The following is a 112,926-nucleotide window of genomic DNA, read 5'->3' as shown; positions in this document are numbered from 1 at the left end:
CGCGATCATGGGCAGCTACGCTGAACGCGGTCAGGCATCTCTGGATGCGGGTTGCGATATGATCCTGGTCTGCAATAATCGTAAAGGTGCCGTTAGCGTGCTGGATAACCTGTCGCCGATCAATGCAGAGCGTGTTACACAATTGTATCATAAAGGTTCATTTAGCCGTCAGGAGCTGATGGATTCGGCGCGCTGGAAGACGGTCAACGCCCGGCTTGAAGACCTGAATGAGCGCTGGCAGGCACATAAAGCCAGCCTGTAAACCCTCCCGGAAGGCGTAGCGTGGTGAGAAGACGATGATCATCTATTTACACGGTTTTGACTCAAACAGTCCTGGTAATCATGAGAAGGTGCTGCAGCTGCAGTTTATCGATCCGGATGTACGGTTGATCAGCTACAGCACGCGCCATCCGAAGCATGATATGCAGCATCTGCTCAAAGAGGTGGACAAGATGTTGCAGCTCAACGTCGACGATCGCCCGCTGATTTGCGGCGTGGGGCTGGGCGGATACTGGGCGGAGCGGATTGGCTTCCTGTGCGACATTCGCCAGGTGGTGTTCAATCCTAACCTGTTCCCGAACGAGAACATGGAAGGCAAAATTGACCGCCCGGAAGAGTATGTCGATATTGCGACCAAGTGCGTCAGCAATTTTCGTGAGAAAAACCGCGACCGCTGCCTGGTGATCCTTTCACGTAATGATGAAGCGCTCAACAGCCATCGGGCAGCAGAACTGCTGCATCATTACTATGAGATCGTCTGGGACGAAGAACAGACCCACAAGTTCAAGAACATCTCCCCGCATCTGCAGCGTATCAAAGCGTTTAAAACGCTGGGTTAATCCCTTATCCGCAGGCATCAAAGCCCGGCTGCGAAAGCGTACCGGGCTTTCTTTTTGACCAGAATTGTCTACTTTTAAGCCATCAAAACTTGATGCATATCAATTTTGGTATGACCAATGCGCCTGACGTGGTATTCTCAATGCACCTGAATGGTTTCAGTGCTGTAACCTGTTGTTAATTAAGGGTTATTTTTATAACTTTTAATTAACAATTGGTTAATAATTTGAGGGGGTCACGTTGACTACGCCATTGAAAAAGATAGTGATTGTAGGCGGTGGTGCTGGCGGGCTGGAGCTGGCTACACAGCTGGGCAAGAAGCTGGGTCGCGGTAAAAAAGCCAAAATTACGCTGGTGGATCGTAACCACAGCCACCTGTGGAAACCGCTGCTGCACGAAGTGGCGACCGGTTCTCTGGATGAGGGTGTGGACGCGCTCAGCTACCTGGCGCACGCGCGCAACCACCATTTCCAGTTCCAGCTGGGCTCGGTGGTGGACATCAACCGTGAAAGCAAAACCATCACTCTGGCAGAACTGCGTGATGAAAAAGGGGAGCTGCTCGTTCCTGAGCGCAAGCTGCCGTACGACACGCTGGTCATGGCGCTGGGCAGTACCTCCAACGACTTCAACACGCCGGGCGTGAAAGAGCACTGTATCTTCCTCGATAACCCGCACCAGGCGCGTCGTTTCCATCAGGAAATGCTGAACCTGTTCCTGAAGTACACCAGCAATATGGGTGCGAACGGTAAGGTGAATATCGCCATTGTTGGCGGCGGTGCGACGGGCGTTGAGCTGTCTGCGGAGCTGCACAATGCAGTGAAACAGCTGCACAGCTACGGTTACAAAGGGTTAACTAACGAAGCGCTGAACGTCACGCTGGTCGAAGCGGGTGAACGCATTCTGCCTGCGCTGCCTCCGCGTATTTCCGGTGCGGCGCACAATGAGCTCACCAAACTGGGCGTGCGGGTGCTGACGCAGACCATGGTGACCAGCGCCGACGAAGGCGGCCTGCACACCAAAGACGGCGAGTATATCAAAGCGGATCTGATGGTCTGGGCGGCAGGTATCAAAGCGCCTGACTTTATGAAAGAGATCGGCGGTCTGGAAACGAACCGCATTAACCAGCTGGTCACCGAGCCAACGCTGCAAACCACGCGCGACCCTGACATCTTTGCTATCGGTGACTGTGCCTCCTGCGCGCGTCCTGAAGGTGGATTCGTGCCGCCGCGCGCGCAGGCCGCTCATCAGATGGCAAGTCTGGTGCTGCACAACATTCTGGCGCAGTACAAAGGCAAGCCAATGAAGGCCTATGTCTACAAAGACCATGGTTCTCTGGTGTCTCTGTCAAACTTCTCTACCGTCGGCAGCCTGATGGGCAACCTGATGCGCGGCTCAATGATGGTAGAAGGGCGCATTGCCCGCTTCGTGTATATCTCCCTGTACCGCATGCACCAGATTGCGCTGCACGGCTACTTCAAAACCGGGCTGATGATGCTGGTGGGCAGAATCAACCGCGTGATCCGTCCGCGTCTGAAGCTGCACTAATCTTTCACTCCCTCCGGGTCCTCCGGAGGGAGTTTTTAGCATTTCATGCTGTAGATCACAGTTTGAGTGCTTAAGAGTTCTCCTAAATACAATATATCTCCTCTCAACGACCCTTTTTTGATCCTTTATCTTATTGGCGAAGCCGTGCCTCCATTGCAAAATTGTTACCAATAGCAACAAAGGAGGAAGTCCCGTGAATAAATCAATGTTGGCGGGTATAGGGATTGGCGTCGCGGCTGCGTTAGGTGTGGCTGCCGTTGCCAGTCTCAACGTATTAGATCGCGGCCCGCAGTATGCGCAGGTGGTTTCTGCTACACCGATTAAAGAAACGGTAAAAACGCCTCGTCAGGAGTGCCGTAACGTCTCCGTGACGCACCGTCGTCCGGTGCAGGATGAAAACCGCATTGCCGGTTCTGTTCTGGGCGCGGTAGCGGGTGGCGTGATTGGTCACCAGTTCGGCGGCGGCCGGGGTAAAGATGTGGCGACCGTGGTCGGTGCGCTGGGTGGCGGCTATGCCGGTAACCAGGTACAGGGCGCGATGCAGGATAATGATACCTACACCACGACTCAGCAACGCTGCAAAACCGTCTATGACAAGTCGGAAAAAATGCTGGGCTATGACGTGACGTACAAAATTGGCGATCAGCAGGGCAAAATCCGCATGGATAAAGACCCGGGCACGCAAATTCCACTGGATGGAAATGGCCAGCTGGTTCTGAATAACAAAGTGTAAAAAAGATGTTCTCTGAATTTAGCTCCTCATGCGCTCAGGCTGAGGAGCTTTTTTTGCTTCAGATTTTCAGTAGCTCAGGCCACAGTCGCAGCGTGGTTTCGCTAATATTCTGCAGTTTTTCCAGCGTAGCCCCTTCACGGGCGCTGATCGACATCCCCTGCAAAATACAGCTCAGGTATTGCGCCAGCAGCTGAGGGTTGCATTGCGCAGGGATTTCACCGCGCTGCTGGCGCTGAGCCAGAAAGGCGCTGAGCGTCTCCTCCTGCATGGCATGCCGCGATTTCACCGTATTGGCAATCTCTTTCGAGGACGCCGCCAGGGTGGCAGAGGTGTTAATCATAAAGCAGCCCGCAGGCGTCTCTTTACTGGTGAAGCAGGTCGCGACGGCGGTGAAATAGTCGCGAAGCGCCTGTTCGACGCTTTTCTCTTCACAGAACAGCTGGGCTTCGTGTTTCGCCGCAAAGCGCGAAATGTATCTGTCCAGCACTGCCCTGAACAGCCCCTCTTTATTGGTAAATTCGGCATACAGCGTCGGCGCTTTGGCTCCGGTAGCTTCTACCAGATCGGAAAGCGAGGTTGCTTCATACCCATGTTGCCAGAAGAGAGTCATGGCCTTATCAAGCGCTGCATCCCTGTCAAACACTTTTGGTCGGCCACGGCTTTTCTTCGCACAACTCGTGACGTCGGTTGTCATGTGCCGTTGGTCCTCTGTTGGTTTGGTGAATAACCATTATAAAAATAAACGCAACCCACCACCAGTGCTGAATGCTTAAAAATATATTAATCATATCTATATGAAAAATAACAACTTTAAAATTAAATTAATGGTCGTTATAAAATTATGTTGACGCGTGACCTGGATCACATTTATGATTTACCTATCGATCGTTAACTAAATAGATAACGACCTCCAAATTCATCTGCTAAAGGTAAACATCATGAAAAACGTAAAAACCCTCATCGCTGCTGCTGTCCTGAGTTCACTCTCTTTCGCAAGCTTTGCTGCTGTACAGGTACAGTCCACTCCGGTCGATCAGCATAAAGTCGGGACGATCTCTGCGTCTGCCGGGACTAACCTGGGTTCACTGGAAGATCAGCTGGCGCAAAAAGCGCAAGAGATGGGTGCAAAATCTTACCGCATCACCTCTGTGACCGGTCCTAACACCCTGCACGGCACGGCTGTCATCTACAAATAAGCCGGGCATAAACCCTCATTTATGCCACTGCAATAAAAAACGCCCTGCACATGTGAAGTAATGCCGATCGTTTAAGAACAGTTGAACGATCCTGCCAGTAAGAGACAATCCGGGTTCAGCCCCCACTGAACCCGGATTTTTTTACGTCTGACACGATATGGACTTCGTTGCGGATGTTTTCCCATTCGATCTGAATACTTTTTCCCGTTCTCTGGATGCGTCCGGCGAGAGCCGTCAGGTCATAATCTGATGCTTCCGACAACGTAGTGTCCTCCAAATAAGTGGTGGGTATCAAAGTGTCAGATATGAGGAAAAATGTGACTCGCGGCAGGCGAAAAGGCTGTCCTGATTATTCTCCTGAGTTTAAGCAGCGGCTCTTTGCCGCCTCCTGCGAACCCGGGATACCGGAACGGAGTTTATCCTCATATACTGGTGGCAGATAAAACCCCGCTTACGGAAACTGCTGTAAATTCTTATCAGGCGGCGAACCGGTTTAATATTTATTGCTGTTCGCCAAGGAAGAACGATTTATATCAGAAAAAAGGGCTGAGTAACCCTTCAGCGGCGGTTTCTGAATGTCTGATGATGCGTTCACAGGAAAAACACGTCGTTCATATTGGTTTTATCGACTGAATTGTTATATACGGGCCGGGTATCATTCCTAGGCTTTTATTTATGGTGTGAATATTTTTGTTTTATTTATCTTTAAACTGAATGATATGTATTTTGTAACATTCTGTGATGTGTTACGGAATGACATTTTATTCAATGGTCTGTGAGGGTATTGTTTTTTAATAAACAGTCATTCTTTATTATGGATATTTTGCGATGAAAGGACCGTTAGGCATTGTTCAGCAACAGGATACGTTAAACCGTTATTTACTGTATATTCCACGAGGCAAATCTGTTTTACCGGATGTTCACTCTTTTACCGGGGAAGAAGAACTCAGTAAGCCCTATCGCTACACCATCCGCTTTACCAGCCCGGCATCAAACATTGCCGTCAACGATGTCCTCAATCAGAGGGCGGAATTTATTCTTCGTGCCCCGAATCCGAAAGCTGGCTGGCACAATCAGGAGCCCTGGCTGCCGGTGCGCCAGATTAACGGGGTGATCACGTCGTTTGCCCGTCTGAAGTCATCTGCCGATGAAGCCCTTTACGAGTGTGTGCTGGAGCATGATCTGGCGCTGCTGGACCGGAATTACCGTTCGGCCGTATACATGAATGTGACAGTGCCGGAGCTCGTCACGAGGCTGATGAAGGAGAGCAGGCATTTTCAGGGTTACAACATCGATTTTGATCAGTTGAGCCACAGCTACCCCAGCCGTGAAATGATTATTCAGTGGAAGGAAACCGATCTCCAGTTTATCCGCCGTCTGCTGGCCGAGGTGGGGATCTGGTTCCGCTTTGAAAACCATGACAAGGTACAGGGCGATACGGTGGTTGTCTTTGGTGACGGTGGCCGCCGCTATGTCTTCAGCGATAAGAAGCTGCCGTACGTTCGCCATTCCGGCATGACCAGCCATAAAGAATACATTACCGAGCTTGAAGAACAATACGAACTCATTCCCGAAAGCGTACTGGTGCGTACGTATAACTACCGCAATCCATTTTCGCCACAGGCGGATAAGACCATTTTCGATAATGATATTCCCGACGGGATAACCAGCGGAAAACAGTATCACTATGCCGATCATTATCTGGAGGACGGCGATTTTTACGGTGAAGAGGCGGAAACAGCCACGTTCTGCGCACGCCTGCGCTATGAGCGCCTGCTGAACAAACAGAGTGTGCTGGGAGGGACAACCAGTGACCCGGCACTGTTGCCGGGTGTGATGTTCCACCCAACAGGGGATATTCCTGAAGGGTTTAAACACGGTTTTCTTGTCACCACAATGACGCTATCCGGCAGTCGCGCACAGCACTACCGCTCCATCCTGAAGGGGATCCCTTATCTGAACGGCTACAGCTATCGTCCGGAATATCTGCCGCGACCGGTGATTGCCGGTACGGTACCCGGTCGCGTGGCGGCCATCAATCGGGATCACACTTATGCCGGAGTCGATGCCCGGGGCCGATACCGCGTGAAGTTTGATTTTGACCTCGACGAGAAACGTGACGGTTTTGAAAGTGCGCTGATGCGTCTGGGCAGACCGTACGGCGGGGATGTGTTTGGTTTTCATTTCCCGCTGCTGGACGGTACAGAAGTGGCTGTAGCCTTTGAAGGCGGCGATCCGGACCGGCCCTTTATTGCGCATGTCATGCATGACGGCAAGCACCCTGATCTGGTTACAAATCGCAACGACACCCGCAACGTGATCCGCACTGCTGCTTCGAACAAAATCCGCCTGGAGGACCGCCGCGGTCAGGAACACATCAAGATTTCCACGGAATACGGCAAGAGTCAGGTCAGCGCTGGCCACCTCGTTGACGCAGAGGGAAAGCAGCGCGGCGAAGGTGTGGAAGCGCGCACTGACAATCACATGGCGCTCCGTGCTGCGAAAGGGGTGATGATCACCACGGAGGCGCAACCGCGTGCTGCGGGTAAGCAACTGGATATGACAGCCGCCATTGCGCAGCTGGATAAAGCGTTGTCGCTGGCAATGACGCTGCAACAAAGCGCACTGACAGCCGGGGCCAGTAATGTGGAAACCGATCAGCAAAGTCAACTGCGCCAGACACTAACTAACCTTACCGGCGCGGGCCTGCTGACCTATGCCGACAAAGGTCAGGCGCACGTCACGCCGGACAGTCTGCAACTGTCTGCCGGGGAAGATGTGATTGTTACGGCGGGCCAGGATACCAGCGTAAACGTGGTGAAAAAATTCTCGCTGGCCGTGGGGGAAAAACTTTCTCTGTTTGCCCGCAAGCTTGGCATTCAGATGATTGCTGGGGCCGGGGATATCACGACGCAGGCCCAGCGCGGTGCCATGCATATGCTCTCGCAGAATGATTTCACGATGGCGAGTACCGACGGGCAGCTGAACGGCAGCGCCAGACAGGGCATACAGCTGGTCTGTGGGGGAGGCGGGATACGCGTCAGTCCGAACGGACTGGTCACCATCTTCTCGCCGACGGGAATCGAACTGAAAGGACCCAGTCTGAAGTATGACGGCCCGGAAAGCGCACAGGTCACGGTCCCGCCGTTTAATCAGGGCGCATTTAAACTCCGCTACCAGCTGCATGCCGGAGACGATCCGGAGCAAATTCTCGCAAACAAAAAATTCCGGCTGACCAGCTCGGCCGGAAAAGTGGTGGAAGGCATAACGGACAGCAACGGTCATTCATCGTTACTCGATGCTGATGACCTGGACACCTACAAAATGGAGTTAATGGAATGACGGAAGCCAGACAAAGCCCGTATGCTCCAAGGGTCATATCAGAAGGGGATATTCCTGTACACAAAGATTTGGGTGAGGTGGCCCAGACCCGTCGCGTTGGCGTGCCGCGTCCGATGCCGGGAATTGTGATTCTGGTCCATGGCGTAAACGACGTGGGTGAGGCATACCAGAATCAGGAGAAAGGCATTCTTGCGGGCCTCAGTAAGCGTCTTAATCGTCAGGATTTTTACGCGCATGAGTGGGGGGAGTACAGAATTGCGCATCCTGGCCGTTCGCCTGTTATCCCGTTTTACTGGGGGTACAAGCCGGTCACTCATGCTGATTACGTTGCAGACCAGAAGCGGTATAAGAATGAAGTCGGAATACTGTCTTCCGGTGCCCATCTGCCGTATGACGCCTATCAGGAAGATAATGAGACAAACAAGGCCGCGCTGGGTAATGACGGTAAGGGTTCATTTAAGTACCAGAATGACAATCTCAAGAATGGTCTTGATTCAAATTTTGCAAAAGGTGGCGGAACGTTCGCGAATGCGACCACCAACATTCCCGATATGCTGGGGCCTGGAGCTGGAGGTATTGGCGTGGCAGCGGCGGGATTTGCATCACTGCATATGAACGACGGGGATTACACTCATCCCATTTATGAAAACCCGCACCGTATTTACCAGTTTTTTGCTGCCCAGCGTCTTGCAGATTTGATTATTCAGATTCGAAGTGAACCTACTACAACGAAAGATGTGATTAATGTGGTGGCTCACAGCCAGGGCACCATTATCACCATGCTGGCAAATATGCTGGTAAAGCAGGCGGGGTATGATCCAGTTAACTGCGTTATTCTGAATCATTCCCCTTATTCACTGGAGTCCCGCATGGCTGAAAATATTCAGCCAGGATACCAACAGACTGATTCTGCCAGGCAGAAGACATTCAAAAATTTCTGTAGCCTGATGCATACGCAGTGGAAAGGGGGAGGGATATTAGGCGAGGCTGAATTACTGGCCCTTGAAGCCTCCTGTACGCTGCGCAAACCCTCTGATAATCCGTTGCGGGCTGATGATCGCTATGGACGTAACAATAACGGTAAAGTGTATAACTACTTCTGTCCAAATGATGGCGTTGTATCGCTGGAAAATGTACAGGGATTTGGCTGGCGTGGGATCCCTCAGAAAATTGCAGATGGCATTCCTAACCTGTTCCAGCGAGTTTTTTATCAGCACGGCGAAGTAGGAAAAGCACCTGACACTAAACCCTTTGAGTTGCCACAACGAAAAGAGAGGGATGCAAAATATTCATTTCTCCCGAATGCCAGTTACCGCACCCATGACGTAGTGGTGAACGGTGAAGAATTGCCGGAACCCTTTATTTTCAAACTACAGGGTCAGGATAACCATCCGGATAATGACCCTAAAACGAGTGACAAGCCGTATACGTATTATATCGATCCGGATAGCCCAGATGCCTACATATCCTATTCGGCTAAAGCCAGTGCCATCAAGCGCACGGATTCTGCGATGTATATGCTTAACAGTTATCAGCGTATTAGCTGGAAGCCTGGGCATGTTTTAACACCAGATGAACTGAATGTAGAAAGCCATGACCGGGGGCATACCGTTATTCACGGGGAAGTTACTGGTTCTAAAGAATATCCTGTGTTGTCCATTACCTGGCTGAAAACCCGTGAAGAACTTGAAAAAGAATGGAAAAAAACTGACCCGGTAAGCTACAGCCAGCATTCGTCAATTGTCATGAGTGAGTTCGCGCCATCGCACGCGATGGCATTCGACCTTGCAATTGGTCAGTGTAAGTCGTTTGACTACAAAGCCGGTAAATTCTGGGAAAGCTTGTTACATCGTGCTGACTGGCGTGATCCGCAGAATGGCTTCCCGGCCGCAAAAAAATATTACCAATCAGGCCAGTTACCAATAGCACCAACAAAGGATTTTATGAATAAACCGGAGGATGTGCTGCCGAAGGGCGATTTTGGTGTGGAAAATGATTATGCCGGTGTTCGGCCTCGCTCGCGTAACCTGATGGATATTGAGACGGGAACTGTCAGGCCTGGAGATTTCCAGGAAATAAAGCTGCTGCAATGGGAAATACCGAAACCTAAAAGCGACAGCCAGTTGGCTAAAGGATAAGACATGAAAGGACTATGTGTAGGAGTTATTACTATTTCCGTTTTATTTGCGGCAGCGTGTAAGGCTTCAGAACCGCCTACGCAAGTAGTTTATCGTTTTGATGATCACCGCTATCTGGAACTGAAAGGCTGGGACTGCGAAGGAGAGCTTTGGTACACCGATACGCAAAGGGCTATCCATTCTCAAGTTTATTTACAGTTTTATAGGATCTTCACCCGTAAATTTATTCATCCTTCAGAAAAATATATGTCTATCCCTATTTGGGGGGCTGATGGATTTAGGGTTTCGAAGGATTATGGTCGAACATGGAAACTTGCACAATTTGCACCAGGGGAAAATGAACCTAACGGCGATGATTACGCGCCTTATGAGGACGTTCTTTCTTTCACTGTCGTCAACGATCAGGGATTTTTACAGACTAAACGCAGGCTGTATATGTCATCCAAACCATTTGAAGATCCTCGTGTATTAGCTAATGGTCCAGGGATTCCCTATAAACTGGATGATGGAACAGAGCAAATATTGGAGGCTCGCTCACCTGGTTGGGCTTGGGGGATGGTCTACATGACTAAACAGATATTGGAACATAGTACGCAGCAGTATAAAACAAACTGGCAGGGCTTACCCAATAAAGTACCGGAAGCGAAAGATTATACCGGCTGGGACCATATGCAATGCAATATGGATGCAGGGAGATAGCCATGAAAGGACTTTATTCATTGCTTACCGCGCTGTTGCTGGTGGCCGCAGGTTGCAAGGCTTCAGTGCCGCCAACGCAGGTAGTGTACCGGTTCGATGACCATCGTTATCTGGAGCTGAAGGGCTGGGACTGCGAAGATGAACTCTGGTACACGGATACCCAGAAAGGAATTCATACCGAGCCGGTTAGCCAGTTTTACCGAATATTTACCCATAAATTTATTCACCCTTCAGAGCGCTATATTTCAATCCCCAACTGGGAGGTAGATGGATTCCTTGTTTCTAAAGATTATGGCGAAACTTGGAGGTCAGTAGGATTTTCCCCATCACCTAATGAACCTAATGGTGATAACAGAGCACCCGCAGAAGATGCTGTGTCTTTCACCGTCGTCAACGATCAGGGTTTTTTACAGACCAAACATCGACTGTATATGTCGTCCAAACCGTTTGACGACCCGCGCCTTGCCGCTGGTGGTCCTGGAATTGAATATACCGTGGATGATGGTATGGGGAACGAAGTACACGGTAATCTGGAACCTCGTTTCCCCGGCCCCGCATGGGGGCTGGATTACATCACCAAACAAGGTCTGAAAGAAAATACTGCGCAGTTTAAGGCCAACTATCAGGGCTTACCCGACAAAGTACCGGAAGTGAAGGGATACACCGGCTGGGATCACATGTGCTGTGATATGGACGCAGGAAGGAAGGGAAACTGATGAATGGCGTAATTCGACTGAATGACCCGCTGGTGAGCGGCGGAAAAGTGATTAAAGCGTCAGGCGCGGAATTTATGGGCCTGCCAGTGGCCCTGAAAGACGATCTGGTGACGTGCCCTGAGCATAAAGGAACGTTCCCTGTCAACGAATGCCACCCGACATGGACGATGAACGGCCGGGGCGTGGTCGTGGATGGCTGTAAAGCGGCGTGCGGCTGTGCTATTCGCACCACACTCCCCACTGCGGGGGCTGTGTGATGAACTGGTGGCTTTACCCTAAGCAGAACGAATTTAAACATGACTTTCCCACTATTGGTGTGTGTGTTGTCTATGTGCTCGTCGTGATTGTTTGTACTGGTATCCGGGCTGTCACCTGGCCGGGTAATAAACATGTTGATTCAGGTTTTCTTGTTGATGCCGTGGTAATACCTGTCGCTGCAGTAACCTTTTTAGTACAGGCGTTCTGTATTGCGTATAACGCGCACAGACACTACATAGAAACGCGGTTATTGATTGCGGCACGGCAGGAATACAAGGTTGTCAGCTATGCCAGGCGTAACATCATCCTGGCTGGCTGGTCGATACTGACCCCGCCAAAGGCAACAAAGGAGCTGGCGCTGAACATGTTGAAACTGGAGGGGGAGTTTCCGCTGGCCGCCAAAATGCCGTTGAAAATTGACCTGGATAAATCATTCGATTTCACGCGGGCCGGGCAGGCTATTATCCACGTCCTGGAGCCGATGATGGAAAAACTCTCCCGGTACAGGCAGATTGAAGCGCTTGTATGGGTGCGAGGTGGGGATGAATCCTGTAGCGATGAACTCCGGCGTGTGCTTGAATGTGCCGGGATCTCGATCAAAAAAATCACATTTTTGCCTGAATGCCCGGACTATACGTTAGTCACAGAGTGGATAAAACAGACGAACGGCTACGTCGTTGAACGCCTGCTTATCTGTGTAGATTTGCATTCTGAAGAAGGGGAATGCAAGTGGATGGAGAATGCTACCGCGCTTCTCCTGACGAATGACTACGTTAAAACGGAAGGAGAAAAACCTGTTTATCTTTATCAACCTATGACGGGGGTTATTGACGTAGAAAGTGCAGTACCTGTTTATCTGCGTGCGGAGGCTGTCAGTAAACCCAAACAGATCTGGTATACCGGTTTATCGCGCACAGAAAAATATCCGCTGCTGGAAGTGCTGGACGAAAAAAAAGTCGTACCGGATCGGCTGGATCTTGAAATGTCGCTCGGCGAGCATTCTGCAGGGTATCCGTGGCTGGCGCTGGCGCTGGCATCAGATGCAGTAACGTATGCACAGGGCGACCAGTTTGTGGCGGCATCCAAACAGAAAAAGTTTTCTATTACGGCGGTGTCATCCAGATTAACCCATCAGCCCGATTATCCGGCGGAAAAAATGTACACTCCACCGTGGTCTTCCGCCGGAATAGCCGGAATGATGTTATTTTTCGCTGTTATATTAACTATGTGTAGTTTCAGCGTTAACGAGGGTAAAGATATTTCTGGCTGGTTCCTGGTTATTCTGTTTGTAATATGTACTGGATTGTTTACGGCTGCAGGGGTATTGATCACCTGGCTACAGGGTGATAAGGCTTACCAGCACATGGGGATGTAATGATGAATGAACTAATCGCTCTCATTTTACCTCATAGCCCTGTATTTTATTATAATGGTCTGGCCCTCGTTGCAATGCTCGCGTTAATGGTAGTGTATATTGATTTTTCTTTTGATTACAGGAACAAAAAGTACTGGTGTCCACCAAATAAGTGGTGGGAATCAAAGAGTCAGATCTGCAGACAAATGTGATTCCCGGCAGGCGTAAAGGCTGCCCAGATTATTCTCCTGAGTTTAAGCAGCAACTCATTGCCACCACCTGCAAACCCGGGATATCCTGGTGTCCCAGGTACGGGGCTGTGGCAAAGGTGCGACGGGAAAATCCATAATAATTTGAAAATAATTAGGAAAATATAAAATCCTTTATCCTGCCAGCAAAAAGAAAGCACCGACGATGCGATCGTTCAGTGCTTTATGTACCGCCTGGATATACGTTCAGCTTTAAGTCACGCGAGCCTTAAGTGAACGGCATTACTGCACATGTGCAGGGCGTTTTTCTTTCTGAATTACATCGACTGCTGGGCGACATCATGATGCCGGGTGACATCGGTCGGCATGCCTGACCGAGCCTCCATTGCACGCTCCATCACCACGCTGTTGGTATTCGCATTCGTTTTGAAGCTCACCATTGCGGCATTCAGGTTAATGGGCAGCGTCTGCGGGTCATCGCCAATGTTTTTCGATAGAGGCTGGTGAATTTCGACCAGCCGCACGCCGCCCGGCTCCTCAGAAACCTTAATCGGCGTATTGATGATATTCACTTTGGTACCCGGCGTAACAACGTTAAACAGCGTTTTGATATCGTCATCGCGCAGACGAATACAGCCGGAGCTGACGCGCATGCCGATGCCAAAGTCCGCGTTCGTTCCGTGCAGCAGGTAAACGCCACCGTAGGCCGCCAGGCGGATCGCGTGGTGACCCATCGGGTTATCCGGGCCTGCCGGCACCACGGCCGGAAGATCGATGCCCTGAGCTTTATAACGGGCACGAATATTGGCCGTCGGGGTCCAGGTTGGATTCGCGCGTTTATCCGAGACGGTGGTGACCATCGTCGGCGTCAGGGTGTCGCCGCCCAGCTGACCAATACCAATCGGGTAGACGGTCACCTCATTTTTACCCGGCGGGTAATAGTACAGACGTAGCTCCGCCAGGTTTATCACGATCCCCTCGCGCGGGGCGTCCGGCAGGATCGTCTGTAACGGGATAGTCAACACGCTGCCCGCGCGCGGAACGTACGGGTCGACGCCGGGGTTCGCCTGCAGCAGAGCCAGAAAACCGACGTTATATTTTTTGGCAATGGCTTCCAGCGAACCGCCATTATTTTCAACCACATGAAAGCGGTTTTCCCCCACCACTTTGCTGCCGGGCGGAGGAAGGGGCCAGGTATTTGCGCGAGCAGGAAGCGCCGCCGCGACGGTGGCTGCCAGCGCAAACAGGGTTAACCAGCGAGTAAAACGCGAAAAGGTCATCATCACCATAATCCATGCAAATTATAAGGTTATTGTTTTATAAGGCGTTAATGATAATTATGGCGAATGGGTGTGTCGGGAAGATCGGGTGAAGTGCAAAGAGTTTGTAAATTGTCCCCCGTTAGCGCTGGGCTAACGGGGGGAAAGGGAGGTCAGGCGATCGCGTTCTCTTCCAACTGGCGCATAAAGTTACGCACCCAGTCCATGCGGGTTTTGCGCTCCGTCAGTTCCTGGGTGAATTTCAGACGCGTTGGGCCATCCAGACGGAAATGCTGCGGCTGTTTTTGCAGCAGGCCGATGAGCCACATCGGGTTGACGTGGTTCTTCTCCGCGAACTCAATCACGCCGCCTTTTTCGTTGCCTTCAAGCTTGCGAATGCCCAGCTTCTGCGCCTGCTGGCGCAGGCGAGCGATATCCAGCAGATTTCGCGCCGCATCGGGCAGCAGACCAAAGCGGTCGATCAGCTCAACCTTAATCTCTTCCAGCTCGTTTTCCGTCTTCGCACTGGCGATGCGCTTGTAGAACGACAGTCGGGTATTCACATCCGGAATGAAATCGTCCGGCAGCAGGGAAGGCATACGCAACTCGACCTCGGTCTGCTGGCTGGTGAGATCTTCCAGCGACGGCTCGCGCCCGGCCTTCAGGGCATCAACCGCGTTTTCCAGCAGTTCCATATAGAGCGAGAAGCCGATGGTCTCCATCGAGCCGCTCTGGTCCTCACCCAGCAGTTCACCGGCACCGCGGATCTCGAGATCGTGCGTGGCCAGTGCGAAGCCTGCACCGAGGTCTTCCAGAGAGGCGATGGCTTCCAGGCGCTTTTGCGCGTCGGTGGTCATCGCTTTTGGATGCGGCGTCAGCAGCCAGGCGTAGGCCTGATGGTGCGAACGCCCGACGCGGCCGCGCAACTGGTGAAGCTGCGCCAGGCCAAAGTGATCCGCACGTTCAATGATGATGGTGTTCGCCGTCGGAATGTCGATCCCGGTTTCGATGATGGTGGTGCACACCAGCACGTTAAAGCGCTGGTGGTGGAAGTCGTTCATCACCCGTTCCAGCTCGCGCTCGCGCATCTGCCCGTGACCGATAGCAATTCGCGCCTCCGGCACCAGCTCCGCCAGCCTGTCGGCCGCTTTCTGGATGTTTTCCACGTCGTTGTACAGGTAATAGACCTGACCCCCGCGCAGCACTTCACGCAGAATCGCCTCACGCACCACCAGATTATCGTACTCGCGGACGAAGGTTTTCACCGCCAGGCGGCGCGCCGGTGGCGTGGCAATAATCGACAGATCGCGCATGCCGCTCATCGCCATGTTCAGGGTTCTCGGGATCGGCGTTGCGGTCAGGGTCAGGATATCGACGTCGGCGCGCATCGCTTTGATGCGCTCTTTATGACGCACCCCGAAGCGGTGCTCTTCGTCGACAATCAGCAGCCCCAAATCTTTCCACTTCACGTCGCTTTGCAGCAGCTTATGGGTGCCGATCAGAATATCGATCTTGCCTTCGCTGGCCTGCTCCAGGATTTGCGTCTGCTCTTTGGTGCTGCGAAAACGTGACAGCATCTCGATGCGTACCGGCCAGTTGGCGAAGCGGTCGCGGAAGTTGTCGAAGTGCTGCTGAGCGAGCAGGGTGGTCGGCACCAGTACCGCCACCTGCTTGTTATTTTCCACCGCAAGGAAGGCGGCGCGCATCGCCACTTCGGTTTTACCGAAGCCAACGTCGCCGCAGACTAAGCGGTCCATTGCCAGCGGCTGGCACATGTCGCTCAGCACGGCGTTAATAGCCTGAGCCTGATCCGGCGTGGTTTCAAACGGGAAGCTGTCACAGAACAGCTGGTACTGTTCCTTATCATGCTTAAAGGCGAAGCCCTCTTTGGCCGCGCGCTGGGCGTAAATATCCAGCAGTTCGGCGGCCACGTCGCGCACTTTTTCCGCGGCCTTCTGGCGCGCGCGCGCCCAGGCATCGCCGCCCAGCTTGTGCAGCGGCGCGTTCTCTTCGGCACCGCCCGCGTAGCGGCTGATCAGATGCAGGGACGACACCGGAACATACAGTTTGGCGTCGTTAGCGTAGGTGAGCATCAGGTATTCACCTTTAATGCCGCCCGCCTCCAGCGTGGTCATCCCCTGATAGCGTCCAACTCCATGCTCCAGGTGAACAATCGGCTGGCCCGGATGCAGCTCGGCCAGGTTACGGATCAGCGTGTCCGGGTTGATGGTTCGACGGCTGTCCTGACGACGGCGCGCGACGCGCTCACCCAGCAGGTCGCTTTCGCAAATCAGCGCCAGGTTGTTGAGCGTGTCGATGAACCCATGCTCGGCGGCGCCAATCATCAGGTAACGACCGTTTCCGGTCGCTTCGCTCAGGCGCAGGATGCGCTTCGGCGCCACCTTAATGCGTCCCAGCAGCTCACCTAACGCTTCGCGGCGGCCTTCACTCTCAACGGAGAACACCACCGGGCCGGTAAACGACTCCAGGAACTTGCGCAGATTATCCAGCGGGGATTTCTGCTGCGCCTGGACGGCCAGGTCCGGCAGCGTCCGGAAGGCGAGGTTGGTGTTGGCGGCCTTGTCGGCAAGCGAATCGGTTTTCAGCTGCATGCGCGGCCAGCGCTTCAGCTCGGCGTTGAGCTCGTCGGTGCGCAGCCACAGCGCTTCCGGCGGCAGCAGCGGGCGCATCGGGTCAACGCCCCGGTTTTCGAAGCGCGCGCGGGTTTCACTTTCAAAGCGGCTGGCGCTGGCGTCGATATCGCCGGTATTAACAATCAGCGTATTCGCCGGGAAGTAGCTGAACAGGGCAGGGAGCGGCTCGCTGAAGAACAGCGGCTGCCAGTATTCGATCCCGGCAGGCAGCGTGCCTTTGCTGACCTGCTGATAAATATGTTCCGCGTCGCGCTTCACCTCGAACTTATCGCGCCACTGGCTGCGAAACAGTTCGATAGCGGTTTTGTCCGTGGGGAACTCATGCGCGGGCAGTAAATTGATGGACTCCACTTCTTCCAGCGTGCGCTGCGTGTCGGCGTCGAAGACGCGCAGGCTGTCGATTTCATCATCGAAAAAGTCCAGACGATACGGCTGGTCGCTGCCCATCGGGTAAAGGTCGAGCAGCGCGCCGCGGGTCGCGTATTCCCCGTGCTCCATCACCTGGTCGACGTGGCGATAGCCGGCCCCGTCAAGCTGCGCGCGCAGGGCATCACGGGACAGGCGCTGGCCTTTTTTCATCACCAGCGCGTGACCGTGCAGATAGCTGTGCGGACAGACGCGCTGCATCAGGGTGTTCACCGGCACAATCAGCACGCCGCGCTGCATGGTCGGGAGTTGATAGAGCGTCGACAGGCGCGAGGAGATAATCTCCTGATGCGGAGAGAAACTGTCATACGGCAGCGTTTCCCAGTCGGCCAGGCTGAACACCAGATTATCGGTGAACTGGCGAATTTCGTCGTGCAGGCGCAGGGCGTTTTGCATATCCGGGGCAACGAGAATCACCGGGCCTGGATGACGCTCGGCGATTTCCGCCACCAGCGTGGCGCACGCCGCGCCCGTGAGTTCACCCAGCTGGCGCTGGTCGCCCGCTTTGACAGGTAAGGAATAACGATAGTGTTCAGGCATGGCTATGTCAGAGTCTCTTATGGATATACCAACAGTATTGGGGCATATCACTGATACGCAATGTCTTTATTATCCTCGATCGTTTTACATAAGCAAATCGTAACCGCACGGCAGGGCTAAACGCCCCCGAAACGGGGGCGGAGAGGGCATTAACGCGTTGAAGGTGACAGGGTCAGCGTAGCGGGAGGAGAGAAGAAAACATCGCCAAACAGCGCGGTGGAGATCTTACGCACCCCGAGTCCGGCCAGGGTACAGATCAGCAGGCTGGCAAACGGATAGACAAGAATTAGGGATAGCTCGGCCCAGACCGGCCAGTAAGCGGCATTCATCTCGCCGATCAGGAACAGGCTAAAGGTCTCAATCAGGATGCGGTGGGTGGTATAAATCGCAATGGTGTTTGAGCCAATCACGTTCAGCAGATTGTTCGGCTGAACGGCATAGCGCTGCTCAAGGCTATAGAACAGCTTCATGATCAACACAATCGACAGCAATGAGAGCAGCAGCGGAACGTTAGCAAACCACAGCACCACGGAGACGGCGGCGAAAGCGCCGGTTGCCAGCCAGATGCGGCGCAGGTTGACGCTTTTCATCCACGCCATCAGCGCTGCGCCATACCACGCCCCGAGGCTGTAGTAGATCATGTTGCGTACCACGCTGTTCATTCCCCACCACGGCAGCGGCAGGAAGTTGATCGCGATGCTTGCCAGCGCCAGCAGCCCCAGTACCGGCAGCTTCCAGCGGCTCAGCAGTTTACACAGCGTGAAGTAGACTACCAGAGCATACAGATACCACAGGCTGGTGCTGGCGGTGAGCATGCCTTGCACAAATCCTGAGAGCGAGTCGGCGTAGGCCGCGTTCGACGAGGTGGCAAGCTCACGCTCGGGCGCCAGCCAGGCGTTCAGGTGGGTCAACGCCTGCCATTGCAGGACGCCCCACAGCGCCAGCACCCAGACAATGCTCCAGATCCGCTTGTCGAGACTGGTTCGCCAGTCCACCTCGTCAATATAACGACGGATCAGGTAGCCGGAGATAAAGAAGAAGACCGGCATACGAAACGGTGCGAGATAAAGGTTAAAATAGACCCAGCATTTGGCGAGAAGGCCGGAGAGCGGGTGTTGCAGCCCGATCAGATGCGGATAAAACGTGATAACCGAATGATAGATAACCACCAGGCAGATACACAGCCCTTTTATCTGGTTAATCCATAATGCTTTTTGCTTCATTGTTCGCCACTACCTTATTGCCATAAACGAACGAGCAATTGTTGTAAAACGACACCAGGATGTAATGGGTAACAGTCTGTATCAGGAGGTTTTTCGGAAAAGGTGGAGGTCGCGAGGTGAGTATTCAGACAATAGCACCCTGATTTATCTGAATTTTTCGGAAAAATGATTACCAAAGCTTACTGTTTCAGTCATTTACGCTTAACGGATTCGCTTATATACTCGTGGGTCTGCTATCAGCAAACAGACGGATTTCATGTATCAACCTGTCGCACTCTTCATAGGCTTACGCTACATGCGTGGGCGCGCCGCGGACCGCTTCGGTCGCTTTGTCTCCTGGCTTTCGACTATTGGCATTACGCTTGGCGTGATGGCACTGGTGACGGTGCTTTCCGTCATGAATGGCTTTGAGCGCGAGCTGCAAAACAACATCCTGGGGCTGATGCCGCAGGCCGTTCTCTCATCGACTAACGGTTCGGTTAACCCACAGCAGCTGCCGGAAAGCGCGGCGAAGTTACAGGGCGTCACGCGCGTTGCGCCGTTGACCACCGGTGACGTGGTGCTGCAAAGCGCCCGCAGCGTGGCGGTCGGCGTGATGCTGGGTATCGACCCGGCGCAAAACGATCCGCTGACGCCGTATCTGGTTAACGTGAAGCAGACCGATCTGGAAGCCGGAAAATACAACGTGATTCTGGGTGAACAGCTTGCCGGCCAGCTTGGCGTCAACCGTGGTGACCAGCTGCGGGTGATGGTACCTTCTGCCAGCCAGTTTACGCCGATGGGGCGCCTGCCAAGCCAGCGCCTGTTCAACGTGATTGGTACCTTTGCCGCTAACAGCGAAGTCGATGGCTACCAGATGCTGGTGAACATTCAGGATGCTTCACGCCTGATGCGCTACCCGGCGGGGAATATCACCGGCTGGCGCCTGTGGCTCGACGCGCCGCTGAAGGTCGATACCCTCAGCCAGCAAAAACTGCCGGACGGCACCAAATGGCAGGACTGGCGCGAGCGCAAAGGCGAATTGTTCCAGGCCGTGCGGATGGAAAAAAACATGATGGGGCTGCTGCTGAGCCTGATCGTGGCCGTGGCCGCATTTAACATCATTACCTCGCTGGGCCTTATGGTGATGGAGAAGCAGGGCGAAGTCGCCATCCTGCAAACCCAGGGGCTCACGCCGCGCCAGATCATGGCGGTGTTTATGGTGCAGGGGGCCAGTGCCGGTATCATCGGCGCGCTGCTCGGCGCCGTGCTGGGGGCATTGCTTGCCAGCCAGCTCAATAACTTAATGCCGATCATCGGCGCGCTGCTTGACGGCGCGGCGCTGCCGGTGGCTATCGAGCCGCTGCAGGTGGTCGGTATTGCGCTGGCCGCGATGGCCATTGCGCTGCTTTCTACGCTTTATCCTTCCTGGCGCGCCGCCGCCACTCAACCCGCTGAGGCTTTACGTTATGAATAAGATCCTGTTGCAATGCGACAACCTGTCCAAACGCTATCAGGAAGGCACTGTGCAAACCGACGTGCTGCACAATGTGAGCTTTAGCGTGGGTGAAGGCGAGATGATGGCGATTGTCGGCAGCTCCGGCTCGGGCAAAAGTACGCTGCTGCATCTGCTGGGCGGGCTGGATACGCCAACCGAAGGCGACGTGATTTTCTCCGGCCAGCCGATGAGTAAAATGTCCTCAGCGGCGAAGGCCGAGCTGCGCAACCGCGAGCTGGGCTTTATCTACCAGTTCCACCACCTGCTGCCGGATTTCACGGCGCTGGAAAACGTGGCGATGCCGCTGCTGATTGGCAAAAAGAAACCGGCAGAAATTAACGCCCGCGCCAGCGACATGCTGAAAGCGGTAGGGTTGGGTCATCGCGGCAACCATCGTCCCTCTGAGCTTTCCGGCGGCGAGCGTCAGCGCGTGGCGATTGCCCGTGCGCTGGTCAACAACCCGCGTCTGGTGCTGGCGGATGAGCCTACCGGTAACCTGGACGCCCGCAATGCGGACAGTATTTTCCAGCTACTGGGCGAGCTGAACGCCTCGCAGGGCACCGCCTTTCTGGTGGTGACCCACGATCTGCAGCTGGCAAAACGCATGGGGCGTCAGCTTGAGATGCGCGACGGCCATCTGAACGCGGAACTGACCCTGATGGGAGCAGAGTAATGGCGTCACCGTTATCGTTACTCATCGGTTTACGTTTTAGCCGCGGCCGCCGCCGCGGCGGCATGGTGTCGCTGATCTCCGTCATCTCGACCATCGGTATTGCGCTGGGCGTGGCGGTGCTGATTGTCGGCCTGAGCGCCATGAACGGTTTCGAGCGCGAGCTGAATAACCGCATTCTGGCGGTGGTGCCGCACGGGGAGATCGAACCGGTTAACCAGCCGTGGACGAACTGGAGCGATGCGCTCACCAAAGTTGAAAAAGTGCCGGGCATCGCCGCGGCCGCGCCCTACATTAACTTTACCGGGCTGGTGGAGAGCGGGGTAAACCTGCGCGCCATTCAGGTGAAAGGGGTGAACCCGGCGCAGGAAGCGCGTCTCAGCGCGCTGCCGAACTATGTGCAAAACGGCGCGTGGGCCAACTTCAGGGCGGGCGAGCAGCAGATCATCATGGGTAAAGGCGTTGCTGATGCCCTGAAGGTGAAGCAGGGCGACTGGGTGTCAATCATGATCCCCAACGCCAGCGCCGATCACAAACTGCAGCAGCCAAAACGCGTGCGCCTGCACGTTACCGGTATTCTTCAACTGAGCGGCCAGCTTGACCACAGCTTTGCGATGGTGCCGATGGAGGATGCGCGCCAGTATCTCGACATGGGCGACAGCGTGACGGGCATTGCGATTAAGGTGAACGACGTCTTTAACGCCAACAAACTGGTGCGCGACGCGGGCAGCGTGACCAATAACTATGTCTACATCAAAAGCTGGATCGGCACTTACGGGTATATGTACCGTGATATCCAGATGATCCGCGCCATTATGTATCTGGCGATGGTGCTGGTGATTGGTGTGGCGTGCTTTAATATCGTCTCGACGCTGGTGATGGCGGTCAAGGACAAGAGCGGCGACATCGCCGTGCTGCGTACGCTGGGGGCGAAAGACGGTCTTATTCGCGCCATCTTCGTCTGGTACGGTTTGCTGGCGGGGCTGTTCGGCAGCCTGTGCGGCGTGGTGATTGGCGTGGTGGTTTCCCTGCAGCTGACGCCGATTATCAACGGGATTGAAAAACTTATTGGTCACCAGTTCCTGTCGGGTGATATCTATTTTATTGACTTCCTGCCGTCTGAACTGCACTGGCTGGACGTTTTTTATGTGCTGCTTACAGCACTTTTACTGAGTCTGCTGGCAAGCTGGTATCCGGCGCGTCGCGCAAGCCGAATTGATCCGGCGAGGGTATTAAGTGGCCAGTAATTACGTCATGATCTAGCGGCTTTCGGGTCGCCAGATCGAAAGAGGAATGCGTTATGTATTATGGATTTGATATTGGCGGCACCAAGATTGCGCTCGGCGCGTTTGATAAAGACCTCAAACTGCAGTGGGAAACCCGCGTTCCCACGCCGCGCGAAAGCTACGACGATTTTTTAACCGCCATTGCCTCGCTGGTGGCGCAGGCGGATGAACGTTTCGGCGTGAAAGGCAGCGTCGGCATCGGTATTCCGGGCATGCCCGAAACCGACGACGGTACGCTTTACGCGGCCAACGTGCCTGCCGCCAGCGGTAAACCGCTGCGCGCCGATCTCTCTGCTCTCCTTGAACGCGACGTGCGTTTAGACAATGATGCCAACTGCTTTGCGCTCTCTGAAGCCTGGGATGATGAATTCCGTCGCTATCCGCTGGTGATGGGACTGATCCTCGGTACCGGCGTCGGCGGAGGAATCGTCGTCAACGGTAAGCCCATCACCGGCCGCAGCTACATCACCGGTGAGTTTGGCCATATCCGCCTGCCGGTGGATGCTCTCGAGGTGGTGGGGCGTGATTTCCCGCTGACCCGCTGCGGCTGTGGCCAGCACGGCTGTATTGAGAACTACCTTTCCGGCCGCGGGTTTGCATGGCTTTACGAACACTTCTATCATCAGAAACTTGAGGCCCCTCAAATCATTACCCTGTGGGAGCAAGGGGATGCGCAGGCGCGTGAGCACGTCGAGCGCTATCTGGATCTGCTGGCGGTGTGTCTGGGAAATATTCTCACCATCGTCGACCCGGATCTGCTGGTGATCGGGGGAGGGCTCTCAAACTTTACCGCGATTACGGAACGGTTGTCCGGGCGTTTGCCCCGACACTTATTGCCGGTTGCCCGCGTGCCGCGTATTGAACGCGCGCGACACGGGGACGCAGGAGGGATGCGCGGAGCCGCATTCCTTCATCTCACCGATTAGTTTACGAGGTTTCTATGCTGTCGCGTCGCCAGGGTCGACTCAGCCGTTTTCGCAAAAACAAACGCCGCTTACGTGAGCGCTTGCGCCAGCGGATCTTTTTCAGAGACAGAATAATGCCAGAAGCGATGGATAAACCCAGAGTGGTGGTGCTGACCGGGGCGGGGATCTCCGCCGAGTCAGGAATTCGAACCTTCCGCGCGGCGGACGGGCTGTGGGAAGAGCACCGCGTGGAGGATGTCGCCACGCCGGAAGGTTTTGCCCGCGACCCGGATCTCGTGCAGGCGTTTTACAACGCCCGCCGTCGTCAGCTTCAGCAGCCTGACGTTGCGCCTAATGCGGCGCATCTGGCGCTGGCGAAGCTGGAAGAGGCGCTGGGCGATCGTTTTCTGCTGGTAACGCAGAATATCGACAACCTGCACGAGCGGGCCGGCAACAAGAACATCATCCATATGCACGGTGAGCTGCTCAAGGTTCGCTGCGCCTGGAGCGGTCAGGTGCTTGACTGGAAAGAAGACGTGCTGCCGGAGGATAAGTGCCACTGCTGCCAGTTCCCGTCGCGCCTGCGACCGCACGTGGTCTGGTTCGGCGAAATGCCGCTGGGAATGGATGAGATCTACAGCGCGCTGGCGATGGCCGACGTGTTTATCGCCATCGGCACATCCGGCCACGTTTATCCGGCGGCGGGGTTTGTCCACGAAGCGCGACTGCACGGTGCGCATACGGTTGAACTCAACCTTGAGCCAAGCCAGGTGGGCAGCGAGTTTGAAGAGAAACACTACGGTCTGGCCAGCACGGTTGTTCCGGAATTTGTCGACAAGCTGCTGAAAGGTCTGTAACGCGAATCGCGTGAAAAGGCACCCGCTGGACGGGTGCCTTTTTATTTAAGAATGAAAGAACGCCAGCGTCTTCTCCAGCGATTTAGCCTGCTCGTCCAGCGAGAGCGCCGCCGCTGAGATCTGCTGAACCAGAGAGGCGTTCTGCTGGGTGGTGCTGTCCATCTGGTTAACGGCAGTGCTGACCTGGCTAATCCCGCGGTTCTGCTCGTCCAGCGCCTGAACAATATCGTTGATGACCAGATGCACGTGCGACACCGCCTCAATCACCTGTTTCATCATTACGCCGGTCTCATTGACCAGCTCAACGCCTTTGCTGACGCGGCCTGAGGACTCGGCAATCAGCTGGGAAATTTCTTTGGCCGCGTTAGCGCTTCGCTGGGCAAGATTGCGCACTTCACCTGCGACTACCGCGAAACCGCGCCCCTGTTCGCCGGCACGCGCCGCTTCAACGGCCGCATTTAGCGCCAGGATATTGGTCTGGAAGGCGATGCCATCGACGATGCTGTTAATCTCACCGATCTTACGCGCGCTCTCGTCAATCTCCCCAATCACCACGACTACGTCGTTCACCAGCGTTTCGCCATGCCCGGCGAGGCTCGCGGCGCGATCGGTCAGCGTCGTCGCCTTGTGGGCGTTGTCGGCGTTATTCTTCACCGTGACCGAAATCTCTTCCATGCTGGCTGCCGTTTCAACAATCGCCGCCGCCTGTTCTTCGGTTCGCGAGGCGAGATCAAGGTTGCCCGCCGAAATTTCGCTGGTCCCGCCGTGCACGGAATGGCTGGCTTCGCTGATATTATCGACGATGCGCTTGAGCTGCATCTGCATGGTGTGCAGGGCATAAAAAATGCTGTGGGTATCTCCGGAGCGCACCGGAATGGTGTTGTTCAACTCCCCCCGGGCGACGGCCAGGGCGATCCCGGCGGCTTCCGAAGGTTCTCCCCCCACCGGACGGTCAACTTTGCGGGTAAAGACCTGCGCCATCACCAGGCTAACCGCCATGATGCTTAACACCATCAGGATGATGGCTTTCAGCAAAAATGCGCGCGCTTCGGCCATCACTTCGCTGACCGGGGTGATAATGGCGAGCTTCCACGGCGTCTGGCTGTTGCCGACGGCGATGTCCTGCCAGGTGATAAACACATCTTCCTTCAGCAGCGGATCGTTTATCCGGGTGACGTCATGACCGGCAATCTGACCGGCGTAAGGCTTGCCTGCCGCGCGCTTGTCCGGGCTGGACACCACGTTATTACCCGCGGAGAGGAGCAGGGCGTAGCCTGTGCCGTTCCACGGTTTAATCGCGCCGATCGTCGATTGCAGCGTGGCGAGTGAGAAGTCAGAGGTGACCGAGCCCAGAAACTGACCGTCTCGCATGATGGGGGCGGCAATCGAGGTGAGCATCACTTCCACGCCGTTGTAGGGGTAAATATAGGGTTCGATGATCACATCTTTATGCCGCTGTTTCGGCAGCAGATAATAATCACCGCTGCCGGGCGTTTCGATGTCCGTCAGCAGGTGTAAGGCCGGTTTGCCGGTAGCGTCGCGGTCGACGTAGCGGGCGTAGCGTCCGGCAGGATCTTCACCGCTCTGACCGGCAAAGGCGGCATCTTTATCGTCAAACGCGTTGGGCTCAAAGGCCATCGACATAGAGAGAAACTGGGGATGAGCCGACAGATAGTGGATGAGCAGCTGGTTCAGACTCTGGCGATCGAATACCCCCGCCTCGCGCAGCGCCAGCGCGCTGTTGCCCATGTCCCGGGCGGCAGTCAGGGCAGAATCCAGCTGTTTGCTGACCTGTAAAGCCTGTACCTCGGCTATCTGGCGGATATGTTTTTTGGCCAGCACCTCTTGCTGCGCCATCCACTGCCACATCATAAACCCGATCGTTGCCGTAAAGCCCACCGTCACGGTGAGGAAAATGGACAATAGCATCAACGTCTTGACTCTTATTTTTTGTTTTCGGACCATGGCGTCTTTCATTCTCATCTCCCGTAATGTCGTGCATGTCGGGCAGGCACACAGTACTTATCGGATATTTCGTTCTCTTTCTGTAGAGCGCCGGATATATTTAATTTAAATTCCAGAATATTAAATCCCGTTAATTAGTGTGGATGCTTTTATTTTGTGCATTCAATCAAAATAGCGCTCGATAATGCTCGTTATCATCGTGTAGAAAGAGGATGCTAATAAATATTAAGTGGTAGAGGAGGATGGGATATGTACGGATTTATCGCGCGACAACCCATTTTTAACCCAGAGATGAATACCGTGGCCTATGAGCTGCTTTTCAGAGACGGGATGACAAATCGTTTTCCGGATGTGTCGGCGGAATACGCTACGTCCAGGATGATATCCGATCAGTTTTTATGTGTGCCGTCCCAGCGCATCGCCGGGGCACATACGTCGTTTATTAATTTCCCTTCAAGGATGGTCATTGACCGCAGTGGCGAAGCGCTTGATAAAGAGAGCGTGGTGATTGAGATCCTTGAAGATGCTGTGCCGGGGGCCGAACTGCTGCAGGCCGTCAGGGAGATGAATGCGCATGGCTACCAGTTTGCGCTTGATGATTTCACCCTTGCGCCAGAATGGGATGCTTTTTTACCCTATATTTCGATCCTGAAATTCGACGTCAGAAATTATACTTTAGCGCAAATTAAAGCGTATCTGAAAGCACGTCAACATCTTACCGGTCATATTAAATATCTCGCTGAAAAAGTTGAGACTAAAGAGGAATTCAACCAATACAGGGACGAGGGGTTCTCGCTGTTTCAGGGCTATTTTTTCTGCCGTCCGGAGGTCATTAAATATAAACGGCTGTCGCAAAATCAGCTGGCGATTTTCCGGCTGCAAATGGAGGTCGGACGCAATAAACCTGATTTTCGAATCATCGAGTCGTTGATAAAAACGGATCTGACGCTCTCTTATAAAATCATGCGCTATATGAAGCATACGGCGTTTAAACATGTCGGCGCCTGTAATTTCAGCAAGTTAACCCTGAGCGAGGTGCTCAGGTATCTTGGCGAAAATCAGCTCCGTCGGTTTGTTGCCGTCGTGGTCCTCGCCAGTGCGGGTAATGACACCGTCAGCGAGCTTTACCCGTTAAGCATGATGCGCGGCAAGTTCTGCGAACTGATTGCAGAGACGATGAAAGACCCGATTCTGGCTGAAAATGCGTTCATGTGCGGCCTGTTTTCTTTGCTCGATACCCTTCTTGAGCTGCCGATGGCCGAGTTGATGAAGCAAATTGCGGTACCGCAGAGCGTGAGCAACGCGCTGTGCCATCAGGAGGGGCAGTTAGCCGACATGATTAACCTCTGTCGTTATTATGAACAGCAGCGCTGGGACGAGGCAACCCGTGTTCGTCAGGCGCTGGGTCTGTCTGATGAGGAGGTGGTGGAGGCGATGCGAAAGGCGACGATCTGGGCAGGAGAGAATGCGGTCAGTTAATTCCCCCTCACGCCGCGCAGGCGGCGTGAAGAAGAACGCGATACCGGTTAGCGGCCCGCTTTTAACTTCTGGTAATACTCTTCGTAGAGGCGGCTGGCGTCGCCGACATCGTTCTGCCATTCACCTTTGCTGATGGTTTCGGCGTCCGGGTAGAGCGACTTATCGTTAGCCACGTCAGGCTTCAGCAGCTTGCGTGCGGCCAGGTTGGGCGTCGGGTAGCCAATCGTCTCGGCAACCTGTTTCGCCACGTCAGGGCGCAGCAGGAAGTCAATCAGCTTATGCGCCCCGTCCACGTTTTTCGCGTTGGCCGGGATTGAAAGACTGTCCATCCAGAAAATCCCGCCCTCTTTTGGCCAGACAACCTCAAGCGGCGTACCGGCCTGGCGGGCGACATACGCGGAGCCGTTCCACACCATCCCCAGGTTCACTTCGCCTTCCATATACGGGTTTGCCGGGTTATCGGAGTTGAATGCCGCCACGTTAGGCATCAGCTTTTTCAACTCGGTATACGCCGCTTCAATCTCTTTTGGATCCGTCGTATTGCCCGAGTAGCCCAGCTTGCGCAGCGCCACCTGGAACACTTCACGCGCGTCGTCGGTCAACAACAGGCTGCCTTTGTACTCCGGTTTCCACAGGTCGGCCCAGCTTGTCACCGATTTCGGATCGACGGCCTCGCTGTTAACGCCAATCGCGGTTGCCCCCCAGATATACGGAATGGAGTAGTCGTTATTCGGGTCAAACGGCTTGTTGAGCATCTCCGGATCGAGGTTTGAAAAATGGGTTAGCTTCGTTTTATCGATCTTCTGGATCATGCCCTCTTTGCGCATTTTGTCGACAAAGTAGGTGGAAGGAACCACCAGATCGTATGCGCCGTCTTTGTAGGTTTTGAGCTTGGCATACATGGTTTCATTCGACTCGTAGGTCGAGTAGATCACCTTGATGCCCGTCTCTTTGGTGAACTGTTCCAGCAGTCCCGGCGGCACATACTCGGTCCAGTTGTAGAAGTAGAGCGTTTTGCTGTCATCAGCGTGCGCGGCACCCATGCCAAGCACCAGCGCCGCAGCGGCGAGCATTTTTTTCATTTCATTGTCCCCTGAGATTTTGTTTTATCACGAGCAATAACCTGGCTGGCGATCACCAGAACCAGCGAAAACACCAGCAGAATGGTCGCCAGCGCGTTCACCTCCGGTGAAACGCCGACTTTCACCATCGAATAGATTTTCAACGGCAGAATTTCATAGCTCGGCCCGGTCACGAAGGAGGAGACCACCACGTCATCCATCGACAGGGTAAAGCTCAGCAGCCATCCGGCCGCCACGGCGGGCATCGCCAGCGGCAGGATGATTTTGCGCAGGATGGTCATTTCGCTGGCGCCCAGATCTTTCGCCGCCTCCAGCATGCGCACGTCGAACCCTTTCAGGCGCGCAAAGACGGTCACCACCACAAACGGCAGGCAGAAGGTGATATGGGAAAACAGCAGCGACCAGAAGCCAAGCTGTACGCCCAGCAGCATAAACAGCACCAGCAGCGAAATCGCCATCACGATGTCCGGCGACATCATCACCACAAACAGCATGCCGCTGACGAACGGCTTACCGCGAAAGCGATAGCGATAGAGCGCCACGGCGGTCAGGGAGCCAATCAGCGTGGCGAAGGTGGCGGAGAAGATCGCCATCGTCAGCGAGTGCTGAGCGGCCTGCAGCAGGCTGTCATTGTTCATCAGCAGGCTGTACCAGTCGGTGGTAAAGCCCTGCCAGTTAATCCCAAAGCGCGAGCTGTTAAACGAGTTCACGATCAAAATTATGATCGGGATATACAGGTAAGCGTAAATGGCGGTCATAAAACCGCCGCGAAGCAGTCGACCGATCATTCGAGTTCCACCTTCTTATTCAGCAGCCGTGAGGCGCGCCAGTAGACCAGCAGCATCAGACCCATCACCACCGTCAGCGTGATGCTGGTGGCGGACCCGAACGGCCAGTCGCGAATATTCAGGAACTGGCTCTTGATCACGTTACCGATCAGCAGGTTTTTCGCACCGCCCATCAGATCCGACACATAGAACAAGCCCATCGCCGGAAGCATCACCAGCAGACAGCCCGCGATAATGCCGGGCATCGTCAGCGGAATAATGATACGGATAAAGGTCTGCAGCCTGTTGGCACCCAGATCTTTTGCCGCTTCCAGTAGCGGTTTATCCAGCTTCTCAATGCTGGAGTAGAGCGGCATCACCATAAACGGCAGCAGGATATAGACCAGGCCGACAATCACCGCGCTCGGGGTAAACATGATGCGTATCGGCGTATCAATCACTCCTAGCCACAGCAGAAACTCATTCAGGTAACCCTTTGTGCTGAGGAAAATCTTCAGACCATAAATACGGATGAGCGAGTTCGTCCAAAAGGGAACAATCAGTAAAAACAGCAGCAGGGGGCGCACCTTTTGCGGCAGGCCCGCGAGGAACCACGCGAAGGGATATCCCAGTACCAGGCAGGCAATCGTGGCAATCAGCGCCATATTGAGCGAGTGCAGCAGCACGTCAAAATAGAGCGGATCGAGCAGGCGCGCGTAGTTGTTCAGCGTAAAGACCAGCGAAACGAAATGGGTATCGTCGCGGGTCAGGAAGCTGGTGGCGATAATCATCAGGTTGGGGAGAAAGACAAACAACACAAGCCAACCGACGATCGTGGCAATCACCACATTCTGGAACTTACTTGTGTTCTTCATCAGCCAGTACAACCTCCCAGCTTTCTACCCAGTTGATAACCATTTTCTGGTCGAGAGAGTGGTCGAAGTCAGGGTCGTCTTCGTTAAAGAATTCGCTGACCATCACCATTTTGCCGTTCTCCAGCTCGACGACAGACTCCAGCGTCATCCCTTTGTAGTTGCGCTCGCGGATATAGCCGATTAACCCTTCGGCCTCGGTATTGCCGTGAATTTCATCGACGCGCAGATCTTCCGGGCGCAGCAGAACGTTGAGCTTTTGTCCCTTTTCGACGGGGAAATTCACTGTGATATTGCACTCGCGTCCTTCGACGCTGGCGCGCACGCGCTGGTCGTCCAGACGCTCAATCACCGTGGCGTCAAAGATATTGATCTCGCCAATGAAGCTGGCGACAAACAGATTCTTCGGCTCTTCGTAGATTTCTCGCGGCGTGCCGTCCTGCTCGATTTTGCCGTCACGCATCACCACGATGCGGTCGGACATGGTCAGGGCCTCTTCCTGATCGTGGGTGACGAAGACAAAGGTAATGCCGAGCTTGCGCTGCAGGGCCTTGAGCTCGTTCTGCATCTGCTTGCGCAGCTTGTAATCCAGCGCCGAGAGGGATTCATCCAGCAGGAGCAGACGCGGCTTGTTGACCACGGCGCGGGCGATGGCCACGCGCTGCTGCTGGCCGCCGGAAAGCTGATGGGGTTTACGCTGGGCAAACGTCTCAAGCTGCACCATTCGCAGGGCGTCGGTAACGCGCGGTTCGATCTCGCTCGCCGGGGTTTTTTGCATCCGCAGGCCAAATGCCACGTTCTCAAACACGGTCATGTGCGGGAAGAGGGCATAGCTCTGAAAGACAGTGTTGACGTGGCGGTCTTCGGCGGGAACCCGGGTGATGTCCTGGTTCTCAAGATGGATATGGCCGTTATCGACGTTTTCCAGCCCGGCGATAAGGCGCAGTACGGTTGTTTTGCCGCAGCCGGAGGGGCCAAGCAGCGTCAGAAACTCACCGTCATTGATGGTGAGAGTGAGGTCGGAAATGACGTCCTTGCCATCAAAACTTTTACGAATTCGTTCCAGTTTCACCAGCGGTGAACGGGTTTGTGTATTCAATTTTTGCGCTGTCCCATATAGACGCCTCAGGCAGCAGACTGAAGCGGGGTTTGTGTGTAACCACCTTGGTGACTCGTAATGAGGGCGGACATTCTACGGCAATCCCCTGCAATCGCCAATCCTTGTCACTGATTCATAAGCTACATTTACTAACGCATAACGATATAAACGGAAAATATTCTCGTTTGCGGGATAAAAGTGACCTGACGCAATATTTGCGTTTTGATGCTTATTGATAATGTTGTCACAAAAAGTGAGGGTGACTGCATGGATAAATTACTTGAGCGTTTTTTACAGTACGTTTCGCTGGATACCCAATCTAAGCCGGGTGTTCGCCAGGTGCCGAGCACCGAAGGCCAGTGGAAGTTATTAAATCTGCTCAAAGAGCAGCTTGACGCCATGGGGCTGGTCAACGTCACGTTAAGCGAGAAAGGCACTGTGATGGGAACGCTGCCGGCGAATGTCCCGGGTGACATTCCGGCGATTGGCTTTATCTCTCATGTCGACACCTCTCCGGATTTTAGCGGTAAACATGTGAACCCGCAGATTGTGGAAAACTACCGCGGCGGCGACATTGCGCTGGGCATTGGCGACGAAGTGCTCTCGCCCGTCATGTTCCCGGTGCTGCACCAGCTGCTGGGTCAGACGCTGATCACCACCGACGGCAAAACGCTGCTGGGGGCGGATGATAAAGCGGGCATTGCCGAAATCATGACCGCGCTGGCGGTGCTGAAGGATAAAAACATTCCGCACGGGGATATCCGCGTGGCCTTTACGCCGGACGAAGAGGTCGGCAAGGGGGCGAAGCACTTCGACGTGGAGGCCTTTAACGCGCAGTGGGCCTATACCGTTGACGGCGGCGGCGTCGGTGAACTGGAGTATGAAAACTTCAATGCTGCCTCAGTGACGATCAAAATTGTTGGCAACAACGTTCACCCCGGTTCGGCGAAAGGCGTCATGGTGAACGCGCTGTCGCTGGCGTCGCGAATTCATGCGGTAGTCCCGGCGGAAGAGAGCCCCGAACAGACCGAAGGGTATGAAGGGTTCTATCACTTGACCAGCATCAAAGGCACCGTGGACAGCGCGCAGATGCACTACATCATCCGCGATTTCGACCGTAAAGCCTTTGAGGCGCGCAAGCGTAAGATGATGGAGATCGCCAAGAAGGTGGGTAAAGGATTACACCCTGATTGCTACATTGAACTCATCATCGAAGACAGCTATTACAACATGCGCGAGAAGGTGATGGCGCATCCGCATATTCTCGATATCGCCCAGCAGGCGATGCGCGACTGCGATATTGAACCGCAGCTGAAGCCGATTCGCGGCGGCACCGACGGTTCTCAGCTGTCGTTTATGGGGCTGCCGTGCCCGAACCTGTTTACCGGTGGCTATAACTACCACGGCAAGCATGAGTTTGTGACGCTCGAAGGGATGGAAAAGGCGGTGAAGGTGATTGTGCGGATAGCGGAGTTGACCGCGAAGCGGTAAGAAAAAGCCCGGTGGCGAAGCGCCACCGGGCATTACAGCGACTCAGTCCTCAAAGAACCAGTACCCGCTGTTGACCAGCGCGGCAAGCATCGCGAGGAAGGATGGGTCTTCCAGCGCATCACTAAAGGTGTCGGCAGTCAGCACCAGATGGCTGGCAATGGCTTCCAGCGCCGGACGGTGCGGTGAGTCCAGCTTCTCGCCGTTGACGAACACGTCCTCACCAATGCGCAGCACGCGTAATCCGCCCAGACGTACCAGCTTATCGCCCTGCTGGAGCGCATCATAAATCTCGTCAGCCTGATACGGCGGCTCCGGCGGCGCAACGTCCAGCTCGTGACGAGACTGGCTGATAAACTCGCCAAACCACTGTTTGAAGTGCTCCGGCTCGTTAATCAGATCCAGCATCATGCCGCGCAGCTTATCCAGCTCTGCGGGCAGGATATCGGCCGGATGCTCGCGCGCAGGCACATCAGGGTCGCTGTAACGATAGCTGCCCAGCTCGCGTTGCAGAACGTAGTCGGCAAATCCGCTGATCATCTCGCGGCCGCTTGGCGCGCGGAACCCTACGGAGTAGTTGAGTGAGTTTTCCAGCGAGTAGCCCTCGTGAGGGAATCCCGGCGGAATGTAGAGAATGTCTCCCGGCTCCAGCTCTTCGTCGATAATCCCTTCAAACGGGTCAACCTGAAGCAGGTCCGGATGCGGGCAGTGCTGCTTCATTGGCACTTTTTCGCCCACGCGCCAGCGGCGGCGGCCCGTACCCTGAATAATAAACACGTCGTACTGGTCCAGATGCGGACCGACGCCACCGCCAGGAACGGAGAAGGAGATCATCAGATCGTCCATGCGCCAGTCGGGCAGGGCGCGGAACGGACGCATTAAGGCGGCCGTTGGCTCGTGCCAGTGGTTGACCGCCTGCACCAGCAGAGACCAGTTGTTTTCACCGAGGTGATCGTAGCTTTCGAAAGGACCGTGGCTAACCTGCCATTTCCCGTCCTGGTGGCTGACCAGACGGCTGTCGACTTCGTTTTCCATGGCCAGGCCGGCCAGTTCGTCAGGCGAGATGGGGTCGACAAAGTTGCTGAACCCGCGCTTCAGAACCACCGGGCGTTTCTGCCAGTAACGTTCAATAAACTCGGGCCAGTTAAGTGTTAAGTGATAATCCATATTTTTTTATTCCGCAGGCTCTTACTGACTCGGATTATAACGGAAGCTCAGCCCCCCGGCTGCGAGATCCTCGCATTTTTCACATAACGGGTTAACTATCGTTCGATGTGGGCTGCTGGCGACCAAAAATGACCTCCATTCTGGCGCCGCCCAGCAGGCTTTCGCTGGTTTCGATTTTTCCGTCGTACTGATCGACAATCTCGCGCGCGACGGCTAATCCTACGCCCTGGCCTGGACGTAGCGTATCGGCGCGCTGACCGCGATCGAACACCACGTCACGTTTATTGCGCGGGATCCCCGGGCCATCATCCTCAACGATGATATGCAGCTCGGTTTCCGTCTGACGTGCAGACACTTCCACGAACTCCAGACAGTATTTGCAGGCGTTATCCAGTAGGTTACCCATGACTTCCATGAAGTCATTTTTTTCACCCACAAAGCTTATCTCTGGCGAGATATCGAGGCTGATGTTCACCCCTTTACGCTGATACACCTTGTTGAGGGCGGACGTGAGGTTATCCAGAAGCGGCGCTACCGGATGCAGCTCGCGGCTCAGAAGCGCGCTGCCGGAACGCATGCTGGCGCGATGCAGGTAATAGCCAATTTGCTGTGAAATACGGCTGATCTGTTCCAGCATCACCGGCTCGGCATCATCGACGCTCAGCTTCGAACTGCGCATTGAACGCAGGGTACTTTGCATGACCGCGAGCGGGGTTTTCAGGCTGTGGGTCAGGTCGGTAAGGGTGGTACGGTATTTATCGTAGCGTTCGCGTTCACTTTTCAGCAGGCGGTTGAGGTTACGCACCAGGCTGGTGAGCTCGCGGGTGGTTTCCGGGTTAAGCTTTTCGCGATGATGTTCTTCCAGTTCCCGAACCTCTTTCGCCAGTGATTCGATGGGGCGCAAGCTCCACCACGCCGCCACCCACAGCAGCGGGATCACCAGCAGCAGATTTGCCGCCAGAACGTAGATGAACCAGCTCCAGACCATATAAGAACGCTTCAGCTCGACCGGAATGGTGTCGATCACCACGATGGTCAGCTGCGGCATGTTCAGCGTCGCCGGGTAGAGGTTAATCGCGACGGAGTGCGTCATCTCCGTTTCGGCGTTGTCGGCGCGGATCTCGTTCAGCTTTTGCTGCAGGGAGCGATCTTCACGGATCAGTGAGCTGGTGGTGTTGAGATCGGCTTCAATTTCATGAAAACCGTTGGTTTTGAGCCAGTCCGGACGAATGCTTTTGACCAGCCACGGGATGTCCCGCTGCGCCCACAGTAGCTTCCCCTTTTCGTTATAAATCAGGGCCAGCGTGGGACTCTGCTGATTGAGGTTTTCCGGCATTTCGACGGTGATTTTATTGTTTTCCCACTTCGCAAGGGTATAAAACAGGTTGCTTTCGCCACGCAGCAGGCGAAAGGTGGTTTTATCAAAGCTGACGCTGTAGCCCACCAGGGCGACCATGCCGTAGGAGAGCGACAGCACCAGCACGACGGCTGCCGTTGCCAGTAAAAAGCGCACCCGCAGCGAGAGGGGCAAAATATGGCGCAAGATCCGTCTCATTTAGCGTAATTCGAACAGGTAGCCCTGGCCACGGACGGTAGTAATCACATCCTGCGGATACTGCGCCTGAATTTTCTTACGTAAACGTCCCATCAACACGTCAATAGTATGGCTTTCGCGCAGCTCAGCATCAGGATAGAGCTGGAGCATCAAGGAGTCTTTGCTCACTACCTTGCCGTTGTTACGGATCAGCGTCTCCATGATGGTGTATTCGAAGGCGGTGAGCTTGATCACTTCATCATTGATGGATAATTCCCGGCGGGAGAGATCGACCTGGAAAGGCGGGATGGAAATAACCTGAGACGCCAGCCCGCTGTTGCGACGAAGCAGCGCCTGCATGCGCGCCGCCACCTCTTCAATATGGAACGGCTTGGTGACGTAATCATCTGCCCCAGCGCTGAGCACTTCGACCTTATCCTGCCAGCCTTCACGGGCGGTCAGAACCAGAACCGGCAGGGAGACATCGTGGCTGCGCCAGCGGCGAATTAACGACAGACCGTCTTCGTCAGGCAACCCTAAATCGACAATGGCGATATCCGGCAGGTGTTCATTGAGATAATAATCGGCTTCTTTTGCATCTTCAGCATCGTCCACCTGATGTCCCATCTCCTGAAGCTGAACCTTCAGGTGATGACGTAGCAATGCGTTATCCTCAACAACCAGTACGCGCATCATCTCTTCTCCCTAAATAATTGGTATGAATAGTTTAACGCTGATTATGTTGTTGTGGGGATAAACATTGAGTAAACCGGGGAAAAGCATCCCCCTTTTCGGGCGAAAAGGGGGAGAGGGGCGTTACTTCAGCTCGTCGACCATGGTGATGGCGCGGCCAATGTAGTTCGCCGGGGTCATTGCCTTCAGGCGCGTTTTCTCTTCTTCCGGCAGCGCCAGACCGTCGATAAACTGCTTCATGCCTTCGGCGTCAACGCGTTTGCCGCGGGTCAGCTCTTTCAGCTTCTCGTACGGTTTTTCGATACCGTAACGGCGCATCACGGTCTGGATTGGCTCCGCCAGCACTTCCCAGTTGTGATCCAGCTCGTCCAGCAGACGGTCACGGTTTACTTCCAGTTTGCTTACGCCTTTCAGGGTGGACTGATACGCGATCAGCGCGTAGCCAATGCCCACGCCCAGGTTACGCAGTACGGTGGAGTCGGTCAGGTCGCGCTGCCAGCGGGATACCGGCAGTTTGCTCGCCATATGCTGCAGCACGGCGTTCGCCAGACCCAGGTTGCCTTCGGAGTTTTCGAAGTCGATTGGGTTTACTTTGTGCGGCATGGTGGAAGAGCCGATTTCACCGGCGATGGTTTTCTGCTTGAAGTGGTTCAGGGCGATATAGCCCCACACGTCACGATCGAAGTCGATCAGGATGGTGTTGAAGCGCGCGATGCAGTCAAACAGCTCGGCGATATAGTCGTGCGGCTCAATCTGGGTGGTGTACGGGTTCCACTGAATGCCCAGAGAGGTCACGAACTCTTCGCTGAACTGGTGCCAGTCCACTTCCGGGTAAGCGGCAATGTGGGCGTTATAGTTACCGACCGCGCCGTTGATTTTGCCGAGGATCTCAACCTGCTCCAGCTGACGGTACTGGCGTTCCATACGGTACGCGACGTTCGCCATCTCTTTACCCATCGTGGATGGGGTGGCTGGCTGGCCGTGGGTACGGGAGAGCAGCGGAATGTCGCGGTATTCCACGGACAGCGCTTTTACCGCGTCGATGATTTTACGCCAGTAAGGCAGCACCACCTCTTTGCGCGCGGTGGAGAGCATCAGCGCATGAGACAGGTTGTTGATGTCTTCAGAGGTACAGGCGAAGTGAATGAACTCAGACACGGCGTGCAGCGCAGGGACGCTTTCCACTTTCTCTTTCAGGAAGTACTCAACCGCTTTCACGTCGTGGTTGGTAGTGCGTTCAATGGTTTTAATGCGCGCGGCGTCTTGTTCGCTAAACTCAGCAACGATTTTATCAAGGTAATCGTTTGCCTTTTCGTCAAAAGCAGGAACTTCCTTGATTGCTGCCTGGGCGGCCAGCTTTTGCAGCCAGCGTACTTCAACCTGAACACGGAACTTCAGCAAACCATATTCGCTGAAGATCCCGCGCAGCGCGCTGACTTTATCGCCGTAGCGTCCATCGACAGGGGATACGGCGGTCAGTGAGGATAATTCCATAATTCGCAACTCCGGGAGGTTAACAATGAGCAAGAATTTGTTTTGCCTGAGTGGTCAGGCGATTACGAGAAAACATTAGCTGCAGGCGGCCACCGCCAACCTGGTGCCACAGCACGGCAGCGCGGATCCCAGCCAGCAGGGACGCACGCACTTTTGCCTGTACCTGCGGACTTTGCAGCACGGCAGGGGATCCGGTGACCTGAATACGCGGGCCCAGCGGGCTGATGACGTCAACATAAATGCCGGCCATGGCGCTGAGCAGCGTGTCGGACTGCAGATCAAAATGGTCGAGCTGACGCTGTAGCCCGGCAATACGATCGCCCAGGGTGTTGAGCGCGCCTTTTGCTGCGCTCAGCTTACGCTCCAGCACCATCAGGCTCAACGTGTAGCGGGTCAGCTCCGCGTTTAATCCCTGACGGCTGCTGGCGTTAAGCACGCCAAGCAGGGTTTCAAGACCGAGACGAAGATTGGTTTCACTGCCGCCGAACACACCCAGGGTCGAGCCGGGGTTGAGATCGATAACGCTGTTGAGTGAAACGTGCAGGGCGTCAGCATCGCAATGACCCTGATGCGCCAGCTGTTGCACCAGACGGGCTGACTGGCAAATTCCCGCCAGTGCCAGGGTGATGTCATAGTAGTTCTTCGCCACACGGTCTCCTTTATGTGTGCAATCGTATTAAACAGCAGGCAGCGGCAGGCGCTGTTCAATGATCCCGCCGCCCAGGCAGATCTCACCGCTGTAGAAGACAGCAGACTGACCCGGGGTGACGGCGGCGACCGGCTCGTCGAAGCGCACCTCAATGCGATCGTCATCAAGCGCGGTAATGGTGCAAGGAATATCGGTCTGGCGGTAGCGGGTTTTCACCGTGCAGCGCAGCGTGCCTTTCAGCGGCTCACGATCGACCCAGTGCAGCTGCTGGGCGATAAGGCCAACGGACATCAGACGCGGATGATCGTGACCCTGGGCAACAACCAGAATATTGTTTTCGACGTCTTTGTCGACAACATACCACGGATCTTCGCTACCTTCTTTCGTCCCGCCGATACCCAGACCTTTACGCTGGCCGAGCGTGTGGTACATCAGCCCCTGATGCTGGCCAATCTCTTCCCCGTCGACGGTGACAATTTTGCCCGGCTGTGCAGGCAGGTAACGTCCGAGGAAATCGCGGAATTTGCGCTCACCGATGAAGCAGATACCGGTAGAGTCTTTTTTCTTCGCGGTGATCAGGTCCAGCTCTTCGGCGATTTTACGCACCTGCGGCTTTTCCAGCTCGCCGACCGGGAACAGGCTCTGGGCGATTTGCTCGTGGCTCAGCGTATAGAGGAAGTAGCTTTGATCTTTGTTGCCGTCCAGACCGCGCAGCAGCTGGCTTCTGCCATTCACGTCTGCGCGACGCACGTAGTGGCCGGTCGCAATGTAGTCTGCGCCCAGATCTTCTGCGGCGAATTCCAGGAAGGCTTTAAATTTGATCTCTTTGTTGCACAGAATATCCGGGTTCGGCGTGCGGCCCGCTTTGTACTCTTCGAGGAACAGTTCAAAAACGTTGTCCCAGTATTCTGCGGCAAAGTTAACGGTGTGCAGCTCAATGCCGAGCTTATCGCATACGGCCTGCGCGTCGGCGAGATCCGCAGCGGCAGTGCAATATTCCTCGCCATCATCTTCCTCCCAGTTCTTCATGAACAGGCCCTCCACCTTATAGCCCTGTTGCTGTAACAGGTAGGCGGAAACGGAGGAATCGACACCGCCGGACATGCCGACGATCACTTTTTTCTGGCTATTATCTGACATGGAATACTCACGACATTGAACTTCAAGGCGGCGTATTCTATCACGCCCCCCCACCATTGGCACCCTCTGTAAACGGCCAGTTAAATGCGCCGATGACATCCAGCGGTAAGCGGCCAGCAGACTGCCAGCAGCGAATGCTTTCCGCAACCAGCGGCGAGCGCAGGTTTGGCGCGTTCAGGATCTCGTCGGCAGTGACCCACAGACAGCGGTCGATATCGTCATCCTGCGGCTCTGTGGCGCACGTTTCGCTAAGCTCAACGGCAAATAAAAAGCGCAGGAACGGAGTGTGATCGGGCGCGATCCACTGGTGCATACGGATGAAGTGCTGGGGTTCAGCGTGAATGCCGGTCTCTTCCCACAGCTCGCGTTTCGCTGCCTGCAGAAGGGTCTCATTGGCTTCAAGATGCCCGGCAGGCTGGTTCCACAGCGCTTTGCCGTTAATGCTCTCTTCGACAACAAGGAATTTACCCTTAGCGTGGACCACGCAGGCAACCGTGACATGAGGTTTAAACATAGTGACTCCTTAAGGGGTGACGTCGCGCCATTCGCCGTTTGCCAGCGTTTCCAGCGTGTAGCTGCCCATAGCGTAGCGAATCAGACGCAGGGTAGGGAAGCCGACGTGCGCGGTCATGCGGCGAACCTGGCGGTTGCGGCCTTCATAAAGGGTAATTTTGAGCCAGCTTGTCGGAATGGATTTGCGTTCGCGAATCGGTGGGTTGCGCGGCCACAGCCACTCCGGTTCATTCACGCGTTCAATACCTGCGGGCAGGGTGGGGCCGTCGTTAAGCGTCACGCCGCTGCGTAATTTTTCCAGCGTTTCTTCGTCCGGCTCGCCTTCGACCTGTACGAAGTAAATTTTACCGGTGCGTTTCCCGGGCTGCGTGAGCTTCGCCTGCAAGGCGCCGTCGTTGGTTAAGACCAGAAGGCCTTCGCTGTCGCGGTCCAGACGCCCCGCGGCGTAGACGCCCTGAACAGGTATATAGTCCTTCAGCGTGCTGCGCCCGGCTTCATCGGTAAACTGCGGCAAAACATCGTAGGGTTTATTGAACAAAATAACCCGCTTCGGCTGGGTTTCCTGCGGTCTTCTGGCGGCTTGTCGCGAGCTGAATCGCTCAACCCGGTGTTTTGTAAAAGAAGTTTTCTTCATGGTATTTTCAGGCGTTATCAATTGCCGCATTATAGCCTAATAACGAAGACCTTTCATGGCGCAGGACAATCAGGTACTATCGAAGGGCTCATTACAATTTATTAACATAAGATCAGTAACAACCAGAAGCGCTCGAAGGAGAGGTTAATGGAAAGCAAAGTAGTTGTTCCGGCGGAAGGTAAAAAGATCACCCTGCAAAACGGCAAGATTAACGTTCCTCACAATCCGATTATCCCGTTCATCGAAGGTGACGGTATCGGTGTAGACGTTACCCCGGCAATGCTGAAAGTGGTTGATGCCGCTGTTGAGAAAGCCTACAAAGGCGAGCGTAAAATTTCCTGGATGGAAATTTACACCGGTGAGAAATCTACTCAAGTTTATGGCCAGGACGTCTGGCTGCCAGCAGAAACGCTGGACCTGATCCGCGACTACCGCGTTGCTATTAAAGGCCCACTGACGACGCCAGTTGGCGGCGGTATCCGTTCCCTGAACGTGGCACTGCGTCAGGAGCTGGACCTGTACGTGTGTCTGCGTCCGGTTCGTTACTATCAGGGCACCCCTAGCCCGGTTAAGCACCCTGAACTGACCGATATGGTTATCTTCCGCGAAAACTCAGAAGACATCTACGCGGGTATCGAATGGAAAGCGGACTCTGCTGAAGCAGAAAAAGTGATTAAATTCCTGCGCGAAGAGATGGGCGTGAAGAAAATTCGCTTCCCTGAGCATTGCGGTATCGGCATTAAGCCGTGCTCCGAAGAAGGGACCAAGCGTCTGGTGCGTGCAGCTATCGAATATGCAATCACCAACGACCGTGACTCTGTGACCCTGGTTCACAAAGGCAACATCATGAAGTTCACCGAAGGCGCGTTCAAAGACTGGGGTTACCAGTTGGCGAAAGAAGAGTTCGGCGGTGAGCTGATCGACGGCGGCCCATGGCAGAAGATCAAGAACCCGAACACCGGCAAAGAGATCATCATTAAAGATGTGATCGCCGATGCGTTCCTGCAGCAGATCCTGCTGCGTCCAGCAGAATACGACGTGATTGCCTGTATGAACCTGAACGGTGACTACATCTCTGACGCCCTGGCAGCACAGGTTGGCGGTATCGGTATCGCCCCAGGCGCGAACATCGGTGACGAGTGCGCCCTGTTCGAAGCGACCCACGGTACTGCACCAAAATACGCAGGTCAGGACAAAGTGAACCCAGGCTCAATCATCCTGTCCGCAGAGATGATGCTGCGTCATATGGAATGGTTCGAAGCCGCGGACCTGATCGTTAAAGGTATGGAAGGCGCGATCAACGCGAAAACCGTAACTTACGATTTCGAACGTCTGATGGAAGGCGCTAAGCTGCTGAAATGTTCAGAGTTTGGCGACGCGATTATCGCGAACATGTAATCCAGATTCTGGGTTAAACAAGAGCGGGGGCCTGAGGGTTCCCGTTTTTTTTGCCTCTGTCTGCGGGAGACAACACGATGCTAGCCACTGTCCTTATCGCTGTCGTTGCACTCATCCATCTCTACATTCTTGTGCTGGAAATGTTCCTGTGGAATACCAAAACAGGACACAAGGCCTTTAATCTGCGTCCCGACTTTGCGCGCGACACCCGCGTGCTGGCTGCAAATCAGGGGCTTTATAACGGTTTTCTGGCGGCCGGCCTGCTCTGGAGCCTCTGGCTCGGCGAAAAGGGGAGTCAGGTGGCCATCTTCTTCCTGGCCTGCGTGTTGATTGCCGGACTTTTTGGCGCGGCCACCGCCAGTCGAAAAATTTTGTATGTACAGGCCGTGCCCGCACTCGCTGCGCTGCTTGCGTTACTTATCTGAAGCAATGCTTTGGTTGAGATAACGCGTCCGATATACTCGTGATGTTACCCTTAAAGGCCAGAGACGAGACTGTTATGAATAACGATATCCCACTGAAATATTATGACATTGCTGAGGAGTATGCGACGGAAGCCGCAGAGCAAGTTGCGGAGTCAGAACTCGACGCGCTGGCACATTATTTCCAGCTGCTGCTCACCCGTTTATCGAATAATGAGGAGATCAGCGAGGAGGCTCAGCAGGAGATGGCCGCTGAGGCCGGGATCCGTGCGGGTCGTATTGATGATATTGCGAATTTCCTCAATCAGTGGGGAAATGAATAGTCTGCTTTAAAAACCGTTATGCTGATGCTTTGCGATACAGCTCAGCATCACGCTATCGGACCACATGCATTTTTTCCGCAGAATATGCGAAGCAGGTTTGTCGATAAACAGCACGAAAATCACGGTCAGAAAAAAGAGTACCACTGGAAAAAGTAAGGATAATTTCACGTTTTTAACCAAAATAAGAGTGTGTTTCCGGGGAATCTACCATCTGATTGTGACGACTATATGTTTTTGCGTAAAAAATGGAAACGCCAAATCTAAAAAAGGTCACGGCAGGCTTCTGGTTACGGTGCAACACCGGTGAGTCGTTTCGCCAGCTCGCTCCGGGTGAGTGCTTTTGAAAAATACCATCCCTGAATCAGCGCATCGGGATATCGGCTCGCGATAAAGCGATACTGAACTTCATTTTCCACGCCCTCGAAAACAAGCGTTTTATTCAACTTCGCGAGGGCATCGCTGAAGATAGCAAAGATGTTTTGCTTATAATGTTCGCTGATGCCATCCACCAGTGACTTATCGATTTTAATCTCATCATATTCAAGCAGCGACAGGCGGGCGAGGTTTGAATTTTGCACGCCAAAATCATCTATTGATATTTTAACGCCGAGCGACTTGAGCTCCTGACAGAACCCCTCGAGGATATCTGCCGTGGAAACGGCTTTCTCAGAAAGTTCGACCTTCATCAGAGAAAGGGGAAAGTGATTGGCTAAACACGCTCGACGCAAAATGTTAATGAACTGCCCATCTTCAATTTCCTTCCGCCCAACGTTAATGGAGACGATCAGCTGATGTTTAATCGCCAGCGGGGCAATTTCTGAGAGGGATTTTTCGATAATATTATTATAATATTTTTTATACAGACCGATTTTTTTTATTAATGGGATAAACAGCTCCGGAGAGACGTCCCCATGCTTTTGGTCGCGCCATCGCGACAGAACTTCTACACCCACGATTTTTTGATCGTGAATGCGGATAATAGGCTGGTAGTTAACGCTGATGGTATTGGTCAGGACGGCCTTGATCAGCGTACGTTCCAGAGAAAAACGATCTTCATAGATACGGAAGATAAATAACGTTATCGCGACCCAGATAAAAAAGAGTATGACCGTGAGAAACGAAAAGATAAACAGGGGTAACGAGGCCAGCCCTGCATCGTGATGCTTCACGATGACGCACAGGTCCCAGAAGGCGCTGCACTGCGTCAGGGTCAGGGTAAACAACGACGAATGCAGCCAGCTCTGCTGTGTTAGCTCAGGGGAGGTCGTAAAAAAGGTTCTGCCGAAGTCTTTGGTGGTGGTACTCAGAGAATAGCTTGCCGTAACCGGGGTGAATTTATCGTAAGCATAGCGAGTGGTGAAGATAATAATATTATTATAAATTGCCGCATTGCCCGTGAAAAAATCTTTTCTGGAAAACTGCGCCAGAAGAAAGCCTCTCGGCGTTTTATGCAGTTCCGCAGGAAGCGCTACGGGCGTTGCAAGTTTACCCCAAAAAGCAGTACAGACTATTTTTCCCTTCTCGATAAAACCAATATCGTCGAAATAATAGTTATTCAGCGTTATTTGTCTGTAACTATCAAGACTGGTTTTATCACATCCCTGCGTAGTAATGCTTTTAAGGGCCAGCGCTATGCTTTGGGACAGGTCTTCCGAATAATGTAATAGGGTAAGGGATATCTCACGCTGTTTGCTCTTCTGCTGCCCCACGATAACAGCATTGACCGCATAAAGAGACAGGATGACCAGGAGCGTTGAAACGATCGCAACGGCAACGAGTTTTTTCATTTTCCAGTTATCCTGTCCGCTCCCTGATTTGACAAATCTTAACACAGCCAGGGCAAGGCACAAGCCTGATAATCACGTCAGGTGAGCAAATTCGGGCAGGTGAACTCATACGAAAGTATCAGTTTTTTAAGACAATTCTCAGCTAAGCTATTTTCATTGTTATAAGCAATACCGGGTAAGTACAGGCTCTTCTTCCAGAACATCGATGCTTGTTTTTTCTATTAAGGAAAACATCGTGCGCAACGTGATGATCCCTATTCTGAGTGCCTTGTTTCTTTTTCTGAGCGGCATTCTGATTATTAACTGGCAGCTATGGCAGATGGCGAAGGCTAATAATAGTCATACCGCCATGGCAAGTACCCAGAAAATAGAAAATATCCTGGCGGAAGCCGTCAGTGCGGCCAGCACGGCGAAGCGCGTTGCGGAGCAGGGGTGTACCAGCAGCGGACAGCTGGCGCTGGGGACAGAAGCCGCGCTAAAACCGCATCTGCGCGCCATCATGATCCAGCAGCAGGGTAAAATCATCTGTACTTCCCTTCCCGGGAATGGCGTATTGATTGTGCATCCGGAGACGTTACCTGAACATAAATTAATGCTGCTGCCCGGCAATCGACTGGTGAACGGCGTCCCGGTGCTTGTCTTCCAGATGCCCATCGCGGGAGGGCGTGTCATCGTCAGCGTCAGCGATGCGCATTTGCAGGACGTCATCGCGAACGCATCAAACGGCGTTGACCTGGGATTGGTTGTCGGCAATAGCATGCTTGGGCGCAACGGTGATGTGACCGGCTGGAAAGCGGCCTCGTGGACGGGGTCACTTACGGCATCTACACAATTCCCCTTTAGTCTGGCCTGGCAACCGCCTGTCTTTTTTAGCCTGACGCGGCTGCTGCAACAGGGATGGAGCCTGATACTACTGATTCTCGTGCTATCGGTGGCGGTGGGCATTTTGATCCGCCGTTACAAGGGGAAAAGCACCTCATTTGAAGACGACTTACGTAAGGCCATTTTGCAGGGGGAGATCGTGCCGTATTACCAGCCGATCGTGAACGGTGATACCGGCGGGCTGTATGGCGTTGAAGTCCTGGCAAGATGGAAGCATCCAAAGTCAGGCTTTATTCCACCGGATGTCTTTATTCCGATTGCCGAACGTAGCGGTTTGATTATTCCGCTAACCAAAGGGTTGATGGCGAAAGTGGTGATGCAGCTTAAGCCGCTTTTGCCTAAGCTCCCGGACGGGTTTCATATCGGGGTGAACATCAGCGCCAGACACATCAATGCGCCATCCTTCATCGGTGACTGTCGTGTATTCGGGAAGGGGTTTCAGGGTAAAGAAGTCAAACTGGTTCTCGAGGTGACCGAGCGTGAGCCGCTGATCGATAATCCTCACCTGGTGGAAAACCTTAACATGCTGCATAACGCCGGTTTTGTCATTGCACTGGATGATTTTGGTACCGGCTATTCAGGTCTTTCATGCCTTAATGCGCTTGCCATTGATTATATTAAAATTGATAAAAGCTTTGTGAACCGGGTTTCAGATGAAAAAGACTCAACGATCCTGCTGGACTGCGTCATTGACCTGGCGAAAAAACTCTCATTACGCATTGTGGCTGAAGGCGTAGAAACGAAAGCGCAGCTGGAGTATCTCAACCGTAATGAGATTACGCTGTTACAGGGTTATTATTTTGGTAAGCCCGTCTCCTATATCGATTTTATTAAAGTCATTTTATCTAAGCCCCGGGAGACGGTAAGTTTGTAAAACGAAATTACGACGAGCTTCTGTTGCATGCTTAAGTGCAATTCATTTTCCTCTTATCCTGAGCTTTGTTACAGTGACAAGAGTTGTCAGCCAGGGATGTCAGGCGTGATAAGGTGGAAAAGCTCGTGCATGTGAAAAATACTTTTTACACAACAACCATTACCGTCATCATTGTCTCATTGATCATCTCGCTGTCGCTTGCCGTCCAAATTGCCACGTCCAGACAGCAGTCAATCCAGCAAATTAATACCAGCGTCGCTAACCTGAGCCATACCCTTGATGTGTACACCGAGGGGATCATGCGCCAGAGTGAAATGTTAATTACTACCGTTTCCGACATAATCGAAATTTATGGTATGACCCCGCAGCAGGCGACCCATATTCAGCGGATGATAAATAATCAGGATAATCTCCTTACCCAGATTAATAATGTGGTTGTTTACGATGCTCAGGGCGATATCTTTACCGCGTTGCACGAAACTTTTACGGGCCCACGCAAAGGATCGGACAGGTCATTTTTTATCTATCACAAGGAAAATAAAAATCAGCAGATTTTTATTGGCGAGCCCGTAGTCAGCAGAACCAATGGTAAATGGGTCATCTCCATTAGTCGGCGCCTTGAAACCCACACCGGGGCATTTAACGGTGTTGTGGTGGTGACCCTGGGTATCGAAAATTTTCTCGCGCTCTACGGGCAGATTAATATTGGTCACGCGGGCGTCATTGGCTTAACAACAGAGTCAGGCGTGCTGCTGGTCCGTTATCCTTTTAAAAATACCTATATTGGCACGATTGTTTCCGATTCACCGCTCTTCAGGAAATACCTCAAGGTACAAAATACCGGGATAGCCAGTTCCATTTCGCGGTTTGATAAGATCGAACGCATTTATGCCTATGAGAAAAACAGACGCTACGGGCTGGTCACCACCGTGGCCGTCAGCATTGATGAGGCCCTTGCACCCTGGCGCAAGCAGGCGATTCAGTTGGCGGTACTCATTTTCGTGTTCACGGCGATACTCATCGTCGCGTCATACTTCCTGTATTCCGACTTATCCAGAAAAAACCGAGATAACAAGGCGCTGAAGATTATCGCCTCTGAGGATGCGCTGACCGGGCTTTACAACCGTCGCATTTTTGATGAAAAAATCCTCTCGGAAATCGCGCTTTGTGCCGCGCATGATGCACCGATTTCGATACTGATTGTGGACGTGGACTTCTTCAAAAAATACAACGATAACTACGGCCATCCGGAAGGGGACCGCTGTCTGGCGCTGCTGGGAAACAGTCTCAGGGAGAGTCTTACTCGTGGTAATCAGATCGTGGCGCGCTACGGCGGAGAGGAGTTTGCGCTGATATTACCTGATACGGACATCCAGGAAGCGCTTCGTCTGGCCCAGACGATTATTCGCAATGTGTTCTCGCTGCAAATCGCCCATGCCTTTAGCCCCTTCGGGCGGGTAACGGTCAGCGTCGGAATTTCTACCGCACGTGCCGTCGACATCGCGGGCAGCCAGCAGAATATCATTATCGCAGCTGACCAGGCGCTATATCAGGCAAAACGCGCGGGACGTAACCGGTACGCGTTTGTTGGGGTATGACAGGAAAAAACACATAGAGTGATGCTTGTCACAAATTTCCTTTCTCAGATCCTGTGCTATTCTTTTTTGTGTCGTTGATTTAATGACAAAAACCATACAGAGAGGAAAGTTATGGGAATTTTATCCTGGATTATCTTTGGGCTTATTGCGGGTATTCTGGCGAAGTGGATCATGCCGGGCAAAGATGGCGGTGGGTTTATCGTCACCGTAATACTGGGTATTGTCGGTGCGGTAGTCGGCGGCTGGATCAGTACGCTGTTCGGTTTTGGCAAGGTCGATGGCTTTAACTTCGGCAGTTTCGCCGTCGCGGTGATCGGTGCGCTGGTTGTTCTGTTTATCTACAGAAAGATCAAAAGCTAAGTTCTGAAAACGATGAAAAAGGCTGCCGGATGGCGGCCTTTTTACGTATCGGGTTTACCACCAGCCAAGCTGCGCGCCGGCAAACGCCGCAATGGCAACGATCAGCATAATGACGGTTGTCTTCCGCATTTATGCCCCCGGAGCCGCGTAGCCGCCGACAAAAAACCACGCTAAAAAAACCACCGCCGTTATAAATATAACGACCGGGAAGAGGATCCCTATTCTCATACCATCACCTGTTTCGGTTTCAATAACGCCGTAGAGTGTACGGGGTTAATCCATGGTGAGAAAGCGTGTTTTGCTTTTTCCTTTCTTATCCTGATACATCGCCACATCCGCGGCGCGTAACGCGCTGTCAGGATCGGTTACAGCAGGGTCCACTTCGATAACGCCGAAGCTGGCTCCCGGATAAATAATATGAACGCTGCCCAGCCAGTATTCGCCGGCGATGCAGGCGCTGAGGCGCGTTTTGAGCAACGTAAGCTGCGTGTTATCCCCGTCCTGGTGGGGCTGGCTCAGCGACGCGACCAGAAATTCATCCCCCCCCAGACGACCGATAATATCGTCCTGCTGTTTCTCTTCGGTCAAACGCTTGCCCACTTCTATCAGGAACTGGTCGCCAGCCTCGTGGCCGTAACGATCGTTAATCAGCTTGAAATCATCCAGATCGATAAATGCGATGATGGCGTTACGCTTCAGGTGCCGGGCCAGAGAAAAGAGGGTGGTCAGATCTTCAAAAATGGCGCGACGGTTGGGTAAACCGGTAAGGGCATCCGTATAGGAGTGCGCGATGAGGGCCGCATTGGCTTCGCGAAGCTGGGTCACCAGCGACTCTTTCTGAATGGACTGGGCAATCAGCCCGGCGAAGAGCTTCAGAACCTGTTCACCGCGCTCGCTCAGCGGCTTTCTGGCCGTGCTGGTGGCGCAGAGCGTTCCGTAAAGTGAACCATCCGCAAGATGGACTGGAATACTCATGTAGGTGGTAATGCCAAGCGCTTTTGCAGCTTCACACTCGGGCCAGCGTTCGGGCACGTCGTTGCTGAACATCGTGTCACTGTCCAGCGCGCGTTTGCACAGCGTCTCATCCCATGGGACGCTCAACCCCTCCGGGATCGTCATCTGTTTGCTGTTGCGGGCATAGAGGATGTGCTGCAGCCGCGCCTCGATATCCACCTTCGTCAGGTAGGTCGACTCCATGTCGGTGACAATCTCCAGCATCTCCAGCAGCTGGCGAACGAGGCTTTCAAGGGATTGCTCGGTGGCAAGGGTTTCTGAAACGCGAGCGAGGATAAGATCCGACATGACGTAGAATGACTCCCAGGCAGAAGACGTCTGCATCTGCATGTTATGCTGAGTTTTTAGGCTTCTGGCATAGTAAAACATGAATACAGAAAATTTAATATATGCAGGGAGCGGGCAGCAGGATAGAAAAAAAGCCCCGTTGTTGAGACCGGGGCAAGGACATCTTGATTACGGAATGATGTTCTCTGGTCATATCGAGAACATGCCACACTATAGTGCTGAAAAGTGCAGTTAAAATGGAGAAATCATGGAGAACGCGGCGATGACCCGTTACCCTTAGACTGTCATGATGTCACAAGGATCAATGAGATGAGATTTCTGCTTCTGGCGCTGGCGCTTCCCCTGGCCGCCTGCACCGCAAAAACCACGCCACCCGATGCACCGAAACCGCCGCACGTTATCGGTATGGCGAACCCGGCCTCCGTCTACTGCCTGGAGAAAGGCGGGGAACAGATCCCGGTTCAAAGTCCGCAGGGCGTTCGCACCGAGTGCAAATTACCGGGCGGCGAAGTGATCGATGAATGGACGCTCTATCGTCGCGATCATCCACAACCCACCAGGTGACAGACGGATACCGCCTGCGATACACTTCTCTTTAGGATTAATCTTAGCCAGTTTCTGGCGTTCGTTTCCGCGAGAGAAGTATGTTTCAGCTAAAACCGGGCAGCATGGCGATGATCGTGGGTGCCCGCACGGCGTCAGGCCGTCGAAATATTGGTAAATCTGTTGAGCTGTTTGGCCTGTGCCAGCCTGGCCTGCGCTTCGTTAACCCGGTCAACGGCGTGATGACGCAATTACCGACCACCGCAGATCGTGCGCTCTGGCTGGTGACGGGGGATGTCTACGCCTTTGACAATCAGCACGGCTTTGCGTTTGTCCGCGCCGAACATCTGATGCCGCTCACCCCCGATGAAGCGCCGCAAATCCTCGATGAGCTGGCGATCGGCTGATCAGAGGTGGCGCAGCCAGTCGGCTAAGACCAGGGCGTGATTTTGCTCCGTGTTTTTGGCAGCAAAGAGCAGGGTGACGGTCTGCCTGTGCGCCAGCGTTGCCAGACGCACGCCCTCGTCAGCATGCTGCGCCAGCTCTTCCCGATAGGCCTGACTGAAGGCGGCGAAATCAATGGTTTCGCTATGAAAGGCCTTGCGTAGTTCAGTTGAGGGCGTGAGCGCTTTACACCATTCGTCATACGCGAGGTCCGTTTTCTTAACACCGCGCGGCCACAGCCTGTCCACCAGTACCCGATAGCCGTCGTCAGGGCCTGCCTGTTCGTACACGCGTTTGCATTGAATCATGATTCCACCCTCCCAATTTAAGGTATTGTGATAATTGCAAAAGATCGGTAGTCTGAGGTTCCTTATGTTATCTGATAATACTCTGGCATAAGGAACCTTTCATGGAACACCTCCCGGTTAAAACGACGCTGCGCATTGCGCTGGTTGGCGATTACAATCCCAGTGTAATTGCGCATCAGGCGATCCCGCTGGCCATCGACGACGCCGCCGCAGTGCTTGACCTCACCGCCGATTACGACTGGCTTGCCACCACGGAGCTGACAAGCCCTGAAGATCTGGTGGGCTACGATGCCATCTGGCTGGTACCCGCCAGCCCCTATAAAAACACCGAGGCCGCTTTTATCGCCGCGCGCTATGCCCGTGAAAACAGCATCCCGTTCCTGGGCACCTGCGGCGGGTTCCAGCATGCGCTGATTGAGTATGCCCGAAACGTGCTGGGCTGGGCTGATGCGGCACACGCTGAGACGGATACCGAAGGCACCATGGTGATTGCGCCGCTGACCTGCTCGCTGGTGGAAAAAACCGATGCGATTGAACTGCGCAAAAATACGCTGATCGCCAAAGCGTACGGCAAGCCGGAAATTGAAGAGGGATATCACTGTAACTATGGCGTGTCGCCGGCGTTTGCGCAGGCGCTGGAAAGCGGTGATATGCATGTTACGGGCTGGGACGACCAGGGAGAAATTCGCGCCGCAGAACTGGTCACGCACCCGTTCTTCGTGATCACCTTATTCCAGCACGAGCGTGGTGCGCTGGAAGGACGTCCGGTCGTGCTGGTGCAGGCGATGCTGCGCGCGGCCCGCGGTTAAAAAAGGCAGACCCGAGGGTCTGCCACACTGTTTAACGGGGCGCGATCTCCCGGTCTCGCCCGGCTAAGATGCCGCAGAGGGCCATTATCACCGCGGCCAGGGCGCAGCCCAGAAGCGGGATCCGCCAGTCTCCTGCGCTATCGTGAATTTTCCCCATCAGCGGAGGGCCGCAGGCGGCGAGCAGATAGCCAATCGACTGCGCCATGCCGGACAGCGCCGCAGCCTGGTGCGCGGAGCTGGCGCGCAGACCGATGAACGTCAGGCCGAGGATCATCGTTGCTCCTGTGCCAAAGCCAAACACCAGCGTCCACATCACCGCCATGCCTGGCATAAACCATAATCCCGCCGCGCTTATCGCGCACAGCAGCGCCACTGCGCCTGCAATGGCCCGCTGATCTTTCAGACGGTGGAGGATCAGCGGAACGGCGAGTCCCGGCACGGCCGTGGCCAGCTGCAGCAGACCGTGCACCGAGCCGGCCTGCGCTTCGCTGTAGCCGTGGCTCAGCAGTATCGCCGGCAGCCAGCCGATGATGACGTAGTAAATCAGCGAGTTAATCCCTAAAAAGAGCGTCACCTGCCAGGCGAGCGCCGAGCGCCAGATGGCGCGATTATGCAGCGCGCCAGCGCCCGTCACCGCTGCAACGTGTTTCTGACGCCACTGGGGTAACCAGAGCAGCAGCGCGACCAGCGGAAACGCCATCAGCATCAGCAGGGCGCCATGCCAGCCCGCGTTCCCCTGCGCCAGGGGAACAATCATCGCTGATCCAAACGCCGCCGAGACGCCCATCGTCAGGGAATAAGCACCGGTGAGCTTCGCCACCTGCCCCGGAAAGTCACGCTTAATTAATCCGGGTAACAGCACATTTCCGAGCGCAATACCGCAGCCAATGACTGCCGTACCGATGAACAGCAGCGCGGCGGAAGGCAGAGAGCGAACCGCAATTCCGGCGCAAATCAGCAGCAGGGCGATAAACAGGCTGCGCTCCATGCCGATACGTCGGGCAACGCCTGCGGCGAGCGGCGAGATAAGGGCGAAAGCCAGCAGAGGCAGGGTGGTCAGCAGACCGGTTTGCGCCGTGCTTAAGCCATAATCAAGACGAATAGTGTCGAGCAGCGGCGCTGCGCCGGTAAAGGTGACGCGAAGCGTAGTGGCAATCATCAGGATGCCTGCAATCAACAGCGCGCCGTGTTTTCCTGAGGTGCTAATAGCAGTAGTCATTATGTTCTCATACGTTCAAGCGAGGGCACACAATACCGATTTTCTCAGCGGTTGAAATCAGGCTAAAATGACAGTTTATCGCTAATATCGGACAAACTGATGATTGGTCTGGGACTGGAGGGCTACGATCCTGATAGCCAGTACGATGCGGCCGTCGCATTTCGTATTCAGGTGGTGGCGGAGGAACAATATATTCCCCGGCATCATCACCGTAAGGGGCAGCTGATTCTGGCCCTTGGCGGCGCAATCACCTGCGAAGTGGAAAATGCGATGCTGATGGTTCCGCCCCAGTACGCAGTCTGGATCCCCGGCCAGATGCCGCACAGCAACAGAGCCACGCCGGGCGCGCAGCTCTGCTTTTTATTTATTGAGCCGGGGGCGGCAAGCTTGCCCGGACGCTGCTGTACCCTGAAAATCTCTCCTCTGGTGCGGGAGCTGATTTTATCCCTGGCGGAAAAATCGCGTGAGCAGCTTCCTCTTGCGACCACGTCGCGCCTGGTGGACGTGCTGTTTGACGAGCTGCCGCTCCAGCGACAGGAGCACCTGCAGCTGCCCGTCTCGCCCCATCCTAAAATTCGACTGATGAGCGAGAAGATGGCGGAAGAGCCCGCCGCCTGGCAGACGCTGGCGCAGTGGGCGAGCCATTTTGCCATGAGCGAACGCAGCCTGGCGCGGCTGGTGGTGAAAGAGACCGGTTTAAGCTTTCGCCGCTGGCGTCACCAGCTGCAGCTGATCGTGGCGTTACAGCACCTGATCGGCGGGAAATCGGTACAGCAGGTGGCCCAGTCACTGGGCTATGACTCGACCACCGCGTTTATCACCATGTTCAGAAAGGGACTGGGCCAGACGCCAGCGCGTTATATGGCCAGCCTGACTACGACTTCCCGATAAACAGCGAGACAAGGCCTGCCGCAATCAGCGGGCCGACCGGCACGCCGCGGAAGAGCGCCACGCCCAGCACGGTACCCACCAGCAGACCCGCCACCAGCGAGGGCTGGCTGCTCATTAGCGTGACGCCGCGTCCGCCCAGCCACGACACAAAAATCCCCACCGCGATCGCCACCAGCGATTTCCAGTTTACGAATGAGTGCAGCAGGGTTGATGCAGGAAGCGTACCGCTGGCGATGGGCGCCATTACCCCGATGGTTAAAATGATTATCCCGATGGTGAGGCCTTGTTTTTCTATCCACGGGAAAAAGGTATTTAGCGGGGTCACGCGAACAATAATAAGCACCAGAATCGAGATGGCGACCGTGGTGTTATGGCTGACAAAGCCGAGCGCGGTGAGTGCCAGAAGAATGAGCAGAGTAGGGTCAAACATAGGGAATCCTTGCCAGAATAATTAACCTGCTTACTGTACGCGCAAACGCGACGCAGGACAGTTTTAAAAAGATTTTATTGTTGTCATAACCTTGTCATTTACGCGGATTAAAACGGAGGCAGATATCGCAAAAGGGGTCGCCATCATGAACGATCACATGTTTATGGAAACGCTGATTATCTCCTCATCGTTTTTCGCTATTGCCGTTATTCTCGTTGCCTCCGTGCTGTTTCTGGAACGAAAAGGCTGACAGGGCGTCAGCCATTGTAGTTACGCTTTATGGAAAGTTACCAGCTCAGGACGGGCGATGCGCAGGTAATCCTGGGTATCCATAATCACGGATTTCTCCAGCAGGCCAGCGTTAAACGCGATTTCGTCAAAACGCTCGAACAGCAGCGGGTCGGCAACCAGCGCCAAATCAGGATGGAAGCTAAAGGGCGGGATAGCGCCGAAAACGCAGGCGGTCAGGGTATCGACCTCGGCCGGGCTGGCGAGGGAGGCCTTTAGCCCGCCAAAATGGCTGGCAAGCTGGCTCAGGTCTGCCTGTAGATCGGCGGCGAGGATCGCCAGAACGTGTTTTTTTACGCCGTTTCCCTTCACCTTACAGACCAGGGCTTTGGCGCCTTGCCGCAGATCGGTTCCGCGAATTTCACTTACCGCTTCACATTTCCCGACCGCCTCGTGCTCCATGACGCGAAACCGCGCGCCCTGCTCGGTGAGTAAGGTAATCAGTTGCTGGTGGGTTCCTGCCCCAATAACGTCGTCAGTCATAACGATTTCCCGGTGGATAATCCAGTATGCAGCGTTCTACATTAGCACGGGATGAACGGGGTCGAAAGAAAACAGCCAGCGCTTTCGCTGGCTGTTTGATTATGCGTTGCTGGTAGAAGATTGCTTGTGGAACAGCTCCCTGAACACAGGATAAATATCATCCTGGTCACGGATATGCTGCATGGCAAAGTTATCGAACATCGATTGCAGATGTTCATACTCCCGCCACAGGGTCTGGTGTGCACGGCGGGTGATTTCGATATAGCTGTAGTAACGCACCACCGGCAGAATTTTCTTCGCCAGGATCTCATGACACAGCGGTGAGTCGTCGGCCCAGTTATCGCCGTCCGACGCCTGCGCGGCATAAATATTCCACTGCGTCGGGTCGTAACGCTCTTTCACCACTTCATCCATCAGCTTCAGCGCGCTCGAGACGATGGTGCCCCCGGTCTCCTGCGAGTAGAAGAACTCATGTTCATCCACCTCCTTCGCCTGGGTGTGGTGGCGGATATAGACCACCTCCACGTTCTTATAGGTTCTGCTCAGGAACAGATAGAGCAGAATATAAAAACGCTTCGCCATATCCTTGGTTGCCTGGTCCATCGAGCCGGACACGTCCATCAGACAGAACATCACCGCCTGGCTGGAGGGCTCAGGGCGTTTTTCGTAGTTCTTGTAGCGCAGGTCGAAGGTGTCGATAAACGGTACCCGTTCGATCTTCGCCCTCAGCTCTGCAATCTCTTTACGCAGGCGCTCCTCTTCCAGCAGTTGCGCCGGTTCCGTGTTTTCCACGACCTTCAGGCTGCTCTCCAGCTCGCGCAGTTCGCGACGCTTGCCTGCCGTCATGGCCGTGCGTCGCGCCAGCGAGTTCTGCAACGAACGCACGACGCTGATATTGGCGGGCACGCCGTTGGCGGTATAGCCCGCGCGATGGGTTTTATATTCATTAAGCTGACGATGCTGATTCTTTTTCAGATTCGGCAGCGCCAGGTCTTCAAACAGCAGGTCGAGATATTCATCTTTCGAAATCTGGAAGACAAATTCGTCCTGGCCTTCACCGTCCTGGCTGGCCTGTCCCTGACCGCTTCCTGAACCACCGCCGCCGCCCTGAGGGCGCTCAATTCTGTCGTTCTGAACGAAGTGGTCATTACCTGGGTGTACGCGATGGCGCAGGCCGCCTCGCCCCTGATGAAACATCGGTTCGCTGATGTCATCGGTGGGGATGGAGACAGACTCGCCGCTGTCGACGTCGGTCACCGAGCGTTTGTTGATGGCCTCGGAGATAGACTGTTTAATTTGCGCTTTATAACGACGCAAGAAGCGCTGGCGGTTCACCGTGCTCTTGTTTTTGCCGTTAAGACGCCGGTCAATAAACCAGGTCATATACCCCCCGTACTGCATTTGCCAACTTGCATTTTGTAGGCCCGGCAGGCGCTAAACGCTGCCGGGCACTTGTTTTAAGACGATTTACGCACGCGCAGGTACCATTCGCAGAGCAGGCGGACCTGTTTGCGGGTGTAGCCTTTTTCCATCATACGGTCGACAAAATCGTCGTGTTTTTTCTGTTCATCGGTTGAGGTTTTGGCGTTAAACGAGATCACCGGCAGCAGCTCTTCGGTATTGGAGAACATTTTCTTCTCAATGACCGTGCGCAGTTTCTCGTAGCTGGTCCAGTTCGGATTGCGCCCGTTGTTATGCGCTCTGGCGCGCAGGACGAAGTTCACAATCTCGTTACGGAAGTCTTTCGGGTTGCTGATCCCGGCAGGCTTCTCGATTTTTTCCAGCTCCGCGTTCAGGGATTCACGGTCAAACAGCTGGCCGGTATCCGGGTCGCGGTACTCCTGATCCTGGATCCAGAAGTCAGCGTAGGTAACATAGCGGTCGAAAATGTTCTGCCCGTATTCTGAATAGGATTCCAGGTAAGCCGTCTGGATCTCTTTGCCAATGAACTCGGCGTATTTCGGGATCAGGTAACCTTTGAGGAACTCAAGGTAGCGTTCAGCCTGCTCCTGCGGGAACTGCTCGCGCTCGATTTGCTGTTCCAGCACGTAGAACAGATGAACCGGGTTGGCCGCCACTTCCGCATGGTCGAAGTTAAAGACGCGGGAGAGGATCTTAAACGCGAAACGCGTGGACAGACCGTTCATCCCCTCATCAACCCCGGCATAGTCGCGGTATTCCTGATACGACTTCGCTTTCGGGTCGGTATCTTTCAGGCTTTCACCGTCATAGACGCGCATTTTAGAATAGATGCTGGAGTTTTCCGGCTCTTTCAGACGCGAAAGGATGGAGAAGCGTGACAGCGTTTCCAGCGTGCCGGGCGCGCAGGGGGCATGCACCAGCTCACTGTGGTTAAGCAGTTTCTCGTAAATTTTGATCTCTTCGGAGATCCGCAGGCAATAAGGGACCTTGACGATGTACACGCGGTCAAGGAAGGCCTCATTGTTTTTGTTATTACGGAAGGTCACCCATTCAGATTCGTTCGAGTGGGCGAGAATAATCCCGTTAAACGGCAGGGCGGAGATACCTTCCGTCCCGTTGTAGTTGCCTTCCTGAGTCGCCGTCAGCAGCGGATGCAGCACCTTGATTGGCGCTTTAAACATCTCGACGAACTCCATAATCCCCTGGTTCGCGCGGCACAGCGCGCCCGAGTAACCGTAGGCATCCGGATCGTTTTGCGCGAAGTTTTCCAGCTTACGGATGTCGACTTTACCCACCAGCGCCGATATGTCCTGGTTGTTCTCATCGCCAGGTTCCGTTTTGGCGATGGCGATCTGTTCAAGGATAGACGGCCAGACTTTCACCACGCGGAATTTGGTGATATCGCCACCAAACTCATGCAGGCGTTTTGCCGCCCACGGCGACATGATGGTGCCGAGATAGCGACGCGGGATGCCATACTCTTTGTCCAGAATCTGCGCATCTTCCTGCGGATTGAACAGGCACAGCGGATGGTCGTTCACCGGGCTGCGTTCACCGTTGGCGCTCAGCACATAGATAGGCACGCGCTGCATCAGCGACTTCAGGCGTTCCGCCAGCGAGGATTTACCGCCGCCCACCGGGCCGAGTAAATAGAGGATCTGTTTCTTCTCTTCCAGACCCTGAGCGGCATGCTTCAGATAGGAGACAATCTGTTCGATGGCATCTTCCATACCATAGAACTCTTCAAACGCCGGATATCGGGCGACCACCCGATTCGAAAAGAGACGGGAAAGCCGAGGCTCCAGGGCAGTGTCAACCATGTTTGGCTCACCAATAGCCATCAATAGCCGTTCTGCCGCATTGGCATAGGCACTGCGATCTTGCCGACAGATGGTAAGAAACTCCTGCAGTGTGAACTCTTCGTCCTTGGCAGCTTCATAGCGCTGGCGATAGTGATCGAATATATTCATGGCATGCCGTCCTTTCGTTTTTTAGCACAGGATAAGAGCCGTTCGTATGAGTAGTGGAGGCTCCCGGAAGAGAATCTCTCGCACCTCACTGCCAAAGCAGCAACCTGTGTGCCAGGTCAGACGCTAAGAACCGCAGGTGTTCAGGAAAACTCTTCTTAAATTAAAGCGTAGATGGCATTTGCAAAACTTGCATGCCCAGAAAATCTACTTTCAATGACATATCAATAACTCATCCAAAAATTTCCACTGTCGTTATAAGACAAATGCACGTTTTTCATTCAGCGGTCATATAAATGAAAGCAGGCTGTCATCTGATAAGTTAAAAATAATGGGTTAATCAGGCTGATTAGCAGGCAAAAAATTTTGGGATGTACGGGAATGGCGGTTACACTTCATCCGCTGATTATTTGACTACAGGAAAGAATGGATTGTGACCAAACTCAAACTTCTGGCATTAGGCATCCTTGCCGCGACCGCAGTGAACACCGCACAGGCGGAAAGTCAGTGGACGGTTGGCGCGGGTGTTGGCGTCATTAACAGCCCGTACAAACAGTATGACCGTGACGTTTATCCTGTTCCCGTTATCACCTATGAAGGCGATAACGTCTGGTTCCGCGGGCTCGGCGGCGGCTACTATCTCTGGAACGATACGGCCGATAAGCTCTCCATCATGGCCTACTACGATCCAACGCACTTCAAGCCGGGTGACAGCGACAGCCACGCGCTTCGCCAGCTCGACAAGCGCAAAAGCTCGATGATGGCCGGCCTCTCATACGTGCATAACACCCAGTATGGCTTCCTGCGTACGGCCCTGGCAGGCGATACGCTCGATAACAGCAACGGCTTTATCTGGGATCTGGCGTGGCTGTACCGTTATACCAACGGTGGTCTGACCCTGACGCCGGGTATTGGTGTGCAGTACAACAGCGAGAACTACAACGACTATTACTATGGCGTGTCTAAAAACGAGTCCCGCCGCAGTGGTCTGAAGAGCTACAGCGCAGATGACGGCTGGGATCCGTACCTGGAGCTGACCGCGAGCTATAACTTCCTCGGCGACTGGAGCGTGTACGGTACCGGCCGCTATGAGCGTCTGAGCGACGAAGTGAAGGATAGCCCGATGGTCGACAAATCCTGGGCAGGTATTTTCTCTGTCGGCGTGAGCTACAAGTTCTGATTGCGCACTAATATCGTGCAATTGATGCATTAAAACGGGGCGCGTGCGCCCCGTTTGCTTTGATGTGGTGCAGTAAGATTATCGCTTAACAATGCGGATCGTCTGCCCTAAACGAGACGGTTTTTCGTCGCTCGCTTTTTGCGGGGTGCTCACGCAGGCGGTTTCCACGCAGACAAACGTTTTATACCCTTCATCCGTCATGTCGGCCATGCTGACGGACAGCGCCGGGCCCGGGTTCCAGCCCACCACGTCGCTGTGATGATGATGGACCACTTCAATGCCGCGGTTCAGCGCGCCGTCGTGGATCACGCTGCACGCTTCCGGGTGCAGGTAGACGCGGTCGGTACGGTCAGGGAATGTCTGTATACCGTCGCTCAGTTTACCTTCTTTGGCGTTATCCACTTTGTCGATAAAGGTATCGCCAAGACCGCTCACCTTCACTGCGCCGATATCACCTACGTTGAAGTAGGTGTGCAGGGCTGCGGTGGTTTCAAACTCACCGTGGGCTTCCAGTTCGATTTCACAGGTTTTACCCAGCTTAAAGCGGGCATACAGGGTGAAATCATGCGGCCAGAGGGCGCGGGTTTCATCATTAGCCTGCAGCTCAAAGGTCAGCACGGCGCCGTTGTCATCTTCGTTGTGCGCTTTCAGCGTCCACTGCTGGTTACGGGCAAAACCGTGAGAAGGCAAACCCTGCTGGGCGGACGGGCCGAACCACGGCCAGCAGATCGGTACGCCACCGCGAATAGCCGCCCCTTTTTTGAAGGAGGTCGCATCGCTCAGCCATAAGCCTTCGGCTTCACCTTCCGGTTTCCAGGAGAGCAGGTGGGCGCCGTTCAGCGCCACGGAGGCTTTAACGCGTGGATGGTCAACGACGATAACGTCGGCACCGTCAATCTGACGGCGGGAAAGCACAGGGGTAAGTTGTTCGACTACCGGAAGTGCAAAAATTTTATTAATCATTAAGCAATCCTCTGTCTTATAAATAAAAAAGGCGACCGAAGTCGCCTTTTTGGATCAAGCACTCATCTCAACTTATTTGGAGATGTGAGCGATCAGGTCCAGTACTTTGTTAGAGTAGCCAGTTTCGTTGTCGTACCAGGATACCAGTTTAACGAAGTTGTCGTTCAGTGCGATACCCGCTTTAGCATCGAACACGGAAGTGCACACTTCGCCGTTGAAATCGGTAGATACAACGTCGTCTTCGGTGTAGCCCAGAACGCCTTTCATTGCGCCTTCGGAAGCAGCTTTGATTGCTTTCTTAATTTCTTCATAAGAAGCAGCTTTTTCCAGACGAACGGTCAGGTCAACAACGGATACGTTAGGAGTTGGAACGCGGAACGCCATACCAGTCAGTTTGCCATTCAGTTCTGGCAGTACTTTACCTACAGCTTTAGCAGCACCGGTAGAGGATGGGATGATGTTCTGAGCCGCGCCACGGCCGCCGCGCCAGTCTTTGTGAGACGGGCCATCAACGGTTTTCTGAGTAGCGGTGGTTGCGTGAACGGTAGTCATCAGACCTTCGATGATGCCGAAGTTGTCGTTGATAACTTTAGCCAGCGGTGCCAGGCAGTTGGTGGTGCAGGATGCGTTAGACACGATATCCTGGCCAGCGTAAGTTTCGAAGTTTGCACCACGAACGAACATTGGGGTGTTGTCTTTTGAAGGACCAGTCAGAACAACTTTCTTCGCACCCGCAGTGATGTGTTTACGTGCAGTTTCGTCGGTCAGGAAGATACCGGTTGCTTCAGCAACAACGTCAACACCGATTTCGTTCCATTTCAGGTTAGCTGGGTCTTTTTCAGCAGTAACGCGGATGGTTTTGCCATTAACAACCAGGTGGCCGTCTTTCACTTCAACGGTGCCGTCGAAACGACCGTGAGTTGAGTCGTACTTCAGCATGTACGCCATGTATTCAGCGTCCAGGAGATCGTTGATACCAACGATTTCGATGTCAGAACGTTTCTGAGCAGCACGGAAAACAATACGGCCGATACGGCCAAAACCGTTGATACCTACTTTGATAGTCATATATTCCACCAGCTATTTGTTAGTGAATAAAAGGTTGCCTGTAAAATTACAAAAACCTTACGCAGCGTCAAGCGGAATCGTGTCAATCATTGCGACAAATCAATCCTGTGACTAACGTTTGTGCGACTGACTCGCCTCACTTTCCCTTTGAGCTTGCACCCATATGGGGGCTGCGCCGGGATTTTAAAGGCCTCGCAGGATAAAAATGTGAGCATGATCACAATTGCCTGACCGCCTTTTCGCGACACATAAGTTTAGATCAAAAGTGCACGCAAGGGTGTTAATGTTTTGTTAGAATCCGGGTTAAAAGATGTCTGTTTCTACAGCGAGATGTAAGCATATGTCGAACCAACGTAACCCTGAAGATTTGAAAAAAAACCTCACAGAAATGCAGTTTTACGTGACGCAGAATCACGGGACGGAACCGCCGTTCACCGGGCGTTTACTGCACAACAAGCGGGACGGCGTCTACCACTGCCTGGTCTGTGATGCGCCGCTGTTTAATTCACAAACGAAATTTGATTCTGGCTGCGGCTGGCCGAGCTTTTACGAGCCGGTGAGCGATGAGGCCATCCGCTACCTGACCGACTCGTCACACGGCATGGTGCGCACGGAAATTCGCTGCGGCAACTGCGATGCGCACCTTGGGCACGTCTTCCCGGATGGCCCTCAGCCCACGGGCGAGCGTTTCTGCGTGAATTCAGCCTCAATGAGCTTCACCGATGATGAGAATGGCGACCAGATTAAGGGTTGAAAAAACGATTCAGCAAATTATTCCTTCGAAAGGGCAGGATTGTGAATATTGAAGACATGATTAGCGGGATGACGCCGGAGATTTATCAGCGTCTGGTGACCGCCGTAGAGCTGGGAAAATGGCCCGATGGCGTCGCGCTGACCCCGGAGCAAAAAGAGAACAGCCTGCAGCTGGTGATGCTGTGGCAGGCGCGCAATAACACCGACGCGCAGCATATGACGATCGACACCCAGGGCCAGATGGTAATGAAGAGCAAGCGCGAGCTGAAAGAAGACTTCGGCATCACGCCGAAGCCGATTGCGACGATGAAAATGCAATAACGGTGCGGGTTGATGCCCTCACCCAACCCTCTCCCACGGGGAGAGGGCTTGATTGTCTTACTACTTATGCGTATGCGGGATCCCGAGCGACGCCGCCAGCTGTTTCGCTAACTGATTGTTGTTATCAGCCCCGTACTCCCAGAACATCGCTCCGGCGAGCCCTTTCTCTTTGATGTAGTCCGCTTTGATCGCAACGGAACGTGGGTTCTCATAGGAAATCGCAAACAGCGCGTTGCCATCGGCACCCTTCACCGACAGCCACGGCACTTTTGCCTGGTCGTCCCAGTGCTCGGTAAAGCGCTTCTGCGGATCGTTCAACAGCTTCTTCACGATATCGTTGTACTTCACGTAGGTATCTTTGGTCAGGTCATAGCCGAGTGACTTGAACAACCCGATCTCCTGCGGTCCGAAGTAGGGCTGGGTAACCGGATTTTTTTGCGCATCCGGTTTGGTCCAGTCGATCCCCGGCTCTACGGCGCGTTTCGGCACGCGGTCATAGAAACCAATCCCGAGATTCATCTGCTGCGGCTTCAGTCCGGCGGCCAGATAGTTGTTCACCACAAAGTCCACGCTGTATTTGTCCGCGGCGGCCACCGTCGGCCAGGTGCTGGAGTCATACAGGTTGGCGTTAAAATACTGCGTACCGTACGCCATGTCGTAGGTCATCAGGTTGATGTAGTCGAGCAGGGGGGCGATAGCTTTGACATCCACCCAGCTTTTCGGACTTTCCGCATTCGCGCCTACCGCAATGGTGACCAGCTTTTTATGCCCGAACGCGTCGCGCATCTCCTTCAGCAGGGCGGTAAAATTATCCCGGTCGGCAGGCTGGCTTGCCACCAGCCCCCAGGCGCCGTTGACCGGATACTCCCAGTCGAGATCGATCCCGTCCAGACCATATTTGTCGACAATCTCCTGCGCGGAGCGGATGAACACCGCGCGACTCTCTTGGGTTGCCGCTGCGCCAGAGAAGCCGCGCGCGCCCCAGCCGCCGACGGAAAGCAGCACTTTGAGGTTCGGGTTTTGCTTACGCAGAGTGGGGATTAAGGCCAGATCGGACGCCACTTTTGGCGATAGCCAGATTTGATGCAGCTTAGCCGGATCTTTCAGCGCGGCGTTGGTTTCGTCTTTTTCGTCGTTATAGACCAGACCAAACGAGTAGTTCAGATGGGTGATCTGGCGAACGTCCAGTTTATTGATATCGCCACCCGGTCCGGCGGTGACATCGCCACCCCCGTTAAAGTAGCCCACGGACATCATGGAACTGGCGGAGGCAACTGACGCGCAAAGCAAGGGTAATGCTGCCAGCAAGGGCAAACGTTTCATACAAGTTCCTCTTTGACTTAATAAAATTAACCACGCCACGGAAAAGGCGTGGCGAAAAAACAGCCTAAAGAGAATAGCATTGCCGCTTCGCTGAGGATGCGAGGGAGTTCACTTTATGGGGATCGGAGAGGGGGGATTGCCGGGTGGCGCTGACGCTTACCCGGCCTACAAAATCAAAGAAGTAGGCCGGGTAAGGCGCAGCCGCCACCCGGCTTAAAAGGCCTAAGCCTGCGTCTCCAGCCAGTCTTCGAGCGTATACAGCGTCGCGCCTTCCGCAGCCATATCCATAAACGCCTGAGCGCTGTCCTGCGGGTGAATGTTCACCCCGCGGCAGCCGTCGGTGATGACGCTGACGGTATAACCTAACTGGAGCGCATCGAGCACGGTGAACTTCACGCAGTAGTCCGTTGCCAGTCCCAGCACGATCAGCTCCGTGATTTCGTGATGACGTAACCACGCGTCCAGCGCCGTTTTCTGGCGATGCCCGTTATCAAAAAACGCGCTATAGCTGTCGATAGCCGGGTTTTCGCCTTTATGGAACACCGCGTCGATGGCTTTCTGATTCAGGAGCGGATGCAGTGCTGCGCCTTCCGTCTGCTGTACGCAGTGATCCGGCCAGAAGGTTTGCGCCAGCCCGTCGAGCTCTCCCTGAGTGAAAGGTTCGACGTTATGCTGGCTGGCAAAGCTGCCGTGGTTTGCCGGGTGCCAGTCCTGGCTTGCGACAACCGCTTCGCCGCGGGCTTTGCACCAGTCAATCAGCGTGTTGGCCACGTCAACGGTGCTGTCACCTTCGGCGACGGCCAGCGCACCGCCCGCGCAGAAATCATTTTGCAAATCGACCAGTAGCAGGGCGCGTTGCTTCATGAGCACTCCTTATTCGTCCGGGGTCAGCTCGCCGCGCAGGTTTTGCATCATCGCGCTGCGAATGGACTGAATGTCCAGATCCTGACTCAGTAAATAGTGAAGTTTAGTCAGCGTTGCCTCAACGGTCATATCGAAGCCGCTGATGACCCCCGCATGCGCCAGCGCGTTGCCGGTGGCATAGCCGCCCATATTCACTTTACCGGACATGCACTGGGTCAGGTTCACCACCACAATTCCGCGCTCGCTGGCTTCCTGGAGCTCTTTCAGGAATTCACCGTTCTGCGGCGCATTGCCCACGCCGTAGGAGCGCAGGATCAGCGCCTTCACCGGCTGGCGCAGGAAGTTACGCACCACGTCCGCAGAGATACCCGGATAGATGGTGACCACGCCAATCGGTTGCGGAGTAATCGGATGCACAATCAGCTCGCCGGCGGTGTTCGGCGCCGGAGGGGTTCCCAGACGACGGATATGAATACCGGCCTCCAGCAGCGGCTGCAGGTTAGGGGAGGCAAAGGCGTCAAAGCCGTCTGCGTGGGCTTTGGTGGTGCGGTTGCCGCGATACAGACGGTTGTTAAAGAACAGCGACACTTCGTTGATCGGGTAATTCGCCGCCACGTACAGGGAGTTCAGCAGGTTGATCTGCCCGTCCGAGCGCAGCTCCGCCAGCGGGATTTGCGACCCGGTGACGATAACCGGCTTGCTCAGGTTCTCCAGCATGAAGGAGAGCGCCGAGGCGGTAAACGCCATGGTGTCGGTACCGTGCAGGATCACGAAGCCGTCGTACTGGTCGTAATGGGCTTTAATGTCATCCGCGATGTGCTGCCAGTCTTCCGGCGTCATGTCGGAGGAGTCCATCAGCGGCTCGTATTCGTGGATAGTAAAGTCAGGCATTTCCGGACGGTGGAATTCAGGCATCAGCGCAAGCTGACGCTGAAGGTGGCCGGAGACGGGGATATAGCCGTTTTCGGAGCGCTGCATACCGATGGTACCGCCAGTGTAGGCTACATAAATCGATTTCTTCTGCATGGTAGTGAGTTCTTGTTCTTCAAAAGAAAAAAATCCCCTCTTCGCGGGAAGAGGGGACGGTTTTTAACGGACGTTAGCGCAAGTCAGGCAAAACGCGTAACGACTCTGTGGATCGTTAAAGGCCGCAAGCTTATCGCTTTCTGCCTTCATCGCTTTTGCCGCCGTGGCGACTGGCGCAGGCAGGTAAGCCTGCAGCGCCTCCGGCAGCATGGCGCGTACCGAGCCGGACATGCTGTCCATGACCATATCGAAGAACGACGGTTCGTCCTGGTAATACTCGATATGCCACTGCTTCAGCTTCGCCAGTTCGGCGGCTTTCTTCACCGCGTCATCGAAGTCACCCAGGCTGTCCACCAGTCCGTTGCTCTTCGCATCCTGACCGGTCCAGACGTGGCCCTGCGCAATCTGGTCGATCTGCTCAGGCGTTTTTTTACGCGAGTCTGCGACCAGGGTGATAAAGCGTTTATAGCCGTTCTCAATGCTGAGCTGCATCATCTCAGAGACTTCCGGCGGCAGAGATTTGGTCACCGACACATCCGCCAGCGGAGAGGTCGCTACGCCATCGGTATGCACGCCCAGGGAATCCAGGCTGTTCTCTACGGTGTTGATCACCCCGAAGATACCAATCGAACCGGTCAGCGTGCTTGGGTTAGCCACGATGTAGTTGGCTGGCGTTGAGATCCAGTAACCTCCGGAGGCGGCCATTCCGCCCATTGAGACGACGACTGGCTTACCGGCGGCGCGCGCCGCAGCCAGTTCAGCGCGGATCACCTCGGAGGCGCTCACGCTGCCGCCAGGGCTGTTGACCCGCAGGACAATCGCCTTCACTTTCGGATCCAGGCGCGCATCGCGGATTTGTGACGCGGTCGTATCGCCGCCCACGTTCCCCGGGGTCTCCTGACCGTCCATGATCGCACCGTTGGCAAAGACCACCGCGACGCTGTCACCGCTGTCATCCGGCTTTTTCGTCGAGTAATCATACATGCTGATGGCGCTGTAGTTTTTATCCTCTTTGCTCCAGCCAAACTGCTTGCTCAGGGATTTTTCAATCTCGGCGCTGGTGCCCAGGGCATCAACCAGTTTGTTATCCAGCGCATATTTCGCGGTATCGCCGTTAACCTTACGCAGGCCTTCCAGCACGCCCTGCGCGCCAGGGAACGCCTGCTCAGGCGTAATCTGACGGTTCGCGGCAACGGTGCCCAGATAGTTCTGCCACAGCTCACCAATCCAGCGGCTGTCCGCTTCGCGGGCGGCAGGGGACATATCGTCGCGGATAAACGGCTCCACGGCAGATTTGTACGTACCGACGCGGAAGACGTGGGTGGTGACCTTCAGCTTATCGAGCAGCGATTTGTAGTACAGGCCGTTGGTGGCAAAGCCGTGCAGATCCACCGTACCCTGCGGGGAGAGCCAGATCTTATTGGCGAAGCTCGCCAGATAATATTGCCCCTGGCTGTAGCTGTCGCCCACGGCAATTACCGGCTTGCCGCTGTCGCGGAATTCGCGCAGCGCTTTACCGATGTACTGCATTGAAGGCTGATCGCCTCCGGCAAAATCTTTCAGATCCAGCACGATCCCGGTGATGTTACGGTCGTTTTTGGCCTGGCGGATGGTATCGACGATATCAAACAGGGAGTTTTCCTGCAGACGATCTGAGGTTGCGCCAAACAGCTGGCGACCAATCACGCTCAGGCGACTGCTGGTGGACGGCTTATCAACGATAACGCCGGTGATATCGAGTAATAGCGCGCCGCGCGTTGAATGCTGCGCCTGATTAGCGTTACTGATATGCATCCAGATGCCCGCGCAAACCAGAACCAGGAAGATGAAGAAGATGTTCATCACCAGGTTGCGGACGAAGTTGAGCAGTCTCCACGTCCATTTAAAGAAACCGGCAATGATTCGCCAAAGGGTTCGCATGTATTCTCCCTAACCAGAAAATGACTGTTTCCGTCGCCACTGGACGGTAATGTTGGGTTATCGTAATGACCCAACCGCCACTTGTCAGCAGGAATCGCCTGCCAGGCTGTAACAAAATCTGCCGCCGTGTTAATTTTGTGAGTAAATTTCAAGAAAGGAGTTAACCAATGGACGCACTCGAACTGCTTGTTAACCGCCGTAGCGCTTCCCGTCTGGCCGAACCTGCCCCGGCAGGCGAGCAGCTGGAGAACATTCTGCGTGCCGGCATGCGTGCCCCCGATCATGGCACACTGCAGCCATGGCACTTCTTTGTAATTGAAGGCGAAGGCCGCGATCGTTTCAGTCAACTGCTGGAGCAGGGGGCGGTGGCCGCCGGGCAGGATGAGAAAGGGATCGACAAGGCGCGCAATGCTCCGTTCCGCGCGCCGATGATCGTCACCGTCGTGGCAAAATGCCAGGCCGACCATAAGGTGCCGGTTTGGGAGCAGGAAATGTCCGCAGGCTGTGCGGTGATGGCGATGCAAATGGCCGCTGTCGCACAAGGCTTCAACGGTATCTGGCGCACCGGCCCGCTGACCGAAAGCCCGGTGGTCCGGGACGGTTTTGGCTGCGGTGAGCATGACAAAATTGTCGGCTTCCTCTACCTCGGTACCCCGCAGCTTAAAGCCTCCAGCACCATCAGCGTGCCGGACACCACGCCTTTCGTCAGCCGTTTCTGATAACGCACGCTAAACTGTCTGGATTCTGAGCATCTGCCGCAGAATTCAGACAGTCATACTTACCTCTTTATGGAATGAGCGCTACCATAGCGCGATTGAGATGACAGGAGACGTCCATGAGCGAGCAAACCATTCGTTTAACGCAGTACAGCCACGGAGCCGGTTGCGGTTGTAAAATTTCCCCGAAAGTGCTGGAGACCATCCTGCACAGTGAACAGGCGAAGTTTGTCGACCCGAACCTGCTTGTCGGCAACGAAACGCGTGACGATGCTGCAGTTTATGACTTAGGTAACGGCACCAGTATTATCAGCACCACCGACTTCTTTATGCCGATTGTCGACAACCCGTTCGACTTCGGTCGCATTGCGGCCACCAACGCCATCAGCGATATCTTCGCCATGGGGGGGAAGCCGATCATGGCGATTGCCATTCTGGGCTGGCCGATCAACACCATCCCGCCGGAAGTGGCTCGTGAAGTGATTGATGGCGGCCGTTTTGCCTGCCAGCAGGCGGGAATTGCGCTGGCCGGCGGTCACTCTATTGATGCACCTGAACCGATCTTCGGCCTGGCCGTCACCGGCGTGGTGCCGACCGAACGCGTGAAGCGCAACAGCACCGCGCAGGCGGGCTGCAAGCTGTTCCTCACCAAGCCGCTGGGCATTGGCGTGCTGACCACCGCCGAGAAAAAGTCCCTGCTGAAGCCCGAGCACAAAGGTCTGGCTACGGAAGTGATGTGCCAGATGAACCTCGCCGGTGCGGCATTCGCCAATATCGACGGCGTGAAGGCGATGACCGACGTCACCGGTTTTGGTCTGCTGGGACACCTCTCTGAGGTCTGTCAGGGCGCGGGCGTGCAGGCGCAGATCTGGTATCAGGACGTGCCGAAGCTGCCGGGCGTGGAGGATTATATTGCTCAGGGCGCGGTCCCGGGCGGTACCCAGCGCAACTTCGCCAGCTACGGTCACCTGATGGGCGAAATGCCTGAGGAGTGGCGCAACCTGCTGTGCGATCCGCAAACCTCCGGCGGCCTGCTGCTGGCGGTGACGCCGGAGTCAGAAGCTGACGTTCAGGCGACCGCCGCCGAGTTCGGCATCACCCTGACGGCGATCGGCGAGCTGGTGACCGCGCGCGGTGGCCGACCGATGATTGAGATCCGTTAATTCGATGCGGTTGTTTATTGCCGAAAAGCCGAGCCTGGCCCGTGCCATCGCCGACGTGCTGCCTAAGCCGCATCGCAAAGGCGACGGCTTTATCGAATGCGGTAACGGGCAGGTGGTTACCTGGTGTATCGGTCACCTGCTTGAGCAGGCACAGCCGGATGTCTATGACAGCCGCTACGCCCGCTGGAATTTAAACGATCTGCCCATCGTGCCGGAAAAATGGCGCCTGCAGCCCCGGCCTTCGGTCACCAAACAGCTGAACGTGATCAAGCGCTTCCTGCATGAAGCGGCTGAAATCGTGCACGCGGGTGACCCGGACAGGGAAGGGCAGCTGCTGGTGGATGAGGTGCTGGACTATCTGGAGCTGGCGCCGGAAAAGCGCCAGCAGGTGCAGCGCTGCCTGATCAACGACCTTAACCCGCAGGCGGTGGAGCGAGCCATTTCGCGCCTGCGCGCCAACAGCGAGTTTATTCCGCTGTGCGTCTCGGCTTTAGCCCGCGCCCGCGCCGACTGGCTGTACGGCATCAACATGACCCGCGCCTACACCATTCTTGGGCGTAATGCGGGCTATCAGGGCGTACTTTCAGTGGGGCGTGTGCAGACGCCGGTGCTGGGGCTGGTCGTGCGTCGTGACGAAGAGATTGAGAACTTCGTCGCCAAAGATTTTTTTGAAGTGAAAGCGCATATCGTCACGCCTAAAGACGAACGCTTTACCGCCGTCTGGCAGCCGAGCGATGCCTGCGAATCCTATCAGGATGAAGAGGGGCGCCTGCTCCATCGTCCGCTGGCCGATCATGTGGTTAACCGCATTACCGGGCAGCCCGCTATCGTCACCAGCTATAACGATAAACGGGAATCAGAACCCGCGCCGCTGCCGTTCTCGCTGTCGGCCCTGCAGATTGAGGCCGCGAAGCGCTTTGGCCTCAGCGCGCAGAACGTGCTGGATATCTGCCAGAAGCTCTATGAAACCCATAAGCTCATCACCTATCCGCGTTCGGATAGCCGTTATCTGCCGGAAGAGCACTTTGCCGGACGCCATTCGGTGATGAACGCCATTAGCGTGCACGCGCCGGATCTCCTGCCGCAGCCGGTGGTGAACCCGGACACCCATAACCGCTGCTGGGACGATAAAAAGGTGGACGCCCACCACGCGATTATCCCGACGGCGCGTGCCAGCAGCGTCAACCTGACCGACAACGAAGCGAAGGTCTATAACCTGATCGCCCGTCAGTACCTGATGCAGTTCTGCCCGGACGCGGTGTTCCGCAAATGCGTAATCGAACTGGAAATCGCGAAAGGGAAATTTATTGCTAAAGCCCGTTTCCTTGCAGAAGCAGGCTGGCGCACGCTGCTGGGGAACAAAGAGCGTGACGAGGAGAACGACGGCACGCCGCTGCCGGTGGTTGCTAAAGATGACGAACTGCTGTGCGAGAAGGGCGAAGTGGTTGAGCGTCAGACCCAGCCGCCGCGCCATTTCACCGATGCGACGCTGCTGTCGGCGATGACCGGGATCGCCCGCTTTGTGCAGGATAAAGATCTGAAGAAGATCCTGCGCGCCACCGACGGTCTGGGTACGGAAGCAACCCGCGCGGGGATCATCGAGCTGCTCTTTAAGCGCGGTTTTCTTGAGAAAAAGGGGCGCTATATCCATTCGACCGAGCCGGGCCGCGCGCTGATTCATTCCCTGCCGGAGCTGGCCGCCAGGCCGGACATGACCGCGCACTGGGAATCGGTGCTGACGCAGATCAGCGAGAAGCAGTGCCGCTATCAGGACTTTATGCAGCCGCTGGTGGGGACGCTTTACCAGCTGATCGATCAGGCGCGCAGCACGCCGGTGAAGCGCTTCAGAGGGATGGTTGCACCAGGCGCGGGTGCGAAGAAACCGTTTAAAAAGAAGAAAAGCGCGGCCTGATACGCCCGGTTTTCTCCCTCTCCCTGTGGGAGAGGGCCGGGGTGAGGGCACCCGGCCGCACGATATAAACCTTAAATCACACCCTGCCCGATCATGGCATCTGCCACCTTCACGAATCCGGCGATATTCGCCCCGCGTACGTAGTTGGTTTGCGATGCCTCGCCGCCGTACTCCACGCAGGCGTGGTGAATATCCAGCATGATATGGTGCAGGCGCGCATCCACTTTTTCTGCCTTCCAGCCGAGACGCGCGGCGTTTTGTGCCATCTCGAGGCCGGAGGTTGCCACGCCACCGGCGTTAGCGGCCTTGCCCGGTGCAAACAGCACGCCTGCCTCAAGGAACAGGTTCGTGGCGTCGATGGTGGTCGGCATGTTCGCCCCTTCGGCCACCGCTTTTACGCCGTTGCTAATCAACGTGCGCGCGGCTTCAACGTCCAGCTCGTTCTGCGTGGCGCACGGCAGGGCGATATCCACCGGCACGCCCCACGGCTGTTTTCCTTCCAGGTATGTCAGGCCAAACTCCCGGGCGTAATCCGCCACGCGTCCATCGCGGCTGGCTTTGATTTCACACAGGCGCGCCAGCTTCTCTGCCGTGAAGCCCGCTTCATCCACCACCGTGCCGCTGGAGTCAGAGGCGGTTACCACGCGAGCGCCAAACTGCATCGCTTTCTCAATCGCGTACTGCGCCACGTTACCGGAGCCGGACACCCCGACGCGCATGCCTTCAAAGCCTAAACCGTGGCGCTTGAGCATGGCCTCGGTGAAGTAAACCAGGCCGTATCCGGTCGCTTCCGGGCGGATCAGGCTCCCGCCAAACGACAGCCCTTTTCCGGTAAAGACGCAGGCGCTGTTGTTGGAGAGCTTTTTCATCATCCCGGCCATAAAGCCCACTTCACGTCCGCCGACGCCGATATCACCGGCAGGCACGTCGGTATCCGGGCCGAGGTGACGGTAGAGTTCGGTCATCAGCGCCTGGCAGAAGCGCATCACTTCGCCTTCGCTTTTGCCTTTCGGATCGAAATCGCTTCCGCCTTTCCCGCCGCCCATCGGCAGCGTGGTGAGGGCGTTTTTAAAGGTCTGCTCGAAGCCGAGGAACTTCAGAATTGACAGGTTTACGGACGGGTGGAAGCGCATGCCACCCTTAAACGGGCCAATGGCCGAGTTAAACTGCACGCGCCACGCGCGATTGACCTTCACCTGATTGCGATCGTCCACCCACGTCACGCGGAACTGGATCACGCGCTCTGGCTCGACAAGGCGTTCAAGCAGAGACATCTGGCGATAGCGCGGGTTTTGTTCAAGGAAGGGCCACAGGGTGGTCATCACTTCACGCACGGCCTGCGCGAACTCGCTCTGGTGCGGGTCGCGCTGCTGAACATGGGCAAGGAAACTTTCCAGAGAGCGTGTCTGATCCATAGATATAAGAACCTCTTATCGTATTTTATGTGTATTACTTATGCGATTTGTGTTGTTTTTTTGACTATACCACCCGTACTGCTTTGTGTGGCAAGCAGAAATGTAGGGCGAAAGGGAAATTAATGAGAGCGCAGGCGTCATAATCAAAAGCGATGAAGAGATAAATTAAAGGTTCCGCTCTGGTTTACCGTTATAGTCATTATCAAGGAACAACAGGAAGATGTGTCTATGAACCGTTATCTACTCACCGCGTTATGTCTGATCTTCACTGCTGGCGCGCAGGCTGACCGCATTCGTCCGGATGTGGAAGTGAATGTGCCGCCGGAAGTGTTTAGCTCCAGCGGCCAGAATCAAACGGTGCAGCCCTGTAATCAGTGCTGCATCTATCAGAATCAGAACTACTCGGAAGGGGCCGTGGTGAAAGCGGAGGGCGTGCTGCTGCAGTGCCAGCGCGACGAGCGCGTTATTGGCACGAACCCGCTGGTCTGGCGTCGCGTAAAACAATAAACGCTTCCAGCAGGGGAATATCCGCGGGGGCTAAGGCGTAGCCGAACGCCTCTTCCGGCGTACACCACGCCAGCGCGCTGTGATAGTGCGCCGTGAGCTCGCCGCTAAACGCAGGAACGTGCCAGGCGTGCAGGTTGATTAACCGCTGCGAGACTTCGCGCTGGTGGCTTGCAACATATTGCGCAGGCAGCGCTTCAATACCCAACTCTTCACGCAGCTCGCGGATAAGCGCCTCGGGCTGGGTTTCACCCGCCTCGACTTTGCCGCCTGCAAATTCCCACATGCCCGGCTGGTCGGCGTGGGCAGGGCGCTGCGCCAGTAAAATTTTGTCGTCTTTTTCGATGATGGCGGCAACGACATCGAGTGTTTTCAGCATGGTCGTCAATAATTGATAGCGAAAAAAGACATATTATCGTGCCCTTTCTCAGAGTCCAGTAATCAGGAGAATCAGGTGAAAGAGACCACCGCCTGGGTTGCCCCTATCGAATCCCTTCCCGCCAGCCTTAAACCGATTGCCGCCATGCAGAAAAAGCATTTTGGCGCGGTGCTGAATCCCACCCGCTGGTGGGGGCGCATGCCGCGTCTGTTCTGGCTGGTGGCGCTGTTTGTCGGTTTTCTGGAGCGTCGTCGCGCGCGCCTGACGCCCGTGCTTCGTTCGCTGCTCATGACGCGGGTGTCCCAGCTCTGCCACTGTGCTTTCTGTATTGATGCCAACAGCCTGCGGCTGGCCGAGCGCTGCGGCGCGCTGGATAAGGTTCAGGCCGTGGGGGACTGGCAGGATTCCACTTTGTTCTCCGAACAGGAGCGCGCGGCGCTGGCCTACGCCGAGGCGGTGACCGCAACGCCACCCCGGGCGGATGAGGCCATCAGAACGGCGCTGAAGCGCCACTTTACGGATGACGCCATCACCGAGATGACGGCGCTCATTGCCTTTCAGAATCTCTCCGCCCGCTTTAATGCCGCGCTGGATATTCCGGCTCAGGGGCTGTGCGCCACGTTTAATGAGACGCCTCATGCTTGACCGTCACCTGCACCCGCGGGTAAAGCCCGTTCTGAATCGTCTGGTTTCCGTGCTGGACAGGCCGGGCATTACGCCCGACGGATTAACCCTGACCGGGTTTGCGATTGGCGTGCTGGCGCTGCCGTTTCTGGCCCTCGGCTGGTATCCGGCGGCGCTGGTCGTCATCGTGCTGAACCGCCTGCTGGACGGTCTGGACGGGGCGCTGGCGCGCCGCAGGGGGCTGACCGATGCGGGAGGATTTCTCGATATCGCGCTCGACTTTCTGTTCTACGCCCTGGTGCCGTTTGGCTTTGCGCTCGCTGCTCCCGCAGAGAATGCGCTGGCGGCCGCCTGGCTGCTGTTTGCGTTTATTGGTACCGGCAGCAGTTTTCTGGCGTTTGCGGCGCTGGCCGCGAAGCACGACATCGACAACCCCGGCTATGCGCACAAGTCGTTTTATTACATCGGTGGGTTAACGGAAGGGACGGAGACCATCGCGCTGTTTGTGCTGTGCTGCCTCTTCCCGGCGCACTTTACGCTATTCGCGTGGATATTCGGCGCGCTGTGCTGGCTGACCACCACAACGCGCGTCTGGAGCGGCTACGTGACGCTGAAGTCACTCACCCCTTAGAGAGCGCTTTCTGGCCCGCGCTCACCGGTTGTCACCGGGTTCTGCGGGTGACTGCTCCATTCGTACCAGCCGCCGTCATAGACGGCGATATTCTTCCAGCCCATCGCCCGGGCGTACATAAAGGTTTCGGACGCCCGCCAGCCGGTGCCGCAGTAAAACGCGACGTGCTGTTCCGGCAGAATATTCCAGCGCTTCCACTGGGCGGCGATGTCGTCCGCACTGCGCATGGTGCCATCCGGGTTATGGAAATCCTCCATGTGGGTAGCATCGCTGCCCGCATGACCCCAGCGGGCACCGGCTATTTCACCTTTTGGCTTGATGTAGCTGTAGCCGCTGGTTTCGCCGATGAACTCCGGCCACGAACGAATGCTGACCAGGGAGGCATCCTGACGGTGCAGCATCCCGCGCGCCTGTTCCATATCGACCATCAGCTGCGGCTGGCCGGGGATTGGCGCGCCGAAATCGGGGGCTGGCGTCACTTTGCCGGGCGTGCCGCGCTCAACCGGGAGGCCTGCATCTGACCACGCCTTCCAGCCGCCGTCGAGAATACGCACATCCTTCACGCCCGCATACAGCATAATCTGCGCCACGCGCGCGGCGGCGTAGACGTCGCGGCCATACAAGATGACGGTGGTGTCGTGGCGGATCCCGTGCTTCGCCAGCATCGCTTTCAGCTTGTCGTCGGAGACTTTATTCCACAGAGGCTCGCTTTCCACTTCGTTAGTATCGATGTAGCCCGCGCCGGGAATGTGGTTCAGCAGGTAAAACTTCGGTGCGCCCCAGGCGGCTTCGATCACTTTCCAGTCACCCGACGGCGCGGCGGTCACGGGTTTACCCTGCTGGAGGCGGTGGATCCACTGCGGGTAAACCAGCTGTTCAAAATGAGGCAGGCGCTGAAGGCGGTCGGGTGTCTGCAGTGCATCGCTGAGCAGCGAAACGTGGCGGTATCCGGCTTTCTCCAGGCGGGCTTTCACCGCCTGGTTATCGTTCTCGTCACCATACAGGGCGATGGTCGTTGCAGGGGTAAGCTGATGCAGTTTTGCCCAAAGCGCAATCTGCTCGTCGCTCATGGCGCTGAGCCAGGCGGCAGCAAGGTTGGGTGCAGCGGGTTCATGCCCGGAGGGGCCGCTGAGCGTCTGCGGCCAGCCGTTGTAAAACGCGCTGGCGCGGGTGTCGACAGGCGTGCCGTGCTGCGCCTGAAGCTGAGACAGCGTGATGGCGTTGGGCATATCAGCCGTCAGCGAGGAAAAAGAAGCGAGGCCGCAGAGCAGGGCCAGCGCGGTCAGTTGAGAAACACGTTTCATCGAATAACCTGACGTCAGTAAAAGAGGGGGGCATTGTCGTCTCTCCCGAATCGGAAAACATTGCGTTAGCACATTATTGCCAGCGAGAAATCTCAATCAGCTCGCCGCCGGGCGGAATATCGTCTTCATCGTGCGTGACCAGCACCACCGGAATATTGCGCGCGCGGACGGCGTCAAACACCCATGCCCGAAATGAGGCCCGCAACGCTTTATCGAGGCGGCTGAACGGTTCGTCCAGCAGCAGCGCCTGCGGCTCCGCGAGCAGGGCCCGCAGCAGGCTGACCCGGGCGCGCTCCCCGCCGGAAAGGGTGGCCGGATCGCTGGCGTAATGACCGCTCAGCCCGGCGGAATCCAGCGCCTGTTCGACCGCTTCCCGACGCGCGCGCCCGGCGAGCCGTTCAGGCAGCGCCAGCAGCAAATTTTGCCCGACGCTGAACGGGTCGAACAGCAGCGCGTCCTGAAAGAGAATACCCAGCCCGCGGGACTCAACGGGAAGTCCGTCGCAGCGACGCGCGTCGAGCCACAGTTCGCCCCGTGCCTGGAAATCGTCTGACAGCGCGCCGACCATCCACGCAAAAAGGGTCGATTTTCCGCTGCCGGACGGCCCCATCAGGGTGACGATCTCCCCGCGGGGCACGCAAAAACTGACCTCGCGGAAAAGCGGTTCGATGGTGAGATCTTTTACCTTCAGCATTATCGTAATCCTTGACGGTAGCGGCCCGCGAGCCGGGATAACAAGGCGGCAAGACCAAACACCGTGCCCGTGACCAGCAGTAATCCCAGCGCCCGGTTAGCGAGAATCGGGATGCTGCCTCCGCTGCTGAGCGCGACGGTTTCGGTGGTCAGCGTGGCGAAACGCCCCGCGCCCAGCCACAGCGTCGGCATGTATTGTGCCATGCTGACGGAAAAGCCGGTGGCAAAGGCCAGCAGCGCAGGGCGCACCAGCAGGGGGCATTTCAGCAGCAAGAATATTTTTTCCCGTCGCCAGCCGAGCGTTCTGGCGGTAAGAACAAGTCGGGGATCGATCCGCCGCCAGGCGGGTTGCAGCACCAGCAGCGTCCACGGTAATACCCACAGGAGGTGGCTCCAGAGTACGGCGGCGTAGCGCCCGTCGAGTCCCAGATGCAGCGCAATGGCATACTGGCCGGTGACGAGCGGCAGCGCCGGAAGGGCGAGCGGTAACCATACCCACAGTGTGCCGCGCTGCGGGCCCCATTCTAGCCAGAGAACGCTGATGAGCAGGGCGATCAGGCTCGAAAGCAGCCCGAAGGAAAGGCTGGTCCCCACGGGACCTACGTCGTCCCGCTGCGCCAGCATCAGCAGCACCGCGGCGCACAGGATGCCACACGCGGGCAGAAAGCCGCTGAGTGTACGTACAGGCAGAACGCGCTCAGACCTGCGACGTGTCCCGCTGAGGTCAGGAACCCTGCGGCGCCATGCCTTCCATAAACCGTACCCAAGTGCGGCAAGCGCGGCCAGCAGCACGAGGAGAAGCAGGCACAGCAGCGTCCCTTTTGCCTGCTGCTGCGCGTCGCCCTGGCTCAGCCACTGCCAGGCCAGCACGGCCAGGGTAGGCGGGTTTCCGGGCCCGAGCACGATCGCCACGTCCACGACCGACAGCGACCACGCCAGCACCGCCAGCATCACCGCGCCGAGAACGGGCGCAATCGCCGGAAGGATCAGCCAGCTGAGCGTCTGAAAACGCCCATAGCCAAAGGTTTGCAGGACGGTCTTCTGCAGTGCGAGCCGTTTTTCCGGCAGGACGGCGTAAATGGCCCACAGGACAAACGTACTCTCTTTGACCGCGAGCGTCAGGCCCAGACCGACGCCGTAGCGGTCAAACGGCGGAGAACAGACGGTGCAGATCTGATAATACAGACCGCCCTCGGCAAACAGCAGTAACGCGCCGGTGGCGAACGCCACATGGGGGATCGCGAGTAGCCACGGCAGGCGGGTCGTGAGACGTCGCCAGCGCTTACCAGGCCACAGAAGGCTGACGAGGAAAAGGGCAATCAGCAACGCCCCCAGCGTGGCGATGAGCGTTGAGACCAGCGTGGCGACGGTCGCCTGAGGTAGCTGCGGATCGTTCAGCAGCCACAGCCAGTTTGTCACCGAAAACGCCGGGGCAAGCAGCATGGCGCCGGCGGGCAGGATCGGCAGATAAATCACCGCCATCGCCAGCCAGACAAGCCCGCTCAGCGGGTGCCGTAACGACGCAGCCATTCCTGCTCCAGCGCGTTCACCCAGGCGGACTGCGGCTCTGCAAGCACCTTCGGCAGCCCCTGCGGCGTGTGGGCGAGCAGTTGTTTCGCTTCACCTTCGGGCATCGTTTTCGCATCCAGTACGCTTGGGTCTCCCCATATGGCCGGGTCGGCCTTGCGGATTTGCGCCCGCGGTGACAGCAGGAAATTAGCGACCACTTTCGCCCCCGCGCTCGCGCTGGCATTGGCCGGAATCGCCACAAAATGGACGTTGCCGAGCATCCCGCTCTGGAAACCAAAGCTGTAGCTGTCGGCGGGCAGTTCGCTGCTCGCCACTTTCTGCTGCACATGGGCCGGGTTAAAGGTCAGCGACAGGTTCAGACTGCCGCGGGCAAGCAGGGTGTCCATGCGCGCGGGTGAAGGGGGGAAGTCTTTGCCTTCGCGCCACATCAGCGGGTGCAGCTTATCGAGGTAGGCCCAGAGCGGCGCGGTAACGTGGTCAAACGTTTCATCGGGTGCTTTTTGTAAAGCCTCAGGGCGATCGGTGAGCGTCAGAAGCAGCTGCTCAAGAAATGCCGTGCCGGTAAAATCGGGCGGGCGAGGATAGCTGACCTTGCCCGGGTGCTGCTGTGCGTAAGCCAGCAGCGCCTGAGGATCCTCCGGCGGCGTCGGCATGCTGGCTTTGCGGGCGATAAAGGTCAGCTGCGCACCGCCCCACGGGGATTCCGCGCCGTCTGTGGGAATTGCAAAATCCTCCGTAACGGGCTTGCGGGTATCGACATAGCGCCAGTTTGGCAGCGTCTGCGCCCATCCGGTTTGCAGCAGGTTCGCTTCTTTTAACGTGCGGAAGTTTTCGCCGTTAACCCACAGCAGGTCAACCGAGCCGTTGGCCTTGCGCCCCGCGGCGGCTTCGGTCTGAATACGTTTTACCGCGTCGGCGGCATCCGCCAGCGGGACGATTTTGAGGGTAATGGCATTGTGCGTTTGCATCTCACCGCTGACCCACTCAAGGTAGCGGTTGACCGCCGGATCGCCGCCCCAGGCGTTAAACCAGACGGTCTGGCCTTTGGCCTGTTGTTGGATAGCGTGCCAGCTTTCGGCGGCAGAGAGAGGGGCTGCCAGCAGCAGACCGATCAGGAACGCGCAAAAACGCACACGGCGCATAATGCCTCACTTTTTAGCAGACGGGAGATAACGGGAAAACAGCCGGCGGGTGACCAGCGGTAATAACCCCAGTAGTGTAAAGGCGAATATCATGCCCGGCGACAAAATATCGCGCAGCGAGGTCACTTTTCCCAGCTCGCGCCCGGCGTTCAGAAAGACAACCGTCGCGGGCAGCATGGCGACCTGGCTGACCCACCAGTAGCGAAATACGCCAATCCGGGTCAGCCCCATCAGCAAATTCACCAGAAAAAACGGGAACAGCGGCATCAGGCGCAGGGCAAAAAGATAGCCCGCGCCGTCATGCGACATACCGGCGTTCACCGTTTTCATCTGCTGAGCAAACCGCCGCTGGACCCCGTCGCGCAGCAGATAACGACTGGCGAGCATGGCCAGCGTGGCCCCGAGCGTGGAGGCGAACGAGACCAGCGCGGTGCCTTCCCACAGGGGAAATAACGCCCCGCCCAGCAGGGTGAGGATCGCCGCGCCGGGTATCGACAGGGCGGAGACCGCGACATAGAGCGCAAAAAAGATCAGCGCGCTGCGCAGCGGCGCGTGGTCGACATGGGAAAGTAACGCCTGCTGGTGAGTTTTAATCCCTTCCAGGGAGAGGGTTCCCGGGGGAAGCATGACAAACGTCAGAATAAATGCGCCCAGAAGGGCGCACAGGAAAGCGATTTTTCGAATGTTCACGCGTCATTACAGCTTGAATTTAGCCCACACCGGCGCGTGGTCGGACGGTTTTTCCATGCTGCGGATATCGTAGTCGATCCCGGTTTCGATGCAGCGCTCGGCCAGCGGCGAACTGGCCAGCAGCAGGTCTATACGCAGGCCACGGTTGTCGTCAAAGCCTTTTGAGCGGTAGTCAAACCAGGAGAAGCGATCCTGCGTTTCCGGGTTGGCATTGCGGAAGGTATCCACCAGGCCCCAGCCCAGCAGGCGCTCCATCCACTCACGCTCTTCCGGCAGGAAGGAGCATTTGCCGGTACGCAGCCAGCGTTTGCGGTTCTCTTCGCCAATACCGATATCGAGATCCGTCGGGCTAATGTTCATGTCGCCCATGATCAGCACCGGATTCTCTTTTTTGAGTTCAGTTGTCAGGAAGTCCTGCAGATCCTGATAAAACTTCGCTTTGGCCGGGAATTTGGTTTCATGGTCACGGCTTTCACCCTGCGGGAAATACCCGTTAATGACCGTGATATTCCCGAGCGCAGAAGGCACTTCCGCCATGATGATGCGACGCTGCGCTTCTTCACCGTCGCCAGGGAAGCCGCGACGCACGGAAACCGGCGGCGCTTTGGTGAGCAGCGCGACCCCATAGTGTCCTTTCTGACCGTGATAGAAGACGTTGTAGCCGAGTTTCGCCACCTCTTCGAGGGGGAACATGTCGTCGTGAACCTTTGTCTCCTGCAGGCCGATCACATCTGGCTGATGTTGCTCAACGATAGCTTCAAGCTGATGAGGACGGGCACGCAGGCCGTTGATATTAAAAGAGACAAATTTCATAGTCGCTGCCAGTGCAAGGTGAATAGTGCATGGATGGTAGCAGAATTTGCGTCAACTGTTACCGGGTTCGACCAATAACTGCGACAGATAATGCCGGTGGTGCAATATTTGCACCATTCTGACGCGTCTCGCCCCCAAACAGGGCGTAAATGACCGATAAATTTCGCGAGCGATCACAATTCCAGAATTATATTTGGCCTGTGCATACTCTTTCTGATTTTCATGCGGCAAAGCGCCGCTTGTCGTAAAAATATTCACTTTTTATGCACTAACAGTGAATAACTCCATGTCGTAACTTGTTGATATTCTGTTACCTCAACCCGTTTATGCATTTTTATCGCTGGCTGGCACGAAGGCTGCAATCTACATTCACAGTGCAAACACTCAATTATTTAACATTCAAATAACCTTTTATTTACCGGATGAGGTCGCTATGTCTCTGTCAATTACGCGTGAAAATTTCGATGAATGGATGATGCCGGTTTACGCTCCGGCGGCTTTTATTCCGGTTCGTGGGGAAGGCTCGCGCCTGTGGGATCAGCAGGGTAAAGAGTACATCGACTTTGCAGGTGGGATTGCGGTCAACGCGCTGGGTCATGCGCACCCGGCGCTGCGTCAGGCGCTGAACGACCAGGCGGCGAAGTTCTGGCATACCGGCAACGGCTTTACCAACGAGCCCGCGCTGCGCCTGGCCAAAAAACTGATCGACGCGACGTTTGCGGAGAAGGTCTTTTTCTGTAACTCGGGGGCGGAAGCCAACGAGGCGGCGCTGAAGCTGGCGCGCAAATATGCGCACGATAAATTTGGAACCCACAAGAGCGGTATCGTGGCGTTTAAAAATGCCTTCCACGGACGCACGCTCTTTACCGTCAGCGCGGGCGGTCAGCCTTCCTACTCGCAGGATTTCGCACCGCTGCCGCCGGATATTCGTCACGGCATCTATAACGATCTGCAGTCCGCCAGCGAGCTGATTAACGACACCACCTGCGCGGTGATCGTCGAGCCGATGCAGGGCGAAGGCGGCGTGCTTCCGGCGCAAAAAGCCTTCCTGCAGGGGCTGCGCGAGCTGTGCGATCGTCACGATGCGGTCCTGATTTTCGACGAAGTGCAGACCGGCGTGGGCCGCACCGGCGAGCTGTATGCCTATATGCACTACGGCGTGACGCCGGACGTGCTTTCGACCGCCAAAGCGCTGGGCGGCGGCTTCCCGATTGGGGCGATGCTGACCACCGATAAATTCGCCAGCGTAATGACCGTGGGCACCCACGGCACCACCTACGGCGGCAACCCGCTGGCTACCGCCGTTGCCGGACAGGTTCTCGATATCATTAACACTCCTGAGGTGCTGAAAGGCGTTAAGCAGCGTCACGACTGGTTTGTCGAGCGTCTGAATGCCATCAACAGCAAAACGGGGCTGTTTAAAGAAATTCGCGGTCTGGGGCTGTTAATCGGCTGCGAGCTCACCGCTGAGTTTGCCGGGAAAGCTAAACTTATTTCACAGGAAGCGGCAAAAGTGGGCGTAATGGTGCTGATTGCCGGTGCCAACGTGGTGCGTTTTGCGCCTGCGCTGATCGTCAGCGAGGAAGAGGTGCAAACCGGTCTGGACCGTTTTGCGCTGGCGTGTGAAAAAGTGAAATCCGGGGTGTCATCATGATGGTCATCCGTCCCGTTGAGCGCGGCGATCTCGCCGGGCTCATGCAGCTTGCCGGTAAGACGGGAGGCGGGCTGACCTCGCTTCCTGCCGATGAAAAAACGCTGTCGGCGCGCATCGAGCGCGCCCTGCATACCTGGCAGGGGACGTTGCCAAAAAGCGAGCAGGGGTATGTGTTCGTGCTGGAAGACACCGACACGGGAACCGTGGCCGGGATCTGCGCCATTGAAGTGGCCGTCGGGCTTAACGACCCGTGGTACAACTACCGCGTCGGCACCATGGTTCACGCCTCGAAAGAGCTGAACGTCTATAACGCGCTGCCCACGCTGTTTCTCTGTAATGACCACACGGGGGCCAGCGAGCTGTGCACGCTGTTCCTCGATCCGGCGTGGCGCAAAGAGGGCAACGGCTATCTGCTCTCCAAATCGCGCTTTATGTTTATGGCCGCCTTCCGCGATCGCTTTAACGAAAAAGTGGTCGCAGAGATGCGCGGCGTGATCGACGACACCGGCTACTCGCCGTTCTGGGAGAGCCTGGGCGAGCGCTTCTTCTCGATGGAGTTCAGCCGGGCGGACTACCTGTGCGGTACCGGCCAGAAAGCTTTTATTGCCGAACTGATGCCGAAGCATCCTATCTATACCCATTTCCTCAGCCCGGAAGCGCAGGCGGTGATCGGCGAAGTGCATCCGCAAACCGCCCCCGCCCGCGCGGTGCTGGAGAAAGAGGGCTTCCGTTACCGGAACTATGTCGACATCTTTGACGGCGGGCCTACGCTTGAGTGCGATATCGACCGCGTGCGCGCAATCCGTAAAAGCCGGCTGGTTGAGGTCTCTGAAGGCCAGCCCGCGCCGGGCGACTGGCCCGCATGCCTGGTGGCGAACGAAAATTACGCCAACTTCCGCGCCATGCTGGTGCGAACCAACCCGAAATGTGAACGTCTGGTGCTGACGGCTGCTGAGCTCGATGCCCTGAAATGTAACGCCGGCGATACGGTTCGCCTGGTGCGTCTCTGCCCTGAGGAGAAAACAGCATGACATTATGGATTAACGGTGACTGGGTCACGGGTGAAGGCGAACAGCGCGTAAAGACCAATCCGGTTGGAAAAGAGGTGCTCTGGAAGGGGCATGACGCCAGCGCCGCGCAGGTAGATCAGGCCTGCCATGCCGCTCGCCGTGCGTTTCCGGCGTGGGCAAAACAGCCTTTCGCCGTGCGCCAGGCAGTTGTTGAAAAGTTTGCCGGGCTGCTGGAGGCAAACAAGGCCGAGCTGACGCGCATCATCGCGTCTGAAACCAGTAAACCGCGCTGGGAAGCGACAACCGAAGTGACGGCGATGATCAATAAAATCGCCATTTCGGTCAAGGCGTACCATACCCGTACCGGCGAACAGCGCACCGACATGCCGGACGGCGCGGCCACGCTGCGCCACCGTCCGCACGGCGTGCTGGCGGTGTTTGGTCCGTACAACTTCCCGGGGCATCTGCCGAATGGCCACATTGTGCCCGCGCTGCTGGCGGGCAATACCGTTATTTTCAAACCGAGCGAGCTCACGCCATTAACCGGCGAGGCGGTGGTTAAGCTGTGGGAACAGGCCGGTCTGCCGCCGGGCGTGCTGAACCTGGTGCAGGGCGGACGTGAAACCGGCCAGGCGCTGAGCGCGCTGAGCGATATCGACGGCCTGCTGTTTACCGGCAGCGCCGGGACGGGCTATCAGCTGCACCGCCAGCTGGCAGGGCAGCCGGAGAAAATTCTGGCGCTGGAGATGGGCGGCAACAACCCGCTGATTGTGGAAGATCCTGATGATATCGACGCCGCGGTGCACCTGACGATTCAGTCCGCCTTTATTACCGCCGGACAGCGCTGCACCTGTGCCCGCCGCCTGCTGGTCAAGCGCGGCGCGCAGGGCGATGCCTTCCTGAAGCGTCTGGTAGAGGTGAGCGCGCGCCTGGTACCTGCCGCGTGGGATGCCGACCCGCAGCCGTTTATCGGCGGGCTGATTTCTGAACAGGCCGCGCTGAACGTACTGAAGGCCTGGCAGGACCACGTCGCGCGCGGCGCGAAAACCCTGCTCGAGCCAAAGCAGGTTCAGCCGGGCACCTCGCTGCTGACGCCGGGCATCGTTGAGATGAGCGGCGCGAGCAACGTGCCGGATGAAGAGGTCTTTGGCCCGCTGCTGTGCGTCTGGCGCTACGACGATTTTGATGCGGCCATTGCGATGGCCAATAACACCCGCTACGGCCTGTCGAGCGGGCTGATTTCGCCGCATCGCGAGAAGTTTGAACAACTGCTGCTGGAAGCACGCGCCGGTATTGTGAACTGGAATAAACCGCTGACCGGGGCCGCGAGCACCGCGCCGTTCGGCGGCGTGGGCGCGTCGGGCAACCATCGCGCCAGCGCGTGGTATGCCGCTGATTACTGTGCGTGGCCGATGGCGAGCCTGGAAACCCCGGCGCTGACGCTGCCGGACACGCTGAATCCGGGGCTGGACTTTACCGGAGGGGATCGTCATGAAAGCGCGTGAAGTTAACTTTGACGGGCTGGTGGGGCTGACGCACCACTATGCCGGTCTCTCTTTTGGTAATGAAGCCTCGACGAAGCATCGCTTTCAGGTCTCGAACCCGAAGCTGGCGGCGAAGCAGGGGCTGCTAAAAATGAAGGCGCTGGCGGATACCGGTTTCCCGCAGGCGGTGATCCCGCCGCAGGAGCGTCCGAACGTGGCGGTGCTGCGTCAGCTCGGCTTTAGCGGCACCGATGAGCAGGTGGTTGAAAAAGCGGGTACGCAGACGCCGCACCTGCTCTCGGCGGCAAGTTCGGCCTCCTCGATGTGGGTGGCCAACGCCGCGACCGTCGCGCCGTCAGCCGATACGCTGGATGGCAAAGTTCATCTGACGGTGGCGAACCTGAACAATAAATTCCACCGCGCCACCGAAGCGGAAACCACCGAGCGCGTGCTGCGCGCCATTTTCAGCCAGGACGCCCATTTTGAGGTGCATCAGGCCCTGCCGCAGGTGGCGATGTTTGGCGACGAAGGCGCGGCCAACCATAACCGCCTGGGGGGCGATTATGGCGACCCGGGCCTGCAGCTGTTTATCTACGGGCGAGAAGAGGGGGGCCACGCTGCGCCAACCCGCTATCCTGCGCGTCAGACGCTGGCGGCCAGCCAGGCCGTTGCCCGCCTGAACCAGGTCAATCCTTCCCAGGTGATTTTTGCCCAGCAAAACCCGCATGTGATCGATCAGGGCGTGTTCCACAACGACGTGATTGCCGTTTCCAACCGCCAGGTGCTGTTCTGTCACGAGCAGGCGTTTGCCCATCAGGAGAAGCTGCTCGCCACGCTGCATGAGCGCGTGCGCGGCTTCACGCCAATTCAGGTGCCAACGGAGGCGGTGAGCGTGCAGGACGCGGTCGAAACGTATCTGTTCAATAGCCAGCTGCTGAGCCGCGATGACGGCAGCATGATGCTGGTCCTGCCGCAGGAGTCCCGGGATCATCAGGGCGTGTGGCGCTACCTGACCGAGCTGGTGAAGGCCGATAACCCGATTGACGAACTGCGCGTGTTTGATCTGCGCGAAAGCATGGCTAACGGCGGTGGCCCAGCCTGTTTACGTCTGCGCGTGGTCTTGACCCAGGACGAAATGCAGGCGGTTAACCCGGCGGTCATGATGAACGATACGCTCTTTACGCGGCTGAATGACTGGGTCGATCGCTACTATCGCGATCGGCTAACGCAGGCGGATCTGGTTGACCCGCAGCTTCTGCGTGAAGGACGCGAGGCGCTGGACGCATTATCGACAATCCTGCAGCTGGGATCGGTTTACCCGTTCCAGCGCTAAAGGAGTGGATATGGAAAATTTACTGGCGCTGACCCTGGCCGATGAGACGCCGGAACAGAAAGAGGGGGACGGCCCCTCATTTCGCTGGCGGTGGCTGGGGCGCGGGGTGCTTGAGCTGACGCCGACCGCAAAAAGCGATCTCTCGCTGCTGCTTTCAACGGGCATTCACGGGAATGAAACGGCACCCGTTGAGATTGTCGATCTGCTGCTGCGCGCGCTGTATCGCAATGAGATCGCCCTGACGTGCCGCGTGCTGGTGGTGCTGGGCAATCCGCCTGCGCTGGCGCAAAACAAACGGTACCTGGTGAGCGACATTAACCGTATGTTTGGCGGGCGCTGGGCGCAGTTTCCGCAGAGCGACGAAACGGCGCGGGCAGCGTGGCTGGAGAGCGTCGTGACCACGTTTTTTGCCGCTGCGGGACCGGCGCGCTGGCATCTGGATCTGCATACGGCCATCCGCGCGTCCTACCATGTTCGCTTCGGCGTGCTGCCGCAGCGCAATCAGCCGTGGGAGGAAGATTTCCTGAGCTGGCTGGGAGACGCCGGGCTGGAGGCGCTGGTCTTTCACCAGTCGCCGGGCGGAACCTTTACGCACTTCACCTGTGAGAACTTTGGCGCGTTGTCCTGTACGCTGGAGCTGGGGAAAGCGCTGCCGTTTGGCCAGAACGATCTCACCCGATTTGCGCCTACGCATCTCGCCCTTCGGGCGCTGCTGGGAGGAAAGGCTCCCGAGCACGCGCATCAGCCCGTTGAGCGGTACCGGGTCGTACAGCAGATCACGCGCCGCAGCGATGCCTTCCTGCTGCATATGGCCGCGCATACTCTGAACTTCACCCCGTTTCGCAAAGGGGCGCTGCTGGCCGAGGATGGCGAGGAGCGTTACGAGGTGCAGAAAACCACCGAGTATGTTTTATTCCCTAACCCTACCGTCGCGTTTGGCCTGCGGGCCGGGCTGATGCTGGAAAAAATATCCTGAACCTTTCCCCTCTCATCATTCGGGAGGGGGAAGTAAAAAACTTTTCTTCACGATTAACGCGCTTACGCTTGTTTTGCAGAATATTCCTGGTGAATTGCTTTATTATTCACCTTCACTCCGTTATAATTCTGCTAAATCGCTTTAAAATCATCGCATTGAATATTTTTTGTTGCAACTCTCCACGCTTTATCCTTATTTCCTCCACATTTGGCGAAAATTTGTTTTTTACACTTTCATTGTTTTACCGTTGCTCTGACTAATTGACGATAAACCCCGTAAAGTTAATCTCGTCAACACGGCATAGCGCCGAAGAATAACTGAAAGAAAGGAAATAAATTATGCGTAAGTTTACTGCACTGTTTGTTGCTTCTACCCTGGCTCTGGGCGCTACCAGCATGGCGTTCGCCGCAGATACTGCGACCACCACCACTGCCGCGCCTGCTGAAGGCAAAATGATGATGCATCATAAAGGTCCGGGTATGCACAACGAGATGATGATGTTTAAGGATCTCAACCTGACGGATGCGCAGAAGCAGCAGATCCGCGACATCAGAAAAGGTGAACGCGACCAGATGAAACGTCCTCCGCTTGAAGAGCGTCGTGCGATGCATGACATCATCGCCAGCGACAGCTTCGACAAGGCGAAAGCCGAAGCGCAGATCGACAAAATGGCCGCGCAGCACAAAGCCCGCATGCTGGCTCACATGGAAACTCAGAACAAGATCTACAACATTCTGACCCCGGAACAGAAAAAACAATTTAATGCGAATTTTGAGAAGCGTCTGACAGAACGTCCGGCGATGGAAGGTAAAATGCCAGCACCAACCGAATAATCGGTTCACACTCTTAAGACCGCCGGGATCCTGTCCACAAAAGCGCAATCGCTGTGGACAGGACCGGCGGTTTTTCTTTCCTGCCCTCTTGCCTGCCGCCGCCAGCGCGGTATCCTCCTGTAGTCGCTTCAGAGAATGTTCGTAGAGTCATGGCGTTAGCATTTTTATTAACGTTGCGCTAAGGCCTGCCCGCTCTGCTGCCGATACTGTTTCTGTGAATACCCAACGATAACAATCAAGACAGCAACGATAGCGATATCCTTGCCCTGGCACGGGTTGTGCCATTCAGGAGTGGTGATGGAGTTCTTTGATATCCGTAAGATGCCGGTCAGCCTCTGGCGCAATGGTGCTGGCGAAACGCGTGAGATTTGCTGCTTCCCTCCCGCGACGAGGGATTTTCACTGGCGTGCCAGTATCGCGACTATCGCCAGCAACGGCGAATTCTCCTCGTTTCCCGGCGTCGATCGGGTGATTACCTTGCTGGAAGGCGGGGAGGTGACCCTGGATGCCGGTCAGGCGTTCTTCCATACCCTGAAGCACCATCAGCCCTATAGCTTTGCCGGCGACCTGCCGGTGAAAGCGCTGCTGTCCGATGGGCGGATGGCGATGGACTTCAACATCATGACCCGTCGCGACTGCTGCCGAGCGAAGGTGCGCGTGGCTGACCGTACCTTTACCACCTTTGGCACACGCGGGGGCGTGGTGTTTGTGTTAAGCGGGGCGTGGCAACTGGGTGATAAATTGCTGACGGCCGATCAGGGCGCCAGCTGGGAGGAGGGTACCCATACGCTGCGTCTGCTGGAGGCTCAGGGTACCTTATTGTTCAGCGAAATCACATGGCTGCCAGGCCATTGAGTTCAATGATCTCAAACTTACCGGCCAGGACCGGTTTACAGAGAATTTTGTAGCCATCGTGGTCAAATCCGGCGGGCGTGCGCAGCAGGGTTGCCGCGTCGTTGATGTTGTCGACAGCGCCCAGCCAGAGCCAGTTGTTGACGATGTGATACTGGGTCATTGCCTCGCCCACCTCTTTGAGCGCAACGGCGCTTTCCCAGGGCCAGCACTTCACGCTGATGGCCCCCAGACCGGAGAGGAGCCGTGCGTGGTGCGCCTCAACGCTCTCTTTCCCACAGCAGGCACCGGCGCAGCGCTTCAGCGCGGATCGAAAACAGGCGCGTCCGCGGGTGGTTGCCTCCAGACCTAAAAGGCTGTAGCAAAGCTGGAGCTCGTCCGCGAGCGTCTGCAGCGCCTGAAGTGCGGCTCGTTTATTGGCGAACAGCCCGTAGAGATTCGGGGCATGAGAAAAATCGACGTCGCGCGCGTAGACGACCTGCGGCTTGCCCTCGTTGATCTGCAGGGAGCAGAGCTGACGGTTGCGGCGCAGGCGCTTGTTGAACAGCGGCTGTTGTTCTTTTATCAACCGCGCCTCCAGCAACAGCGCGCCCATTTCTCCTGCCGTCTGGAACCAGGTAATGCGTCGCGACTGGCGCAGCATGGCGGCCTCGTCCGGGGTGCGAAGATGGGATAACACCCGACTGCGGATGTTAACACTCTTGCCGATGTAGAGCGGGAGAGTGTCGCTTTCGCCGTGAAAGATGTACACGCCCGGCTGTTTAGGCAGTGCCTCAAGCCAGGGGCGAAGGTGCTCGGGATATTCGTAGATAGCCGCCGCTTCAAACTCAAGACGCGGGGCGGATTGACGCCTGCTCACATACTGCTCCATATACTGTTCAGGTATACAGTGTAGCAGGAGTGTGGTGGTTAAAAAAGAGCCGGGTGGCGGCTGCCCCTCACCCTAACCCTCTCCCCATAGGGGAGAGGGGATTGTCCTCTGCTTGCATAAATTTGCGGAGAAACGTTTATTTCCAGAAATCGTCAAACACCGTAATTGGCGTGTGGCGCTTGTGCTCGGTTTTCAGATACCAGCCTTCGATGATTTTCGCGGTACCTTCATCCAGCTTTTTGCCTTCCAGATAATCATCGATGTTGTCATAGGTGACGCCAAGGGCCGCTTCATCCGGCAGGGAAGGGCGATCGTCTTCAAGGTCCGCTGTCGGCGCTTTCTTATACAGATGCTCAGGACAGCCCAGCGCGGCCAGCAGCTGCTTACCCTGACGCTTGTTCAGACGGAAGATAGGGTTAATGTCGGTGCCGCCGTCGCCGTATTTGGTAAAGAAGCCGGTGATCGCTTCTGCCGCATGGTCGGTGCCGACGACGACGCCTTTGGTCATCCCGGCGATGCTGTACTGCGCTTTCATGCGCTCGCGGGCTTTTTCGTTGCCGCGAACAAAATCGCTCAGCTCAATGCCCGCTTCGCGTAACGCCTGCTCGCTTGCCAGCACCGAGCCCTTAATATTCACGGTCAGCACGCGGTCAGGCTGAATGAAGGTAATGGCATCCTGGCAATCCTGCTCGTCCGCCTGCACGCCATAAGGAAGACGCACCGCGATAAACTGCAGCGTCTCATCGCCCGTCTCTTCGCGAAGCTCTGAAATCGCCATCTGGCAGAGTTTACCGGTCAGGGTAGAGTCCTGGCCGCCACTGATGCCAAGCACCAGGGATTTCAGGAAAGCGTTCTTTTTTAAGTACGATTTTAAAAAATCCACGCTGCGGCGGATCTCTTCATGTGCATCTACCGTGGGCTTCGCGCCCAGTGCCTGAATAATCTCTTGTTGCAGAGCCATCACGCCCTCCATATGCAGTACATAAACAGAATGTGTTAGCTGTTAAAACTAACCCTTTGGGCGAGAAACGACAAGGATCACAGTTTCGAGTGCGCTAATTTGCGCCGATTTAGCAGGTTATCGTTGTTTTATTAGAATTTTCCGAAATTCGTCTGGCGTAACTCACAAAGTTGAACAATAGTACTTTTTATCCCATGCTTATATAACACGCTGATAAACAAGAGGACGGAATATGAACAAGAACGTAGCAGGAATTCTTAGCGCAGCGGCGGTACTGACTATGCTGGCAGGGTGTACGGCTTACGATCGCACCAAGGATCAGTTTACGCAGCCCGTAGTAAAAGACGTTAAAAAAGGGATGACCCGTTCGCAGGTGGCCGCGATTGCCGGTAAACCTTCTTCTGAAGTGACCATGATTCATGCGAAAGGGACCTGCCAGACCTATATCCTGGGTCAACGTGATGGTAAGGCAGAAACCTACTTTGTCGCGCTGGATGATACCGGTCATGTGATCAACTCCGGCTATCAGACCTGTGCTGAATACGATACCGATCCGCAGGCACCTAAGGCGCAGTAACCCTCCTTGCCTGAGGATGTTAACAAACCGGCCCAGGGGCCGGTTTTTTTATGCATACGTAAATCTTATTTCTTTGCGCGAATTATTTGCCCGAAATGTGAAGAGAGTCAACAAGCCAGGTCAATGAGAGACAATTTGAGTCTATCCAGAATTATCCCCTGTCTGTACCATTGCGTATACTCACTCCAACGATAAACAACAGTACGCAAGCTACCTGTCTGCCGGGACAGCGAGTCGAGTGATAGCGCGATGGCAGGTAGTTATACAAGAGGGAAAACACGATGGAAAAGAAACATATCTACCTGTTCTGCTCAGCGGGCATGTCAACCTCGCTTCTGGTGTCAAAGATGCGTGCGCAGGCTGAAAAGTATGAAGTCCCTGTGGTGATTGAAGCGTTTCCAGAGACGCTGGCGGGCGAAAAAGGCCAGACAGCCGATGTCGTTTTACTGGGGCCGCAAATTGCCTATATGTTGCCCGAAATTCAACGACTGTTACCGAATAAACCTGTCGAAGTGATCGACTCGGGGCTGTACGGCAAGATTGATGGTTTAGGTGTTCTTAAAGCTGCTGTGGCAGCAATTAAAAAAGCTGCTAATTAATTTTTATTTTTCCCGTCAAAGAGTTATTTCACACACAATACGCCGTAACATGCGTTACGGCATTTAAGGGTATTTTCCTATGAGTAAAGTCATCGCTTCACTTGAAAAGGTACTCCTTCCTTTTGCTGTTAAAATAGGAAAGCAGCCTCACGTTAATGCCATCAAAAACGGTTTTATTAAATTAATGCCGTTGACGCTGGCCGGGGCCATGTTCGTTTTAATTAACAACGTTTTTCTGAGCTTTGGTGAAGGTTCCTTCTTTTATTCATTAGGAATTAGGTTAGACGCTTCCACTATTGAAACCCTTAATGGTTTTAAAGCCATCGGCGGCAACGTCTATAACGGTACGTTGGGGATTATGTCGCTGATGGCGCCTTTCTTTATTGGGATGGCACTGGCAGAAGAGCGTAAAGTCGATCCGCTGGCTGCCGGGTTATTATCCGTTGCTGCCTTTATGACCGTCACGCCTTACAGCGTGGGTGAAGCCTATGCCGTCGGTGCCAACTGGCTGGGTGGGGCCAACATTATCTCCGGTATTGTTATCGGTCTGGTGGTGGCAGAAATGTTCACCTTTATTATCCGTCGCAACTGGGTTATCCGCCTGCCGGATAGCGTACCGGCTTCCGTTTCCCGTTCATTTTCCGCGTTGATTCCGGGCTTCATTATTCTCTCCATCATGGGGATTATCGCCTGGGCGCTCTCCCACTGGGGCACAAACTTCCACCAGATCATCATGGACTCTATCTCTACGCCGTTGGCGTCGATGGGTGGCGTGGTCGGTTGGGCGTATGTGATTTTCACCTCTCTGCTGTGGTTCTTTGGCGTGCATGGTTCACTGGCACTGGCCGCGCTGGACAGCGGGATTATGACCCCCTGGGCACTGGAAAACGTTGCGCTTTACCAGCAGTACGGCTCCGTTGACGCGGCGCTGGCAGCCGGTAAAACCTTCCATGTGTGGGCGAAGCCGATGCTTGACTCCTATATCTTCCTGGGCGGTACCGGGGCGACCTTGGGTCTGATCATCGCGGTCTTTATTGTCTCTCGTCGTGCTGATTACCGTCAGGTCGCGAAGCTGGCGCTGCCATCAGGCATCTTCCAGATTAACGAACCGATTCTGTTTGGTCTGCCAATCATCATGAACCCGGTAATGTTCATTCCGTTCATCCTGATTCAGCCGCTGCTGGCCGCTATCACCCTGACGGCGTATTACATGGGCATCATTCCACCGATTACCAACATTGCACCGTGGACCATGCCAGCAGGTCTGGGCGCCTTCTTCAACACCAACGGCAGCGTCGCAGCCTTCCTGCTGGCGATATTCAACCTCGGGATTGCCACCCTGCTGTACATGCCGTTCGTGGCGATTGCCAACAAAGCCGCCACCATCATTGATGAAGAAGAGAGCGAAGAGGATATTGCCCTCTCACTGAAATTCTAAGATTGACCGGCGCGGGGAAGCCCGCGCCAGCCACAAGGAGCTTAAACATGTTAGATTTGGATAGTATTGTCGCAGACGAAGCCGCCGAGAACGATCTTGAAGAAGTGGTGATGGGGCTTATCATCAACTCCGGACAGGCCCGCAGCCTGGCCTATGCCGCACTGAAGCAGGCCAAGCAGGGGGATTTCGCCGCCGCGAAAACCATGATGGAACAGTCCCGCACGGCGCTGAATGAAGCGCACCTGGTGCAGACAAAGCTGATTGAAAGCGATCAGGGCGAAGGGAAGATGAAGGTCAGCCTGGTGCTGGTCCACGCGCAGGATCACCTGATGACCTCGATGCTGGCGCGTGAGCTGGTGGCGGAGCTCATTGAGCTTCACGAGAAGATGCAGTAAGTCAGACTGAGCAGCAGGAGGTCAGCACGATGGAAATTAAAACCGCACTTGAACAGCAGCTGTTTAATGGCAAAAATTTTCATGTGGTTATCTACAACAAAACGGAGAGCGCCAGTGGTCTGCACCAGCATGACTACTACGAGTTCACGATTGTTCTGACCGGTCGCTACTACCAGGAGATCAACGGTAAGCGCGTCCTGCTTGAGCGAGGGGATTTTGTCTTCCTGCCGATGGGGTCTTATCACCAGAGCTTTTACGAATTTGGTGCCACCCGCATTCTGAATGTGGGCGTCAGCAGACGTTTCTTCGAGAAGCACTATCTGCCGCTGGTGCCGTTCTGCTTCGTTGCCTCCCAGGTCTATCGGGTCAAAAACGAGTTCATGACCTGGATTGAGACGGTTATCGCTTCGCTTAACTTCCGCGACAATGAATTTGATGAGTTTATTGAAACGGTGACCTTCTACGTGATGAACCGGCTGCGCCATCATCGTGAAGAGCAGCAGGTGACGGATGATATTCCGCAATGGCTGCGCGGCACCGTTGAGCTGATGCACGATAAAGGCCAGTTCAGCGAAAATGCGCTGGAAAATATGGTGTCGCTGTCGGGCAAATCCCAGGAATATCTGACCCGTGCAACGCAGCGCTATTATCGTAAAACGCCCGTGCAAATTATTAATGAAATCCGCATTAACTTTGCCAAAAAACAGCTGGAAATTACCAACTATTCTGTCACCGATATTGCGTACGAGTCAGGATACAGCAGTCCCAGCCTGTTTATTAAGACCTTTAAAAAATTGACGTCATTCACACCGAACAGTTACCGGAAGAATTTAACGGTAATGAATTAACTTTCGGCGGATTACCCGCCACAAATATTGCTTTAATGGCTTGCCCAAATAGCGGGAAGAGTACGCTATACCTTGCAGGCGATTAACCTGATACGCTAAGGGAGATATTATGCAGAAGAAATTAAAAGTCGTAACCATTGGTGGCGGCAGCAGCTATACCCCGGAACTACTTGAAGGTTTCCTGAAACGTTATCATGAATTACCGGTCAGCGAATTATGGCTGGTGGACGTTGAGGAAGGTCAGGAGAAGCTGAATATTATTTTCGACCTGTGCAAGCGCATGGTGGAAAAAGCGGGCGTGCCTTTGACCGTGCATAAAACCCTGGACCGTCGTCTGGCGATGAAAGATGCGGATTTCGTCACCACCCAGCTGCGCGTTGGCCAGCTGAAGGCGCGCGAGCTGGACGAGCGTATTCCGCTGAGCCACGGCTATCTGGGGCAGGAGACCAACGGCGCTGGCGGCCTGTTTAAAGGTCTGCGTACCATCCCGGTCATTTTCGACATCGTCAAAGACGTGCAGGAGATCTGCCCGAACGCGTGGGTGATTAACTTCACCAACCCGGCCGGGATGGTCACTGAAGCGGTCTATCGTCATACCGGCTTCAAACGTTTTATCGGCGTCTGCAACATTCCGATCGGCATGAAGATGTTTATCCGCGACGTGCTGGCGCTGACCGACAGCGACGATCTCTCCATCGATCTGTTCGGCCTGAACCACATGGTGTTTATTAAAGATGTCATCGTGAACGGAAAATCGCGCTTTGCCGAGCTCCTCGACGGCGTGGCTTCCGGTCGCCTGACGGCGGCATCCGTGAAAAACATCTTTGACCTGCCGTTCAGCGAAGGGCTGATCCACTCGCTGAACCTGCTGCCGTGCTCGTACCTGCTTTACTACTTCAAGCAGAAAGAGATGCTGGCCATCGAAATGGGCGAGTACTATAAGGGCGGCGCGCGCGCGCAGATCGTTCAGAAGGTCGAGAAGCAGCTGTTCGATTTGTATAAAGACCCGAACCTGAACGTCAAACCGAAAGAACTGGAGCAGCGCGGCGGGGCCTACTACTCCGATGCGGCGTGTGAAGTGATCAACGCCATCTACAACGACAAGCAGGCGGAACACTATGTCAACGTGCCGCACCACGGCCATATCGACAATATCCCGGCGGACTGGGCCGTCGAGATGACCTGCATCCTGGGGCGCGAGGGCGCTAAACCGCATCCTCGCATCACCCACTTCGATGACAAGGTCATGGGCCTGATCCACACCATTAAGGGCTTTGAAGTGGCGGCAAGCAACGCGGCGCTGAGCGGCGAGCTCAATGACGTGCTGCTGGCGCTGAACCTCAGCCCGCTGGTGCATTCAGACCGCGATGCGGAACAACTGGCCAGCGAGATGATCCTGGCGCATGAAAAATGGTTGCCGAATTTTGCCGCCACGATCGAGAAGCTGAAGTTCAAACACCACTAAGAGGACGCACAATGGAAAACCTGCTGATCGTTAATGCTGATGACTTTGGTCTCTCGAAAGGCCAGAACTACGGCATTATTGAAGCCTGTCGCCGGGGGATTGTGACCTCTACCACGGCACTGGTGAATGGTGAGGCGGTTGAACACGCGGCGCAGCTGAGACGCGAGGTGCCGGCGCTGGGCGTCGGCATGCATTTTGTGCTGACGCTCGGGATGCCGCTTTCGCCAATGCCGGGCCTGACGCGCGACGGCCAGCTTGGAAAGTGGATTTGGGAACTGGCGGAGCAGGATGCTCTGCCGCTCGAAGAGATTGCCCGCGAGCTGGACTGTCAGTTCAACCGCTTCGTTGATGTGTTTGGTCAGGCGCCGACGCATATCGACAGCCATCACCACGTGCATATGATCCCGGCGATTTTCCCGATTGTCGCCGGGTTTGCCCAGCGCAAAGGCGTGGCGATGCGCGTGGATAGGGAGGCGCGCGGCGTGCCCGACTGCGACGTGACAACCACTGAGGGGTTCAGCAGCGCATTTTACGGCGACGAGATCGACGACGAGCTGTTCCTGAAGGTGCTGGATGATTCCGCCGCACGGGGTGAACGGTCGCTGGAGGTCATGGCACATCCTGCCTTTGTCGATAACACCGTGCGGAAAAGCGCCTACTGCTGGCCGCGTCTGGCGGAGCTGGACGTGCTGACGTCGGCGTCGCTGAAGTATGCGATTGCCGAGCGCGGGTATCGTCTGGGGACGTTTGGGGATCTGTGAGAAATTCCCCCTCACCCTAACCCTCTCCCCAAAGGGGCGAGGGGACTGTGCGGTGCGATCTGTAATGCCAGCACAGGTCTGCATTTCTCCCTCTCCCTTTCAGGGAGAGGGCCGGGGTGAGGGTATTTTTTACGCCGGGATCTGATCGATCTTGCTGCTGCGCGACCAGACGCGGTGCGCGGCGAGCAAATCAAACAGCTTCGTCATGAACGCATCGTCAACGTTATCTCCCTCGACAATCCCGTCCTCACCCTGATCGGCCACCTTCAGCTGCGCTTTGAACTGTCGCGCGTCGCCGGACAGCGCGATCGGTTTCAGGTGCTTATAGGCTTCCAGCAGATAATACACGGCGTCCCCGTTGGTCAGCAGGCTGGCAATATCCCCGCACGGCACGATCACCGCATCGACGGTCAGCGATGGCGCACCGGCAAAGGTCGCTGCGATCGGCAGCACAGAACCATCATCGGCCGTCACTTCACCCATGCGGGAATAGAGCAGTTTGGCATACACGCCCTGAGTCTTCAGCGCCTGCATAATCCCCAGCACGTCGCTGGCGCGGGTTTTGTCGTTCAGCAGAATGGCGACCACGCGGCCTTTAATCGAGCCGCCCGGCACCGCATACAGGCTCAGCGACGGATCTTTCTTTACGCCGTTAACCTCTTTCGGCGGAGCAAGGTTACGCTGCTCGTCGGTCAGCGTAATGCCCAGGTTGTCCGCGACACTCTGGGCAAGCTGAACATCAATATGCGCCAGCTGATCGACCACGCGCTCGCGGATGTAGGTGCGCACCACTTTACTCAGCTCAAAGCTGAAGCCGCCGATGATGTGCTGTTGCTCAATCGGCGTCTGGCTGTTCCAGAACAGGCGAGGGTGGGCGTAATACTCACCGAACGAGGGGCTGCGCTCGCGAATTTTATTGCCATCGATACGCTCCTGATACGATTCGAATCCACCGCGTTTCGGTCCGGGAGGCGTTTCACGCGGCCAGTTATCGTTGATGGAGTTCGGCTCATAGTTTGCCGGGTTGGTATCAATATCCTGACGGTGCATCCCGTCGCGCTGGAAGTTGTGATACGGGCAGGTTGGGCGGTTAATCGGAATTTCGTGGAAGTTCGGCCCGCCGAGTCGGCTAATCTGCGTATCGGTATAGGAGAACAGGCGTCCCTGCAGGAGCGGATCGTTGGTGAAGTCCAGCCCCGGCACGATATGCCCCGGGTGGAACGCGGCCTGCTCGTTTTCGGCAAAGAAATTATCCGGGTTGCGGTTGAGCACCATTTTACCCACCAGCTGCACCGGCACCAGCTCTTCCGGGATCAGCTTCGTCGGGTCCAGAAGGTCGAAATCGAACTTAAATTCGTCCTCTTCCGGTATGAGCTGCAGGCCCAGTTCGTATTCCGGGAAGTCGCCCGCTTCAATGGATTCCCACAGCTCGCGGCGATGGAAGTCCGGATCGCGCCCGGTCAGCTTCTGCGCCTCGTCCCACACCAGTGAGGCTTTACCCGCGACAGGCTTCCAGTGGAAGCGGACAAACGTGGCTTTCCCCTCGGCGTTGATCAGACGGAAGGTGTGGATGCCAAACCCCTCCATGGTGCGATAGCTGCGCGGAATGCCGCGGTCTGACATCGCCCACATCACGTTGTGTAAGGTTTCAGGCTGCAGGGAAACATAGTCCCAGAAGGTGTCGTGCGCACTTTGTCCCTGCGGTATGGCCCAGTGGGGCTCCGGTTTTACCGCATGGACAAAGTCAGGAAATTTATGCGCGTCCTGAATGAAAAACACCGGGGTGTTATTGCCGACCAGATCGAAAATACCCTCTTCGGTATAAAACTTGGTGGCAAAGCCGCGGATATCCCGGACGGTATCTGCCGACCCCGCGCCGCCCTGCACGGTGGAGAAACGCACAAACACCGGGGTAATTTTATCCGGGTCGGAGAGGAAATCCGCTTTGGTGATCGCTTTTAGACTCTTATAGGGCTGGAAGTAGCCGTGCGCAGCGGAACCGCGTGCGTGGACGATGCGTTCCGGTATCCGCTCGTGGTCAAAATGGGTGATTTTTTCCCGCAGGATAAAGTCTTCCAGCAGGGTTGGCCCGCGCGCGCCTGCGCGAAGGGAGTTCTGATCGTCAGCAATACGCACGCCCTGATTGGTGGTGAGCGCAAAACCCTCGCCGCCTTTACGGTGTGGCTCAAGAGATTTCAGCTTCTCGTTTCCCGTGTCCGGCGATTTCATGCTTCCCGGTGCGGTAGGCTGTTCGCCCGGTGCGGAGGGGCCAGGGGAGGGGCGGTGAGAGCCGTCTGCAGGGGCGAGAGAGTCCATACCCGGTTGAGATTCTTCAGTGCCATGAATCGGTGATTGATGTGTTTTATCTTTGTTCGACATTGCACGCTTCTCCTTTATCCATTGCTAAAAACCCTATTAAGGATAGAACAATGTCGCGACATGGTTCGCGAACTAAGAGTTTTCACATGCCGTGATTAGCGAAAGGAGCCATCTCACCCACTCGGAGCGCGACGGAAGGCAGCAGGATCGGCTATCATAGAATTTTCCTGCTTCAAGAATTTTGCTTTAGTGAATCCGTCGCTTATGAAACCTCTTCGTCAACAAAACCGCCAGGTTATTAGCTATGTGCCCCGCGTTGAGCCCGCGCCGCCTGACCATGCCCTGAAAGTGGAGGGCTTTCGTGATGTCTGGCTGCTGCGGGGGAAATACGTGGCCTTTGTGCTGATCGGCGAACATTTCCGTCGCTCTCCCACGTTTACGGTGCCGGAGTCCGCACAGCGGTGGGCGATGCAGATCCGCCAGGATGAAGAGGTTGAAGAATAACAGCCATAAAAAAACCGCCTGATGGCGGTTTTTTTATTTCTACCGTGATTAACGGTGCGCCAGCTCGGCGTCGTCTTCACTTTCCAGAATCGCTTTGTCGGTCTGCTTCAGCCACTGGCTGGTCAGCGTACCGGCGGTCATGGAGCCGCTCACGTTCAGCGCGGTACGACCCATGTCGATCAGCGGCTCAACGGAGATCAGCAGGGCGACCAGCGTTACGGGCAGACCCAGCGCAGGCAGCACAATCAGCGCGGCGAAGGTTGCGCCACCGCCAACACCCGCAACGCCTGCGGAGCTTACGGTAACAATCCCGACCAGCGTGGCGATCCATACCGGATCCAGCGGGTTGATACCCACCGTCGGCGCGACCATCACGGCCAGCATCGCCGGGTACAGACCCGCACAGCCGTTCTGACCAATGGTGGCACCAAAGGAGGCAGAGAAGCTGGCGATGGATTCAGGCACGCCCAGACGACGGGTTTGCGCTTCAACGTTCAGCGGAATAGACGCGGCGCTGGAACGGCTGGTGAAGGCAAAGGTCAGTACCGGCCAGACTTTACGGAAGTATTTCAGCGGGCTGACGCCGTTCACGCCCAGCAGGATGCCGTGCACCACGAACATAATGCCCAGGCCCAGATAAGAGGCGACAACGAAGCTGCCCAGCTTAATGATGTCCTGCAGGTTAGAGCCGGCAACCACTTTGGTCATCAGCGCCAGGACGCCGTAAGGGGTGAGCTGCATAACCAGACGAACCAGCTTCATCACCCAGCTTTGCAGGGTGTCAATCGCTGTCAGCACGCGTTCGCCTTTTGGCGCGTCGTCTTTCAGCAGCTTCAGCGCCGCGACGCCCAGGAACGCGGCGAAAATAACCACGCTGATGATCGAGGTTGGGCTCGCACCGGTCAGGTCAGCAAACGGGTTCTTCGGAATGAAGGAGAGCACCATCTGCGGCACGGTCAGGTCAGCTACTTTACCCACATAGTTGGTCTGAATTGCGGTAAGACGTGCCGTTTCAGCGGTACCCTGAACCAGACCTTCTGCGGTCAGGCCAAACAGGTTGGTGACCAGCACACCCACCAGCGCGGCAATCAGCGTGGTGAACAGCAGCGTACCAATGGTCAGGAAACTGATTTTTCCTAGCTGAGTGGCGTTATGCAGGCGGGCCACGGCGCTCAGAATAGAGGCGAACACCAGCGGCATAACGATCATCTGCAGCAGCTGGACATAGCCGTTACCGACAATATTGAACCACTGAATGGAATCTTTCAGAACTGGATTATCGGAGCCATAAATTGCCTGTAATGCCAGACCAAATACGACACCCATGGCCAGACCAACCAGCACCTTTTTCGCCAGGCTCCACTGTTTGTGGCGCGCCTGCGCGAGAAGTAATAGCAATATAACGAACACAACGACGTTCGCGATGAGTGGAAAATTCATCCCCGTTCTCCTGATTTATTATTGGGTCGGTTTTTACCGATCCTGTTGGCGGAAGGTTAGCAGAAGTGTGATGTAGCGCTTATATCCAAATGGAATGGGTTATGACAAATGGGATAATTTTGTCGGTTTACTGTTCAATCTGGTGATGAATAAAGCGATTAAACTGAAATTGCAGCGAATTAATCATCTGGGATGACCAGCGAACTGCACTGTTTTCGGGCAAGGTTTGCGGCATCCAGACGGCGTAAGCAAACAGCGCCATGCACAATACCCGCTCAAGCTGGTTACCTTTCTGCGGTGCGAGGATGGGAAAACGGAAACGCCAGCGGCAGGGCCATAGCAGCGGCACGCCCGCAGGCGTCAGCATATCGGCCAGAATATGGCTTAAATAGCCCAGCACCATCCCCTGGATGGCATCGGCGGGGACTATCCAGCTTTCAGGCACTTTTAAATAGAACAGCGTCAGCAGGCCAAACACGGCCAGCAGGCTGTGCGTAAACCCCCGGTGGCCGAACGCGCGGGCGATGGGTTTCGACACCCATTTCAGACGCTGTCCGAGGAAGGATTTAGGGTGGTCGATGTCGGGCAGCAGACAGGTCAATACGGCGGAAGGGACAATATGCCACCAGTCCCCCTGTGCCAGCACGGGGGTAAGTTCAGCGTTTTTGGCAAATACTGCGCACGCAATAGAAAAAAGCAGGTGGCCTTCCGCCGTCATGATAAAACCCACAAAACTGTCAATTCATACAGTATAGGGTTTTTATACAGTAGGCGGAAGAGGTGACGGTGTAACTGTTTGTCACAAACCGGAGGAGGGCGTTAACCGCCCTGCAGATGGCGCGCCGTCAGTTCTGCCAGTGAATGTAGCTTCACATCGGCAAGCGCAAACCGGGGATCGTGGCGGCCTTCTTCCGCAGGCACCACAATGGAGCGCATCCGCGCGGCTTTAGAGGCCACCATGCCGTTAACGGAATCTTCCAGCGCAACGCAGCTGAGGGGATCCAGGCCGAGCTTAGCGGCACAGTCCAGATAGACCTGCGGGTGCGGCTTGCTGTAAGGCAATTTTTCAGCGGACGCCAGCGCGTCAAAACTGTCGCGCAGTTCAAACATCGTGAGCACTTTTTCCAGCATATGCAGCGGTGAAGCGGAAGCCAGGCCAACCTTCAGCCCCTGGGCTTTACACAGCGCGACAGCCTCACGTACGCCGGGCAGCAGCGGCCGGCTCTCTTCCACCAGAGAAATGGCGCGGCTGATAATGCGTGCGGTCACCTCATTGCGATCGGGACCCACCCACGGCTGTTGGGCAAACCACAGGTCAACCACCATATCGATGCGCAGGCCCAGCGTATCGGGTAGTTCATTACGGCGGCTGATATCGACGCCCAGACTGGCCATCACATCCAGTTCGGCGCGATCCCACAGCGGTTCGGAATCGATCAGTAATCCATCCATGTCAAAAATTGCGGCAAGAATTTGGCGCGGTGTCGACATCACAACGTCTCCTTATCCAGGGTGTTCGACAGACGATACGTGCTAAGCACAATCTGCAATTTAGCATATTGCTTTTAAAGAGCGGGCGAAATTGATGGCCAGCAGGTAGACTTAGGCACAAATAACGCGTCTTTATGAAGAGGAACTGATGACGTATCAACAAGCTGGACGCATTGCGGTCTTAAAACGTATTGCTGGCTGGGTGATTTTTATTCCTGCCGTCATTTCTACGCTGATTTCTGTACTCAAATTTATGTACGATCACAGCGAAAAACAGCCGGGTATCAATGCGGTAATGCTTGATTTCGCTCATGTCATGATTGAGATGATGCGTTTTAATACGCCATTTTTGAATGTTTTCTGGTTTAACTCACCCACCCCGGATTTTCATCAACAGCTGAATATCAGCTTCTGGGTGATATATGCCCTGATCTTTGTCGCGCTGGCACTGCAGGCTTCTGGCGCGAGAATGAGCCGCCAGACGCGCTTTTTACGCGAAGGCGTTGAGGATCAGTTGATTCTGGAGCAGGCCAAAGGCCCGGAAGGCATGAGTCGGGAGCAGATCGAATCCCGCATTGTTGTGCCGCGTCACACCATTTTCCTGCAAATTTTCCCGCTCTATATCCTTCCCGTAATCATCATTGTGGCGGGATACTTCTTCTTCTCACTGCTCGGTTTTCTGTAAGCGATAAGGGTGGCGGCAAGGCCACCCGTGCGCTTTTCAGGCGGCAAGCATACGCTCGAGTGCCCGCTGGGCGTTAACCAGATGTTCTCCGCCAAAAAGAATGGCGCGGTTCATCAGCGTATAAAGCTGATACACCGGCTGGCGGTCGAGGAAACCGGGCGGCAGGGGGGAAACAGACTGGTATCCGTCGTATATTTGCGGCGGCTGCTCCGGATGAAGCGGCAGCATGGCAAGATCGCACTCTCTGTCACCCCAGTAGCAGGCCGGGTCGAAGATGTAGGGGCCGTTGGGACCCAGCGCGCAGTTATCAGACCACAAATCGCCGTGAAGCAGAGACGCCTGGGGCTGGTGGGAGGCCAGACGCTGTTGAACGTGCTCGACGATGGCATCAATATTGCCAAATTCCAGCCCTTTCTCGGCGGCCAGTTCAAGCTGCCAGCCAATGCGCTGCTCGGCAAAAAATGTCGACCAGCGACGCTGCCAGGCATTGGGCTGTGGCGTGGTAGAGAGATCGTTGTCAAAATCGAGACCAAACTGCGGCTGGTCGCTCCATTGATGCAGGCGCGCTAACTGTTGGCCGAGGATAAACGCATTATGGGCATCCAGCGGTCGGGCGGGGAGATATTCCATGACCAGAAAACTGTAATCGCGGTCGCTACCGACGGCCAGCACCTGTGGGACCGTCACCGTTTTACTGCGCGACAGCAGCTCCAGCTGGTCGGCTTCGGCGGTAAATATCGGAAGCAGTTCTCGCTCATCGCACTTAACGAAAAGATCGCGTCCTGCGTAGCGTAAATGCCACGCGGCGTGGATCTCACCGCCTGGCAGTTCGTTACGCAGTTCAATTTCACCTTCACCCAGCTGCTCACGTAAAAGATGACTGATAGCCTGCCACATGTTGTCTCTCCCATGTTGTCTGCCAGATCATAAAGTTAGCGCATAATTGCGGTAAAAAAATACGAACTAACGCACACCTGAGCGGTTTAAATTCATGCAGCGCACTTATTGTTCTTTTTTCCGCCAGCTTTCCCAGGTATCCACGTCAATTTCGGCAGGCTTGTCGGTCACGCTCTCTACCAGACTGGCGGCCAGCGCATGAACCTCTTCCTGGCTCAGGGCGCCGATGAGACCAAATGCCAGGGTGCCTAAATCATGAATATTGCCCTCGTCATCCGTGAGCGTGAGGAGAAAATTAGCCCGGGTGAAGGCGTTGTTGAGCTCATTCAGCTCGGTCAGCGATGCTTCATGAAGGTTGATGGTCACGACGTAACGTGTGATGTCACCACTGCTCATAATTCACCTCATTGTTATCATGGAAGTTTTCTTAGCATAGTCGATAGTTTGCGTTTGGCGACTCAGGGCGGACATTCCCCTCCGTAAAGACGAAGGGGGAAGGCGTTAATTTCGGGACAGGTAATCGACGATTTTTTGCGTATCGGCAAGTGAGCAGAGACGCGTGCCCTGATTGATAGTTGCGGCGCTACCCGCCGCCACGCCGTAGCGCGTCATCTCGAGCAGAGACGCGCCCTGCGCCAGTTTTAGCGTCATCGCGCCCACCATGCTATCGCCCGCACCAACCGTGCTCTGGCTCTTCATCGGCGGTGGAACAACCTGAACGGACGACGTTCCATCGACGGCCAGCGCCCCCTGAGGACCAAGGGAAACGACTACGCGTCGCGCTTTGCCGCTGCGTACCAGCTCCTGCGCGGCGGTGCGAACATCATCAGGCTGCGTCAGTTCGCGGTTGACCAGCGCGCTTAACTCTTTCTGGTTGGGTTTGACCAGCTCAAGATTGCCCGGCACCAGGGCCGCCTGCAGGGCCTCGCCGCTGCTGTCGACAATGCAGCGGATGCCGCGTTTCTGTACCGCCTGAATCAGCGCCGTTAATTTTTCCGTGCTGACGCCGGGCGGGAGGCTGCCGCTTACCACCAGCAGCGCGCCGCTCTCTATCGTCAGCACTTTCTCTTCAAGCTGACGAAACTCGTCATCGCTAAGTTTCGCACCCGGCATGACAAAACGGTACTGCTCGCCGCTGGACTCCACGTGGACATGCAGGTTTTGCCGCGTCCAGTCTTTGGCCTCGACGGTCTCTACGGCTACCTGTTCATCTGCCAGCAGAGAGACCAGATGTTCACCGGTGGCACCGCCTGCGGGGAAAATTGCCGTAGCTTTGCCGCCGAGGTGGGTAATAGCACGCGCCACGTTGATCCCGCCGCCGCCGGGCTCAAATACCGGGGCGCTACAGCGCAATTTACCTTCCGGGTAAATCTGCGGCGTCAGGGTGGCGGAATCCAGGGAAGGGGAGAGCGTCAGGGTATAGATAGAAACCATCATTACCTCCTTTTAGTATGGGTTCTTATTAGCCTGGCACCATTTGACAGGAAGGCAATGTAAATAACAGTATGATTTTAAATATGAATACTGACAAAAAGTGAGGCGGGGGATATATAAAATAAAACGCTTTTTGAGATCGTTCTTATTCAAAAAATGAAATAAGAAAACATTGCTATGTTATTTGCGGCTTTTTATAATTTGTTACCTTTCTCTGGACGCCTTGTCATTGATCCTCAAGAAAGATTCCGGGACCGTGTGGTCTCTTTTTTTGTTGTACGGACTCCTTAATAAAATGAAGCTTTTAAAGACAGTGCCCGCTGCACTGATGCTGGCGGGTGGCGTGTTTGCGGCTATGAACGCGACCGCTGATGATACCGTTTTTACTGTCATGGACGATCCTTCCACCGCGAAAAAACCGTTTGAAGGTAACCTCAACGCCGGGTACCTGGCACAATCCGGTAACACGAAAAGCTCTTCTCTGACGGCGGACAGTACGCTCACCTGGTACGGCAACACCACCGCCTGGTCTCTGTGGGGTAATGCCAGCAACACTTCCGCTAATGACGAACGTTCTTCCGAGAAATATGCGGTAGGCGGACGTAGCCGTTACAACATGACCGACTATGACTACCTGTTTGGACAGGCAAGCTGGTTAACCGACCGTTACAACGGTTATCGCCAGCGTGATGTGTTCACCGCCGGTTATGGTCGCCAGTTCCTGAACGGTCCGGTACACAGCCTCCGTTTTGAATTCGGTCCGGGTGTGCGTTATGACGAGTACACCAATGGCGATACCAAAACCCAACCGCTCGGTTACGCTTCCGGTACCTATGCCTGGCAGATGACTGACAACACCAAATTTACGCAGGGTGTTTCCGTATTTGGTGCCGACGACACGACGCTGAACTCTGAGACGGCGCTGAACGTGGCTATCAACGAACACTTTGGTCTGAAAGTGGCCTACAACGTGACCTGGAACTCTTCACCACCAGAAACCGCGCCGGATCATACCGACCGCAGAACCACGGTTTCACTGGGTTACAGAATGTAATAAAAGCGGGCCGATGTTGATGTCGGCCCGTTTATTGTCTGTGGCTATTTGACGTCCCTTCTGATGACCTGTCTTCGCCCCTAGCCCCAAATCATTGCCGCCCAACGGAGTAGCAGCATTGCGCCGCAGATGGCAATCAGCACCAGCACCATTTTCCAGTGTTTTACGGCAAATCGTTTTGTTGGCATAACCTAATCCTTGTTCGTTGATACCCACAGTCTACCAAACAGGGCCGAAATATGCCCCTTCTCGGGATCGATTGGGTTATGCCAGCATAGGGTTCGGCTCAGAACCAGTGGAATCGTTCGGCGAGAATCAACAATAAACCTGTGGCGGAAAGGACATTCAATATCACAACCGTTCTGCTGGATACGTTCATGGTATGCACCTTTGGGTTTAAGGACCTGTTCAAGAGTAGCTCAGCATCTTCGAAATGCGAGCGCAGGGGAGAAGCAACCCGCAAATTCGTACGAAAGTGCCAGCCCATCAATCTGGCCGCAGAGGGTGCAATCTCCTTTGCGTTAGTGTTAACATTACGTCGCTTGCCGTAAATCCACATTAATCTGAATTCGGCAGGTGAATGATGACGAACCAATTTGACGATTGTTGGTCAGATGGTGTCGTAATCTATTGTCAAATCACGATTATTTTCTTTGTATATGCTCTTATGTGTGGGGCATCACTGCAAATAAGGATATAAAATGCCTGTAATTACTCTTCCTGATGGCAGTCAACGCCATTTCGACCGTGCTGTTAGCCCAATGGATGTTGCCCTGGACATTGGTCCTGGTCTCGCGAAAGCGACTATCGCTGGCCGTGTGAACGGTGAGCTGGTGGATGCCTCCGATCTGATCGAAAACGATGCGACGCTTGCCATCATCACCGCGAAAGACGAAGAAGGTCTGGAGATCATTCGTCACTCCTGCGCGCACCTGTTAGGCCATGCCATCAAACAGCTGTGGCCAAACACCAAAATGGCGATCGGTCCGGTTATCGACAACGGTTTCTACTACGACGTTGACCTCGACCACACCCTGACTCAGGAAGATATCGACGCGCTTGAAAAACGCATGCACGAGCTCGCCGAAACCAACTATGACGTCATCAAGAAGAAAGTCAGCTGGCACGAAGCGCGTGAAACCTTCGTGAAGCGCGGCGAGAGCTACAAGGTCTCTATTCTTGACGAAAACATTTCGCATGATGACAAGCCTGGCTTGTACCACCACGAAGAATACATCGACATGTGCCGTGGACCGCACGTGCCGAACATGCGCTTCTGTCATCACTTTAAGCTGATGAAGATCGCAGGCGCCTACTGGCGTGGCGACAGCAACAACAAGATGTTGCAGCGTATTTATGGTACCGCGTGGGCCGATAAAAAAGCCCTGAACGCTTACCTGCTTCGTCTGGAAGAGGCGGCGAAGCGTGACCACCGTAAAATCGGCAAGCAGCTTGACCTGTACCACATGCAGGAAGAAGCGCCGGGTATGGTGTTCTGGCATAACGACGGGTGGACTATCTTCCGTGAACTGGAAACTTTCGTACGCTCCAAGCTGAAAGAGTACCAGTATCAGGAAGTTAAAGGCCCGTTCATGATGGACCGTGTGCTGTGGGAAAAAACCGGCCACTGGGACAACTACAAAGATGCGATGTTCACCACCTCGTCTGAGAATCGTGAATACTGCATCAAGCCAATGAACTGCCCGGGCCACGTTCAGATCTTCAACCAGGGTCTGAAATCCTACCGCGACCTGCCGCTGCGTATGGCGGAGTTCGGTAGCTGCCACCGTAACGAGCCATCAGGTGCGCTGCACGGTCTGATGCGTGTTCGTGGCTTTACGCAGGATGATGCGCATATCTTCTGTACTGAAGATCAGGTCCGTGACGAAGTTAACGCCTGTATTCGTATGGTCTACGATATGTACAGCACCTTTGGCTTCGAGAAGATCGTGGTCAAACTCTCAACGCGTCCGGAAAAACGTATCGGTAGCGATGAGACCTGGGATCGCGCAGAAGCGGATCTCGCCGTGGCGCTGGAAGAGAACGGCATTCCGTTCGAATACCAGCTGGGCGAGGGCGCATTCTACGGTCCGAAAATTGAATTTACCCTGTATGACTGCCTCGATCGCGCATGGCAGTGCGGTACTGTACAGCTGGACTTCTCCCTGCCGCAGCGTTTAAGCGCCTCTTATGTTGGCGAAGACAACGAACGTCAGGTACCGGTAATGATTCACCGTGCCATTCTCGGTTCTCTGGAGCGCTTCATCGGCATCCTGACCGAAGAGTTCGCTGGCTTCTTCCCAACCTGGCTTGCGCCAGTGCAGGTCGTGGTGATGAACATTACCGATTCTCAGGCGGATTACGTTAAAGAATTGACGCAGAAACTACAAAATGCGGGCATTCGCGTAAAAGCAGACTTGAGAAATGAGAAGATTGGCTTTAAAATCCGCGAGCACACTTTACGTCGTGTCCCGTATATGTTGGTCTGTGGTGATAAAGAGGTGGAAGCAGGCAAAGTTGCCGTTCGCACCCGCCGTGGTAAAGACCTGGGCAGCCTGGACGTAAGTGAAGTGATTGAGAAGCTGCAACAAGAGATTCGCAGCCGCAGTCTTCAACAACTGGAGGAATAAGGTATTAAAGGCGGAAAACGAGTTCAAACGGCACGTCCGAATCGTATCAATGGCGAGATTCGCGCCCAGGAAGTTCGCTTAACAGGTCTGGAAGGCGAGCAGCTGGGGATTGTGAGTCTGAGAGAAGCAATCGAAAAGGCTGAAGAAGCTGGAGTAGATTTAGTTGAAATCAGCCCTAACGCCGAACCGCCAGTTTGTCGTATCATGGACTACGGCAAGTTCCTTTATGAAAAGAGTAAGTCTTCTAAGGAACAGAAGAAGAAGCAAAAAGTTATCCAGGTTAAGGAAATCAAATTCCGTCCTGGTACCGACGATGGCGATTATCAGGTAAAACTCCGCAGCCTGATTCGCTTTCTGGAAGATGGCGATAAGGCCAAGATCACACTGCGTTTCCGCGGTCGTGAGATGGCCCACCAACAGATTGGTATGGAAGTGCTTAACCGCGTCCGTGACGATCTGAGTGAACTGGCAGTAGTCGAATCCTTCCCTACGAAGATCGAAGGCCGCCAGATGATCATGGTGCTCGCTCCTAAGAAGAAACAGTAAGGCCTTCAAGCAGCAAAATCTGTGGAGCCTTCGGGTTTCATAGGTTTTGTTCGCCTATGTTTCGTTTATTTAACAATGCGAAGTGGAAGTTATTAAAATGCCAAAAATTAAGACCGTACGCGGTGCTGCTAAGCGCTTCAAAAAAACCGGTAAAGGTGGTTTTAAGCACAAGCACGCTAACCTGCGTCACATTCTGACTAAGAAAGCTACCAAGCGTAAACGTCACCTGCGTCCAAAAGCCATGGTTTCTAAAGGCGATCTGGGCCTGGTCATCGCGTGCCTGCCGTACGCATAAGTCGTTTCGTTTAACTTTTTTAACTTAGAATAGATACAGGAGAGCACACATGGCTCGCGTAAAACGTGGTGTAATTGCACGTGCACGTCACAAGAAAATTTTGAAACAAGCTAAAGGCTACTACGGTGCGCGTTCACGCGTTTACCGCGTTGCCTTCCAGGCTGTTATCAAAGCAGGTCAGTACGCTTACCGTGACCGTCGTCAGCGTAAGCGTCAGTTCCGTCAACTGTGGATTGCGCGTATCAACGCAGCAGCACGTCAGAACGGTATTTCTTACAGCAAATTCATCAACGGCCTGAAAAAAGCCTCTGTTGAAATCGACCGTAAGATCCTGGCTGACATCGCAGTATTCGACAAAGTAGCGTTCACCGCTCTGGTCGAAAAAGCGAAAGCAGCACTGGCATAAGCCAGTTGAGAGAGGGGGCCTGGCTCCCTCTTTTCATTTAACACCATCAGAAGATTGACATTTATCCGTCCAGGCTTTTCAATAAGGTCTTAACGGTTTTTACCAGACAAGGTAACGCAAGCATGAATGCTGCTATTTTCCGCTTCTTCTTTTACTTTAGCACCTGACTTCAGGAGGCTAGCGCGTGAAAGATGAAACGAAAAACAGCGCCAGATAAGCCTCCCGATGGAGGCTTTTTTTGTGCCTGAATTTGAGAGAATAACTCCACCAAATCGGTGTCTGCACCGACATAATGAGGAAAATCATGTCACATCTCGCAGAGCTGGTTGCCAGTGCAACAGCCGCCATTAATCAGGCCTCAGATGTTGCCGCGTTAGACAATGTCCGCGTCGAATATCTTGGGAAGAAAGGGCACCTGACCCTTCAAATGACAACCCTGCGTGAGCTGCCGCCAGAAGAACGCCCGGCTGCGGGTGCGGTGATTAACGAAGCCAAAGAGCAGGTACAGCAGGCGCTGAACGCGCGCAAAGCCGAGCTGGAAAGCGCGGTGCTGAATGCGCGTCTGGCCGCAGAGACGATTGACGTTTCTTTGCCGGGTCGCCGTATCGAAAACGGCGGTCTGCACCCGGTTACCCGCACCATCGATCGCATTGAAAGTTTCTTCGGTGAGCTCGGCTTTACCGTGGCGACTGGCCCGGAAATCGAAGATGATTACCATAACTTCGACGCCCTGAACATTCCTGGCCATCATCCGGCACGCGCTGACCACGACACTTTCTGGTTCGACGCTACGCGTCTGCTGCGTACCCAGACCTCCGGCGTTCAGATCCGTACCATGAAGGATCAGGAGCCGCCAATTCGCATTATCGCGCCGGGCCGCGTCTATCGTAACGACTACGATCAGACCCACACCCCAATGTTCCACCAGATGGAAGGTCTGATCGTTGATAAAAACATCAGCTTTACCAACCTGAAGGGCACGCTGCACGATTTCCTGAACAACTTCTTTGAGGAAGATCTGCAGGTTCGTTTCCGTCCGTCCTACTTCCCGTTCACCGAACCGTCTGCAGAAGTTGACGTGATGGGTAAAAACGGCAAATGGCTGGAAGTGCTGGGCTGCGGCATGGTGCATCCAAACGTGCTGCGCAACGTGGGTATCGATCCGGAAGTTTACTCCGGCTTTGCCTTCGGCATGGGCATGGAGCGTCTGACTATGCTGCGTTACGGCGTGACCGACTTACGTGCATTCTTCGAAAACGATCTGCGTTTCCTCAAACAGTTTAAATAAGGGCAGGACAGAACAATGAAATTCAGTGAACTGTGGTTACGCGAGTGGGTGAACACCACGCTGGACAGCGAAGCGCTTTCTAACCAGATCACCATGGCGGGTCTGGAAGTGGACGGCGTTGAGCCGGTTTCAGGTGCATTCAACGGCGTGGTCGTCGGCGAAGTGGTAGAGTGCGGTCAGCACCCTAACGCTGACAAACTGCGTGTAACAAAAGTGAACGTGGGCGGTGACCGTCTGCTGGATATCGTCTGCGGTGCGCCAAACTGCCGTCAGGGCCTGAAGGTGGCCGTGGCGAC

Annotated in this window: 112 protein-coding genes, 1 pseudogene and 1 other annotated feature (2 of these 114 running past the window's edge); of the genes and pseudogenes, 62 read left to right on the top strand and 51 right to left on the bottom strand. The window is 55.3% G+C overall.

What is annotated here, in order from left to right; translation table 11 throughout:
• The 4 genes from nagZ to AC0TOY_RS12150 form a co-directional block, all read left to right on the top strand.
• Positions 1 to 262, top strand: partial view of a beta-N-acetylhexosaminidase gene (gene nagZ, locus AC0TOY_RS12165; RefSeq protein WP_024909037.1) — the end only. 764 nt of this gene lie to the left of the window's left edge; 262 of the gene's 1,026 nt are visible here — the last part of the coding sequence; the start codon falls outside the window, past its left edge; its stop codon occupies positions 260 to 262.
• Between the two features lie 34 nt (positions 263 to 296).
• Positions 297 to 839, top strand: a complete 543-nt coding sequence (gene ycfP / locus AC0TOY_RS12160; protein WP_008500781.1) for an alpha/beta hydrolase YcfP — start codon at positions 297 to 299, stop codon at positions 837 to 839.
• A 238-nt stretch (positions 840 to 1,077) separates the two neighbouring features.
• Positions 1,078 to 2,382 carry an NAD(P)/FAD-dependent oxidoreductase gene (locus tag AC0TOY_RS12155; RefSeq protein ID WP_061715538.1) on the top strand — a complete coding sequence of 435 codons (1,305 nt, stop codon included), beginning with the start codon at positions 1,078 to 1,080 and terminating at the stop codon, positions 2,380 to 2,382.
• 193 nt (positions 2,383 to 2,575) lie between these two features.
• On the top strand, positions 2,576 to 3,115 hold the full coding sequence (locus AC0TOY_RS12150; RefSeq protein WP_008500779.1) for a glycine zipper 2TM domain-containing protein: 540 nt from the start codon (positions 2,576 to 2,578) through the stop codon (positions 3,113 to 3,115).
• Positions 3,116 to 3,173: 58 nt separating this feature from the next.
• Here the strand turns inward: AC0TOY_RS12150 and AC0TOY_RS12145 are convergent, their stop codons facing one another.
• Positions 3,174 to 3,809: a TetR/AcrR family transcriptional regulator gene (locus tag AC0TOY_RS12145; protein WP_024909039.1), complete on the bottom strand. Its 636-nt coding sequence runs from the start codon at positions 3,807 to 3,809 to the stop codon at positions 3,174 to 3,176.
• Positions 3,810 to 4,053: 244 nt separating this feature from the next.
• Here AC0TOY_RS12145 and bhsA point away from each other — a divergent pair, with 244 nt between their 5' ends.
• From bhsA to AC0TOY_RS12110, 7 genes are all read left to right on the top strand, one after another.
• The gene (gene bhsA / locus AC0TOY_RS12140; RefSeq protein ID WP_008500777.1) at positions 4,054 to 4,311 is read left to right on the top strand and encodes a multiple stress resistance protein BhsA; all 258 of its coding nucleotides are present in this window, start codon (positions 4,054 to 4,056) and stop codon (positions 4,309 to 4,311) included.
• Between the two features lie 828 nt (positions 4,312 to 5,139).
• Positions 5,140 to 7,653, top strand: coding sequence for a type VI secretion system Vgr family protein (locus AC0TOY_RS12135; RefSeq protein ID WP_473721893.1), 2,514 nt, complete (start codon positions 5,140 to 5,142; stop codon positions 7,651 to 7,653).
• Positions 7,650 to 9,791: a T6SS effector phospholipase Tle3 domain-containing protein gene (locus tag AC0TOY_RS12130; protein ID WP_473721892.1), complete on the top strand. Its 2,142-nt coding sequence runs from the start codon at positions 7,650 to 7,652 to the stop codon at positions 9,789 to 9,791. The genes AC0TOY_RS12135 and AC0TOY_RS12130 overlap by 4 nt, the downstream gene beginning before the upstream one ends.
• 3 nt (positions 9,792 to 9,794) lie before the next feature.
• Positions 9,795 to 10,490, top strand: coding sequence for a T6SS immunity protein Tli3 family protein (locus AC0TOY_RS12125; RefSeq protein ID WP_473721891.1), 696 nt, complete (start codon positions 9,795 to 9,797; stop codon positions 10,488 to 10,490).
• A 2-nt stretch (positions 10,491 to 10,492) separates the two neighbouring features.
• Positions 10,493 to 11,206 (top strand): T6SS immunity protein Tli3 family protein, encoded by a 714-nt coding sequence (locus AC0TOY_RS12120; RefSeq protein WP_473721890.1) that lies wholly within the window; start codon positions 10,493 to 10,495, stop codon positions 11,204 to 11,206.
• Positions 11,206 to 11,463, top strand: coding sequence for a PAAR domain-containing protein (locus AC0TOY_RS12115; RefSeq protein WP_061715532.1), 258 nt, complete (start codon positions 11,206 to 11,208; stop codon positions 11,461 to 11,463). The genes AC0TOY_RS12120 and AC0TOY_RS12115 overlap by 1 nt, the downstream gene beginning before the upstream one ends.
• Positions 11,463 to 12,839: a hypothetical protein gene (locus tag AC0TOY_RS12110; RefSeq protein ID WP_473721889.1), complete on the top strand. Its 1,377-nt coding sequence runs from the start codon at positions 11,463 to 11,465 to the stop codon at positions 12,837 to 12,839. The genes AC0TOY_RS12115 and AC0TOY_RS12110 overlap by 1 nt, the downstream gene beginning before the upstream one ends.
• Positions 12,840 to 13,344: 505 nt before the next feature.
• On the opposite strand, the gene ldtC is transcribed toward AC0TOY_RS12110, so the two are convergent.
• The 3 genes from ldtC to AC0TOY_RS12095 form a co-directional block, all read right to left on the bottom strand.
• The gene (gene ldtC / locus AC0TOY_RS12105) at positions 13,345 to 14,310 is read right to left on the bottom strand and encodes a L,D-transpeptidase LdtC (protein WP_473721888.1); all 966 of its coding nucleotides are present in this window, start codon (positions 14,308 to 14,310) and stop codon (positions 13,345 to 13,347) included.
• Positions 14,311 to 14,459: 149 nt separating this feature from the next.
• Entirely contained in the window at positions 14,460 to 17,906 is a 3,447-nt protein-coding gene (gene mfd / locus AC0TOY_RS12100; RefSeq protein ID WP_023343765.1) for a transcription-repair coupling factor, read from the bottom strand.
• 149 nt (positions 17,907 to 18,055) lie between these two features.
• Complete coding sequence (locus AC0TOY_RS12095; RefSeq protein WP_473721887.1) at positions 18,056 to 19,129, bottom strand: acyltransferase family protein; 1,074 nt, start codon at positions 19,127 to 19,129, stop codon at positions 18,056 to 18,058.
• A gap of 256 nt (positions 19,130 to 19,385) precedes the next feature.
• Here AC0TOY_RS12095 and lolC point away from each other — a divergent pair, with 256 nt between their 5' ends.
• From lolC to cobB, 5 genes are read left to right on the top strand one after another with little or no spacing between them, the layout of a single operon-like run.
• Complete coding sequence (gene lolC / locus AC0TOY_RS12090; RefSeq protein ID WP_024908607.1) at positions 19,386 to 20,585, top strand: lipoprotein-releasing ABC transporter permease subunit LolC; 1,200 nt, start codon at positions 19,386 to 19,388, stop codon at positions 20,583 to 20,585.
• Complete coding sequence (gene lolD, locus AC0TOY_RS12085; RefSeq protein WP_010429765.1) at positions 20,578 to 21,279, top strand: lipoprotein-releasing ABC transporter ATP-binding protein LolD; 702 nt, start codon at positions 20,578 to 20,580, stop codon at positions 21,277 to 21,279. Before lolC ends, lolD begins: the two co-directional genes overlap by 8 nt.
• Complete coding sequence (gene lolE, locus AC0TOY_RS12080; RefSeq protein ID WP_045352893.1) at positions 21,279 to 22,523, top strand: lipoprotein-releasing ABC transporter permease subunit LolE; 1,245 nt, start codon at positions 21,279 to 21,281, stop codon at positions 22,521 to 22,523. Before lolD ends, lolE begins: the two co-directional genes overlap by 1 nt.
• Before the next feature lie 53 nt (positions 22,524 to 22,576).
• Positions 22,577 to 23,488, top strand: a complete 912-nt coding sequence (nagK, locus tag AC0TOY_RS12075; RefSeq protein WP_032650871.1) for an N-acetylglucosamine kinase — start codon at positions 22,577 to 22,579, stop codon at positions 23,486 to 23,488.
• Between the two features lie 14 nt (positions 23,489 to 23,502).
• A complete protein-coding gene (cobB, locus tag AC0TOY_RS12070) occupies positions 23,503 to 24,324 on the top strand; it encodes a Sir2 family NAD+-dependent deacetylase (RefSeq protein ID WP_032650873.1) in 822 nt (273 codons plus the stop codon).
• 45 nt (positions 24,325 to 24,369) lie between these two features.
• On the opposite strand, the gene AC0TOY_RS12065 is transcribed toward cobB, so the two are convergent.
• Complete coding sequence (locus tag AC0TOY_RS12065) at positions 24,370 to 26,301, bottom strand: methyl-accepting chemotaxis protein (protein ID WP_473721886.1); 1,932 nt, start codon at positions 26,299 to 26,301, stop codon at positions 24,370 to 24,372.
• Positions 26,302 to 26,538: 237 nt separating this feature from the next.
• Here AC0TOY_RS12065 and AC0TOY_RS12060 point away from each other — a divergent pair, with 237 nt between their 5' ends.
• Positions 26,539 to 27,768, top strand: coding sequence for an EAL and HDOD domain-containing protein (locus AC0TOY_RS12060; protein WP_167212743.1), 1,230 nt, complete (start codon positions 26,539 to 26,541; stop codon positions 27,766 to 27,768).
• 47 nt (positions 27,769 to 27,815) lie between these two features.
• Here AC0TOY_RS12060 and potD read toward each other — a convergent pair whose 3' ends face one another.
• From potD to potA, 4 genes are read right to left on the bottom strand one after another with little or no spacing between them, the layout of a single operon-like run.
• Positions 27,816 to 28,850 carry a spermidine/putrescine ABC transporter substrate-binding protein PotD gene (gene potD / locus AC0TOY_RS12055; protein WP_063621387.1) on the bottom strand — a complete coding sequence of 345 codons (1,035 nt, stop codon included), beginning with the start codon at positions 28,848 to 28,850 and terminating at the stop codon, positions 27,816 to 27,818.
• Positions 28,847 to 29,638 (bottom strand): spermidine/putrescine ABC transporter permease PotC, encoded by a 792-nt coding sequence (potC, locus tag AC0TOY_RS12050; protein ID WP_008500765.1) that lies wholly within the window; start codon positions 29,636 to 29,638, stop codon positions 28,847 to 28,849. The genes potD and potC overlap by 4 nt, the downstream gene beginning before the upstream one ends.
• Positions 29,635 to 30,492, bottom strand: a complete 858-nt coding sequence (potB, locus tag AC0TOY_RS12045) for a spermidine/putrescine ABC transporter permease PotB (RefSeq protein WP_024908600.1) — start codon at positions 30,490 to 30,492, stop codon at positions 29,635 to 29,637. The genes potC and potB overlap by 4 nt, the downstream gene beginning before the upstream one ends.
• A complete protein-coding gene (potA, locus tag AC0TOY_RS12040; RefSeq protein WP_248165428.1) occupies positions 30,476 to 31,618 on the bottom strand; it encodes a spermidine/putrescine ABC transporter ATP-binding protein PotA in 1,143 nt (380 codons plus the stop codon). Before potA ends, potB begins: the two co-directional genes overlap by 17 nt.
• A gap of 237 nt (positions 31,619 to 31,855) precedes the next feature.
• On the opposite strand from potA, the gene pepT reads away from it, so the two are divergent.
• Positions 31,856 to 33,079 carry a peptidase T gene (gene pepT, locus AC0TOY_RS12035; protein ID WP_473721885.1) on the top strand — a complete coding sequence of 408 codons (1,224 nt, stop codon included), beginning with the start codon at positions 31,856 to 31,858 and terminating at the stop codon, positions 33,077 to 33,079.
• A 42-nt stretch (positions 33,080 to 33,121) separates the two neighbouring features.
• Here the strand turns inward: pepT and AC0TOY_RS12030 are convergent, their stop codons facing one another.
• The 8 genes from AC0TOY_RS12030 to rluE form a co-directional block, all read right to left on the bottom strand.
• On the bottom strand, positions 33,122 to 34,243 hold the full coding sequence (locus tag AC0TOY_RS12030) for a ribosomal protein uL16 3-hydroxylase (protein WP_473721884.1): 1,122 nt from the start codon (positions 34,241 to 34,243) through the stop codon (positions 33,122 to 33,124).
• 91 nt (positions 34,244 to 34,334) lie between these two features.
• Complete coding sequence (gene phoQ, locus AC0TOY_RS12025) at positions 34,335 to 35,798, bottom strand: two-component system sensor histidine kinase PhoQ (protein WP_024908595.1); 1,464 nt, start codon at positions 35,796 to 35,798, stop codon at positions 34,335 to 34,337.
• Positions 35,799 to 36,470 (bottom strand): two-component system response regulator PhoP, encoded by a 672-nt coding sequence (phoP, locus tag AC0TOY_RS12020; protein ID WP_024908594.1) that lies wholly within the window; start codon positions 36,468 to 36,470, stop codon positions 35,799 to 35,801.
• 123 nt (positions 36,471 to 36,593) lie between these two features.
• Positions 36,594 to 37,964, bottom strand: coding sequence for an adenylosuccinate lyase (gene purB / locus AC0TOY_RS12015; protein ID WP_008500757.1), 1,371 nt, complete (start codon positions 37,962 to 37,964; stop codon positions 36,594 to 36,596).
• Positions 37,965 to 37,983: 19 nt separating this feature from the next.
• Positions 37,984 to 38,613, bottom strand: a complete 630-nt coding sequence (gene hflD, locus AC0TOY_RS12010) for a high frequency lysogenization protein HflD (RefSeq protein WP_008500756.1) — start codon at positions 38,611 to 38,613, stop codon at positions 37,984 to 37,986.
• 27 nt (positions 38,614 to 38,640) lie between these two features.
• Positions 38,641 to 39,753, bottom strand: coding sequence for a tRNA 2-thiouridine(34) synthase MnmA (gene mnmA, locus AC0TOY_RS12005; RefSeq protein WP_473721883.1), 1,113 nt, complete (start codon positions 39,751 to 39,753; stop codon positions 38,641 to 38,643).
• Between the two features lie 40 nt (positions 39,754 to 39,793).
• Positions 39,794 to 40,267, bottom strand: a complete 474-nt coding sequence (locus AC0TOY_RS12000; RefSeq protein WP_023292763.1) for an NUDIX hydrolase — start codon at positions 40,265 to 40,267, stop codon at positions 39,794 to 39,796.
• Positions 40,268 to 40,276: 9 nt separating this feature from the next.
• Positions 40,277 to 40,930 carry a 23S rRNA pseudouridine(2457) synthase RluE gene (gene rluE, locus AC0TOY_RS11995; RefSeq protein ID WP_032650888.1) on the bottom strand — a complete coding sequence of 218 codons (654 nt, stop codon included), beginning with the start codon at positions 40,928 to 40,930 and terminating at the stop codon, positions 40,277 to 40,279.
• Positions 40,931 to 41,047: 117 nt separating this feature from the next.
• On the opposite strand from rluE, the gene icd reads away from it, so the two are divergent.
• The 3 genes from icd (at position 41,048) to AC0TOY_RS11980 (ending at position 43,043) form a co-directional block, all read left to right on the top strand.
• Entirely contained in the window at positions 41,048 to 42,298 is a 1,251-nt protein-coding gene (gene icd / locus AC0TOY_RS11990; RefSeq protein WP_061715519.1) for an NADP-dependent isocitrate dehydrogenase, read from the top strand.
• Positions 42,299 to 42,375: 77 nt separating this feature from the next.
• On the top strand, positions 42,376 to 42,723 hold the full coding sequence (locus AC0TOY_RS11985) for a DUF1304 domain-containing protein (protein ID WP_048990787.1): 348 nt from the start codon (positions 42,376 to 42,378) through the stop codon (positions 42,721 to 42,723).
• 74 nt (positions 42,724 to 42,797) lie between these two features.
• Positions 42,798 to 43,043, top strand: coding sequence for a DUF2543 family protein (locus AC0TOY_RS11980; protein ID WP_024908590.1), 246 nt, complete (start codon positions 42,798 to 42,800; stop codon positions 43,041 to 43,043).
• A gap of 287 nt (positions 43,044 to 43,330) precedes the next feature.
• Here the strand turns inward: AC0TOY_RS11980 and AC0TOY_RS11975 are convergent, their stop codons facing one another.
• Complete coding sequence (locus tag AC0TOY_RS11975; RefSeq protein WP_024908589.1) at positions 43,331 to 44,830, bottom strand: EAL domain-containing protein; 1,500 nt, start codon at positions 44,828 to 44,830, stop codon at positions 43,331 to 43,333.
• A gap of 235 nt (positions 44,831 to 45,065) precedes the next feature.
• Between AC0TOY_RS11975 and AC0TOY_RS11970 the strand changes: the two genes are divergently transcribed.
• The 3 genes from AC0TOY_RS11970 to AC0TOY_RS11960 all read left to right on the top strand — a co-directional run bounded on the left by AC0TOY_RS11970 (position 45,066) and on the right by AC0TOY_RS11960 (position 48,544).
• Positions 45,066 to 46,586: an EAL domain-containing protein gene (locus AC0TOY_RS11970; protein ID WP_081112049.1), complete on the top strand. Its 1,521-nt coding sequence runs from the start codon at positions 45,066 to 45,068 to the stop codon at positions 46,584 to 46,586.
• Between the two features lie 113 nt (positions 46,587 to 46,699).
• A complete protein-coding gene (locus AC0TOY_RS11965) occupies positions 46,700 to 48,184 on the top strand; it encodes a sensor domain-containing diguanylate cyclase (protein WP_473721882.1) in 1,485 nt (494 codons plus the stop codon).
• 111 nt (positions 48,185 to 48,295) lie between these two features.
• Positions 48,296 to 48,544: a GlsB/YeaQ/YmgE family stress response membrane protein gene (locus AC0TOY_RS11960; protein ID WP_008500746.1), complete on the top strand. Its 249-nt coding sequence runs from the start codon at positions 48,296 to 48,298 to the stop codon at positions 48,542 to 48,544.
• A gap of 129 nt (positions 48,545 to 48,673) precedes the next feature.
• Here AC0TOY_RS11960 and AC0TOY_RS11955 read toward each other — a convergent pair whose 3' ends face one another.
• Positions 48,674 to 48,772 carry a YoaK family small membrane protein gene (locus AC0TOY_RS11955; protein ID WP_014883431.1) on the bottom strand — a complete coding sequence of 33 codons (99 nt, stop codon included), beginning with the start codon at positions 48,770 to 48,772 and terminating at the stop codon, positions 48,674 to 48,676.
• 45 nt (positions 48,773 to 48,817) lie between these two features.
• A complete protein-coding gene (locus AC0TOY_RS11950) occupies positions 48,818 to 49,846 on the bottom strand; it encodes a sensor domain-containing diguanylate cyclase (RefSeq protein WP_473721907.1) in 1,029 nt (342 codons plus the stop codon).
• A 309-nt stretch (positions 49,847 to 50,155) separates the two neighbouring features.
• On the opposite strand from AC0TOY_RS11950, the gene AC0TOY_RS11945 reads away from it, so the two are divergent.
• The gene (locus AC0TOY_RS11945; RefSeq protein ID WP_024908585.1) at positions 50,156 to 50,410 is read left to right on the top strand and encodes a putative hemolysin; all 255 of its coding nucleotides are present in this window, start codon (positions 50,156 to 50,158) and stop codon (positions 50,408 to 50,410) included.
• 80 nt (positions 50,411 to 50,490) lie between these two features.
• On the top strand, positions 50,491 to 50,796 hold the full coding sequence (locus AC0TOY_RS11940; protein ID WP_032650897.1) for a nuclear transport factor 2 family protein: 306 nt from the start codon (positions 50,491 to 50,493) through the stop codon (positions 50,794 to 50,796).
• On the opposite strand, the gene AC0TOY_RS11935 is transcribed toward AC0TOY_RS11940, so the two are convergent.
• Positions 50,797 to 51,141 carry a DUF488 domain-containing protein gene (locus tag AC0TOY_RS11935; protein WP_032650899.1) on the bottom strand — a complete coding sequence of 115 codons (345 nt, stop codon included), beginning with the start codon at positions 51,139 to 51,141 and terminating at the stop codon, positions 50,797 to 50,799.
• A gap of 101 nt (positions 51,142 to 51,242) precedes the next feature.
• Here AC0TOY_RS11935 and AC0TOY_RS11930 point away from each other — a divergent pair, with 101 nt between their 5' ends.
• The gene (locus tag AC0TOY_RS11930) at positions 51,243 to 51,950 is read left to right on the top strand and encodes a CTP synthase C-terminal region-related (seleno)protein (protein WP_061715518.1); all 708 of its coding nucleotides are present in this window, start codon (positions 51,243 to 51,245) and stop codon (positions 51,948 to 51,950) included.
• A gap of 31 nt (positions 51,951 to 51,981) precedes the next feature.
• Here AC0TOY_RS11930 and AC0TOY_RS11925 read toward each other — a convergent pair whose 3' ends face one another.
• Positions 51,982 to 53,169, bottom strand: a complete 1,188-nt coding sequence (locus AC0TOY_RS11925) for a CynX/NimT family MFS transporter (protein ID WP_473721881.1) — start codon at positions 53,167 to 53,169, stop codon at positions 51,982 to 51,984.
• A gap of 99 nt (positions 53,170 to 53,268) precedes the next feature.
• Here AC0TOY_RS11925 and AC0TOY_RS11920 point away from each other — a divergent pair, with 99 nt between their 5' ends.
• Positions 53,269 to 54,060, top strand: coding sequence for an AraC family transcriptional regulator (locus tag AC0TOY_RS11920; RefSeq protein WP_473721880.1), 792 nt, complete (start codon positions 53,269 to 53,271; stop codon positions 54,058 to 54,060).
• On the opposite strand, the gene AC0TOY_RS11915 is transcribed toward AC0TOY_RS11920, so the two are convergent.
• Positions 54,044 to 54,490, bottom strand: a complete 447-nt coding sequence (locus AC0TOY_RS11915; RefSeq protein ID WP_473721879.1) for a DUF441 domain-containing protein — start codon at positions 54,488 to 54,490, stop codon at positions 54,044 to 54,046. The two genes, AC0TOY_RS11920 and AC0TOY_RS11915, sit on opposite strands and share 17 nt — an antisense overlap.
• A 145-nt stretch (positions 54,491 to 54,635) precedes the next feature.
• On the opposite strand from AC0TOY_RS11915, the gene yoaI reads away from it, so the two are divergent.
• On the top strand, positions 54,636 to 54,740 hold the full coding sequence (gene yoaI / locus AC0TOY_RS11910) for a small membrane protein YoaI (protein WP_473721878.1): 105 nt from the start codon (positions 54,636 to 54,638) through the stop codon (positions 54,738 to 54,740).
• Between the two features lie 20 nt (positions 54,741 to 54,760).
• On the opposite strand, the gene AC0TOY_RS11905 is transcribed toward yoaI, so the two are convergent.
• The 3 genes from AC0TOY_RS11905 to yeaG all read right to left on the bottom strand — a co-directional run bounded on the left by AC0TOY_RS11905 (position 54,761) and on the right by yeaG (position 58,653).
• Positions 54,761 to 55,261, bottom strand: a complete 501-nt coding sequence (locus tag AC0TOY_RS11905) for a YbaK/prolyl-tRNA synthetase associated domain-containing protein (RefSeq protein ID WP_047651996.1) — start codon at positions 55,259 to 55,261, stop codon at positions 54,761 to 54,763.
• A gap of 99 nt (positions 55,262 to 55,360) precedes the next feature.
• A complete protein-coding gene (locus AC0TOY_RS11900; protein WP_473721877.1) occupies positions 55,361 to 56,644 on the bottom strand; it encodes a YeaH/YhbH family protein in 1,284 nt (427 codons plus the stop codon).
• A gap of 74 nt (positions 56,645 to 56,718) precedes the next feature.
• A complete protein-coding gene (gene yeaG / locus AC0TOY_RS11895) occupies positions 56,719 to 58,653 on the bottom strand; it encodes a protein kinase YeaG (RefSeq protein WP_008500713.1) in 1,935 nt (644 codons plus the stop codon).
• Positions 58,654 to 59,083: 430 nt separating this feature from the next.
• Between yeaG and AC0TOY_RS11890 the strand changes: the two genes are divergently transcribed.
• On the top strand, positions 59,084 to 59,830 hold the full coding sequence (locus tag AC0TOY_RS11890) for a MipA/OmpV family protein (protein ID WP_024908575.1): 747 nt from the start codon (positions 59,084 to 59,086) through the stop codon (positions 59,828 to 59,830).
• 78 nt (positions 59,831 to 59,908) lie between these two features.
• Here AC0TOY_RS11890 and AC0TOY_RS11885 read toward each other — a convergent pair whose 3' ends face one another.
• Together AC0TOY_RS11885 and gapA are read right to left on the bottom strand one after the other, a co-directional pair.
• Complete coding sequence (locus AC0TOY_RS11885; RefSeq protein WP_024908574.1) at positions 59,909 to 60,793, bottom strand: D-hexose-6-phosphate mutarotase; 885 nt, start codon at positions 60,791 to 60,793, stop codon at positions 59,909 to 59,911.
• Between the two features lie 72 nt (positions 60,794 to 60,865).
• Entirely contained in the window at positions 60,866 to 61,861 is a 996-nt protein-coding gene (gene gapA / locus AC0TOY_RS11880) for a glyceraldehyde-3-phosphate dehydrogenase (protein ID WP_014831506.1), read from the bottom strand.
• A 340-nt stretch (positions 61,862 to 62,201) separates the two neighbouring features.
• On the opposite strand from gapA, the gene msrB reads away from it, so the two are divergent.
• A complete protein-coding gene (gene msrB, locus AC0TOY_RS11875) occupies positions 62,202 to 62,615 on the top strand; it encodes a peptide-methionine (R)-S-oxide reductase MsrB (protein WP_048990774.1) in 414 nt (137 codons plus the stop codon).
• A gap of 41 nt (positions 62,616 to 62,656) precedes the next feature.
• Entirely contained in the window at positions 62,657 to 62,935 is a 279-nt protein-coding gene (locus tag AC0TOY_RS11870) for a YeaC family protein (protein ID WP_148769063.1), read from the top strand.
• A 60-nt stretch (positions 62,936 to 62,995) separates the two neighbouring features.
• On the opposite strand, the gene chiD is transcribed toward AC0TOY_RS11870, so the two are convergent.
• The 4 genes from chiD to sppA all read right to left on the bottom strand — a co-directional run bounded on the left by chiD (position 62,996) and on the right by sppA (position 68,068).
• The gene (chiD, locus tag AC0TOY_RS11865) at positions 62,996 to 64,258 is read right to left on the bottom strand and encodes a chitinase ChiD (protein ID WP_473721876.1); all 1,263 of its coding nucleotides are present in this window, start codon (positions 64,256 to 64,258) and stop codon (positions 62,996 to 62,998) included.
• Positions 64,259 to 64,480: 222 nt separating this feature from the next.
• The gene (gene pncA / locus AC0TOY_RS11860) at positions 64,481 to 65,122 is read right to left on the bottom strand and encodes a bifunctional nicotinamidase/pyrazinamidase (RefSeq protein WP_023327146.1); all 642 of its coding nucleotides are present in this window, start codon (positions 65,120 to 65,122) and stop codon (positions 64,481 to 64,483) included.
• Positions 65,123 to 65,131: 9 nt separating this feature from the next.
• Entirely contained in the window at positions 65,132 to 66,148 is a 1,017-nt protein-coding gene (gene ansA / locus AC0TOY_RS11855; RefSeq protein ID WP_008500705.1) for an asparaginase, read from the bottom strand.
• 63 nt (positions 66,149 to 66,211) lie between these two features.
• Positions 66,212 to 68,068, bottom strand: coding sequence for a signal peptide peptidase SppA (sppA, locus tag AC0TOY_RS11850; protein WP_473721875.1), 1,857 nt, complete (start codon positions 68,066 to 68,068; stop codon positions 66,212 to 66,214).
• A 167-nt stretch (positions 68,069 to 68,235) separates the two neighbouring features.
• Here sppA and AC0TOY_RS11845 point away from each other — a divergent pair, with 167 nt between their 5' ends.
• The 3 genes from AC0TOY_RS11845 (at position 68,236) to AC0TOY_RS11835 (ending at position 71,859) form a co-directional block, all read left to right on the top strand.
• A complete protein-coding gene (locus tag AC0TOY_RS11845; protein WP_157188971.1) occupies positions 68,236 to 68,787 on the top strand; it encodes an NAD(P)H nitroreductase in 552 nt (183 codons plus the stop codon).
• A 116-nt stretch (positions 68,788 to 68,903) separates the two neighbouring features.
• Positions 68,904 to 69,947 (top strand): selenide, water dikinase SelD, encoded by a 1,044-nt coding sequence (selD, locus tag AC0TOY_RS11840; protein ID WP_370883854.1) that lies wholly within the window; start codon positions 68,904 to 68,906, stop codon positions 69,945 to 69,947.
• Positions 69,948 to 69,951: 4 nt separating this feature from the next.
• A complete protein-coding gene (locus AC0TOY_RS11835) occupies positions 69,952 to 71,859 on the top strand; it encodes a DNA topoisomerase III (protein ID WP_024908566.1) in 1,908 nt (635 codons plus the stop codon).
• A gap of 71 nt (positions 71,860 to 71,930) precedes the next feature.
• On the opposite strand, the gene gdhA is transcribed toward AC0TOY_RS11835, so the two are convergent.
• The gene (gene gdhA / locus AC0TOY_RS11830; RefSeq protein WP_148769058.1) at positions 71,931 to 73,274 is read right to left on the bottom strand and encodes an NADP-specific glutamate dehydrogenase; all 1,344 of its coding nucleotides are present in this window, start codon (positions 73,272 to 73,274) and stop codon (positions 71,931 to 71,933) included.
• Positions 73,275 to 73,502: 228 nt separating this feature from the next.
• Here gdhA and AC0TOY_RS11825 point away from each other — a divergent pair, with 228 nt between their 5' ends.
• Complete coding sequence (locus AC0TOY_RS11825) at positions 73,503 to 73,781, top strand: DUF1496 domain-containing protein (RefSeq protein ID WP_473721874.1); 279 nt, start codon at positions 73,503 to 73,505, stop codon at positions 73,779 to 73,781.
• Here AC0TOY_RS11825 and AC0TOY_RS11820 read toward each other — a convergent pair.
• The gene (locus AC0TOY_RS11820) at positions 73,738 to 74,157 is read right to left on the bottom strand and encodes a pyrimidine (deoxy)nucleoside triphosphate diphosphatase (RefSeq protein ID WP_473721873.1); all 420 of its coding nucleotides are present in this window, start codon (positions 74,155 to 74,157) and stop codon (positions 73,738 to 73,740) included. The genes AC0TOY_RS11825 and AC0TOY_RS11820 overlap by 44 nt on opposite strands.
• 75 nt (positions 74,158 to 74,232) lie before the next feature.
• Here AC0TOY_RS11820 and AC0TOY_RS11815 point away from each other — a divergent pair, with 75 nt between their 5' ends.
• Entirely contained in the window at positions 74,233 to 74,802 is a 570-nt protein-coding gene (locus AC0TOY_RS11815; protein WP_370883853.1) for a carboxymuconolactone decarboxylase family protein, read from the top strand.
• Positions 74,795 to 75,412, top strand: coding sequence for a CDP-alcohol phosphatidyltransferase family protein (locus tag AC0TOY_RS11810; RefSeq protein ID WP_370883852.1), 618 nt, complete (start codon positions 74,795 to 74,797; stop codon positions 75,410 to 75,412). The genes AC0TOY_RS11815 and AC0TOY_RS11810 overlap by 8 nt, the downstream gene beginning before the upstream one ends.
• Here the strand turns inward: AC0TOY_RS11810 and AC0TOY_RS11805 are convergent.
• From AC0TOY_RS11805 to xthA, 6 genes are all read right to left on the bottom strand, one after another.
• Positions 75,409 to 76,716 carry a sulfurtransferase gene (locus tag AC0TOY_RS11805; RefSeq protein ID WP_473721872.1) on the bottom strand — a complete coding sequence of 436 codons (1,308 nt, stop codon included), beginning with the start codon at positions 76,714 to 76,716 and terminating at the stop codon, positions 75,409 to 75,411. The genes AC0TOY_RS11810 and AC0TOY_RS11805 overlap by 4 nt on opposite strands.
• A 73-nt stretch (positions 76,717 to 76,789) precedes the next feature.
• The gene (locus AC0TOY_RS11800; protein ID WP_032650925.1) at positions 76,790 to 77,410 is read right to left on the bottom strand and encodes an ATP-binding cassette domain-containing protein; all 621 of its coding nucleotides are present in this window, start codon (positions 77,408 to 77,410) and stop codon (positions 76,790 to 76,792) included.
• Complete coding sequence (locus AC0TOY_RS11795; RefSeq protein ID WP_473721871.1) at positions 77,410 to 78,939, bottom strand: ABC transporter permease family protein; 1,530 nt, start codon at positions 78,937 to 78,939, stop codon at positions 77,410 to 77,412. Before AC0TOY_RS11795 ends, AC0TOY_RS11800 begins: the two co-directional genes overlap by 1 nt.
• Positions 78,912 to 80,072, bottom strand: coding sequence for an ABC transporter substrate-binding protein (locus tag AC0TOY_RS11790; protein WP_473721906.1), 1,161 nt, complete (start codon positions 80,070 to 80,072; stop codon positions 78,912 to 78,914). The genes AC0TOY_RS11795 and AC0TOY_RS11790 overlap by 28 nt, the downstream gene beginning before the upstream one ends.
• Positions 80,073 to 80,087: 15 nt before the next feature.
• Positions 80,088 to 80,771 carry a TVP38/TMEM64 family protein gene (locus tag AC0TOY_RS11785; RefSeq protein ID WP_090417315.1) on the bottom strand — a complete coding sequence of 228 codons (684 nt, stop codon included), beginning with the start codon at positions 80,769 to 80,771 and terminating at the stop codon, positions 80,088 to 80,090.
• Between the two features lie 6 nt (positions 80,772 to 80,777).
• Positions 80,778 to 81,584: an exodeoxyribonuclease III gene (xthA, locus tag AC0TOY_RS11780; protein WP_032645347.1), complete on the bottom strand. Its 807-nt coding sequence runs from the start codon at positions 81,582 to 81,584 to the stop codon at positions 80,778 to 80,780.
• A 433-nt stretch (positions 81,585 to 82,017) separates the two neighbouring features.
• Here xthA and astC point away from each other — a divergent pair, with 433 nt between their 5' ends.
• From astC to ves, 7 genes are all read left to right on the top strand, one after another.
• Positions 82,018 to 83,238, top strand: a complete 1,221-nt coding sequence (gene astC / locus AC0TOY_RS11775; protein ID WP_048991592.1) for a succinylornithine/acetylornithine transaminase — start codon at positions 82,018 to 82,020, stop codon at positions 83,236 to 83,238.
• Entirely contained in the window at positions 83,235 to 84,269 is a 1,035-nt protein-coding gene (astA, locus tag AC0TOY_RS11770) for an arginine N-succinyltransferase (RefSeq protein ID WP_061715461.1), read from the top strand. Before astC ends, astA begins: the two co-directional genes overlap by 4 nt.
• Complete coding sequence (astD, locus tag AC0TOY_RS11765) at positions 84,266 to 85,753, top strand: succinylglutamate-semialdehyde dehydrogenase (RefSeq protein WP_148769519.1); 1,488 nt, start codon at positions 84,266 to 84,268, stop codon at positions 85,751 to 85,753. Before astA ends, astD begins: the two co-directional genes overlap by 4 nt.
• Positions 85,740 to 87,065, top strand: coding sequence for an N-succinylarginine dihydrolase (astB, locus tag AC0TOY_RS11760; RefSeq protein WP_148769518.1), 1,326 nt, complete (start codon positions 85,740 to 85,742; stop codon positions 87,063 to 87,065). Before astD ends, astB begins: the two co-directional genes overlap by 14 nt.
• A gap of 10 nt (positions 87,066 to 87,075) precedes the next feature.
• On the top strand, positions 87,076 to 88,041 hold the full coding sequence (gene astE, locus AC0TOY_RS11755) for a succinylglutamate desuccinylase (RefSeq protein ID WP_148769517.1): 966 nt from the start codon (positions 87,076 to 87,078) through the stop codon (positions 88,039 to 88,041).
• 338 nt (positions 88,042 to 88,379) lie between these two features.
• Positions 88,380 to 88,874, top strand: coding sequence for an ATP-independent periplasmic protein-refolding chaperone Spy (gene spy / locus AC0TOY_RS11750; protein ID WP_024908549.1), 495 nt, complete (start codon positions 88,380 to 88,382; stop codon positions 88,872 to 88,874).
• A 297-nt stretch (positions 88,875 to 89,171) separates the two neighbouring features.
• A complete protein-coding gene (ves, locus tag AC0TOY_RS11745; protein WP_021241069.1) occupies positions 89,172 to 89,729 on the top strand; it encodes an environmental stress-induced protein Ves in 558 nt (185 codons plus the stop codon).
• Here ves and cho read toward each other — a convergent pair.
• Together cho and nadE are read right to left on the bottom strand one after the other, a co-directional pair.
• The gene (cho, locus tag AC0TOY_RS11740) at positions 89,707 to 90,585 is read right to left on the bottom strand and encodes an excinuclease Cho (protein WP_248164122.1); all 879 of its coding nucleotides are present in this window, start codon (positions 90,583 to 90,585) and stop codon (positions 89,707 to 89,709) included. The two genes, ves and cho, sit on opposite strands and share 23 nt — an antisense overlap.
• Before the next feature lie 148 nt (positions 90,586 to 90,733).
• Entirely contained in the window at positions 90,734 to 91,558 is an 825-nt protein-coding gene (gene nadE, locus AC0TOY_RS11735) for an ammonia-dependent NAD(+) synthetase (protein ID WP_029740447.1), read from the bottom strand.
• A gap of 232 nt (positions 91,559 to 91,790) precedes the next feature.
• Here nadE and osmE point away from each other — a divergent pair, with 232 nt between their 5' ends.
• The 7 genes and pseudogenes from osmE (at position 91,791) to chbG (ending at position 97,641) form a co-directional block, all read left to right on the top strand.
• Positions 91,791 to 92,135, top strand: a complete 345-nt coding sequence (gene osmE, locus AC0TOY_RS11730) for an osmotically-inducible lipoprotein OsmE (protein WP_010430142.1) — start codon at positions 91,791 to 91,793, stop codon at positions 92,133 to 92,135.
• A 281-nt stretch (positions 92,136 to 92,416) separates the two neighbouring features.
• Positions 92,417 to 92,734, top strand: coding sequence for a PTS N,N'-diacetylchitobiose transporter subunit IIB (chbB, locus tag AC0TOY_RS11725; RefSeq protein ID WP_008500676.1), 318 nt, complete (start codon positions 92,417 to 92,419; stop codon positions 92,732 to 92,734).
• Between the two features lie 79 nt (positions 92,735 to 92,813).
• A complete protein-coding gene (chbC, locus tag AC0TOY_RS11720; protein WP_028017210.1) occupies positions 92,814 to 94,172 on the top strand; it encodes a PTS N,N'-diacetylchitobiose transporter subunit IIC in 1,359 nt (452 codons plus the stop codon).
• A 47-nt stretch (positions 94,173 to 94,219) separates the two neighbouring features.
• Positions 94,220 to 94,567 (top strand): PTS N,N'-diacetylchitobiose transporter subunit IIA, encoded by a 348-nt coding sequence (gene chbA, locus AC0TOY_RS11715; RefSeq protein ID WP_024909443.1) that lies wholly within the window; start codon positions 94,220 to 94,222, stop codon positions 94,565 to 94,567.
• Between the two features lie 11 nt (positions 94,568 to 94,578).
• Positions 94,579 to 95,415: pseudogene (gene chbR / locus AC0TOY_RS11710) on the top strand (transcriptional regulator ChbR); the annotation flags it as partial.
• 109 nt (positions 95,416 to 95,524) lie between these two features.
• Complete coding sequence (locus AC0TOY_RS11705; RefSeq protein WP_473721870.1) at positions 95,525 to 96,880, top strand: 6-phospho-beta-glucosidase; 1,356 nt, start codon at positions 95,525 to 95,527, stop codon at positions 96,878 to 96,880.
• A gap of 11 nt (positions 96,881 to 96,891) precedes the next feature.
• Positions 96,892 to 97,641 (top strand): chitin disaccharide deacetylase, encoded by a 750-nt coding sequence (gene chbG / locus AC0TOY_RS11700; RefSeq protein WP_473721869.1) that lies wholly within the window; start codon positions 96,892 to 96,894, stop codon positions 97,639 to 97,641.
• Positions 97,642 to 97,770: 129 nt separating this feature from the next.
• Here the strand turns inward: chbG and katE are convergent, their stop codons facing one another.
• Positions 97,771 to 100,020, bottom strand: coding sequence for a catalase HPII (gene katE / locus AC0TOY_RS11695; protein WP_473721868.1), 2,250 nt, complete (start codon positions 100,018 to 100,020; stop codon positions 97,771 to 97,773).
• A 156-nt stretch (positions 100,021 to 100,176) separates the two neighbouring features.
• On the opposite strand from katE, the gene cedA reads away from it, so the two are divergent.
• Positions 100,177 to 100,464, top strand: a complete 288-nt coding sequence (cedA, locus tag AC0TOY_RS11690) for a cell division activator CedA (protein WP_370884122.1) — start codon at positions 100,177 to 100,179, stop codon at positions 100,462 to 100,464.
• Positions 100,465 to 100,512: 48 nt separating this feature from the next.
• Here the strand turns inward: cedA and AC0TOY_RS11685 are convergent, their stop codons facing one another.
• From AC0TOY_RS11685 to hxpB, 3 genes are all read right to left on the bottom strand, one after another.
• Entirely contained in the window at positions 100,513 to 101,904 is a 1,392-nt protein-coding gene (locus tag AC0TOY_RS11685; protein ID WP_024909437.1) for an L-cystine transporter, read from the bottom strand.
• A gap of 127 nt (positions 101,905 to 102,031) precedes the next feature.
• Positions 102,032 to 102,622: a metal-dependent hydrolase gene (locus tag AC0TOY_RS11680; protein ID WP_014883483.1), complete on the bottom strand. Its 591-nt coding sequence runs from the start codon at positions 102,620 to 102,622 to the stop codon at positions 102,032 to 102,034.
• A 101-nt stretch (positions 102,623 to 102,723) separates the two neighbouring features.
• Positions 102,724 to 103,395, bottom strand: a complete 672-nt coding sequence (gene hxpB, locus AC0TOY_RS11675) for a hexitol phosphatase HxpB (RefSeq protein WP_032650939.1) — start codon at positions 103,393 to 103,395, stop codon at positions 102,724 to 102,726.
• 148 nt (positions 103,396 to 103,543) lie between these two features.
• Here hxpB and AC0TOY_RS11670 point away from each other — a divergent pair, with 148 nt between their 5' ends.
• The gene (locus tag AC0TOY_RS11670; protein WP_473721867.1) at positions 103,544 to 104,080 is read left to right on the top strand and encodes a YniB family protein; all 537 of its coding nucleotides are present in this window, start codon (positions 103,544 to 103,546) and stop codon (positions 104,078 to 104,080) included.
• Between the two features lie 36 nt (positions 104,081 to 104,116).
• On the opposite strand, the gene AC0TOY_RS11665 is transcribed toward AC0TOY_RS11670, so the two are convergent.
• The 3 genes from AC0TOY_RS11665 to pfkB form a co-directional block, all read right to left on the bottom strand.
• The gene (locus AC0TOY_RS11665; RefSeq protein ID WP_024909435.1) at positions 104,117 to 104,977 is read right to left on the bottom strand and encodes a fructosamine kinase family protein; all 861 of its coding nucleotides are present in this window, start codon (positions 104,975 to 104,977) and stop codon (positions 104,117 to 104,119) included.
• Positions 104,978 to 105,082: 105 nt separating this feature from the next.
• Positions 105,083 to 105,373 (bottom strand): type V toxin-antitoxin system endoribonuclease antitoxin GhoS, encoded by a 291-nt coding sequence (gene ghoS, locus AC0TOY_RS11660; protein WP_047648044.1) that lies wholly within the window; start codon positions 105,371 to 105,373, stop codon positions 105,083 to 105,085.
• 105 nt (positions 105,374 to 105,478) lie between these two features.
• Positions 105,479 to 106,411, bottom strand: coding sequence for a 6-phosphofructokinase II (pfkB, locus tag AC0TOY_RS11655; protein WP_157189922.1), 933 nt, complete (start codon positions 106,409 to 106,411; stop codon positions 105,479 to 105,481).
• Between the two features lie 295 nt (positions 106,412 to 106,706).
• Here pfkB and AC0TOY_RS11650 point away from each other — a divergent pair, with 295 nt between their 5' ends.
• Complete coding sequence (locus AC0TOY_RS11650; protein ID WP_024909432.1) at positions 106,707 to 107,465, top strand: DUF481 domain-containing protein; 759 nt, start codon at positions 106,707 to 106,709, stop codon at positions 107,463 to 107,465.
• 80 nt (positions 107,466 to 107,545) lie between these two features.
• Here the strand turns inward: AC0TOY_RS11650 and yniD are convergent, their stop codons facing one another.
• Both yniD and yncL read right to left on the bottom strand, forming a co-directional pair.
• The gene (gene yniD, locus AC0TOY_RS11645; protein ID WP_008500658.1) at positions 107,546 to 107,653 is read right to left on the bottom strand and encodes a small membrane protein YniD; all 108 of its coding nucleotides are present in this window, start codon (positions 107,651 to 107,653) and stop codon (positions 107,546 to 107,548) included.
• A gap of 98 nt (positions 107,654 to 107,751) precedes the next feature.
• Complete coding sequence (gene yncL / locus AC0TOY_RS11640; RefSeq protein WP_071886547.1) at positions 107,752 to 107,844, bottom strand: stress response membrane protein YncL; 93 nt, start codon at positions 107,842 to 107,844, stop codon at positions 107,752 to 107,754.
• A gap of 322 nt (positions 107,845 to 108,166) precedes the next feature.
• Between yncL and thrS the strand changes: the two genes are divergently transcribed.
• From thrS to pheT, 7 genes are all read left to right on the top strand, one after another.
• Positions 108,167 to 110,095, top strand: a complete 1,929-nt coding sequence (gene thrS / locus AC0TOY_RS11635) for a threonine--tRNA ligase (RefSeq protein WP_063621415.1) — start codon at positions 108,167 to 108,169, stop codon at positions 110,093 to 110,095.
• A 3-nt stretch (positions 110,096 to 110,098) separates the two neighbouring features.
• Complete coding sequence (infC, locus tag AC0TOY_RS11630; RefSeq protein WP_023616141.1) at positions 110,099 to 110,641, top strand: translation initiation factor IF-3; 543 nt, start codon at positions 110,099 to 110,101, stop codon at positions 110,639 to 110,641.
• A gap of 97 nt (positions 110,642 to 110,738) precedes the next feature.
• Positions 110,739 to 110,936, top strand: a complete 198-nt coding sequence (rpmI, locus tag AC0TOY_RS11625) for a 50S ribosomal protein L35 (RefSeq protein WP_001124225.1) — start codon at positions 110,739 to 110,741, stop codon at positions 110,934 to 110,936.
• A gap of 49 nt (positions 110,937 to 110,985) precedes the next feature.
• Entirely contained in the window at positions 110,986 to 111,342 is a 357-nt protein-coding gene (rplT, locus tag AC0TOY_RS11620; protein WP_000124850.1) for a 50S ribosomal protein L20, read from the top strand.
• 117 nt (positions 111,343 to 111,459) lie between these two features.
• Positions 111,460 to 111,584: a sequence feature (Phe leader region), on the top strand.
• Positions 111,465 to 111,509 carry a pheST operon leader peptide PheM gene (pheM, locus tag AC0TOY_RS11615; protein WP_001386830.1) on the top strand — a complete coding sequence of 15 codons (45 nt, stop codon included), beginning with the start codon at positions 111,465 to 111,467 and terminating at the stop codon, positions 111,507 to 111,509. It overlaps the preceding feature by 45 nt.
• A gap of 62 nt (positions 111,585 to 111,646) precedes the next feature.
• Positions 111,647 to 112,630, top strand: a complete 984-nt coding sequence (gene pheS / locus AC0TOY_RS11610; RefSeq protein WP_010426091.1) for a phenylalanine--tRNA ligase subunit alpha — start codon at positions 111,647 to 111,649, stop codon at positions 112,628 to 112,630.
• 15 nt (positions 112,631 to 112,645) lie between these two features.
• Positions 112,646 to 112,926, top strand: partial view of a phenylalanine--tRNA ligase subunit beta gene (gene pheT, locus AC0TOY_RS11605; RefSeq protein ID WP_473721866.1) — the start only. 2,107 nt of this gene lie beyond the right edge of the window; 281 of the gene's 2,388 nt are visible here — the first part of the coding sequence; the start codon lies at positions 112,646 to 112,648; its stop codon lies beyond the right edge, outside the window.

This window comes from Enterobacter sp. PL_is379 (genome assembly GCF_055817355.1).
Note: the sequence above shows the minus strand (reverse complement) of the source record. Positions and strands in the feature narration are given on the sequence as shown.

Coding starts and splice junctions, on each gene's coding strand:
- AC0TOY_RS11810 (WP_370883852.1), top strand. CDS start 74,795: ATGCTTGACCGTCACCTGCACCCGCGGGTAAAGCCCGTTCTGAATCGT.
- ansA (WP_008500705.1), bottom strand. CDS start 66,148: ATGCAGAAGAAATCGATTTATGTAGCCTACACTGGCGGTACCATCGGT.
- AC0TOY_RS11820 (WP_473721873.1), bottom strand. CDS start 74,157: ATGCTGAAAACACTCGATGTCGTTGCCGCCATCATCGAAAAAGACGAC.
- katE (WP_473721868.1), bottom strand. CDS start 100,020: ATGTCGAACAAAGATAAAACACATCAATCACCGATTCATGGCACTGAA.
- AC0TOY_RS11665 (WP_024909435.1), bottom strand. CDS start 104,977: ATGTGGCAGGCTATCAGTCATCTTTTACGTGAGCAGCTGGGTGAAGGT.
- AC0TOY_RS11940 (WP_032650897.1), top strand. CDS start 50,491: ATGTTTCAGCTAAAACCGGGCAGCATGGCGATGATCGTGGGTGCCCGC.
- AC0TOY_RS12145 (WP_024909039.1), bottom strand. CDS start 3,809: ATGACAACCGACGTCACGAGTTGTGCGAAGAAAAGCCGTGGCCGACCA.
- phoQ (WP_024908595.1), bottom strand. CDS start 35,798: ATGAGACGGATCTTGCGCCATATTTTGCCCCTCTCGCTGCGGGTGCGC.
- thrS (WP_063621415.1), top strand. CDS start 108,167: ATGCCTGTAATTACTCTTCCTGATGGCAGTCAACGCCATTTCGACCGT.
- nadE (WP_029740447.1), bottom strand. CDS start 91,558: ATGGCTCTGCAACAAGAGATTATTCAGGCACTGGGCGCGAAGCCCACG.
- cobB (WP_032650873.1), top strand. CDS start 23,503: ATGCTGTCGCGTCGCCAGGGTCGACTCAGCCGTTTTCGCAAAAACAAA.
- yncL (WP_071886547.1), bottom strand. CDS start 107,844: ATGAACGTATCCAGCAGAACGGTTGTGATATTGAATGTCCTTTCCGCC.
- nagK (WP_032650871.1), top strand. CDS start 22,577: ATGTATTATGGATTTGATATTGGCGGCACCAAGATTGCGCTCGGCGCG.
- AC0TOY_RS11885 (WP_024908574.1), bottom strand. CDS start 60,793: ATGATTAATAAAATTTTTGCACTTCCGGTAGTCGAACAACTTACCCCT.
- chbA (WP_024909443.1), top strand. CDS start 94,220: ATGTTAGATTTGGATAGTATTGTCGCAGACGAAGCCGCCGAGAACGAT.
- astA (WP_061715461.1), top strand. CDS start 83,235: ATGATGGTCATCCGTCCCGTTGAGCGCGGCGATCTCGCCGGGCTCATG.
- bhsA (WP_008500777.1), top strand. CDS start 4,054: ATGAAAAACGTAAAAACCCTCATCGCTGCTGCTGTCCTGAGTTCACTC.
- AC0TOY_RS12000 (WP_023292763.1), bottom strand. CDS start 40,267: ATGTTTAAACCTCATGTCACGGTTGCCTGCGTGGTCCACGCTAAGGGT.
- chbG (WP_473721869.1), top strand. CDS start 96,892: ATGGAAAACCTGCTGATCGTTAATGCTGATGACTTTGGTCTCTCGAAA.
- gdhA (WP_148769058.1), bottom strand. CDS start 73,274: ATGGATCAGACACGCTCTCTGGAAAGTTTCCTTGCCCATGTTCAGCAG.
- hxpB (WP_032650939.1), bottom strand. CDS start 103,395: ATGTCGACACCGCGCCAAATTCTTGCCGCAATTTTTGACATGGATGGA.
- rluE (WP_032650888.1), bottom strand. CDS start 40,930: ATGCGGCAATTGATAACGCCTGAAAATACCATGAAGAAAACTTCTTTT.
- AC0TOY_RS11920 (WP_473721880.1), top strand. CDS start 53,269: ATGATTGGTCTGGGACTGGAGGGCTACGATCCTGATAGCCAGTACGAT.
- AC0TOY_RS11905 (WP_047651996.1), bottom strand. CDS start 55,261: ATGACTGACGACGTTATTGGGGCAGGAACCCACCAGCAACTGATTACC.
- AC0TOY_RS12120 (WP_473721890.1), top strand. CDS start 10,493: ATGAAAGGACTTTATTCATTGCTTACCGCGCTGTTGCTGGTGGCCGCA.
- AC0TOY_RS12135 (WP_473721893.1), top strand. CDS start 5,140: ATGAAAGGACCGTTAGGCATTGTTCAGCAACAGGATACGTTAAACCGT.
- AC0TOY_RS11900 (WP_473721877.1), bottom strand. CDS start 56,644: ATGACCTGGTTTATTGACCGGCGTCTTAACGGCAAAAACAAGAGCACG.
- AC0TOY_RS11680 (WP_014883483.1), bottom strand. CDS start 102,622: ATGACGGCGGAAGGCCACCTGCTTTTTTCTATTGCGTGCGCAGTATTT.
- xthA (WP_032645347.1), bottom strand. CDS start 81,584: ATGAAATTTGTCTCTTTTAATATCAACGGCCTGCGTGCCCGTCCTCAT.
- chbB (WP_008500676.1), top strand. CDS start 92,417: ATGGAAAAGAAACATATCTACCTGTTCTGCTCAGCGGGCATGTCAACC.
- astE (WP_148769517.1), top strand. CDS start 87,076: ATGGAAAATTTACTGGCGCTGACCCTGGCCGATGAGACGCCGGAACAG.
- lolC (WP_024908607.1), top strand. CDS start 19,386: ATGTATCAACCTGTCGCACTCTTCATAGGCTTACGCTACATGCGTGGG.
- AC0TOY_RS11955 (WP_014883431.1), bottom strand. CDS start 48,772: ATGAGAATAGGGATCCTCTTCCCGGTCGTTATATTTATAACGGCGGTG.
- chiD (WP_473721876.1), bottom strand. CDS start 64,258: ATGAAACGTTTGCCCTTGCTGGCAGCATTACCCTTGCTTTGCGCGTCA.
- potC (WP_008500765.1), bottom strand. CDS start 29,638: ATGATCGGTCGACTGCTTCGCGGCGGTTTTATGACCGCCATTTACGCT.
- AC0TOY_RS12065 (WP_473721886.1), bottom strand. CDS start 26,301: ATGAAAGACGCCATGGTCCGAAAACAAAAAATAAGAGTCAAGACGTTG.
- mfd (WP_023343765.1), bottom strand. CDS start 17,906: ATGCCTGAACACTATCGTTATTCCTTACCTGTCAAAGCGGGCGACCAG.
- AC0TOY_RS11825 (WP_473721874.1), top strand. CDS start 73,503: ATGAACCGTTATCTACTCACCGCGTTATGTCTGATCTTCACTGCTGGC.
- rpmI (WP_001124225.1), top strand. CDS start 110,739: ATGCCAAAAATTAAGACCGTACGCGGTGCTGCTAAGCGCTTCAAAAAA.
- AC0TOY_RS11845 (WP_157188971.1), top strand. CDS start 68,236: ATGGACGCACTCGAACTGCTTGTTAACCGCCGTAGCGCTTCCCGTCTG.
- AC0TOY_RS12030 (WP_473721884.1), bottom strand. CDS start 34,243: ATGGATTATCACTTAACACTTAACTGGCCCGAGTTTATTGAACGTTAC.
- rplT (WP_000124850.1), top strand. CDS start 110,986: ATGGCTCGCGTAAAACGTGGTGTAATTGCACGTGCACGTCACAAGAAA.
- AC0TOY_RS11950 (WP_473721907.1), bottom strand. CDS start 49,846: ATGTCGGATCTTATCCTCGCTCGCGTTTCAGAAACCCTTGCCACCGAG.
- pheS (WP_010426091.1), top strand. CDS start 111,647: ATGTCACATCTCGCAGAGCTGGTTGCCAGTGCAACAGCCGCCATTAAT.
- AC0TOY_RS11650 (WP_024909432.1), top strand. CDS start 106,707: ATGAAGCTTTTAAAGACAGTGCCCGCTGCACTGATGCTGGCGGGTGGC.
- yniD (WP_008500658.1), bottom strand. CDS start 107,653: ATGCCAACAAAACGATTTGCCGTAAAACACTGGAAAATGGTGCTGGTG.
- astB (WP_148769518.1), top strand. CDS start 85,740: ATGAAAGCGCGTGAAGTTAACTTTGACGGGCTGGTGGGGCTGACGCAC.
- AC0TOY_RS12060 (WP_167212743.1), top strand. CDS start 26,539: ATGTACGGATTTATCGCGCGACAACCCATTTTTAACCCAGAGATGAAT.
- AC0TOY_RS11980 (WP_024908590.1), top strand. CDS start 42,798: ATGAATAACGATATCCCACTGAAATATTATGACATTGCTGAGGAGTAT.
- pfkB (WP_157189922.1), bottom strand. CDS start 106,411: ATGGTTTCTATCTATACCCTGACGCTCTCCCCTTCCCTGGATTCCGCC.
- AC0TOY_RS11935 (WP_032650899.1), bottom strand. CDS start 51,141: ATGATTCAATGCAAACGCGTGTACGAACAGGCAGGCCCTGACGACGGC.
- potB (WP_024908600.1), bottom strand. CDS start 30,492: ATGAAGAACACAAGTAAGTTCCAGAATGTGGTGATTGCCACGATCGTC.
- sppA (WP_473721875.1), bottom strand. CDS start 68,068: ATGCGAACCCTTTGGCGAATCATTGCCGGTTTCTTTAAATGGACGTGG.
- AC0TOY_RS12125 (WP_473721891.1), top strand. CDS start 9,795: ATGAAAGGACTATGTGTAGGAGTTATTACTATTTCCGTTTTATTTGCG.
- AC0TOY_RS11670 (WP_473721867.1), top strand. CDS start 103,544: ATGACGTATCAACAAGCTGGACGCATTGCGGTCTTAAAACGTATTGCT.
- astC (WP_048991592.1), top strand. CDS start 82,018: ATGTCTCTGTCAATTACGCGTGAAAATTTCGATGAATGGATGATGCCG.
- gapA (WP_014831506.1), bottom strand. CDS start 61,861: ATGACTATCAAAGTAGGTATCAACGGTTTTGGCCGTATCGGCCGTATT.
- AC0TOY_RS11925 (WP_473721881.1), bottom strand. CDS start 53,169: ATGACTACTGCTATTAGCACCTCAGGAAAACACGGCGCGCTGTTGATT.
- pncA (WP_023327146.1), bottom strand. CDS start 65,122: ATGAAGCAACGCGCCCTGCTACTGGTCGATTTGCAAAATGATTTCTGC.
- AC0TOY_RS11795 (WP_473721871.1), bottom strand. CDS start 78,939: ATGGCTGCGTCGTTACGGCACCCGCTGAGCGGGCTTGTCTGGCTGGCG.
- AC0TOY_RS11985 (WP_048990787.1), top strand. CDS start 42,376: ATGCTAGCCACTGTCCTTATCGCTGTCGTTGCACTCATCCATCTCTAC.
- AC0TOY_RS12095 (WP_473721887.1), bottom strand. CDS start 19,129: ATGAAGCAAAAAGCATTATGGATTAACCAGATAAAAGGGCTGTGTATC.
- AC0TOY_RS11915 (WP_473721879.1), bottom strand. CDS start 54,490: ATGTTTGACCCTACTCTGCTCATTCTTCTGGCACTCACCGCGCTCGGC.
- lolD (WP_010429765.1), top strand. CDS start 20,578: ATGAATAAGATCCTGTTGCAATGCGACAACCTGTCCAAACGCTATCAG.
- AC0TOY_RS11930 (WP_061715518.1), top strand. CDS start 51,243: ATGGAACACCTCCCGGTTAAAACGACGCTGCGCATTGCGCTGGTTGGC.
- ldtC (WP_473721888.1), bottom strand. CDS start 14,310: ATGATGACCTTTTCGCGTTTTACTCGCTGGTTAACCCTGTTTGCGCTG.
- AC0TOY_RS11685 (WP_024909437.1), bottom strand. CDS start 101,904: ATGAATTTTCCACTCATCGCGAACGTCGTTGTGTTCGTTATATTGCTA.
- AC0TOY_RS12110 (WP_473721889.1), top strand. CDS start 11,463: ATGAACTGGTGGCTTTACCCTAAGCAGAACGAATTTAAACATGACTTT.
- astD (WP_148769519.1), top strand. CDS start 84,266: ATGACATTATGGATTAACGGTGACTGGGTCACGGGTGAAGGCGAACAG.
- AC0TOY_RS11800 (WP_032650925.1), bottom strand. CDS start 77,410: ATGCTGAAGGTAAAAGATCTCACCATCGAACCGCTTTTCCGCGAGGTC.
- yoaI (WP_473721878.1), top strand. CDS start 54,636: ATGAACGATCACATGTTTATGGAAACGCTGATTATCTCCTCATCGTTT.
- msrB (WP_048990774.1), top strand. CDS start 62,202: ATGTCGAACCAACGTAACCCTGAAGATTTGAAAAAAAACCTCACAGAA.
- phoP (WP_024908594.1), bottom strand. CDS start 36,470: ATGCGCGTACTGGTTGTTGAGGATAACGCATTGCTACGTCATCACCTG.
- ycfP (WP_008500781.1), top strand. CDS start 297: ATGATCATCTATTTACACGGTTTTGACTCAAACAGTCCTGGTAATCAT.
- ves (WP_021241069.1), top strand. CDS start 89,172: ATGGAGTTCTTTGATATCCGTAAGATGCCGGTCAGCCTCTGGCGCAAT.
- AC0TOY_RS11835 (WP_024908566.1), top strand. CDS start 69,952: ATGCGGTTGTTTATTGCCGAAAAGCCGAGCCTGGCCCGTGCCATCGCC.
- ghoS (WP_047648044.1), bottom strand. CDS start 105,373: ATGAGCAGTGGTGACATCACACGTTACGTCGTGACCATCAACCTTCAT.
- AC0TOY_RS12130 (WP_473721892.1), top strand. CDS start 7,650: ATGACGGAAGCCAGACAAAGCCCGTATGCTCCAAGGGTCATATCAGAA.
- icd (WP_061715519.1), top strand. CDS start 41,048: ATGGAAAGCAAAGTAGTTGTTCCGGCGGAAGGTAAAAAGATCACCCTG.
- pepT (WP_473721885.1), top strand. CDS start 31,856: ATGGATAAATTACTTGAGCGTTTTTTACAGTACGTTTCGCTGGATACC.
- spy (WP_024908549.1), top strand. CDS start 88,380: ATGCGTAAGTTTACTGCACTGTTTGTTGCTTCTACCCTGGCTCTGGGC.
- AC0TOY_RS11960 (WP_008500746.1), top strand. CDS start 48,296: ATGGGAATTTTATCCTGGATTATCTTTGGGCTTATTGCGGGTATTCTG.
- lolE (WP_045352893.1), top strand. CDS start 21,279: ATGGCGTCACCGTTATCGTTACTCATCGGTTTACGTTTTAGCCGCGGC.
- AC0TOY_RS11705 (WP_473721870.1), top strand. CDS start 95,525: ATGCAGAAGAAATTAAAAGTCGTAACCATTGGTGGCGGCAGCAGCTAT.
- AC0TOY_RS12115 (WP_061715532.1), top strand. CDS start 11,206: ATGAATGGCGTAATTCGACTGAATGACCCGCTGGTGAGCGGCGGAAAA.
- mnmA (WP_473721883.1), bottom strand. CDS start 39,753: ATGTCAGATAATAGCCAGAAAAAAGTGATCGTCGGCATGTCCGGCGGT.
- chbC (WP_028017210.1), top strand. CDS start 92,814: ATGAGTAAAGTCATCGCTTCACTTGAAAAGGTACTCCTTCCTTTTGCT.
- selD (WP_370883854.1), top strand. CDS start 68,904: ATGAGCGAGCAAACCATTCGTTTAACGCAGTACAGCCACGGAGCCGGT.
- potD (WP_063621387.1), bottom strand. CDS start 28,850: ATGAAAAAAATGCTCGCCGCTGCGGCGCTGGTGCTTGGCATGGGTGCC.
- yeaG (WP_008500713.1), bottom strand. CDS start 58,653: ATGAATATATTCGATCACTATCGCCAGCGCTATGAAGCTGCCAAGGAC.
- osmE (WP_010430142.1), top strand. CDS start 91,791: ATGAACAAGAACGTAGCAGGAATTCTTAGCGCAGCGGCGGTACTGACT.
- purB (WP_008500757.1), bottom strand. CDS start 37,964: ATGGAATTATCCTCACTGACCGCCGTATCCCCTGTCGATGGACGCTAC.
- AC0TOY_RS11805 (WP_473721872.1), bottom strand. CDS start 76,716: ATGAAACGTGTTTCTCAACTGACCGCGCTGGCCCTGCTCTGCGGCCTC.
- AC0TOY_RS11945 (WP_024908585.1), top strand. CDS start 50,156: ATGAGATTTCTGCTTCTGGCGCTGGCGCTTCCCCTGGCCGCCTGCACC.
- AC0TOY_RS11975 (WP_024908589.1), bottom strand. CDS start 44,830: ATGAAAAAACTCGTTGCCGTTGCGATCGTTTCAACGCTCCTGGTCATC.